At 44.4% G+C, this 115343-nt stretch carries 94 protein-coding genes and 1 pseudogene (1 of these 95 running past the window's edge); 56 read left to right on the top strand and 39 right to left on the bottom strand.

The features are described 5' to 3' along the window. The 5 genes and pseudogenes from GTH32_RS19470 to GTH32_RS19705 form a co-directional block, all read left to right on the top strand. Positions 1-2635, top strand: a pseudogene (locus tag GTH32_RS19470) (beta strand repeat-containing protein); the annotation flags it as partial. A 217-nt stretch (positions 2636-2852) separates the two neighbouring features. Continuing rightward, complete coding sequence (locus GTH32_RS05095) at positions 2853-3548, top strand: hypothetical protein (RefSeq protein WP_163084165.1); 696 nt, start codon at positions 2853-2855, stop codon at positions 3546-3548. 43 nt (positions 3549-3591) lie between these two features. Continuing rightward, on the top strand, positions 3592-5274 hold the full coding sequence (locus GTH32_RS05100; RefSeq protein WP_246223150.1) for a type I secretion system permease/ATPase: 1683 nt from the start codon (positions 3592-3594) through the stop codon (positions 5272-5274). Then, a complete protein-coding gene (locus GTH32_RS05105) occupies positions 5271-6587 on the top strand; it encodes an HlyD family type I secretion periplasmic adaptor subunit (RefSeq protein WP_246223151.1) in 1317 nt (438 codons plus the stop codon). Before GTH32_RS05100 ends, GTH32_RS05105 begins: the two co-directional genes overlap by 4 nt. Before the next feature lie 352 nt (positions 6588-6939). Continuing rightward, on the top strand, positions 6940-7083 hold the full coding sequence (locus tag GTH32_RS19705; protein ID WP_343033389.1) for a hypothetical protein: 144 nt from the start codon (positions 6940-6942) through the stop codon (positions 7081-7083). A gap of 40 nt (positions 7084-7123) precedes the next feature. Here the strand turns inward: GTH32_RS19705 and GTH32_RS05115 are convergent, their stop codons facing one another. Both GTH32_RS05115 and GTH32_RS05120 read right to left on the bottom strand, forming a co-directional pair. Next, complete coding sequence (locus tag GTH32_RS05115; RefSeq protein ID WP_163084166.1) at positions 7124-9868, bottom strand: TonB-dependent receptor; 2745 nt, start codon at positions 9866-9868, stop codon at positions 7124-7126. A 12-nt stretch (positions 9869-9880) separates the two neighbouring features. Further along, positions 9881-10948 (bottom strand): Ca2+-dependent phosphoinositide-specific phospholipase C, encoded by a 1068-nt coding sequence (locus tag GTH32_RS05120; RefSeq protein WP_163084167.1) that lies wholly within the window; start codon positions 10946-10948, stop codon positions 9881-9883. 202 nt (positions 10949-11150) lie between these two features. On the opposite strand from GTH32_RS05120, the gene GTH32_RS05125 reads away from it, so the two are divergent. The 3 genes from GTH32_RS05125 to GTH32_RS05135 all read left to right on the top strand — a co-directional run bounded on the left by GTH32_RS05125 (position 11151) and on the right by GTH32_RS05135 (position 14984). Next, the gene (locus GTH32_RS05125; RefSeq protein ID WP_163084168.1) at positions 11151-12926 is read left to right on the top strand and encodes a metallophosphoesterase family protein; all 1776 of its coding nucleotides are present in this window, start codon (positions 11151-11153) and stop codon (positions 12924-12926) included. Positions 12927-13176: 250 nt separating this feature from the next. Beyond that, a complete protein-coding gene (locus GTH32_RS05130; RefSeq protein WP_163084169.1) occupies positions 13177-14166 on the top strand; it encodes an alpha/beta hydrolase in 990 nt (329 codons plus the stop codon). A 146-nt stretch (positions 14167-14312) separates the two neighbouring features. Continuing rightward, positions 14313-14984, top strand: a complete 672-nt coding sequence (locus GTH32_RS05135) for a nitroreductase (protein WP_163084326.1) — start codon at positions 14313-14315, stop codon at positions 14982-14984. Here GTH32_RS05135 and GTH32_RS05140 read toward each other — a convergent pair. Beyond that, a complete protein-coding gene (locus GTH32_RS05140; RefSeq protein ID WP_163084170.1) occupies positions 14981-16882 on the bottom strand; it encodes a putative bifunctional diguanylate cyclase/phosphodiesterase in 1902 nt (633 codons plus the stop codon). The genes GTH32_RS05135 and GTH32_RS05140 overlap by 4 nt on opposite strands. Positions 16883-17171: 289 nt before the next feature. Here GTH32_RS05140 and GTH32_RS05145 point away from each other — a divergent pair, with 289 nt between their 5' ends. Continuing rightward, a complete protein-coding gene (locus tag GTH32_RS05145; protein ID WP_163084171.1) occupies positions 17172-17423 on the top strand; it encodes a hypothetical protein in 252 nt (83 codons plus the stop codon). 24 nt (positions 17424-17447) lie between these two features. Here GTH32_RS05145 and GTH32_RS05150 read toward each other — a convergent pair whose 3' ends face one another. Next, positions 17448-18884, bottom strand: a complete 1437-nt coding sequence (locus GTH32_RS05150) for an ATP-binding cassette domain-containing protein (RefSeq protein WP_163084172.1) — start codon at positions 18882-18884, stop codon at positions 17448-17450. A gap of 140 nt (positions 18885-19024) precedes the next feature. Between GTH32_RS05150 and GTH32_RS05155 the strand changes: the two genes are divergently transcribed. The 4 genes from GTH32_RS05155 to GTH32_RS05170 all read left to right on the top strand — a co-directional run bounded on the left by GTH32_RS05155 (position 19025) and on the right by GTH32_RS05170 (position 27150). After that, positions 19025-20152, top strand: coding sequence for an efflux RND transporter periplasmic adaptor subunit (locus GTH32_RS05155; protein ID WP_163084173.1), 1128 nt, complete (start codon positions 19025-19027; stop codon positions 20150-20152). Positions 20153-20161: 9 nt separating this feature from the next. After that, positions 20162-23251 carry an efflux RND transporter permease subunit gene (locus GTH32_RS05160; protein ID WP_343033390.1) on the top strand — a complete coding sequence of 1030 codons (3090 nt, stop codon included), beginning with the start codon at positions 20162-20164 and terminating at the stop codon, positions 23249-23251. A gap of 296 nt (positions 23252-23547) precedes the next feature. Continuing rightward, complete coding sequence (locus GTH32_RS05165; protein ID WP_246223158.1) at positions 23548-26082, top strand: M1 family metallopeptidase; 2535 nt, start codon at positions 23548-23550, stop codon at positions 26080-26082. A gap of 183 nt (positions 26083-26265) precedes the next feature. After that, positions 26266-27150, top strand: a complete 885-nt coding sequence (locus tag GTH32_RS05170; protein WP_163084176.1) for a WYL domain-containing protein — start codon at positions 26266-26268, stop codon at positions 27148-27150. A gap of 53 nt (positions 27151-27203) precedes the next feature. Here GTH32_RS05170 and GTH32_RS05175 read toward each other — a convergent pair whose 3' ends face one another. Then, entirely contained in the window at positions 27204-28187 is a 984-nt protein-coding gene (locus GTH32_RS05175; protein WP_163084177.1) for a glycosyltransferase family 2 protein, read from the bottom strand. Between the two features lie 420 nt (positions 28188-28607). On the opposite strand from GTH32_RS05175, the gene GTH32_RS05180 reads away from it, so the two are divergent. Then, positions 28608-29201: a hypothetical protein gene (locus tag GTH32_RS05180; protein WP_163084178.1), complete on the top strand. Its 594-nt coding sequence runs from the start codon at positions 28608-28610 to the stop codon at positions 29199-29201. An 84-nt stretch (positions 29202-29285) separates the two neighbouring features. After that, entirely contained in the window at positions 29286-29870 is a 585-nt protein-coding gene (locus GTH32_RS05185) for a hypothetical protein (protein ID WP_163084179.1), read from the top strand. Positions 29871-29893: 23 nt separating this feature from the next. Here GTH32_RS05185 and GTH32_RS05190 read toward each other — a convergent pair whose 3' ends face one another. Beyond that, positions 29894-30865: an endonuclease/exonuclease/phosphatase family protein gene (locus GTH32_RS05190; protein ID WP_163084180.1), complete on the bottom strand. Its 972-nt coding sequence runs from the start codon at positions 30863-30865 to the stop codon at positions 29894-29896. Positions 30866-31189: 324 nt separating this feature from the next. Between GTH32_RS05190 and GTH32_RS05195 the strand changes: the two genes are divergently transcribed. Both GTH32_RS05195 and GTH32_RS05200 read left to right on the top strand, forming a co-directional pair. Continuing rightward, positions 31190-31798, top strand: a complete 609-nt coding sequence (locus GTH32_RS05195) for a BON domain-containing protein (protein ID WP_163084181.1) — start codon at positions 31190-31192, stop codon at positions 31796-31798. Between the two features lie 609 nt (positions 31799-32407). Then, positions 32408-32776 carry a hypothetical protein gene (locus GTH32_RS05200; RefSeq protein WP_163084182.1) on the top strand — a complete coding sequence of 123 codons (369 nt, stop codon included), beginning with the start codon at positions 32408-32410 and terminating at the stop codon, positions 32774-32776. A 156-nt stretch (positions 32777-32932) separates the two neighbouring features. On the opposite strand, the gene GTH32_RS05205 is transcribed toward GTH32_RS05200, so the two are convergent. The 4 genes from GTH32_RS05205 to GTH32_RS05220 form a co-directional block, all read right to left on the bottom strand. After that, a complete protein-coding gene (locus GTH32_RS05205) occupies positions 32933-33304 on the bottom strand; it encodes a hypothetical protein (RefSeq protein WP_163084183.1) in 372 nt (123 codons plus the stop codon). Then, positions 33301-34311, bottom strand: coding sequence for a YHYH protein (locus tag GTH32_RS05210; RefSeq protein WP_163084184.1), 1011 nt, complete (start codon positions 34309-34311; stop codon positions 33301-33303). Before GTH32_RS05210 ends, GTH32_RS05205 begins: the two co-directional genes overlap by 4 nt. Positions 34312-34484: 173 nt before the next feature. Further along, positions 34485-35180 carry a response regulator gene (locus GTH32_RS05215; RefSeq protein WP_163084185.1) on the bottom strand — a complete coding sequence of 232 codons (696 nt, stop codon included), beginning with the start codon at positions 35178-35180 and terminating at the stop codon, positions 34485-34487. Then, a complete protein-coding gene (locus tag GTH32_RS05220; protein WP_163084186.1) occupies positions 35180-36601 on the bottom strand; it encodes an ATP-binding protein in 1422 nt (473 codons plus the stop codon). Before GTH32_RS05220 ends, GTH32_RS05215 begins: the two co-directional genes overlap by 1 nt. Before the next feature lie 263 nt (positions 36602-36864). On the opposite strand from GTH32_RS05220, the gene GTH32_RS05225 reads away from it, so the two are divergent. Then, complete coding sequence (locus GTH32_RS05225; protein ID WP_163084187.1) at positions 36865-37122, top strand: hypothetical protein; 258 nt, start codon at positions 36865-36867, stop codon at positions 37120-37122. A gap of 22 nt (positions 37123-37144) precedes the next feature. Here the strand turns inward: GTH32_RS05225 and GTH32_RS05230 are convergent, their stop codons facing one another. The 3 genes from GTH32_RS05230 to GTH32_RS05240 form a co-directional block, all read right to left on the bottom strand. After that, positions 37145-38032, bottom strand: a complete 888-nt coding sequence (locus GTH32_RS05230; protein WP_163084188.1) for a 5'-methylthioadenosine/S-adenosylhomocysteine nucleosidase — start codon at positions 38030-38032, stop codon at positions 37145-37147. A 238-nt stretch (positions 38033-38270) separates the two neighbouring features. Then, on the bottom strand, positions 38271-39707 hold the full coding sequence (gene pyk / locus GTH32_RS05235; protein WP_163084189.1) for a pyruvate kinase: 1437 nt from the start codon (positions 39705-39707) through the stop codon (positions 38271-38273). A 316-nt stretch (positions 39708-40023) separates the two neighbouring features. Continuing rightward, the gene (locus GTH32_RS05240; RefSeq protein ID WP_163084190.1) at positions 40024-40875 is read right to left on the bottom strand and encodes a MurR/RpiR family transcriptional regulator; all 852 of its coding nucleotides are present in this window, start codon (positions 40873-40875) and stop codon (positions 40024-40026) included. A 288-nt stretch (positions 40876-41163) separates the two neighbouring features. Here GTH32_RS05240 and zwf point away from each other — a divergent pair, with 288 nt between their 5' ends. From zwf to GTH32_RS05265, 5 genes are read left to right on the top strand one after another with little or no spacing between them, the layout of a single operon-like run. Continuing rightward, the gene (gene zwf, locus GTH32_RS05245; protein WP_163084191.1) at positions 41164-42657 is read left to right on the top strand and encodes a glucose-6-phosphate dehydrogenase; all 1494 of its coding nucleotides are present in this window, start codon (positions 41164-41166) and stop codon (positions 42655-42657) included. Between the two features lies 1 nt (position 42658). Next, positions 42659-43351: a 6-phosphogluconolactonase gene (gene pgl / locus GTH32_RS05250; protein ID WP_163084192.1), complete on the top strand. Its 693-nt coding sequence runs from the start codon at positions 42659-42661 to the stop codon at positions 43349-43351. 9 nt (positions 43352-43360) lie between these two features. Then, positions 43361-45190, top strand: a complete 1830-nt coding sequence (edd, locus tag GTH32_RS05255) for a phosphogluconate dehydratase (protein ID WP_163084193.1) — start codon at positions 43361-43363, stop codon at positions 45188-45190. After that, positions 45187-46140 carry a glucokinase gene (glk, locus tag GTH32_RS05260; protein ID WP_163084194.1) on the top strand — a complete coding sequence of 318 codons (954 nt, stop codon included), beginning with the start codon at positions 45187-45189 and terminating at the stop codon, positions 46138-46140. The genes edd and glk overlap by 4 nt, the downstream gene beginning before the upstream one ends. 3 nt (positions 46141-46143) lie before the next feature. Further along, positions 46144-46791: a bifunctional 4-hydroxy-2-oxoglutarate aldolase/2-dehydro-3-deoxy-phosphogluconate aldolase gene (locus GTH32_RS05265; RefSeq protein ID WP_163084195.1), complete on the top strand. Its 648-nt coding sequence runs from the start codon at positions 46144-46146 to the stop codon at positions 46789-46791. A gap of 123 nt (positions 46792-46914) precedes the next feature. Here the strand turns inward: GTH32_RS05265 and GTH32_RS05270 are convergent, their stop codons facing one another. Both GTH32_RS05270 and gap read right to left on the bottom strand, forming a co-directional pair. Continuing rightward, complete coding sequence (locus GTH32_RS05270) at positions 46915-47760, bottom strand: D-hexose-6-phosphate mutarotase (protein WP_163084196.1); 846 nt, start codon at positions 47758-47760, stop codon at positions 46915-46917. Positions 47761-47928: 168 nt separating this feature from the next. Beyond that, positions 47929-48924 carry a type I glyceraldehyde-3-phosphate dehydrogenase gene (gap, locus tag GTH32_RS05275; protein ID WP_163084197.1) on the bottom strand — a complete coding sequence of 332 codons (996 nt, stop codon included), beginning with the start codon at positions 48922-48924 and terminating at the stop codon, positions 47929-47931. 246 nt (positions 48925-49170) lie between these two features. Here gap and malQ point away from each other — a divergent pair, with 246 nt between their 5' ends. From malQ to msrB, 5 genes are all read left to right on the top strand, one after another. Then, a complete protein-coding gene (gene malQ / locus GTH32_RS05280) occupies positions 49171-51366 on the top strand; it encodes a 4-alpha-glucanotransferase (protein WP_163084198.1) in 2196 nt (731 codons plus the stop codon). 103 nt (positions 51367-51469) lie between these two features. Next, positions 51470-53644 (top strand): 1,4-alpha-glucan branching protein GlgB, encoded by a 2175-nt coding sequence (gene glgB, locus GTH32_RS05285; protein ID WP_163084199.1) that lies wholly within the window; start codon positions 51470-51472, stop codon positions 53642-53644. A gap of 8 nt (positions 53645-53652) precedes the next feature. Next, positions 53653-55740, top strand: a complete 2088-nt coding sequence (gene glgX, locus GTH32_RS05290; protein ID WP_163084200.1) for a glycogen debranching protein GlgX — start codon at positions 53653-53655, stop codon at positions 55738-55740. Positions 55741-55854: 114 nt separating this feature from the next. Continuing rightward, positions 55855-57408, top strand: coding sequence for an NADP-dependent phosphogluconate dehydrogenase (gndA, locus tag GTH32_RS05295; protein WP_163084201.1), 1554 nt, complete (start codon positions 55855-55857; stop codon positions 57406-57408). A gap of 67 nt (positions 57409-57475) precedes the next feature. Continuing rightward, positions 57476-57874: a peptide-methionine (R)-S-oxide reductase MsrB gene (msrB, locus tag GTH32_RS05300; protein WP_163084202.1), complete on the top strand. Its 399-nt coding sequence runs from the start codon at positions 57476-57478 to the stop codon at positions 57872-57874. A 214-nt stretch (positions 57875-58088) separates the two neighbouring features. Here the strand turns inward: msrB and GTH32_RS05305 are convergent, their stop codons facing one another. Then, entirely contained in the window at positions 58089-58982 is an 894-nt protein-coding gene (locus GTH32_RS05305; protein WP_163084327.1) for a DUF2989 domain-containing protein, read from the bottom strand. A 125-nt stretch (positions 58983-59107) separates the two neighbouring features. Between GTH32_RS05305 and GTH32_RS05310 the strand changes: the two genes are divergently transcribed. The 10 genes from GTH32_RS05310 (at position 59108) to GTH32_RS05355 (ending at position 69375) form a co-directional block, all read left to right on the top strand. Further along, positions 59108-60553 (top strand): glyceraldehyde-3-phosphate dehydrogenase, encoded by a 1446-nt coding sequence (locus GTH32_RS05310; RefSeq protein ID WP_163084203.1) that lies wholly within the window; start codon positions 59108-59110, stop codon positions 60551-60553. A 157-nt stretch (positions 60554-60710) separates the two neighbouring features. After that, positions 60711-61838 (top strand): M14 family metallopeptidase, encoded by a 1128-nt coding sequence (locus GTH32_RS05315; RefSeq protein WP_163084204.1) that lies wholly within the window; start codon positions 60711-60713, stop codon positions 61836-61838. A 92-nt stretch (positions 61839-61930) separates the two neighbouring features. Then, on the top strand, positions 61931-63589 hold the full coding sequence (locus tag GTH32_RS05320; protein ID WP_163084205.1) for an alanine/glycine:cation symporter family protein: 1659 nt from the start codon (positions 61931-61933) through the stop codon (positions 63587-63589). Between the two features lie 181 nt (positions 63590-63770). Beyond that, entirely contained in the window at positions 63771-64100 is a 330-nt protein-coding gene (locus tag GTH32_RS05325; protein WP_163084206.1) for a hypothetical protein, read from the top strand. Then, positions 64097-64390: a YeaC family protein gene (locus GTH32_RS05330; protein ID WP_163084207.1), complete on the top strand. Its 294-nt coding sequence runs from the start codon at positions 64097-64099 to the stop codon at positions 64388-64390. The genes GTH32_RS05325 and GTH32_RS05330 overlap by 4 nt, the downstream gene beginning before the upstream one ends. Next, on the top strand, positions 64380-67187 hold the full coding sequence (locus GTH32_RS05335) for a DUF349 domain-containing protein (RefSeq protein WP_163084208.1): 2808 nt from the start codon (positions 64380-64382) through the stop codon (positions 67185-67187). The genes GTH32_RS05330 and GTH32_RS05335 overlap by 11 nt, the downstream gene beginning before the upstream one ends. 1 nt (position 67188) lies before the next feature. Then, positions 67189-67404, top strand: coding sequence for a hypothetical protein (locus GTH32_RS05340; RefSeq protein ID WP_163084209.1), 216 nt, complete (start codon positions 67189-67191; stop codon positions 67402-67404). Positions 67405-67527: 123 nt separating this feature from the next. Then, complete coding sequence (locus tag GTH32_RS05345) at positions 67528-67893, top strand: DUF4870 domain-containing protein (RefSeq protein ID WP_163084210.1); 366 nt, start codon at positions 67528-67530, stop codon at positions 67891-67893. Between the two features lie 60 nt (positions 67894-67953). Continuing rightward, positions 67954-68325: a hypothetical protein gene (locus GTH32_RS05350; protein WP_203565380.1), complete on the top strand. Its 372-nt coding sequence runs from the start codon at positions 67954-67956 to the stop codon at positions 68323-68325. 258 nt (positions 68326-68583) lie between these two features. Beyond that, a complete protein-coding gene (locus tag GTH32_RS05355) occupies positions 68584-69375 on the top strand; it encodes a trypsin-like serine protease (RefSeq protein WP_163084211.1) in 792 nt (263 codons plus the stop codon). Between the two features lie 102 nt (positions 69376-69477). Here GTH32_RS05355 and GTH32_RS05360 read toward each other — a convergent pair whose 3' ends face one another. After that, on the bottom strand, positions 69478-70203 hold the full coding sequence (locus GTH32_RS05360) for a transthyretin-like family protein (protein ID WP_163084212.1): 726 nt from the start codon (positions 70201-70203) through the stop codon (positions 69478-69480). Positions 70204-70400: 197 nt separating this feature from the next. On the opposite strand from GTH32_RS05360, the gene GTH32_RS05365 reads away from it, so the two are divergent. Then, the gene (locus GTH32_RS05365; protein WP_163084213.1) at positions 70401-71027 is read left to right on the top strand and encodes a hypothetical protein; all 627 of its coding nucleotides are present in this window, start codon (positions 70401-70403) and stop codon (positions 71025-71027) included. A gap of 78 nt (positions 71028-71105) precedes the next feature. On the opposite strand, the gene GTH32_RS05370 is transcribed toward GTH32_RS05365, so the two are convergent. Together GTH32_RS05370 and GTH32_RS05375 are read right to left on the bottom strand one after the other, a co-directional pair. Next, a complete protein-coding gene (locus GTH32_RS05370) occupies positions 71106-71300 on the bottom strand; it encodes a hypothetical protein (protein ID WP_163084214.1) in 195 nt (64 codons plus the stop codon). 30 nt (positions 71301-71330) lie between these two features. Further along, positions 71331-71507, bottom strand: a complete 177-nt coding sequence (locus GTH32_RS05375; protein WP_163084329.1) for a DUF1328 family protein — start codon at positions 71505-71507, stop codon at positions 71331-71333. A 216-nt stretch (positions 71508-71723) separates the two neighbouring features. Here GTH32_RS05375 and yfbR point away from each other — a divergent pair, with 216 nt between their 5' ends. Next, positions 71724-72431, top strand: a complete 708-nt coding sequence (gene yfbR, locus GTH32_RS05380) for a 5'-deoxynucleotidase (RefSeq protein ID WP_246223152.1) — start codon at positions 71724-71726, stop codon at positions 72429-72431. A 98-nt stretch (positions 72432-72529) separates the two neighbouring features. Here the strand turns inward: yfbR and GTH32_RS05385 are convergent, their stop codons facing one another. The 9 genes from GTH32_RS05385 to GTH32_RS05425 form a co-directional block, all read right to left on the bottom strand. Continuing rightward, positions 72530-73087 (bottom strand): CC0125/CC1285 family lipoprotein, encoded by a 558-nt coding sequence (locus GTH32_RS05385; RefSeq protein ID WP_246223153.1) that lies wholly within the window; start codon positions 73085-73087, stop codon positions 72530-72532. Between the two features lie 13 nt (positions 73088-73100). Further along, positions 73101-73358, bottom strand: coding sequence for a hypothetical protein (locus GTH32_RS05390; RefSeq protein ID WP_163084215.1), 258 nt, complete (start codon positions 73356-73358; stop codon positions 73101-73103). A gap of 35 nt (positions 73359-73393) precedes the next feature. Beyond that, positions 73394-73903: a hypothetical protein gene (locus tag GTH32_RS05395; RefSeq protein ID WP_163084216.1), complete on the bottom strand. Its 510-nt coding sequence runs from the start codon at positions 73901-73903 to the stop codon at positions 73394-73396. A gap of 6 nt (positions 73904-73909) precedes the next feature. Beyond that, complete coding sequence (locus tag GTH32_RS05400) at positions 73910-74254, bottom strand: DUF883 domain-containing protein (protein WP_163084217.1); 345 nt, start codon at positions 74252-74254, stop codon at positions 73910-73912. A 224-nt stretch (positions 74255-74478) separates the two neighbouring features. Further along, positions 74479-76464 (bottom strand): response regulator, encoded by a 1986-nt coding sequence (locus GTH32_RS05405; protein WP_163084218.1) that lies wholly within the window; start codon positions 76462-76464, stop codon positions 74479-74481. A gap of 11 nt (positions 76465-76475) precedes the next feature. Continuing rightward, on the bottom strand, positions 76476-76928 hold the full coding sequence (locus GTH32_RS05410; RefSeq protein WP_163084219.1) for a response regulator: 453 nt from the start codon (positions 76926-76928) through the stop codon (positions 76476-76478). Between the two features lies 1 nt (position 76929). Then, positions 76930-78432 carry a sensor histidine kinase gene (locus tag GTH32_RS05415; protein ID WP_163084220.1) on the bottom strand — a complete coding sequence of 501 codons (1503 nt, stop codon included), beginning with the start codon at positions 78430-78432 and terminating at the stop codon, positions 76930-76932. A 4-nt stretch (positions 78433-78436) separates the two neighbouring features. Further along, positions 78437-78661, bottom strand: a complete 225-nt coding sequence (locus GTH32_RS05420; RefSeq protein ID WP_163084221.1) for a hypothetical protein — start codon at positions 78659-78661, stop codon at positions 78437-78439. 15 nt (positions 78662-78676) lie between these two features. Further along, positions 78677-80008, bottom strand: coding sequence for a sigma 54-interacting transcriptional regulator (locus GTH32_RS05425; RefSeq protein ID WP_163084222.1), 1332 nt, complete (start codon positions 80006-80008; stop codon positions 78677-78679). Between the two features lie 457 nt (positions 80009-80465). Between GTH32_RS05425 and GTH32_RS05430 the strand changes: the two genes are divergently transcribed. Further along, positions 80466-80633, top strand: coding sequence for a hypothetical protein (locus GTH32_RS05430; protein WP_163084223.1), 168 nt, complete (start codon positions 80466-80468; stop codon positions 80631-80633). A 9-nt stretch (positions 80634-80642) separates the two neighbouring features. On the opposite strand, the gene GTH32_RS05435 is transcribed toward GTH32_RS05430, so the two are convergent. The 4 genes from GTH32_RS05435 to GTH32_RS05450 form a co-directional block, all read right to left on the bottom strand. Then, on the bottom strand, positions 80643-81581 hold the full coding sequence (locus GTH32_RS05435; protein ID WP_163084224.1) for a LysR family transcriptional regulator: 939 nt from the start codon (positions 81579-81581) through the stop codon (positions 80643-80645). A gap of 65 nt (positions 81582-81646) precedes the next feature. Continuing rightward, positions 81647-81997, bottom strand: coding sequence for a rhodanese-like domain-containing protein (locus GTH32_RS05440; RefSeq protein ID WP_163084225.1), 351 nt, complete (start codon positions 81995-81997; stop codon positions 81647-81649). A 119-nt stretch (positions 81998-82116) separates the two neighbouring features. Further along, the gene (locus GTH32_RS05445) at positions 82117-82863 is read right to left on the bottom strand and encodes a PRC-barrel domain-containing protein (protein WP_163084226.1); all 747 of its coding nucleotides are present in this window, start codon (positions 82861-82863) and stop codon (positions 82117-82119) included. A 287-nt stretch (positions 82864-83150) separates the two neighbouring features. After that, positions 83151-83507, bottom strand: a complete 357-nt coding sequence (locus GTH32_RS05450; RefSeq protein ID WP_163084227.1) for a MaoP family protein — start codon at positions 83505-83507, stop codon at positions 83151-83153. Positions 83508-83893: 386 nt separating this feature from the next. On the opposite strand from GTH32_RS05450, the gene GTH32_RS19350 reads away from it, so the two are divergent. The 4 genes from GTH32_RS19350 (at position 83894) to GTH32_RS05465 (ending at position 85672) form a co-directional block, all read left to right on the top strand. Then, the gene (locus GTH32_RS19350) at positions 83894-84055 is read left to right on the top strand and encodes a hypothetical protein (protein WP_203565382.1); all 162 of its coding nucleotides are present in this window, start codon (positions 83894-83896) and stop codon (positions 84053-84055) included. A gap of 124 nt (positions 84056-84179) precedes the next feature. After that, a complete protein-coding gene (locus GTH32_RS05455) occupies positions 84180-85013 on the top strand; it encodes a LysR family transcriptional regulator (protein WP_163084228.1) in 834 nt (277 codons plus the stop codon). Positions 85014-85028: 15 nt separating this feature from the next. After that, positions 85029-85379 carry a DUF2750 domain-containing protein gene (locus GTH32_RS05460; protein ID WP_163084229.1) on the top strand — a complete coding sequence of 117 codons (351 nt, stop codon included), beginning with the start codon at positions 85029-85031 and terminating at the stop codon, positions 85377-85379. A 62-nt stretch (positions 85380-85441) separates the two neighbouring features. Then, positions 85442-85672 (top strand): DUF2789 family protein, encoded by a 231-nt coding sequence (locus tag GTH32_RS05465; protein ID WP_163084230.1) that lies wholly within the window; start codon positions 85442-85444, stop codon positions 85670-85672. Position 85673: 1 nt separating this feature from the next. Here the strand turns inward: GTH32_RS05465 and GTH32_RS05470 are convergent, their stop codons facing one another. After that, on the bottom strand, positions 85674-86342 hold the full coding sequence (locus GTH32_RS05470) for a YceH family protein (protein WP_163084231.1): 669 nt from the start codon (positions 86340-86342) through the stop codon (positions 85674-85676). Positions 86343-86537: 195 nt separating this feature from the next. On the opposite strand from GTH32_RS05470, the gene GTH32_RS05475 reads away from it, so the two are divergent. The 3 genes from GTH32_RS05475 (at position 86538) to GTH32_RS05485 (ending at position 94130) form a co-directional block, all read left to right on the top strand. Next, on the top strand, positions 86538-87911 hold the full coding sequence (locus GTH32_RS05475) for a ribonuclease J (RefSeq protein ID WP_163084232.1): 1374 nt from the start codon (positions 86538-86540) through the stop codon (positions 87909-87911). Positions 87912-88022: 111 nt separating this feature from the next. Further along, positions 88023-92201, top strand: a complete 4179-nt coding sequence (locus tag GTH32_RS05480) for an EAL domain-containing protein (RefSeq protein WP_163084233.1) — start codon at positions 88023-88025, stop codon at positions 92199-92201. A 249-nt stretch (positions 92202-92450) separates the two neighbouring features. Then, complete coding sequence (locus GTH32_RS05485; protein WP_163084234.1) at positions 92451-94130, top strand: AMP-binding protein; 1680 nt, start codon at positions 92451-92453, stop codon at positions 94128-94130. A 131-nt stretch (positions 94131-94261) separates the two neighbouring features. Here the strand turns inward: GTH32_RS05485 and GTH32_RS05490 are convergent, their stop codons facing one another. Beyond that, complete coding sequence (locus tag GTH32_RS05490; RefSeq protein WP_163084235.1) at positions 94262-94918, bottom strand: dUTP diphosphatase; 657 nt, start codon at positions 94916-94918, stop codon at positions 94262-94264. A 628-nt stretch (positions 94919-95546) separates the two neighbouring features. Between GTH32_RS05490 and recC the strand changes: the two genes are divergently transcribed. Genes recC through recD form a run of 3 tightly spaced genes read left to right on the top strand, consistent with a single transcriptional unit; the run spans position 95547 to position 104844 of the window. After that, entirely contained in the window at positions 95547-99119 is a 3573-nt protein-coding gene (recC, locus tag GTH32_RS05495; protein WP_163084236.1) for an exodeoxyribonuclease V subunit gamma, read from the top strand. After that, positions 99116-102811 (top strand): exodeoxyribonuclease V subunit beta, encoded by a 3696-nt coding sequence (recB, locus tag GTH32_RS05500; RefSeq protein WP_163084237.1) that lies wholly within the window; start codon positions 99116-99118, stop codon positions 102809-102811. The genes recC and recB overlap by 4 nt, the downstream gene beginning before the upstream one ends. Beyond that, a complete protein-coding gene (gene recD / locus GTH32_RS05505) occupies positions 102808-104844 on the top strand; it encodes an exodeoxyribonuclease V subunit alpha (protein ID WP_163084238.1) in 2037 nt (678 codons plus the stop codon). Before recB ends, recD begins: the two co-directional genes overlap by 4 nt. Here the strand turns inward: recD and GTH32_RS05510 are convergent. Next, complete coding sequence (locus GTH32_RS05510; RefSeq protein ID WP_163084239.1) at positions 104841-105245, bottom strand: hypothetical protein; 405 nt, start codon at positions 105243-105245, stop codon at positions 104841-104843. The two genes, recD and GTH32_RS05510, sit on opposite strands and share 4 nt — an antisense overlap. A gap of 225 nt (positions 105246-105470) precedes the next feature. On the opposite strand from GTH32_RS05510, the gene GTH32_RS05515 reads away from it, so the two are divergent. The 3 genes from GTH32_RS05515 to GTH32_RS05525 all read left to right on the top strand — a co-directional run bounded on the left by GTH32_RS05515 (position 105471) and on the right by GTH32_RS05525 (position 106850). Continuing rightward, positions 105471-105791, top strand: a complete 321-nt coding sequence (locus tag GTH32_RS05515; protein ID WP_163084240.1) for a hypothetical protein — start codon at positions 105471-105473, stop codon at positions 105789-105791. An 80-nt stretch (positions 105792-105871) separates the two neighbouring features. Continuing rightward, on the top strand, positions 105872-106414 hold the full coding sequence (locus GTH32_RS05520) for a DUF4287 domain-containing protein (RefSeq protein ID WP_163084241.1): 543 nt from the start codon (positions 105872-105874) through the stop codon (positions 106412-106414). A gap of 79 nt (positions 106415-106493) precedes the next feature. After that, positions 106494-106850 carry a hypothetical protein gene (locus tag GTH32_RS05525; RefSeq protein WP_163084242.1) on the top strand — a complete coding sequence of 119 codons (357 nt, stop codon included), beginning with the start codon at positions 106494-106496 and terminating at the stop codon, positions 106848-106850. A gap of 213 nt (positions 106851-107063) precedes the next feature. Here the strand turns inward: GTH32_RS05525 and GTH32_RS05530 are convergent, their stop codons facing one another. Then, positions 107064-107327 (bottom strand): DUF7218 family protein, encoded by a 264-nt coding sequence (locus GTH32_RS05530; protein ID WP_163084243.1) that lies wholly within the window; start codon positions 107325-107327, stop codon positions 107064-107066. 710 nt (positions 107328-108037) lie between these two features. On the opposite strand from GTH32_RS05530, the gene GTH32_RS05535 reads away from it, so the two are divergent. Next, complete coding sequence (locus GTH32_RS05535; protein ID WP_163084244.1) at positions 108038-109222, top strand: pyridoxal phosphate-dependent aminotransferase; 1185 nt, start codon at positions 108038-108040, stop codon at positions 109220-109222. A 129-nt stretch (positions 109223-109351) separates the two neighbouring features. Here GTH32_RS05535 and GTH32_RS05540 read toward each other — a convergent pair whose 3' ends face one another. Then, complete coding sequence (locus GTH32_RS05540; protein ID WP_163084245.1) at positions 109352-110527, bottom strand: saccharopine dehydrogenase family protein; 1176 nt, start codon at positions 110525-110527, stop codon at positions 109352-109354. Between the two features lie 178 nt (positions 110528-110705). Next, positions 110706-111911 (bottom strand): aminotransferase class I/II-fold pyridoxal phosphate-dependent enzyme, encoded by a 1206-nt coding sequence (locus GTH32_RS05545; protein ID WP_163084246.1) that lies wholly within the window; start codon positions 111909-111911, stop codon positions 110706-110708. Between the two features lie 264 nt (positions 111912-112175). Here GTH32_RS05545 and GTH32_RS05550 point away from each other — a divergent pair, with 264 nt between their 5' ends. Next, positions 112176-114620, top strand: coding sequence for a zinc-dependent metalloprotease (locus GTH32_RS05550; protein ID WP_163084247.1), 2445 nt, complete (start codon positions 112176-112178; stop codon positions 114618-114620). A gap of 292 nt (positions 114621-114912) precedes the next feature. On the opposite strand, the gene GTH32_RS05555 is transcribed toward GTH32_RS05550, so the two are convergent. Further along, on the bottom strand, positions 114913-115343 hold the 3' end of the coding sequence (locus GTH32_RS05555) for a transposase (RefSeq protein ID WP_163084248.1). 499 nt of this gene lie beyond the right edge of the window; the window shows 431 of its 930 coding nt (coding positions 500-930); its start codon lies off the right edge, out of view — the gene reads right to left on this strand; it ends in the stop codon at positions 114913-114915.

The raw sequence follows: 115343 nt of genomic DNA on the forward strand, positions 1-115343 counted from the left end.
AGCCCCTGTAAGCAGTATTACTGGGCCTATCGAAGTCAATGAAGGGGCTGAAGCGATTTACACCTTTGGTGACATACTTGACCCGGGTGACGATATTATCACGAGTGCGGTGATTGAATGGGGTGATGGCACGACCACAGCGTATACAGGGGCGGGAGATTACGGCCATACCTTTGCTGATGGTGATAGCTCGCCAGTTATTAGCTTGATAGTGACAGATGAAGATGGCACGTATACGGCGGCAAGCCTTGGCGTTGCAGTGAACGACGTAGCCCCATCTATAACTGTAAGTGGCGCTAGCGAGACAGACGAGGGCAGCGTCTATACACTAACGCTGGCTGACTTGGTAGACTCCGGTGATGATCCTGTCACCGAATATCTCATTGACTGGGGTGATGGTTCAGCGGTGCAGTCGGTAGCTGATTTAGGTGATGTTACTCACACCTTTGTTGATGGTAACAGCAGCACAACGATCAGTGTGCAAATCGTGAATGATGAAGGCACGTTTAACGCAGGCACCATTGATGTCACCATCAACAACGTGGCACCGATTACGTCAGTTGCGTCAGATGTTAGTGTTGATGCTAATGCACTATTTACTATCAACTTTGGAGAGATTGTGGATCCAGGTGACGATACCATCTCAGACGCCGTTATCAACTGGGGGGATGGAACAACTTCTATCTACACCGGAGCAGGAGATTACGTTCATAGTTATGACGGTACAATCACCAATCCAACTATAGAGTTACTTATTACCGACGAAGATGGCCAATTTATTGCTGCCAGTACATCGGTGACGGTAAACGAAGAACTCAGCGAGCCCACAGCAACGGGATCTATTCAAGAATTTACCCTTCGCGACCAAGAAGTACAACTCGATTTACAAATATCCAGTGACGAGCCTGTCTTGGAAGTGATTGTAGATTGGGGCGACGGTACGTCTGAAAGCTTTAACGATCCAAGTGCTTTGTTACACGAGTACAGTGACATTGGGCTATACGAAGTAAATGTTCAGCTTGTTACTGAGTCTGGCACTTTTGATGTGGGTGTTGTTGATGATATTGATGTCGGCTCGCGCATTGGAGATGTTCCTGCTTTCTTTGATTTCTTTAACCCTAATGCCTGGCAGGATGGCTGGACTGATGAAGGAATTACACTGACGCACAAAGCAAATACCAGCGACGAAAATGAAGCGTGGTCGTCAATGTCTTTCGTCGGTTGGGATTCTTGGCGTCTCGAGGGCCAGGATATTGCCTTTGGGCATTTAGGTGTATCTGGTCGCACATCGCAAACGGGCTCTTTCTTCCAGCAGTTAGACGGCACTGAGGGGATTCGATTCGATATTGATACATCAGCAAAGAGCGGCGAGATTATGTTTACTGATTTGTATGCTAACGAATCAGGTAACCTCGACGAACAAGCCAGAGTTCAGTTTTTTGATGAAAGCGATAATCTTGTTGATGAATATCTGGTTACCGGTAACGCTAGTGGGGAGGTATCAATGAGCTTTACGACTCATAATGCATTCGACTATTTTGTTGTTACTGCAGGTGCGTATGATGATAATGAGCAATTTGTTTACGGAAGTTATGCAGACGACAACGGCGTTGCAACGAGTGGGGAGACTAATACAGGCAGTGAATTACTCATTGACTCTATTCAAGTTGGTTTCCGTGGTGGCGACAATGCTGAAAACGTTGCCATTGAATCTTTAGGAGTAGCACAAGAAGCTATGTTATCGATTTTACCGGTACCTGAGTTAATCAGTCCTGCTGAGGAGATGGAGAATAGTTCGAGGGTTACGCCTTTGCCAAATGTGGTAACAATTCCAGCGCAAACTGAAAGTGACGTTAAGTCGATATTGCCAGCCTATGACAAAGACGTGATGACAACACTACCTGTAGTGCCAGCGCCCATTGAATCAGATGAAGAGTACGGTGAAAGAATTTCAACTAGCATCAGTGAGCAGGTAGTAAACATACGAAACGTTGAGCTTGAGCCAGCTGAGGTGCTCACTAAAGTTATGGAAGATATCGTTTCCACACTGCCAGTAATGGAAGATCCCATCGAGTCGGATGAGGAACAAGATGAAAGCGTGTCTGTAGACGTTGATGAATTAGCTTCGGTTGATGGATTTTCAATACTTGAATCTACTGGGAAAGTCATTCAAATCGAGGACGATATTATGTTTACACTACCGGTGATACCTGAGCCAATTGAATCTGATGACGACCAAGCCGACATCCGGTCAGAGGTATTGGACGAGCTATTAACGGTAGGTGAAGATACCCAGGTTCAACCTGAAGTGAAATTTATCAGTGTCAAAGAAGATATCGTGTCAACAATGCCTGTAGTCCCTGATTTAATCGAAGCGAAAGAGAAGCCTATAGAGAGCAATTTATCTATGCCCGATGAAGAACTGGATAATGTTGAATTTGATTTCGGTCAATTGAAAACGCATATAACAAGTCTTAGTAACGCGATGGCGCTGAATTATTCTCTACAGAAAGGTGAGCAGTCAATAGCGCTTTCGGCAGCAGATGAAAAGAGTTCAATAATTTCAGAGCTGTCGTTAGAGTTTGATGAAAGTGATATTCAATTTACGCAATATGACGATTATTTGATTCGATAAATGTGTCCGTTTTTTATACAGTTGTTGGGTGGCGACACCCAACTCAACTTGCAGTTATCTGAATTTTAAATAAAAATTTTTTGGCTTAATAATTGCCTGTCTAATCATCGCAAAGTATTAGGGTCACGCGGTTGCAAAGATGCGGTAACAGTTTGTATGTAGACTTATATCAGCTGGTTAGTTAGATAACAAATAACACCAAGATTAAGGAAGATATATGAAACATTCGTTTTCGAAGCATGGATTAGCGTTGTCTTTACTGCTATGCATGCTAAGTGTTGGTTCTGTAAGTGTGAAAGCTGCGTTGATTACTAACGCCCCCGTTAATTTCCCCGCAGCTGTTGGCTCTGTTGCAGATACGAGTTTTGGCGCTCCGTCGCTACTAGGTGAATTCTCTTTGTCACAAACTACCTCAATTACCAAAATTACGTTTTGGTCTTTTGAGAATCCAAATGCAGGACTTGCTAGTGACTTTATTTTACTTCGACTATTTAAAAATGAGCCGGGCTTTGACCACAATACACCATTGTTTAGTGTTACAGGTGAAGCCGGGATCAGCAAAACCTTTACCAAAGTGGTTGTCAACGGAGTTAGTGGACTTTTACGGCATGAAATCGATTTAGTTAATTTCGATTTAGGACCAGGAGACTACTTCCTAAATATTGGTGCCGACTTGATAAACAATAATGGTCTTGCTTTTGGTTGGGCAAACGCCGCGACATCACCTGTCCCTGGTGTACCTGGGTTGGCACTGAATCCATCCTCTTCACTAGGAGCAGTAAACTTAACGGGGTTAGAAGTTGATTTGGCGTTTCAAATAGAAGGTGAACCAGTTGTCCAAGCTAATGCACCTTCAGCGCTATCATTACTGTCACTAGGGCTAATACTTATGCTTGTTCGAAGAAAAGTATAAACCGCCAAATTTAAGCAAGTCTTATATATTATGGATGGTGAGAATGAATAGTGGCAAAGGATTGATGCCTGTAAATAACGCGTTGGCTAATATTAGGTCAGCGCTTCTATATGTTTTTTTATTTAGCTTTGCGATTAATCTTTTGATGCTAGTCTCGCCACTGTACATGTTGCAGGTCTATGATAGGGTTTTGGTCTCTGGCAGCCATGCCACATTACTTTTTCTTACCATTTTTGCTTTGGTTGCACTGGTTGTGTTAGCAACTTTAGACATCGTACGCGGAATATTGCTCGCTCGTTTAGGTAATTCCTTTGACAAAACACTGAGTGGTTATTTGTTTAAAAACATTATTGAGCAGGGTGGTCATAGCCAACCTCTGCGCGATGCAGACACCTTACGTGCCTTCCTTTCATCTCCGGCGCTAACTGCAATAATGGACGCGCCTTTCACGCCACTTTATCTAGGGCTTATTTATATTTTGCATCCAATGTTAGGGCATATCGCGCTTGCTGGCGCTATTGCGCTTTTTAGCCTTGCGCTTTTAGGCGAGAAGATGACGCGAATTGCGCAAAAAGACAGTCAAAATGCATCTAGTCAAGCTCATCGCTATACGGATGTTTGTGGTAAAAATAGAAATGCAGTTTATGCAATGGGTATGAGCGGTAATATTCTTGAGAAATGGAATATTCCACATTTAAAAAGCATAAGTTTTGGGGGCCTCGCTAATTCTCGAAGTAGCAGCATTTCGGCGATATCGAAAGGCTTAAGGTTTGCGCTTCAAGTGGGTATTTTAGGGATGGGAGCGTTTCTTGTTATTGAGCAGGAATCGTCGCCAGGCGTTATGATTGCTGCGTCTATTGTTATGGGTAGAGGGTTAGCGCCTATAGAAGCCTCGATAAGTGGCTGGCGTTTAGTAATTGCAGCCCGTGACGCGAGAGAGCGGCTATTGGAGTATCAAGCCAGCTTGCCTATTTCCACTGAGCCGCTGCCGTTGCCAGAACCTAAAGGCAAGTTAACGGTTCAAAATGCTATCTTTCAGTTTCCAAATAGCGAAAAGCCACTGATTAAAGACGTGAGTTTCACTGTAAATTCGGGGGAGGTCATAGGTATAACAGGCCCAAATGCGGCTGGTAAGAGCACGCTCGGAAAGTTGTTACTTGGACTTTACGCCCCCACGCATGGTGACATTCGTCTTGATGGCGCGACCTATTCACAATGGGACAGAACGTTGCTAGGGCCTCACGTAGGTTATCTACCACAAAGTGTAGAATTGTTTCCCGGGACTATCGCAGAAAATATTAGCCGCTTCACCGATGCAGATCCAAAAGAAATCATGCAAGCGGCTCAGCTTGCAGGTGTACACGAAATGATCCTTGGCTTGGAAAGTGGCTATAACTTTGCCGCTGATAATTTTGATGATGCATTGTCCGGTGGTCAAAGACAAAGAATAGCTTTAGCGCGTGCAGTTTTTGGATTGCCCAAACTAATCTTACTAGATGAACCGACGTCTTCACTAGACGCAGAGGCTGAGCGTACCGTCGCTGCTGCAGTAAAAGCGCTTAAAGGCCATGATGCAACGGTTTTAGTGATTGGCCACCGCCCAGTTTTAATGAACTTAACTGATAAATTACTAGTAATGCAAAACGGTGCGTTAGCCGCGTTCGGTCCTACCAGCGAAGTCATGGCTAAACTCGTGAGGCCAACTGTCCAAAAAACAGGGACATGATGATGAATCTTGCTAATGACAATTTACCTGACATTAAGACTTCGTTAAAAGGTCCTATCATAACCGGCCTAATGATCTTACTCGTGTTTGTTGTAGGGGCGACTGCTTGGGCATCATCAGCGAGACTGGCTAGTGCAATCATTGCAGTAGGACAGGTAAAAGTAGACTCGAATCGAAAACAAATCCAGCACCTTGACGGTGGAATCGTGAATGAAATTTTGGTTTCTGACGGGCAGAGAGTGAAAAAAGACGATACTCTAGTTATTTTGGATCCAATTCAAGCGGAATCTTCTTTGGGGATCGTTGTAGGGGCGCTTTTTACAGCAGAATTGAAACGTACTCGTTTGCAAGCGGAGCGAGACAATAGTCAGCAACCAGATTTTACGCGATTCCTGCATAGTCAGCATGAAGACAAGAACAGCCTGATTGACGCACAGCAATCTTTATTTGCTATTCGCCGATCTGTCCAGCTATCTCAACAAGAAATATTACAACAGCAAATTGAGAACTTTAAATCACAAATATCAGGATTTAAAAGTCAACAAGCCTCAACACAAACCCAAATAGAGATAAGTATAGACGAATTAGTTAATCTTAGAGATCTTAAAGCTAGAGGGTTGGTGGGAAATGAACGCCTTCTTGAGCTGGAAAGAAATCTAGCGCAGCTAGAAGGAAGAGCTGGCGAGTTAGTATCGTCTATAGCTAGTGCGCGAGCTAGCATTGACGAGAAACGATTAGAGCTCATTCGGGTGAAGCGTAGCTTTCATGAACAGGTGCTGGCCGAGTTGCAAGATGTTGAATCTGAAATTATCGATTTGCAAGAGCGTGCCAATGCTGCCTCGCATCATCTTCAGCAAATGGTAGTTAAAGCTCCGGTGGATGGGTTAATTGTAGGGCTAAATGTACACACCACAGGGGGCGTGGTTGTACCTGGGCAATTGCTTATGGAGATTGTGCCAGATAACGATGCGCTTATCGTAGAAGGCCAAGTACTGCCTACGGATGTTGACGACTTACAATTTGGTCAGAACGCACGGGTGAAACTCTCTGGATTACAACAACGGATAACCCCCGAACTAATAGGTAAACTGATGTATGTGTCAGCCGACAGTATGTTAGACGAACGCTCTGGTATGAGCTTTTTTATCATTCGAGTAAGCATCGCCGCTGAAGAGTTAGCCAAACTGCCTACTGAACAACTTATCCCGGGAATGCCTGCAGAGGTTTTTATCCAAACAGGAGAGCGAACGGCATTAGAGTACTTGCTTCAACCTTTGTCTGACACTGTTGATCGAGCTTGGCGTGAAAGATAGTTATGACTTCGAATACACGATAAACAATGAAGAAAGCAGAGCAGAATTTCTTTTGGTTGTTAAATGCGGGCTTATTTTCAAAAGTTATCGAAAGCATGAGCTAATGAAAGAGAGCTCAACGAAGTAGCTAGTAATTCCTATTGCCATAACCCTTCCATATTTATCCCCCGTTCTAGCGAACGTTACCGCTTACCTTGAGGGCTATTCTTTTAGCTTTAGGTTATCGGCAACCTATAGAGATAGTTATATCGCACGGGTAGATGAAGGCACGTTAGTTGATGAAGACGAAACAGGTTTTTTACCCAGTCTTTATCTTGATGGGGTTATAGCGTATCAGATTATAGCGTATCAGATGACGGATAATGTAGAGATACGCATGGAAGCAACAAACCTAACGAACGAACGAGAAATTCAATATTCTGATTCCACGCAGCGCCCGTATAATACCACTGTCAGTGGTCGCAATTATTCATTGTCTTTAGCTTATCGCTTCTAACCAAACAACAAAGGGCCCAAATGGGCCCTTTGTTAGTGTATTACATTGAATAGGTTAACCCTATGTAGAATGTACGTCCGCTTAAGGTAGTGTTGTATAAACGATCGTCTGAATCGCTATATTGTTCCTCACGCTCATCGGTTAAGTTGATGCCTTCTAAAGAAAGTTTAAGTTTGTCACTTACATCATAAAATGCTGAGAAATCCCAGTATGTTGTACCATGAAAGCCCGCTTCATCTTGATCACTACTTGAAGTTTCAACCTGGGTTAAGTAGTCATCTCTGTAGGCTACCGACACACGCATGCCCCAGTTATCCTTTTCGTAGTACATAGTTGCGTTGTAGGTGTTTTCAGATAGCCCATAGAAAGGGCGATATACCTCTACGCTTTCGCCATCAACAAGAATGTTGTGTAAAGATTCGCCTTCGGAGTAGGTGTAATTTACTATTGCGCCAAGGTTATTAAACGGTGCGGGTAAAAAGTCAAAGTCGCGCTGGAATGCCGCTTCCCACCCAGAAAAATCACTTTGTGCTAAGTTTTGTGGCTGAGAAAGCGTGTATATAGTGTCAGGTGTTTGCACATCACCGTTCTCATCAACCATTCCGTCGATAAGTGATAACGGGTAACCTGTGTCGCCATAGGCCACAGGCGCTACGTTCGTAGCAATAAAGTTGTCGATTTCTTTTTGGAAGTACGTGACAGACGCATAGCCAACTTCATCAAAGTAGTATTCAACACCGGCTTCCATATTGATAGTTTCAAAAGGCTCAAGACCAGGGTTTCCTGAATTGATGCTCAAACCGCTTGAACCAAATAATGGGTCGGCGTTCACAGTACCAGACACGGAAAGGCTACCTAATGTGGGGCGCGTAACATTCTTTCCTGCACTGGCTCTTACCACTAAGTTTTCTGTAGCATACCAAGCTAAGTTGAACGTTGGGAGCACGCCATCGTATTGACGCTCTACGGTTACATACTCAGAGCCATTTACGATACCACTTGATTCGATATCTGTATCGAAATAGCGAAGCCCTACGCTGGCGCGTACCTCAGAATCGGGGAGAAGAAAATCATGTTCATAGGTTGCATACACTGCGGTGGTTTCTTCTACTACTTCATCTGGTGCATCACTGTATGAAAGATCTCTATTTACACTAAAGGCATCTAAAACACCGTTTACGTCTGCGCTTAACCATGCTTGCTTTTCGTGAATATCGTTTACGTAAACTAGGCTAGGGTCGATAACATCACTAACTTCACCGCTTTGCCATTCACTTCTAAGGGCATTCCCTACTTGCTCTTTATTATTGCTGTGTTCGAATCGCTTGAATGAACCGCCCACCTTAAGTGTAGAGTGATCGGTAAGTAAGTAATCTGCGTCCAATTTGGCGATGTTAAAGCTATTATCGACTTTATCTTCTTGCAGATCGATTTCATGATAGCGGTATTCGTCAATATTAGTAGGATCGAAGCCGTTAATATAGCTATTGGTTCCATAAAAACGGTCATCGCGGTAGTCTATCGTCATGTCCGCAAAAGACTCCAAATACACTTTTGCACTGTTGCTCTCGTACTCACTTTTCATGTGGCCTAACAAGCCAGATAGCACAAGCGCGTTATTAACACTCCACTCACCATTTAATACGACTTGGGTAATATCAGTGGTGGCGCCTTGATCACGACTTTCAGAGTGCAGTGCTGTGTCTTCCCACGCAGAATAGATGACTTCGTTATTTGCGTTGTATTGAATGTCGGTTAAGCGTGAACAAAAGTTACGTGCTCCTTCATAGTCTGCACCGGTACATCCTAATGCGGTTGAACTCGACCCTCTGCTTTGAAGGTGAAACTCGCCGCGTTCGCTATCAAGCTTGCCATAAAGTGCATCTACGCCAACTAACACATTATTATTAGGCTGGTATTGAAGGGCTAATGTAGCGCCTATACGTGTTTGCTCGCTATTAAATTGTGAATACCGACTCCCTCTTGAGAAGCGCAGGTCACCACTGTTTACGGCTTCTTGGTCCGTTTGTGATAATGCTGAAATGTCGGAACCTTGGGCATCACGCGGACGCCAGCGGTAGGTGTTGTATCCTTGTTCCGCAGTATCGCGTTTACTGTAGGCAAGTGAAAAAAGCGCCCCAAAGTCGTCCCACCTATTCGATACCAACGCAGCCACGCGTGGGCTTGTGTCTTCTGTTAGCGAGTTATCGCCTGCCTGAGCACTTACTACCGCTTTAAAACCATCGTAATCAAACGGTTTTGCCGTATATAGTTTAACAGTACCGCCAATACCCCCTTCGTCCATTTCTGCAGAGTAGCTTTTTTTTACGTCAATTTGGTTGAATAATTCCGACGCAAAAATGTTGAAATCGAAAGATCGCGAAAGGTTAGTGGTACCTCTACTGTCCATTGCTGAAGAGGATGTACCTAGCGCTTCCATGCCGTTGAGCTGAACTTGGGTAAAGTCGGCGTTTAAACCGCGAAGCGATATTTGGCGGCCTTCACCGGCTTCTCTTGTAATGGTAACGCCAGGAATTCGTTGAATAGACTCTGCTAAGTTTAAGCTTGGAAAGTCGGCAATATCTTCAGCAAGTATAGAGTCTTGCGAACCTAGCGACTCTTTTTTCAAATCTTTAGCTTTGATTAAAGAACCTCTAAAGCCACTTACTACGATTTGTTCAATAACCTCGTCTTCAGAATCCTGAGCGTAAATAGAAAATGAGGTTGAGCAGGTGGCGGTCAAAACTGCTGTGGCAAGTAATGATTTTTTGAAACAGATATTCATTGTGTTTTCCCTTTAATAAGCAAAGTTGTTGTGTTGAATTGGATTAGGTCTAACGAACGATTGTTTTTTGAATGAAACGGCATAGCCCCTTTGTTTGGCGAGAGGTGCGCCGAGATAGAAGTCGCTGGAAATAAAGTGGGCGCCGCTTGTGTATGCGGCTTCTCGGCGAAGCGCCATTTGCTCACTACTTTCCTTTAAATTTGCGTCTGCGCGGGTTCTTACTAAAAACCCTGCGTGTACAAGTGAACGAATTTCTTGATAGCTTTCTACTGGGTTATTGCGGATAAAAATCGCGGCTTCATCCCATTGCTGGGGCACAGAAACAAACATGCTTCTGCCTTCAAGAGAGGGGTGACCATGAATGTATTTTTCCCGTTGTTGCGGGTTTGCATCGAAAATGAAAAGAAACTTTCCCCGCAGGGTCTTAAGCGCTGGCCACCCGCTTTCTACTATTGCGTTTCTAAGCGTGGCGTAATCGCCTTTTACTGAATCAGGGGTGATCAGTTTGTTACCAAAAATCGCCTTAATCTCACTATCTAAACGGGCGTAGTCGGCGTCTTCAAACATAAGAGGTGGTGTATGGGTGAGAAAGTTGGGCTGAGATTCTTTAGCGTTAACTAAAACAGTAATAGGTAAGTGCTTGGGGTTTTGATGCGACCATGCAATCAGTTGCTCGGCGCAGCCCGTGAAGGTTAAACAGTGGCTCATCGCATCCACATGCGGAATATGCATAACCTTAAAGCCAGGCCTAGAAAGGCTTGCTCTTTGCTCTTTGGAAAACCAATTACCGTGTAACAGGGTTTCCAATTCTGGCCTGTCATATTGCTGACCCTGTGGGTCGTTTACTACGTCAATTTCAAGTTGACGAAGCCCAGCATCAAGTTGCTCAATCAAAGAGGGGTGGCTATACGATAGCTTGGCTAGCAGGGAAGGCGATGTCTTTTTAAGATAAGCCTTCACCTCTGCGGGAAGCGGTTTTTTATAGCTGTTGTGCGATCCAATCATTTGATAGTTATTCAACGAGTCTGCCGCCGCCGGAATAATCACTAGCAAAAAAAACATGAGGTGTATAAGTCGCATAAAAGTTCGTTTGTTGCGTATTTTGAAAGGTAGAGTGGGGGGAATGAAAAATGGGGACGGAAATTTATAAGGTTGGGTAATATTTAATAAAAGTGTCACAAAGATATTGTTTTAAAATGAATTTTTTAATTTTTTTGTCCCCGTTTTATCTGCTTATTCGTCTTATATAAATGGATTGGTGCGAGTTTAAGGAACTAAATTGGTGGAAAACCTGAAAATGCTAAGTCTATTAAGGTGTAATGCGAGCACACGGATAAAGGTGCTTTTGGTTTATTTATTGTTTCCGCTTTTCGCTCAAGCTGAAGGTGAACCAGAGCACGTTAAGGTAGCTTTTTTAGCTGATATCCACCTTCACTCGCCTATCGATGCCGCTGCTAATATTCCTGAAGGTTCGTTGCCAAAAGACGCTATAACGCAGCAACCCCTATTACTTAGAAGCATGCGGGCGCAGCTTAAATCCACACGCTTATTTAATGAAAATATACTGGTTTTAAAGCAAGCGCTTGATGATATTGTCAGGCGTAATATTAAACTTGTAGCCTTACCTGGCGACTTTACCGACGACGGGCAACCGGTAAATATTCTAGCCTTGCGCGACATACTTGATAGCTATAGGGAGACCCATGGCGTGCGCTTTTTTGCTATCAATGGAAACCACGATCCGGTAAGACCCTTTACGCGGGAGGGGGGAAAGCGTGATTTTTTAAATAGCGAGGGAGGGGAAATAAGCGTTGTAAGTAATCAGCATCCAGACTGTATTAATAGAAATAGCGATTATTGCTCTGATTTACTAAAAGAGTGGGGCTATCATGAAATAGCCACCACGCTGTCAAACCACGGCTTTTTAGCTGATAAATTAGACCTTTTGTACGAAACACCGTTTGGAACTGTGGATATAAACAGCCGCCATTGGCGGTGGTGCGACGAGAACAACCACTGCATGGATATGCCTGATATGAGCTACCTTGTAGAGCCAGTAGAGGGCATTTGGTTGCTGGCTATCGATGCGAACGTGTACGCGCCTATAGGAGACTATGAAGACAAGCGTTTTAAAGGCTCTAGTAATGCCGGTTATAATGCGCTGGTTAAATATAAACCTCAGTTACTTAAATGGATTGAGGAGATTGTAAAACGCGCCAATCAGCAGAATAAAAAACTCGTGAGCTTTAGTCACTTCCCCATGGCTGAATTTTCCGATTTACAGACCAAAAGCATCACTGATTTGCTTGGTGATAAAGCGATGCAAATGTCCCGGCAACCTTCTTCCACTACCACAAGCGTGCTTGCCTCTACAGGGTTAAAACTCCACTTTGGGGGGCATATGCATTTATTCGATATTAGCCAATCCTCAAAACAAGGTTTACTTAATGTACAAGTGCCTTCACTTGCGGCTTATCAACCTGGCTACACAGTCGCTACAGTGGGGCTTAACGGTGTAACCTCCATAGAAACCATTGTCATTAAAGAGGTTAAAAATTTCTCCCGCTGGTTTAATGTGTATGAAAGCGAATGGCAGCATCGCAGAAGCAGCGGTTTAGACAACTGGGATAGAGACAGTCTTAGTGCTAAAAACTATTTAGAATTAACAGACACACATCTTAAAACCATTGTTCAACATCGCTATATATCCGACTGGCCAGAAACCATTGTTGCTGCATTAACAACCCATAATATTCAGGAGATATTGGCGTTAAACCAGTGCGAATTTAACTATCCGAATAAGTCGACGGTTGGGCAATTGAATGCTGATACCTTTATCTACGATTTCTACAGAGCGAGAAATGCTGGGAGCTTCGCCGATTTCGGCAACAGGTACGGGTTATACCAAACCATTGTTCAGCAGGCCGATTTAGGAGGCTGTTTGTCACCCACCTCCTCAATAGCTAAAAATAAAACGCTTAAACAGGCGCTGGTGCTCATTGCAAATATGGCTATATCATCCAAAAAGGATAAAGCGGTAATAAACCTGATGCTCTAAGGCTTGTGTTTTTGCTTTATTCAAAGCCCCTTAAAATAAGGCACCAAAAAGAATACTCCGTTATTGTGGTTATACCTGATAAGGCCTTTGCATAGGCCTTGTTAAGGCGTACCGCCAAGCTAAATCATTTACCAGTAGGCCTTGATAAACCGCTATTTGTCACCTATAAAATGGGTAGCCAATAATAGGATGTGGGTAATACTACAGCAGTCCACGACGTTCCATTAACCCTAAACAAAAGGACGTGGACATGCTATTCGCTACTAATAGAACACCGCAAAATAAATCACATCGATTATCACCTGTTACCAAAGTAAACCGTAAAATTTTATTTGATAACCAAAATACGCGACCTGCCTCAGAAATGTATTTTTGCCGAAGAATTGGCCCTAGCGATTATACCGAAGTGGGTGGCCGCCAGTTTTTTAAAGCGCTGAAAGAGCTGCCTTCACATACCCAGGTGTTGTTGTATATTCACGGCTTTAATTGTAACCCTGAGCCCGATGTATTTAATCGCGCAGAGCAACTACAAACATTAATCAACCAAGCCCGAGGGGAAAATTTTGCCCTCGTGGTGCCGTTAATGTGGCCCTGCGATGATGATGGCCCCTCTCGCTTTTTAGACGATTATTGGGACGATCAAAAAGCTGCCGATTTTAGTGGAAGCGCATTTGCGCGCTTATTGGCCAAGTTTGATGCTTGGCGGCGCGAAGAAAGCCAGCGTGAGAACCCTTGTACCAGACGCATCAATGTATTGGCCCATTCCATGGGAAATCGTGTGCTAAGAACGGCCATAACTTACTGGGGAAAATACGACCATTACGGCATGGTGCCCATGTTATTTAGAAATGTATTTATGGTGGCCGCCGACGTAGTAAACCATTGCTTTGAACCTGGTAAAAGCGGGTGTCTGTTACCTGCTACCACGCGTAATTTAGTGGTGTACTACGCTAACGACGACTTGGCGATGCCGGCCAGTAAGGTAGCAAACCTAAAAAACCGTGTTACCTCACGACGTTTAGGAATGACAGGAGTAGAAGATTTAACTAAGGTGCCAAAAAATGTCTATGAAGTAGACTGCGATAGCTTTAATAATCGTTTCGACTTTCCTAAAGGGCATGCCTATTTCTTAAACCAGTCGAATATTATTAGCCCCGCGTTACTTCACATGTTATCGGCAATGGACAGAGGTAGGGTAATACCAAGCAACCAGCATCATGTTATCGACTACAATAGCTAAGCCTACTATGGCGTGACAACAGTTACGCCATACATATCTATAAAAACAAATAATTGAAAAAGCGATGCTCGCGCATTGCATCCCTATCTGCCTGTGTTTACTCTATTTTAACAATATGTTGCACCTTAAAGGATGAGTAAATGAGTATGAAGTTCGCGGAATTTGCCGCTTCACGTAAAAGTGTACGGGGCTTTACTAAACAACCCGTGAGTAAAGACACGGTTGACGCGATTATTAATGCGGCGAAATGGGCTCCCTCTTCCTACAATACACAAACGTGGAAGATACATGCAGTGGCAGGCGAGGTACTTGATAAAATTCGTCAGGGCAATACAGAGAATACCTTGGCAGGTAAGCCCCACGTAAGAGACTTTCCCTATAAAGAGGATTACCAAGGTGTTCACCGCCAGCGACAAATTGACGTTGCTGTCCAGCTATTTGACGTAATGGGCATTGCCCGGGAAGATAAAGAAAAACGCATGGATTGGATGATGCGCGGGTTTAGACAATTTGATGCGCCTGTCTCGCTCGTGCTTACCTACGATAAGGCGTTAGAGCCTGCTGGTATTACCCAATTTGGCTTAGGTTCGTTAGCGTACGGTATTGTATTGGCTGCATGGGATCTCGGGCTTGGGTGCGTTATTAATGGGCAGGGTATTATGCAATCTGAGGTGGTGCACAAATATGCCAATATTCCTGACGATGAAGCTATCATGATTTGTATTGCATTAGGGTATCCTGACCCACATTTTCCTGCTAATGAGGTACGCTCAACCCGGGCAGATAACGAAGATTTTGTTACCTACCACGGTTTCTAAGCGCTATCTTTATTCAACACGTTTAAATAGTCGGAAGATAATAGCGCAGTAAGCTTTTCTGCTGATACTGGTTTAGACCACAAATAGCCTTGCCCACCGTCACAGCCAAGCTCAATAAGTTTGCGTAATGTGGCGGTGTCTTCAATTCCCTCAGCAATAGTTTTAAGCCCTAAGCTATTGGCCATTTTAATCATTGCGGTTACTAGGGTGTCGTCTAATGTGTTGTAGCCAAGGTGAGTAATAAAAGACCTGTCTATTTTTAGATGGTTGGCATTGAAGTTTCTTAAATACCCTAAATTAGAATAGCCGGTACCAAAGTCGTCAATAGCAATGGTAACGCCTAGGGCGCTAATGGCATCGAGCTGTTGCTGTATATTGTCGGTATCTTCAATAAGTAACGACTCTGTTAACTCAATTTCAAGCGCAGATGGGGGTAATCCACTGTGCGCCAACGCCTGTTTAATGGTAGAGAGTATTTTATTATCTTTAAATTGAGTACTTGATAAATTAACCGCGATACGCAGGTCGGCAAACCCCTGCGCTCGCATGCGAGCACAAAAAACACAGGCTTGGTTAATTACCCATATGCCTATGTCGTTAATTAAGCCGCCGGTTTCCGCCAACGGTATAAATTCCTCGGGGCTAATCATAGTGCCATCAGGTTGCGGCCATCGCAGCAGTGCCTCAACGCAATCTAATTTGTGTTGCTTAATATTAATAATAGGCTGGTAAAAAAGCGTGAACTCTTGATTTTCGATAGCGCTTCGCAGCCGTTGTAACATGGTAAATCGAGCTTCGCTTATCTCATCTAATCGCTGATCATAATAACGAAACGTATTTCTGCCTGCCCGTTTAGCCGCATACATGGCAATATCAGCTTTACGGCAGAGCTGCTTAAAATTGGTGCCATGTTCAGGTGCTTTCACAATACCAATAGAGGCCGAAACGCTGATTTTGTTTTTCTTAATTTCAAATGCAATAGAGCAATCATGAATAAGCTTGCGGGCTAAATTATCAAGTTCATCATCGTATTGGCATGGGGCAATAACCAAGAATTCATCGCCGCCAAAGCGGATAATTTTTTGTTCATGCCCAAGCCCACTAGAAAGCCGGTAGGTAAGTTGTTGTAACAGCAGGTCGCCTGTTGCATGGCCTAACGCGTCATTCACTGGTTTAAAATTGTCTAGGTCAATAAATAATATGGCAAGGTGATGGTTGCTTTGTATTGTTTGTGCGAGCAGCTCATTAAACAACTTTTCTCCTAACCGGCGGTTAGGAAGGTTGGTTAACGGGTCGTGATAGGCCAAATGCTGAATTTGGCTACGGCTTTGCTGCACCTTATTATTTTCAACCTGTAGCGACGCCATCAAGGCTTTTATATCTTGTACTAATACGTAAACGCTGAACCCTATAACCACAAATATAACGATGACAAAGATAAGATGAGACCACGACAAAGTAGGGGCGTTGGGAGAAATATAGCCATGCATAGTAAGCCACACAATCAGCGTACATTGGGCTATAACAAAGCCCAGTACAGACAAAAATAGCCCAACGCCCCCTAATATTGCAGCAAAGATAAAAATGCCGGGGTACCCTAATATGGCTAAATCGAACATGCCCGCGCCTGTGATGGCAAGCGTTAAAAGCATGGCAGACATAGAGCATAAAAGCGTAAAGGACGATGCAGCCGTTTTGTTCTTAAAAGCGAATAGGAGTGCACTTAGTAAGCAGACGATGCCAGCAGCGAAAATGAAAAAGGTGATCCCGCGGGCAACCATCAGCGAGACGAGCAGACCTACCGCAGTACTGCCACATATTTGCATCAACCTATGGCGTCTTACTTCGTTTAGTGAAACGCGGCGCTGAGTAAGCGACTGATGCGTGAGTTGGAGCATGGGTCTGAAGATCATGTCTGCTAGTGTAAATTAAATCCCCTTCGACTCAAGCAGTAACTTAATTAAATTAAAACTTGGTTACAAATAAACAGTATTGGCCTTTTTTTGTATTTCTTTGCAAGAAATAGAAAAGATGAAGTGGGAAGTAGATGAACAACGCAAGTTTGTGGGGGATGGTTTTACCTCCATGTCTTACAGCCATTGAATTACAGCGCAATTATGTTTTAGCATTGCGCGCATTAAGCTATGCGCTATAACAGGCGGGCGAATAATCACAAAGGAGGCACAAATGGCTAAGCCCAACAAAAAGGGGCCGGTACGCACTGTCGATATCTCGTGCGCCAAATGTAAAGCGCCACTGTTTAAATATCGAAAGGGAGGAAAAGGGGCTTTAGTGAAGTGTTTTGTTGAACGCATAGTACAAGATTTTACTACCACGCCTTGTGAATGCCCGGGCTGCCAGCAAGTCTTTGCCCGGGAAACGATGATCCGTGGCACGCCCGCGCTTAAAATGGTAGGCGGCAAGGTGCATATGAAGTAGCCAGGCTTAAAAGCGGCAGGCGGTTTACCCTTGATACTTCGTTAGTGACAAGGTGTTTTCTATGCCAGGAATTTTCTCATCATGGCTATGTGTAACATACAAAACCGTACTTTTACCCTCATGCACTATTTTTTCAATTAGCTTGCGGGTTTTAACTCGGTTAAATTCATCTAAACCGTTACAAGGTTCATCAAGAATAAGAATAGCAGGGTGTTTTACCATGGAGCGTGCGATAAGAATTAACCGTTGATCGCCAAATGATAGCGATTGAAAAGGGGCGTTCTTTTTCTCTGCAAGGCCTAATACCGCTAACCATTTTTCAGCAACACCTCGTTCTTGCGCTGTAGGTGTACTATACAAACCAATACTGTCATAAAAACCCGATAAAATGACATGCTCTAGGCTCGCATTCACTTTATATTGCATATGAAGCGCATTGGACATAATGCCTATATGTTTCTTGATGTCCCAAATACTCTCTCCGGTACCACGTTTTATCCCAAACATCGTTAAATCATTGGTGTAGCAATGGGGGTTGTCACCGGTAAACATTTGCAGCAAACATGTTTTCCCTGATCCATTTGGGCCTTCTATCTGCCAGTGCTGATATGCTTTTAAGGTGAAGTCGAGGTTTTCAAACACAGTGTGATCATCAAAGCGCACGGATCCATTTTTCAAAACAATAAGTTCTTCACCACAAAACGGGCTTTGATTACCCTCGGCTATGGGGGCGGGAAGGGCAATGACTTCACTATGAAGTGCGAACCACGTGCCGAGTTCTTGTGCTATTTCATCACCGCTAAGCGCGCTGTTAGAGCGCGACTTAATAGCAAGTTGGTCCATTATTAATAAAGTAGCATTAATTTTTTGGGGAATGTCGGCCAGTTTGTTTGCGGTGATGAGTAACGAGGCTTGCGACTGGTGGGTTAAAAATTGACTAAACTCATCCACCGCGTGGGCATCTAAACCTTCGAATGGCTCATCTAATAAAATAAGAGAGGCGTTGCTTAACCACGCCATCATAATGATAACTTTGCGGGTTTCACCGGTAGAAAGACTTAAAAAACCGTTATCCAGCAAGCTCTCTAAACGCAATATGCGAAGTAACTCACAGTAGAGTGGGTGTGTGTCGAAAGCATTATTTGTGTCGGCAAAAAGCTCTCGTACTGTGGTGGGCTGTGCAATAACATCAAGGATATCGGCACTGTCTTTCTGTTTTTCTTGGGTAATTAAAGCCTGTTGCTGAAACACGCTCACCTCGGCAATATTCCCATTACAAACCCGTTGTCCTTGCACAACCTTGCCCTGGCCTGCAATTGCAGATAACAGCAATGATTTGCCTGAACCATTTCGCCCTGCAAGCACGTATATGCCAGGCGCATCGAGTGTTAACGTAAAAGGCGGGGTAACAAAATGGTTATCTAACTTTACTTGGTATTCGTACAGCGATACTAAAGACAAAAGGGCACTCGTTATTTAGCTTAGGACAATTCGGCTATTTTTACGTGTACCTTAGGTAAGTGTCAATTTCTTCGTAATAGAACCAAATCAGGTAAACCTTTGTATTAACTTAACGAACAGGTTAGCAAGGAGCAAAGATAATGCGGCAGTGGTTGGTCCTTTGGGTAATGGTATTAATGGTAGCTGGGTGTTCAGAACCGCCTCCGTCTCCTGAGCTATATCGCACCGTTATGGTGAGTAAAGTAAACGCGTACAGTGGTGAGCAAACCCACGTGTTATCGGGTGTGGTACAAGCAGCACAAACCAGTCAGCTAAGTTTTGAACTTTCTGGCGTGGTAGAGACAGTAGAAGTTAACCTGGGCGACACTTTTGAGAAAGGCGATACGCTGGCCACTATTGATAGCAAAGTTTTCCAATTGGCAGTGAAACAGCGCGAAGGTCAACTATCTGAAGTGTTAGCGCGTATTAGAGAAGCACAAAAAGACGTAGCGCGAAAACAGCAATTAGTGGTAAGTGGCGCGGTATCTCAAGCGGAATTAGATGTGGCGGAGACACAGTTAAACTCCCTGCGGGATCAAGCTGAAGTGGCAAGAGCACAACTAAACATTGCCAAAGAGGATGTAAACGATACCCGTTTGGTGGCGCCTTATTCAGGCACTATTGCCGCAAGACATATAGAGCCATCGCAACGTATTACACCGGCACAACCTGCTTTTACCATTGAAGGGCAAGAAGATCTTGAAGTGTCGCTAAGCGTGCCCGAGAACATGGTAAATTTTTTAGATGTAAACGACCCAGTTACCGTAACAGTGTACGCCCTAGGCGATACGCCTATTGAAGGGCGCATTTTTGAAATTAGTGGTCGTGCCAGCAGGGCCAACGCATTTCCGGTAACGGTAAAACTGTCACAAACGCCGCAAGGCTTACAACCTGGCATGAGTGCAGAAGTAAAGTTTAGCTATGCGGATGGGCGCAACACCAATAATAAACCGAGTTTTATTGTTCCTTTATCAGCATTGGGCTCTGGTTCAGAGAATAGTCACTTCGTGTATACCTTATCTGAAACGGCTGATCAAAAGGAAGGGGGGGCGCCTTTGTATGAAGTAGCGAAACGCACTATTTCGGTTTTATCGCTTAACAAAGATACAGCCTATGTTATTGGCGAACTTTCGCCTGATAAGCCGGTAGTGAGGGCGGGGGTATCGCATCTAAAGCAAGGGCAGCGTGTGCATATCGCGAACGGTTCAACACACTTTTTTAACGAATAGGAGTTGAGCGTGAAGTCGATATCAGAACTTAGCCTTGTATATAACCGTCTTATGTTGGCGGTTGTTGTGATATTAATGCTGTATGGCGGGTACAGTTATTTCACGTTGCCTGCACAAGAAGACCCAGATATAACTATTCGAGAAGCTGTTGTCACCGCGTCTTACCCGGGGTTACCCGCTGATAAAGTTGAGCTTTTAATTACTAAAACGCTGGAAGAAGCGGCGAGAAAGTTACCTGAAGTAGATGAAATTCGCTCGGTTTCAATGACAGGCCAAGCCACGCTACACGTAAAAATCAAAGACAGATATTTTGAACTAGAGCAAATATGGGATGATTTACGTGACGAACTAGAGCAAGTTACTCCCAGCTTACCCTCGGGCACCTCCGACCCCATCGTAAATGATAGTTTTGGTGACGTTGCTGTATTAACGGTGGCGTTATCTGCTGCCCAAAGCTATACCCTTGATGAAAGACGCGATATAGCGCAGCACGTAAGAGACACCTTGTTTCGGGTAGATGGGGTTAAAAGTATTGATATTTTAGGCGCCCGCACCGAACAAATTACCATTGCAATAAATAATGGCAAACTGGCCTATTTTGGGATGTCGCCTGAACAGGTTATTGGGCTATTACAAGCACAGAACATTATTCAACCCGGTGGCACAATAGATGCGGGAGGTATTAACTATACGTTGCAACCTTCAGGCTACTTTCAAACGGTCGAAGACGTTAAACAGGCGCTTATTGCCATTCCAGGGCAGCAAGAAACCGTGTTGCTAGAAGATATCGCCGATGTAACGCGCGAGGCTATCGACCCACCCACACGTACCGCGTATTTAAACGGAAAACCGGTGATCGTTTTTGCGATAGCCAAGAATGACCATGTAGATGTTTTAACCTTTAGCCCGCAAATAGAAGCTGAGCTTGCACAACTAAACAAAGTGTTACCGGTGGGCATGGAACTTACCACCATAACGCGCCAAGCCGATGTAGTGCAAAATGCCATTAATGGCGTAAGTATTAATGTGCTTGAAACCTTAGCTATCGTTTGTGCGGTGGTATTGTTATTTTTAGGCGTAAAAGCTGGGCTAATTGTAGGGGCAATTGTACCTAGCGTTATTCTTATCACTATTTCTATTATGGCGTTTTCGGGGATGGTACTAGAGCGTATGTCTCTTGCTACCTTGATCATCTCACTTGGTGTGTTAGTCGATAACGGTATTGTGGTTGCAGAAGATTACAAACGTAGGCTAGAAGATGGAGAAGACCGAAAGACCGCGTTAGCCGATTCAAGTCGTTCGTTAGCGCTGCCGTTATTAACCTCTTCCCTTACTACCATTTTAGTGTTTTTACCATTGATGTTGGCCGATAGCGTAGCCGGAGAATATACTCGTTCTATTTCTTTGGTGATCATGATTGCGCTGTTGGTATCTTGGGTACTGTCGCAAACTATTACACCATATTTGTGTTATCACTTTGTTCCTAGCCCTAAAGACAAAGATGAGGGCAAAGCTAATATTAGTGAATACTTCAATAAATTGAACCCTTATTATGCGTCTTTGCTGCGTAAAGTGCTTAACATGCGCGCAGTGTTTTTACTCATTATGGTGGGTTTATTTGCCCTTGGAGGCTATGGCTTATCAACCGTACCTGCGAAGTTCTTTCCCGATTCAGACCGGGCCCAAGTTCTGGTATATCTTGACATGCCTGCAGGCAGTTCTATTCGAAAAACCAATGCTACTATCGAGCGTATTTTTGCCGATTTAGAGGATAAAAATAGCTACCCCTATGTGAAAAAAGCAGTAGCTTATGGTGGCTTCGGTGGGCCACGGTTTGTGCTATCGCTCACCCCGATAGATCCCGACAGTTCAAAGGGGTTTTTAATGCTTGATGTGGGTTCAAGAGAAAATGTGCAACCCACTATTGATGCGTTACGTAAATTGTTTTCAAAGGAATACCCCGATGTATTCGCCCGCGTTACTAAAATGTTTTTGGGCCCGTCAGACTCAAGTAAAATTGAGCTTCAAGTGAAAGGGCCAGATAAAGATGTACTCTTTAGGCTTTCAAAAGAATTAGAAGAAGCGATAGATGCACTGCCGCACACCTATGACATTCGCAACGACTGGGAAAGTCGAGTGTCACGGTTGGCTATTGACGTCAATCAGCAAAAAGCACGCCGCGCGGGGGTAAGTTCTGCCGATATAGCACGAACGCTAAACACCTATTATAGTGGGCGGGTTATTTCTGAATTTATCGAAGGTGATGACATATTACCTATCATAGTACAAAGCAGAGACAACGAACGCTTCGACCTATCTCGCGTTGAAAGCATTAACGTTTACTCCACCAGTAGAGAGGAAAGTGTGCCACTTTTGCAGGTGGCCGATATTCGTTATGAAACAGGATTTTCCCGTATTGCCCGAGAGAACCTTTTCCGCACTATAAGCATTGAAGCTAAAAACTACCGTCTTAACGCGGAAGAAATGGTGCCGTTACTTGAACCTGAGCTTAACAAGATAAAATCGCAACTACCGGTGGGATATAGCATTGAGTATGACGGCGTAATTGAAGAGTCAGCAAAAGCTAAGAATTCATTAAATACCTATCTACCCTTATGTATCGGAATCATTATGCTGCTGCTAATCGCCCAGTTTCGCTCATACAGGAGAACCTTGGTCATCGTCTTTACTATACCTCTTATTATCATAGGCGCGGCGCTAGGTTTGCTGCTTATGCAGGGCGATTTTGGTTTTATGGTTATCTTAGGTTTATATGCGTTGGCCGGCATTATTGTTAATAATGGTATCGTGCTGATAGAGCGTATTGACGCAGAGCGCGACGAAATTGAAGAGGATGATGAACAGGCCCACAGCGAGGCTGTGGTGACAGCAAGTGTGCGTCGCTTGCGGCCCATTCTCATGTCGTCAATTACGACAATTTTAGGCCTAGTTCCGCTTATCCTTAGTGGGGATGTTTTATTTTATGCTATGGCCAGTGCTATCGCCTTTGGATTGGCGGTAGGCACGGTATTAAGCTTAGGTGTCGTGCCCGTTATGTATTCATTATTTTTCGGTTTATCGCCAAATAAGCACAAGTGAGCCTTTATGCCAACGCGTAAATTATGCCCTACACGCGTACTGGCCAAATTCTGATTGGTTAAGGGGGCACACTAAAATGCGAACTGCGATAAGACGGCATAGATTTGCGCTAGACATTTCTAGTAACAATTTCAACTGCCTGGGACTAAGAATAGGGCTTGCAGCATGCCTGCTACAAACCTAGTATTTATTGGTTAAAAAAAATAAGGGAGCATTGCGTGAAATGTGCTCCCTTTCACACATTAATGGAATAAATAATTATGCGACGCGTAATAGCTTTACTTAGTTGTGCATTGATGTTGATAACATCACATGTTTCAGCAAAAGATGTCGAATATAGACTGCCATCTTCAATTACTCCTACCTTTCAACAAATTCACCTAAATATTGACCCGGATACCCCAGCTTACTCTGGCACTACGGTCATTGATATTACGGTAAAAGAAGATACGAAAAAGGTTGGGTTTTATCAGCAAGATCTCACCGTTACTGGGGCATCACTAACCTCAGGCGACAACACTATCGCCTTATCGGTTAGTGAAGGCGACTACAATATGAACTGGGGTAGCGCAGAAGACACTATCGCCAAAGGAAAGTACAAGTTACATATTACCTTTGAAGGGGAGATAAATAAGTCTTCTGACGGTATGTATTTGTCCAGTTTTGAAGGGCGCAACTATATTTTCACGCAGTTCGAAGATATGCATGCCCGTAAAGCATTCCCAAGTTTCGATGAGCCTGCGTTTAAAATCCCTTATCAAATGACTATCACCTCGCCTGAAAAACAGGTTGTAGTGTCAAATACGCCTGTAGAATCCCGTAGCGTCGAAGACGGTATGCAAACGGTGAAGTTTGAAAAAACTAAACCTATGCCAACCTACTTGATTGCTTACACGGTGGGGCCATTTGATAGCGCAGAACTAACTGGGTTATCAGTACCAGGTAAGGTTTACGTTCCAAAAGGCTACGCAGACAAAACTAAATTTATTGTTAAGCATACTCCCGAAATCCTTACTGCTTTAGAGAACTTTTTTGATATTAAATACCCGTACAAAAAACTCGATTTTGTAGCGGTTCCTAACTTTACCCATGGAGCAATGGAGAACGTAGGTTTAATTACTTATCGTGATAGTTTGTTGCTACTAGAAGATAACCCTCCGCTTACAGAACGTTCTGGCCCGCTCAATGTAATTGCACACGAATTGGCGCACCAATGGTTTGGTAACCTTGTTACCATGCAATGGTGGGACGACTTATGGTTGAACGAAGCCTTCGCGTCATGGGCTGCTAGTTATACCATGAAAGAACTTTACCCTGAGCTTAATTTTGCTGAGCGTATAGTACAAGAAGGTGCCTTTGGCGCAGACGCTAGTCCAACAGTTAAGCCTGTGAAAAAAGTGGTACGCATCCAACCGGACGTTATGGACGGCTTAGGATTAAACTACTCAAAAGGTGAATCGATCTTACAAATGATTGAATCATTAATAGGTACTGAAAAATTCCGCGAAGGTGTGCGTAATTATATGAACACTCACGCCTGGAGGAATACGGTAGCGGATGATTTATGGGCCGCACTTGATGGTGTTTCTGATTTCAACCTAAGCGCTATGATGAAAGCTTACCTTGAACAACCTGGGTATCCGCTTATCTCTATTGATAGCGATGGCAAAGTAACACAATCGCGTTTCCACTACGCTGGCGCCGACGTTAAAGCTCAAACCTGGGCTGTGCCGCTTAAATTAACCTATAAAGTAAATGGTAAAATTAAGCAAGAGGTTGTCTTTATCGATAAGAAAACGACGCGTTTGCCTCAGTTAGCAGAAGCAGAATGGGTATTCCCTAATGACGATGCTACTGGCTATTTCCGTTGGGCAATTCCAGCAAGCCAACTAAACGCTTTACTAAACGACCTAGATGCACTTAATAATCGCGAAAAGAAAAACGTACTTTACAATACACAAGCATTACTTAATGCCGGTGAGGTAGGTATTGATAGCGTTATGCCAGTGCTAAATACCTTAGCGCAAGACGATGAAGCGGTAGTTAAACGTGCTGCTGTGGGCGTTTTAGGACAGTTTACTTACTTGGTAGATGACAGTAACCGTAGCGATTATGCATTATTGCTTACCCAAGAGTATATGCCGGTACTTAACCAGCTGACGCTTTCACCTTCAGAGGGTGAAACTGAAAGCGAAATAAAACTTCGCAACAGTTTGTATGGTTTGCTAGGCACCTATGCAAATAACGACGCGCTCATAAAGAAAAGTGAAAAGCTTGCTAAGCAATACATTAGCGACCCAACGAGCGTGCCATCGGCCATTGCGGGAATTGCTATAGCGGTAAGTACAAAGCACGGTAACCCTGAAATGTTCGACAATATTATTGCCGCGTATAAACAAGCCGAGTTACCTAATGTGAAACAAACCCTACTGTATTCTATGCGCTATAGCGATACTGAAACGGTTAACAAGATGCTTGATATCGCACTAACCGATTTAGTAACGCCAGCAAATACTTTATACATGGTAGTGAGTGTGGCACGTAATCTAGACGACCAAACCGCACTTTATGCGTGGATGGACAAAAACTTAGATGCGCTTATTAGTAAAATGCCGGAATACCACGTATCGAGAATGCCAGAGTTTGTTTCTAGAACCTGCGATACTGCTAACTTCAAGCGCGCTGAAGACTTTTACGCGCCTATTAAAGATAAGTATGAAGGTATGGCAAGAAGTTACACCATTATGGTTGATAGCACGCAACAGTGTTTACGCTTAAAAGATACCTTTCAAGACGACTTTAACCGTTATTTAAGCGAGTATGCTAACTAGAAAACACGGTAAATGGTAAGACAACTATAAAATAGGCGCGACACAATTCGTGCCAGTAGAGCCCCTTGTAGCGCCAGTAACTATTACTAGCGCAGTGCAAGGGGCTTTTTTGTAAAGGGAAAAAAAGGTTTACATACGATTTTAATTGAACCACACTGTATAAAAATACACGGAAAAGTGATCATGCTTGAAACTATAAGTTTTGCTCAGCGCCAACGTTTGGCATATATCGATTTTTGCTTGTTATTTAAAGGTGCTATTTATCGACAAGATCTTATTTCAAAGTTTGAAGTAGGGTTGTCGGCCGGTTCTAGAGACTTCTCACTTTATAAAGAGTTAGCACCGAGTAACCTTCAGTATGACGCAAAAGAAAAGCGTTACTTTCAAACGGAGGGTTTTGTTCCTTTGTTTGAGCATGATGCAAGGAAAACCTTAGTAAAGCTGGCTAACGACATATCCGATGGTTTTGATGCCATAGGCGATATTCAGTTTCCCGTTGAAAGTGCGTCATCGCTAAATGTACCCGATATTTTTGTGGTAGCGAAACTGGTACAGGCTATTGTTAATAACAAAGCCGTAAGTGTAATTTATACCTCGTTAAGCAGTGGCTCTAACGCGCGGGAGCTTGTTCCTCATAGTATTGTTGATAACGGGCAACGTTGGCATGTACGCGCTTATGATAGGAAAACATCGAGTTTTCGAGACTTTGTTCTTACCCGTATTAGTAAGGTTACGCTAAAGGCCACACCTGATATGTCAGAAACCGTGAGTAACGATATTCAGTGGCAGCGTAAGATTAGTTTAGAATTGGTTCCCCATCCTAAAAATATTCAGCACCCCACCGCTATTGAACTTGATTATGGAATGCAAAATGGCGTACTAAAGGTACCTGTACGCGCAGCGATGGCGGGGTATTTATTACGCCGTTGGAACGTAGATTGTACAAAACATGCAAGTTTACGTACGGGAGAATATCAACTGTGGTTACGCAATCAAATGTTGTTAACCGACATTGATAATCTGGCAATAGCGCCCGGCTATATAGGAGAGCAAACGCAATACGGGTAAAACAATCGTTACACGTATTGCGTGAATATAAAGATGGTTTTCAGCCTTTAAAGCTAACGGGAAAGCCCTAGCAATGTAGCACGCTGACGCCCGCTGTTTAGGTTACCCGTATTCGGCAATTGTGTGGCTGATAACGCGGCTACAGGTTTACTTTCCTTTGCGGCGGTACGGGGTTCCTCATCATCAGGTACGCACAGTACATGAAGGCCTTCTTCGCGATAGTTTTTATTTACGTATCCAGCGCTTGCGTACGCATCGAGAATATCAGGCCGTGGATAGTGACCCCACTTAGCGTGAAAGCGTTGGGTATTTTTAACAAAATCGATAAGGTGATTAAGCGGGCATTTGTCATTGGGCCGAGAGGGCACATAGGTATTAATGGGCAGCGAGTGAATACTGAACCCTAAGGTTCTGCAGTTGGTGAAGAAATCTTCATCATTTAATCCGAAGCCGCTGTACCCTTCATCGAAACCGCCGGTTTTTTCGAAATTTGTCTTACTAATAAAAAACACTGTAGAACAAATAGTATCGTTACTATACTTTCCATGATCATTATCCTGAGAGTTCGGGGTTTCTAAGTTGCTATGTATTGTACTGTTAGATGCTGCTGAAGAATCGGTAGCGGGCTGATGCTTTTCAAGTGCTGCCACGGCGTCATGGGATAAATCCCAGTGTTCATTGGCAATGGTTTTTACCTGAGTATGAACAACCTCTGCGTTGGTTAACGCATTAAACCCAGCGGCAATAAAATTAGGTGCGCATATCGCATCTACGTTCATATATACCAAGGCGTCATATTTTGCCTCGGTTAACCCCTTATTCCTTGCTCGCGCGATAGGCAAATCGTCAATGTTGACGAACTTGTGCACGATGTCGAATTTATCACTTTTGACTAACGACAGATCTGAAGGGGGAGACATCCAAACAATAACGAGTTCAGCGGGTAGAGGAGCACATTGTTCAAGCTGCTGAATAAGGTGGCAAAGCTTTTCGGTGCGATTTTTCACTATGGTGACTACGCTAACGGGTAACTGCATGCAAACCTCCGATGTTTTGTTTTATAGAATACGTATAACGCTAGGTGATATTTGTTAAGCAAGTAGGGGGCCAACTTTTAATGTATTGATTTTTATGCGTTTTGTTTATTAGGTGAGCCGGGGTTACTAAACAGCGTGCAAAGATTTCATCCCCTAATGAAAAAATGTAAAATGCATATAAATTGCACAAACTACTGCCTTATACCACTCCCAGATATAGAGACGATAATTGTCTTGTAGTACGGCTTAATTGAGTCGCGCTTAATTTTTGTATCGGGGTATGAGATGCCCAGTTATATTTGCCGGGGGAAGGTGAGAGTTTTCGCTTTTTCGCAAAGGTTAAACATGTCGTCTAAAAATTTTGTGTTATACTAAAGTATAAATACCTGCCCAGGTTGAACCCGTTAATAAGGACGAATAATGATGCCATATTCAAGCAATCGTTTTAATGCGTTAATCAACGTTCGTAATCCTGGAATTCCTGACGTATTTGCATTGGATTATAACGGTCATCAGCTGTTTGTTCACATTAGTCCCTACGTGTGGATCCGCCCATGGGAAGGCAGCGATCATACGGCATTTTCTATAGGGTTAGCCCCTGGTTGTCCTAATGCATGTAGAATGTTCGGTAGAATAAACGTGGCCTATCTAGAAGTGACGCTAGAGGATGTAAAGCAGGCTGTTTATGAGCGTATAACGCATTCTGGAATAGGTTTTCTAACATCTCGAAGCGCTGGTGTTAAAAGCTTCGCCATTCACCCTCGAGGTGGGTTTACCTCTATTAGCGAAAGTCAGGCCTACCAAAGCGCTTATGAAAACGGTTATCGCTATGTAGTGCATGTCTATCAGTTACGCAGTGGAGGGTTAGGGCGTCAGTTTGCTGAGTGGTTTTACTTTGGCGAGCCGGATGAAAGCAATATTCTAGCAAAAATTCGCCGACAGCAGTCAAAACACCCAGAATCGATGCATTTCGAAATATGCCAATTGTCGGCTGAGGTATCTGCTACAGCCTAATTGACAAAACAATACGAATCTAACCTGCACCCGTGGGCATATTTAGTGGTAATATATTGACTCAAATAGTATTTGGAGAGAGTCGTGAGTTCGCCGTCGTCTGTTGTTCTTCGTCATTATGACAAACAAGATCTTAAACTAGTGAATGTTATATCAGGCATTTCCCCTAACGCCATGCGTCGTGTTTTCGGTGGTTGGATCCTTTTTGCAGCCATGGTCGCCGTAATTGTGTCAGTAGCCCCCGATCTTACTATGCAGTTTATCGGCTTAACAATTGCCATTTTAGTAGCGTTTACGCTTGTGATGTTTGGTCAAAGCCGAATCTCTGAAGGATGGCCGGCTATTATCTGTGATGGCGATTATATTGGTGTAGTGCGCGACCCAGTAAAACGGGAGTTTATCTGTGTACATAAAACGCTGGTCACTGGCGCAAAACCTACGCTTATTAAACCCAATAAAAAAGCAGTAGAAATAAACCTCGATACTGCACTTCTCACTGAAGACGATATTGCTGTTTTAAATCAAGCAGTATGGCCACGAAACGACCATCTGCTTGGCTTATCACACTTCAAACGCCGTGAAGATGCGTGCGAAAGTGTTATGTGGTGCGTCTCCCACGGGGTTAAAAAAAACGTTTGCCATGCGCCTAAACAGGTTGTGCCTCAATAAATACTGAACGTTGCCTCCCCACTTTATTTTAACTGCAGCCGGGTTAAAAGAGGGTAGTGATCAGACCCAATATCGGCTAACTTTTTAATTTCAACGAGTTCAAAATCGCTGGAGTGAAAAATATGGTCTAGTGGCCATTTTACTAGCGGATAGTGGGCGTGAAATGTGTTGTAGAAACCCCGGCCTATTCTTGGGTCAAGTAGACCACTGGTCTTTCTGAATTTGCGCGTAGTGGGCGACCAGGCTACATCGTTTAGATCGCCTGTTACTATGACTGGCGTTGTGTAATCTGAAACCGTATGCCCTACCACATCCAATTCTATATCTCGCGGTTTTGCACTCTCGTTTTCTGTGGGGCTAGGGGGTTTAGGGTGAATGAAATAAACAGTTACCAGCTGACCTAGCTTAGTAAATGTTACCTTAAACGAAGGAACATCGTCTTCTACAAGATATTGCAACTCAGCAGACTCAAGAGGGTATTTACTAAATAGGTTCATTCCATATAGGTTTTCCAGCGGGCAGTGCTTTTGATATGGATGTGAGCTATTTAAAGGTGCCAGCGCCTCCTGCCACTTTTTATTCGATTCAAGTGTTACCACAATATCGGGATCGGTATCGTCTATATGCTGCAGAAGCTTTTGAAACTCATTGTTAGGCATGTAAACATTGCTTGATAATATACTTATCTGTTTATTCTTATCTGGCGTCTTGCATTTTTTCACCTCTCTTGGCACAAGGGGCGTGTAAGGAATTATCCAAAACACTTGGTATATCGCGCAGCCTAATAACGCAATATAAAGAAAAGCCAGAAGCGGTGAGGTAAATAATGCAAAGCCTTCCATGTACGCCCGTGCTACGAATACACCTAACATAAGAGAAAATATCTGTAGACGCGGAAATTCCCATACCCTTACTAACCAGTGCGCAGAGGGTAACGAAGGGGCAAACGTCACGGCAATCAGTAAGATCGCGAGGGTATCTAGTAAAATATTCATTGTCGTTCCTTGGCGGTATAAAGTTAAAAGCAGCTTTCGCCGAGTAATAGCCGTTGTTTTAGTGCCATTGGCACTCAATAATTCCACCAGTTTGTATTATTCGCACAGTTTACTGGCTAATTCTTTGATGGTAGTGAAGTTGCATTCAAATTTTGTACCTGTTTGTTTTTTGCTAAGTAAAAACTTCGTAATAATGGGCAAACTTTGCAACTATTGAACGGGCATATTTACGTCAATAAATAATTAATCTATATTTATCAATGCATTAGTAAAGTGGCCCAGAGCTTGCGTTAGTGTTTATGAATTTCGAAAAGGAGATACGTTATGAAACGCACTTTACTATCATTAATTGTAGCAGCATCGATGACAACTGCCGTTACAGCAGGTGAAATGAACTCAGATAACACCTGGAGTGAAAGCGCGAAAGACGCATGGATTGATGGCAAAGCTGAAGCCACATTACTGTTTAACGGTAACCTAGATGCTTTTGATATTAATACCGATGTAACTGACGGAACGGTTGTTCTAACGGGTAAGGTAGGGAATTCAGTTCACAAGAAGCTTGCAGAAGAACTAATTGCCGATATTGATGGCGTGGTGTCGGTAGACAACGAACTTACAGTAGTAGAAGAAAGCGAGCGCGTTGCTAAATCGGATGAGTGGTCAGAAGATTCAGATTTAGATAATGACGGTGAAACAGGCGAGTTGACCGATGCTAAAATTGCCACCGTAGTGAAAACCCGTCTTCTATTAGACTCTGATATTTCAGGTTTCGATATTGATGTTGACGTTGAAGAGGGCAATGTAACCTTAACCGGTGAAGTTGACTCAGAAGCCGAGCGCGAGCTAGCGGTAGAAATTGCGCAAAACGCGTCTGATGTTAAAAATGTAGAAGATAACCTAGAAGTGATCACTAACACTGCGATGAACTAATTTATTGCACTGATTAGCAAATAATAAAAGGAGCTTCACGCTCCTTTTTTCATGCCTAGCAAAAATAGCACACCCACCCCAACCTAAGACACCCACACAACCTAAGACACCCACACAAGTTAAGACACTCACACAAGTTAAGACACCCACACAAGTTCACCCACAAGTTAGGACAGCAGTCATACAAGTTAAGACAGTCACACAAGTTAAGACAGTTACCACACAAGTTGAGACAGTCACACAAGTTGAGACAGTCACACAAGTTAAGACAGTCACACAAGTTAAGACAGTCACACAAGTTGAGACAGCCACACAAGTTAAGACAGTCACACAAGTTGAGACAGTCACACACAAGTTAAGACAGTCACACAAGTTAAGACAGTCACGCACGTTGCGAGTTACGACTCTCATGCTACGTCCATTAAAAACATGCATCAAAAATTTCCGGCGACTGTGTATATTTTTCTATTCAGAATTAGAGATTTTGTCTGAATATCTCCTATGTATCTGAATTATATATATTTATTGGTTGGCATGAAGAGTGCTTAATGATTAGGGAGAGTTTAATAAAAACATTGATTTTATAGCTATTGCAAAAGGAAGAGAGCAATGAATTTTTTACGTTGGATATTCACAGGTTGTTTGGTTTCTTTAGCTATTTTGCTCGCAGGGATCTTGCCCCACGGTAGTACGCTGATTGGGCAAGCAAATGCAGGTGATGTTAATAAGCCACATCATCCGCAGATTCTAAAGATTGAATCAATTTACGAACAAGCGCAATTCGACCTATCGAAAAAAAGTCACTTGCTTAGAAATGAGCGGATTAACTTTTACTTAGCACAGGCGAAACAGGCGGACTTACGTAATTGGACGTTTAAGCGTGATGCGTTAGTAGCCCGAGCCAAAAATATTTTGATACACCACCAGCAAAATACGATCGTGGAAAATACGGGATTACCTGAATATGCAGCGTTATAGGCAAGTGATTTTAATCACGCCTTACAAAGCTGAACCTATTTAATAAACCGCTTAAACGCGCTATCCTTTTAAGTTATAGCTTAGCAAAATGGTCAGCCTACGTGATGCGCTGACCATACTTATTGTTAGCGCTTTTGGTTAAGTTTACAACGCCCCTTAAAAGGATAACTTGTTCGCTCTTGCTACGGAAAACTCATTTAACGTTAACCCTTGGTTGGCAAAAATCTCGTTTAGCGTTTGGAACTTAGGATCGTCAGATAGATCGTTTCCAGTGTTGTTTTTTGGAACGGTCGCGCTATCAGCATCGATAGTCTTTACAGGTTGATTTCGCACACACATTTTTACCTCATTAAGCACTTGGCAGGTACCGGTGTAGTACTTTTCGCCGCCAACAATATAACTGCACTTTTGGCTTATTTGTTTGTTTTCGCAGGCTTCGATAGCGTGGCTAAATATATGTCCGCTGTGAGCAAAGCTGTTTGTACTTACTAAGCAAAGATATAAAACAAAAATGGTATGTGTTCTCATTGTACTATCTCCACACTTCCTTGGGCGCCTTGGTAGCAGCCTATAAACATGTTTTCAGCCGCACTTGCTGCGTGGTAATGATAGCCTCGGCTGTCGTCGCTATGTCCCCTACATTCATCTAAATCGTAGTCTTCTTCACCCTCACTATTGAGCATGGCATAAATTCCGTACCCATCTAGTGCGTAGCCTAATAAATTTGCATGCCCATCTAGTGTAGTAATTATATTGCTGCACCCTAGGGCGGCATGGTAATGATACCCTTCCGCGGGGTTGATATGACCACCACAATCGTCAAACGCGGCAATGGTATTGGCCGCCAATATTGCACTTACCGGGGCAGGGCCTGCTATTACCACGCCATTAAGCGCTACGCCTAAGTCTGCGCCTACTTGTTCAGGGGTAGACAAGGGGATAGGTGACGCAGGGATAAGGAATTTTTGCGCTACGCCGCCACCGTAATACTCTATGGCGCATTCAACACAGTGATTTTGATATTCTGGGTCTACGTTAGGCCGCGCAGCTGCTTCACAGGCAATTTGTGTATCGGTAACGAAGACTTCACCGGTGGTTTCATCGTATAGTTGCCAGTCGTCGCCATACAGTGTTTTGGTGTACACAATAAACGCACCATCCAACTGATAGAGTTCGCCGCTTCCATCAAACCACACGCCCCCCTGGGTTGCGTCATCGTCAATGTGGGTAGGGCAAAACGGGCCTATTTCATTATTTGACGGTACACCACTTATAACGATTTCATAGCACAGCGTTTCAGTGCCATCTGTTAGCGTACAGGCTGTGGTCTCGATAGGTTCGGATAGTGCGCTGTCAAAGAAGTAATCTGGATTTAAGCCAATTTGCGTTGTAGTTGCATTGTTATTTTCATCGGTAGTGTCCTCTGAGGATGTCGAAGTGATATCGCTTCCTGTTGATAGCGTATCCTCCGTGCCGTTACATGCTACAAGAGCAAGCGCTCCGAACAGAATAACCAACATGTATATATGATTCATCAAAGTGCCCTGTAGTGAGTATCTATTACATTTGTGGTTGCGCTAATGGTGATAGGTGTTATTACCGCACCATTAGCGAGGGGAGGTGCCAGCTAGGCACCGTTTAAATAAATGAATAGTAAGCTTAAAAAGTGCAGTTGCTGTGCAGATTCAAAGGGACTTTGATGAAGGTTTTATTGTTGCGCTAATTTGTAGCCTACGCCGTATACCGCTTGAATAGGGCATTGGTAGTTATTTACGGTTAATTTATGACGGAGGTTTTTCATATGGCTGTCTATAGTTCGACTGCTCACTACGCGGCCATCTTGGTAGCCAGAAGCCATAAGCTGTTCTCGTGTATACACTACGCCAGGTTTGCTCATGATAGTAGCCAGTAGGCGGAATTCAACCGGCGTAAGATCTATTTCACTGTCATGGCAGGTGCAGCGAAACTTAGCGATATCAAGTTGAATATGTTCAAACGTAAGAATGCTTTTGTTGTCTTGCTCGTGGGGTTTAGGCGCCACCCGTCGTAAAATGGTTTGTACTCGTGCAACGACTTCACGGGCAGAAAATGGTTTACATATATAATCGTCTGCACCAGCTTCCAGACCAATTAAGCGATCAATTTCATCTACCCTCGCGGTGAGTAATAAGATAGGTACTTGGGAAAAACGTCGAATTTGCTTACACAGGGTTAGCCCATCTATACCGGGCAACATACGATCTAAGATAATTGCTAACGGAGGATGTTGTTGAACGTCCTCTATAACAGCATCGCCTGTGTGTATGACTTTAGTTTTAAACCCTTCTAAGGCAAAAAAGTCGACGAGAATTTGAGCAATTTTTTCTTCGTCTTCAACAATCAGTACGTGATCTAACGCCGTCATTATTGGTCCTTTTGTTCTGTAATTGCGGGGAAGGCTACGTTAATTTTAACCCCGCCAAGCATTGAAGGCATAGCGCTAATCTCACCCTTGTGTGCCTGCGCAATTTGCTTACAAATAGATAAGCCAAGACCGCCACCGCTGCTTCTGCGGGCGCGTGATGCATCTTCTCTGAAAAGTGGTTCAAATAACATACTTTCGTTGCCTTTAATCACACCGGGGGCACTGTCTTCAACACAAAGGGTTACTGTAGTTTGTGAGGTGGAAACGCTAATGTGCACCTCCCCCGGCGCATCTGTATATTCGCAGGCGTTTATTAACAGGTTACTCAGCAATTGCTTAATACGCGATGCATCGGCGTTTATTACTGCGTTTTGTGTGACGCAAACGTGTAACGAAAGCAATTTTTGTTGAAACCTTGCACGCAGTTTATCGCATTGCTCATCAACAATATCGGATAAATTTAACGGTGAAAATTGATAGCGAAGGCCGCCTATGTCTGATAATGATAATTGGTATAAATCGTCAACAAGGAGGGATAGGCGAGAAACTTCTTGGTCGAATGAGATAAGCTGTTTGTTATCAAACGCTCTGATCCCCGCTTTAACGAGTTCAATTTCTCCCGCCAAAATGGTAAGTGGCGTTCGTAGTTCATGAGAGATATCAGCAAGCCATTGATTTTTGCTTTTCTCTTGGGTCTTTAATGTCTCTGCAAGTGTATTGATATGCTGCATAAGTTCACCGAATTCGTCGCTACGATCATTGGGTAATTTGCTTTCGTAGCGTCGCGCAGTCAGATCTTTCACTGCGTGGTGAATAGCTTTAAATGGGCGAATGATCCGCGGCGTTATGCCAAGAGCCAGAATAATAGCGACCCCAAACGATACCAACCCGATAATAATAATGGCATGGCTTTGCTGACGGGAAAATGCCTTAGCGGTTTCTGAACTTGGCGTGGCAGGCGGGAAGCTTACAAGCCAGCCAATTTGTTGGGTGTTAAGCGTAACCGGAACGCGTACTTCACGTCCTGAATCTGTTGCCAATAGATTACCCGAAACGAGCACTTGATTCTCATCTAATAGGGCGGTGGGGGGCCCACCTTCGCTACGGTTAATGAACGATGGCGCTGAATAAGAAGCGGAGGGTGGCGGTGGTGCTCTATGGTGAGGCGGCCTTAATCGTCGCTCTGGCGGGCTTGAAAAAAACCGCGCATTGGCAAGGTCCACATTCTCCCATGAGTTTCCATTTGCTTTGTATTCTTCAACAACAAGAGAGCTCAACATAGCAAGCCGTTCACGCTCTTGGTTAATAATAAACTCGTTAAAGCCCTGCTCAAAGCTCCACCGCGCTAACGCGAGGGAAAGCAAAAGTGAAAAGCAGGTAAAGCCTAATAATAAACAAAGGAATTTATAAGATAGTTTCATAAAACGCAGTATAGAGTACAGACCATCGAGAACAAATGCGGTTAGGTGGTTATTCACTAATTATACGGGAAAGCTGCACAGTTGCTGCACATTCTTTCGTTACACTAGGCTGGCAAATTACGTAGCGTGTTTATGCGTTAGCAGTGGCTTTTGCTAAGTTACCGTTTAAGTGAACCCTTTGACTTCATTGTTCACAACAAAGCAAATGCGTACTGCGTAATACAATTGGTTAATTACATACCCATTGGGTCACGAGGTTTTTCATGAAACTAAAGAATTCAACATTATTAGTCGGTATATTCGCGGCGGCGGGTTTAACGTTGGCTACTTCAAATGCATTCGCGCAACAACGCGAGCGCCCACAAGGTCCACCGCCAGAAGCGATAGAAGCGTGTGAAGGTCTCGCAGAAGGTGATAGTGTCAGCTTTGAGTCACCCCATGGCGATACGTTAGAAGGCGAATGTCAATACATGGGTGATGAACTGGTTGCAGTCCCCAAAAATGGTAGACCGCATCACTAGTTTACGGCAAAAAACCAACGCTCTATTGAGCGTTGGTCTGTAGCTGTTTGATATAGGCTTCTACTACGTGTTTTACAAATAACTGGCAGGCTTTTGCCGTACTTGGGTCGTATTCACCATGATTAGTGGCGTTATTGGATAAAATTCGTATGCCTAACAGCGGCGTGTGATATGCATGGGCAATTTGAGCGGCCGCCGAGGTCTCCATCTCTTCAACGCTTGTGCCTATTTCGCGATGTAACCACTCAATTCTATCCAGCTCGTTGTTCCAAAAGTTACCACTACCGATAGTGCCTTTTACTACCCGCCCACTTTTGTGCATGTTTTTTACCGATAATGCCACTGCCATTAAGGTGCTGTCCCCTTGGTAATAACGAATTTTCTCCGCATCGGCAGCGCTATCGCCTTCGCCCGCACTTCCTTCTGACGCCATTAAGTCCATTGGTGTCCACGAAAATGGCGCAGAGCCTTTTCCTTTAGCTCGTTTAGGCGTTTTAAAACTGGTTGCGTTAACGCTTCGCGCGCCAAGTACTATATCTCCTACGTGTAATGCAGGGTCATGGCCGCCTGAGGTCCCTTGGTTGATAATCGCTATGGGCCTGTATTTAATTATTCCCACGGCGGTGGCTGCTGCGGTATTTTCCACGCCTTTACCGGTTTTTACCACCACCACGGGGTAACCGTTTAAGCTGCCTTTGTAGAAACTGGCATTCCCAGATTGTTCAACTTGAACATTATCTAGTAAGGATGCAAAGTATTCTGCCTCTATAGGCATAGGGCCTTGGATCATAATAGGAGATTGAGGAGAAGGAGCGCCTTTAACCGCTACACTGTTGAACGAGCTTTGGGCTCTAGCGGTAAAAGTAAAAAGCGTTAAGATAACGCCAATAAACAAAACAAGAGTTTTCATAAAGAGTGATCCTACTAAATATTGGTGTAGACCAGCAAAGAGTCGCACGCGCATTAAAAACCTATCGCTTAAACTTTAATATCAGGTAAAAAGCATTGCGCTAAAAAATGAAGGGGAAAGATAAACCTAAGCGAAGAAACGCAGTAAAAAGAGTGGGTAACGATCTCTCTGATGGCGTCAAAAGAAAAATACGGGCAGATGCTTTAGTGTTATTTACACCTGCCCATAAGGCGGAAAGTTACTCTACATCAACAATTTTAAGTGTATTCGTTGAGCCTACTTTTTCCATTTCATCGCCATAGGTTAAAATAATGCTGTCACCACTTTTCACCAAACCTTTTTCTTTAAGTACGGCAATAACATCGTACTTAAGCTTACCTGCTTCGCTCTTTGATGAGTCGAAATATACCGGCTTAACGCCACGGTAAAGTGCCATTCCATTTAGCGTATCTTCATGACGAGACATGGCAATAATAGGTAAAGAGGTAGTAATACGCGACATAAGTTTAGGCGTGGTACCGCTTTCGGTAAGCCCAACAATAGCTTTAACACTTGGTAAGTGATTAGCTGCATATACCGCAGACAGAGCGATAGATTCGCTGGTTGATGAAAACAGCTGGTCCATGCGGTGTTTAGAAATTTTAACACTTGGGTGTGTCTCTGCACCTTCGCACACACGGGCCATGGCGGTAACGGTTTCTACCGGGAAGTTACCTGCCGCTGTTTCGGCTGAAAGCATAACCGCATCGGTGCCGTCTAATACCGCATTAGCAACGTCCATTACTTCTGCACGGGTTGGCATAGGGCTATCGATCATCGACTCCATCATTTGCGTCGCCGTGATAACCACTTTATTAAGTTGACGCGAGCGAGCGATAAGCTTTTTCTGAACACCTACAAGCTCTGCATCACCAATCTCTACACCTAAGTCACCACGCGCAACCATCACAGCGTTAGACGCACTAATGATGTCGGTAATTGCTTCATCGGTTGCTACCGCTTCTGCACGTTCTACTTTGGCACAAATTTTCGCGTAACAACCCGCTGCTTCAGCAAGTTCACGGGCATAGTCAAGATCTGCACCGCTACGAGGAAAAGACACCGCTAGATAATCTACGCCAATTTTTGCGGCTGTTTTAATATCTTCTTTGTCTTTTTCGGTCAATGCTTCAGCAGACAAGCCGCCGCCTTGGCGGTTAATTCCTTTGTTGTTTGATAGCTTACCGCCTACTGTAACTTCGGTAAGTACCTTGCGGCCTTCTACCGCAGTAACACGTAATTGAATACGCCCGTCATCCAACAGTAAAATATCGCCAGCTGATACATCGTCAGGTAGGGCTTTGTAATCAATACCTACTTGCTTGTTGGTGCCAGCGTCACGGTCAAGTTCAGCGTCTAAGGTAAATTCGGCGCCTACTTCTAAGTGCACTGCGCCTTCAGCAAAACGTGCAACGCGAATTTTCGGGCCTTGCAAATCGCCCAAAATGGCTACGTATTTGCCTAGGTTTCTTGCGGCTTCTCTTACGCGCTTAGCACGTTCAATGTGGTCTTCGGCTTGGCCGTGAGAAAAATTCATGCGAACCGTGTTTGCCCCGGCGGCAATAACAGCTTGGATTTTTTCAATGGAATCGGTTGCAGGGCCGAGTGTAGCAAGAATTTTCGTTCTTCTGGTCATAAGTGTCCGTCGCTATTTCTGAATGAAGTAATGGGCGAAATAACAGAAGGTGAAGCCTGGTAACTGCACCTGTAATCGCTTTACGTAATTTTATTACAGAATAGTAGTTGAATTTTACAGAAATGTGAAATAAAGAAGGAAAAACAGTGAACTGGCACGACCAGTTGATGAAGAATACTCACTGGCTAAACCCGTTAGTAAGGGCATAGGGGATGCCTGTTTCAGCTAAAAGAGAGGAGGATAAAAGCAGCGCTACCCACGGGGTGTAAAGCGGCGCGGGTATTTTGCTTTTATCCTTAGATTTTAAACGCTGAGTTTAATCGTTACGCTTTTCGTAGCGAGAGCCACGAAGGGTATCTTTAACACGCTTTAAATTTTCTCTAAATTTATTGCCTCGGCGTAAAGTAAAGCCCGTGGCTAACACATCAATTAAGGTAAGCTGGGCGATACGCGAAGCCATTGGCATATACATATCGGTATCTTCGGGCACCTCAAGAGAGAGAACATAGGTACATTCTTGCGCTAATGGGCTGTCTTCTGAGGTAATTCCTACCACGGTAGCATCGTTCATACGGGCTATTTGCGCCACTTCAACTAAACTTTTCGTGCGACCGGTATGCGAGATTAACACCACCACATCGCCTGTAGTGCTATTCATGCAGCTCATACGCTGCATGAGCACGTCTTCGAAGTACACTACTGGCACATTAAAGCGGAAGAATTTATTCAACGCATCATGGGCGACAGACGCTGAGGCGCCCAATCCAAAAAACGAAATTTTCTGGGCTTGGGTAAGCAGGTCTACGACGCGATTGACGATATTAACGTCTAAAGACTGCCGTGCCACTTCAAGGGAAGCCATCGTAGATTCGAAAATTTTGTTGGTGTATTCGTCTGGGCCGTCATTTTCATCGACGTGACGGTTCACGTAGGGCGTTCCGTTGGCTAAGCTCTGCGCCAAATGCAGTTTAAAGTCGGGGAAACCTTTAGTGTCTAATCGTCGACAAAAACGATTAACCGTAGGCTCGCTAACATCTGACATTTTAGCTAGGGTTGCTATACTCGAATGAATGGCCGTTTGCGGATTAGCAAGGATCACCTCTGCGACCTTGCGTTCGGACTTGCTGAATGCTGTTTTATTTTGGGTAATTTTTTCTAATATGTTCATATTGGTATAGCAAGAGTGATAAATAATGAGTGAACGTTTCTTTCGTAATAGTACCCAATGTGACAGCAGTGACAAGAAAAATGTAATTTTTTGACATTTTTTGCTCTAATAGGGGAGTAAGCCGAAAGGTTTTACCCAAATAATAAGAAATTTTAATCCACAGTACACCAAAGTTGTAATTTTACTACATTTGGTGTTAACTATATGCTAATAACACGTTTGTTATAGCTGTAGGGTACCTTGTACATACAGCGTAACCGCATACACACATTTTTAAGGTCGACGAATATGGTATTGGAAAATTCCTACGAACCCTGTGATTTCGTGCTTTTCGGCACTCTAGGGGATCTTTCACGACGCAAGTTATTGCCTTCACTATACCAATTAGAAAAAGCAAATTTAATGCATCCCGATACCACTATCGTGGGTGTAGCGCGCCAAGATATGTCGTTAGAGGACTATATCGAAGAAGTTCACACCAACTTAATTAAATTTGGTGAAAAAGAACTGTGCGAAGCAACATGGGAAAAAATGAAAGCTCGCTTGCATTACGCCTGTGTGGATATGAAAGATGTAGATAGCTATTGTGTTCTTGATGATCATGTTGACGCATCACGCACCATGGTTTGCTACCTTGCTACGCCTCCTGCTATTTATGGCGATATATGCCGCGGCCTTCATAGCTGCAAGATTATAGATTCTAGCGTACGCGTTGTACTGGAAAAGCCAATTGGTCACGACCTTGAGTCTTCAAAAGTTATCAATGAGCAGGTAGCCGAATACTTTGATGAGAAACAAATTTACCGTATAGACCACTATTTAGGTAAAGAAACGGTACTAAACCTCGTTTCACTACGCTTTGCAAACTCAATTTTTGCCACCAACTGGGATCACAATTGTATTGATCACGTGCAAATTTCTGTGGCTGAGTCTGTAGGTATTGAAGGCCGTTGGGGCTACTTCGACGATGCGGGTCAGATGCGAGATATGGTTCAAAACCACTTGCTTCAAATTTTAAGTTTGGTGGCTATGGAGCCGCCGACAACCCTAGATGCAGACAGTATTCGTGACGAAAAACTTAAAGTGCTAAAAGCACTGCGTCCCATTAATGCATCAAATGTCAATCAAACTACGGTTCGTGGTCAGTACACGGCAGGCTTTGTCAAAGGCCAAGAAGTGCCGGGCTACCTTGAAGAAGAAGGTGCTAATACGCAGAGCAAAACAGAATCATTTGTTGCCATTAAAGCAGAAATCGATAACTGGCGCTGGGCGGGAGTTCCTTTTTATCTAAGAACCGGTAAGCGTATGCCTAACAAGGTAAGTGAAGTTGTAATTTACTTTAAACGTCAACCGCACAACTTATTCGGCGATAGCTTTAAAGATTTACCGCCTAACAAGCTGGTCATTCGTTTGCAGCCTGACGAAGGTGTTGAAATTACCGTAATGAATAAGGTTCCTGGTTTGACCAATTCAGGCTCTATGGACCTGCAAAAGTCGAAACTGAACCTAAGTTTCTCTGAAGCCTTTGCTGATGAGCGTATTCCCGATGCCTACGAAAAGCTTCTGCTTGAAGTAATGTTAGGTAACCAAGCGCTATTCGTACGTCGTGACGAGATTGAACAAGCTTGGACATGGGTAGATTCCATTCTTGCTGCATGGCGTTCAACCAGTGAGCCACCTGAGCCGTATCAAGCAGGTACATGGGGCCCGGTCGACTCTATTGGTCTTTTAGCCCGTGAAAATCGTAGCTGGTATGAAAGTAAAACGGTAAAGAAGAAATAGTATGGCTTTAACAACTCTCTCATTTGATAACGCAGATGCACTGACATCTGCATTCGCTGACGACTTGGTAAGTATTCTTAAAACAGGGATACGCACCCGAGGTCGCGCTTCACTTGTAGTGAGTGGCGGAAGAACGCCACTTGCATTGTTTAAACAGCTTAGTGAAACCGATCTTGAGTGGGACAAAGTGGACATTACCTTAGCGGATGAACGCTGGGTAGATGAAGACCATTCCGATAGTAATACCAGTCTTGTAAAGAATAACCTTATAAAAAATAAAGCCAGTGCAGCACGCTTTGTCGAACTGAAAAGTGAACCTAGCGACGCCAATGAAGGCGTTAATGCTGCTGAGGCCGCCCTCGCGAGCATGTCTCAACCTTTCGATGCGTTAATTCTAGGTATGGGTGAAGATGGTCATACCGCTTCACTGTTTCCATGCTCAGAACAAATTAATGATGGCCTTGATATGAGCAGCGGCAGAACCTGTATAGCGGTTCAGCCTACCACGGCCCCACATCAACGCATCTCTCTCACACTGCCAGCCTTGCTGAACAGTCGTAACATTTTTCTGCATTTAACCGGTGAAAAGAAGAAGCACGTATTGCTTGACGCACTGGACAATGCCAGCGAAGCGCAAAAACCCATCACAGCCGTGGTAAATAGAGCCCCGGTTACGCTGATGTGGGCGCCATAGGAGATAGAAATGAATTCACGTATTGCCGAGGTTACTGAGCGCATTATTGAGCGCAGTAAAGAAACACGTAAAGCTTATTTAGAAAAAATCGATAACGCCCGTCGCCAGGGGCCACACAGAGGCGTATTGTCTTGTGGTAACCTTGCCCACGGTTTTGCTGCTTGTGGTACATCTGAAAAGTCAGATCTTCGTTCTATGACGAAAGCAAACGTAGCCATAGTGTCAGCCTACAACGACATGCTTTCTGCGCATCAACCCTATGAAACTTATCCTAACATCATTCGCGATGCGGTAAGAAACGTGGGTAGCGTAGCGCAGTTTGCAGGCGGTGTGCCAGCTATGTGTGACGGCGTTACTCAAGGCCAAACCGGTATGGATTTGAGCCTAATGAGCCGCGATAATATTGCGCAAGGCGCAGCGATCGCATTATCACATAACATGTTCGATTCTGCGCTTATGCTGGGTATCTGTGACAAAATTGTACCTGGGCTACTTATGGGTGCGTTAAGTTTTGGTCACTTACCTACTGTATTTGTTCCTGCCGGACCTATGCCGTCAGGCTTACCGAATAAAGAAAAGGCGCGGATTCGCCAAGAGTATGCAGAAGGCAAAGTAGGCCGTGACGCGCTACTAGAAGCTGAGTCTCAATCTTATCATTCTGCAGGCACCTGTACTTTCTACGGAACAGCGAATTCGAACCAGTTAGTGGTAGAGATGATGGGGCTACATTTACCCGGCTCTTCATTTGTAAATCCAGGTACAGAGCTGCGTGATGCACTAACCCGTGCAGCTGCAGTACGCGCTACCCGTATTACTGACTTAGGCGATGAGTATACGCCTATCGGCCACATTGTGGATGCTAAAGCGATTGTTAACGGCTTAGTAGGCCTGTTGGCGACAGGGGGTTCTACCAACCATACTATGCACCTAATCGCAGTAGCACGTGCAGCGGGTTATATTATCAACTGGAATGACTTCTCTGAAATTTCTAACGCAGTACCGTTGCTAACCCGTATTTACCCGAATGGTTCTGCGGATATTAACCACTTTGTAGCTGCAGGCGGCATGTCGCTTCTTATTAAGCAATTGCTTGATGCAGGCTTGCTTCACAACGACGTGAAGACTATTTGTGGTGAAGGCCTCGACTTCTATACCAAAGAGCCAATGCTTAAAGAGGGTGAAGTTGAATGGCGCGATGGTCCAACAGAGTCGCTTGATAAAGAGGTACTTGCTACCGTTGATACACCGTTTAAACCCGATGGTGGCTTAAGCGTACTTGAAGGTAACCTGGGTCGCGGTGTTATTAAAACGTCGGCCTTGCCAGAGCCTCAGTGCACAATTAAAGCGCCGGCAGTTGTATTTGAAGACCAATTCGACCTTGATGCTGCTTTTAAAGACGGTAAGTTAAACCAAGACTGCATTGTCGTTGTTCGTTTCCAAGGTCCATCGGCCATTGGTATGCCTGAACTTCACCGCTTAACGCCACCACTTGGCGTGTTACAAGATAAAGGCTACAAGGTTGCCCTGGTAACTGACGGTCGTATGTCTGGCGCCTCTGGTAAGGTTCCTGCTGCGATCCATGTAACCCCAGAAGCCTATAAAGGCGGGTTATTAGCCAAGGTAAAAGAAGGCGACATCATCGAGCTAAATACAGTGACAGGCGCGTTAACCTTGCATGTTGATGAGGAGACTTTAGCAGCCCGTGAAGCGACACCAGCTGATATCACTCACCACCATGTAGGTATGGGCCGAGAGTTGTTTGGCGGAATGCGCGCCATGCTCACTGGGGCTGAAGAAGGTGCTTGTTCATTGTTTTATAGCCAGGAGCCAGAGCAATGACAGAGAAGTTTGTTGCCGATGTAGGCGGAACAAACATACGTGTGGCTCGGGTTACCGAGTCAGGCGTAGCCGACATTAAAAAATACATGTGTACAGACTTCGCAAGTATCGACTTAGCTATTGCTAAATACTTCGAAGATATGCCGCAGTACCAATTCAGCCAAGGCTGTATTGCCATTGCTTGCCCAGTATTAGGCGACTTAGTAGAAATGACCAACCACAGTTGGGCGTTTTCGCAAGCCGCATTAAAAGTGCAGCTCAAGTTAGAAAACTTGTATGTTATCAATGATTTCACTGCTGTAGCTCATTCACTGCCTGTGCTTGATGCTTCGCAAGTAGTACAAATTGGCGAAGGTACGCCTATCGATGGTGGCAACATTGCTGTTTTTGGTCCAGGTACAGGGCTAGGCGTTGAACATATCACAATGACCTCCTCGGGCTGGCAAACGCTAGACGGCGAGGGCGGCCACATAGATTTCGCCCCGGTAGATGAAACGGATGTAATTATTTGGCGCCATCTGCAAAAGCAGTTCGGCCGCGCATCGGCAGAAGAAGTTATGTCGGGTAGAGGGTTATATAACATTTATACAGCGCTTGCGGGTGACGCGGGCGTTGACGCTGTATTTAATGAGCCTGCGCAAATTACCCAAGCCGCATTAGACGGTTCATGCGACATTGCTTCGGCTACATTGACCCAATTTTGCCGCATCATGGGCAGTTTTGCGGGCAATCTTGCCCTTAATATGGCCACCACTGGCGGTATATTCATTGGCGGCGGAATCGCAAATCGCTTCCCTGAATTTATCCAACGGAGTGACTTTAGAGCGCGCTTTGAAGCCAAGGGCCAGATGAAGCACTACGTGAAAGACATTCCCACCTATTTGATAGCAGAGCCCGATCACGGTTTATTAGGCGCCGCTGCTTATCTTCAACAACACACTGCGAGCTGATTTATGACAACAAAATGGAAATACACCCCAGAGGAAATATTCGCGGCTGGTCCTGTGGTACCTGTATTGGTTATCAAAGATGTAGAAAAAGCTGTACCTTTGGCCAAAGCCCTTATGGAAGGTGGTATTAAAGTACTAGAAGTGACATTGCGTACGCCTTCGGCTATCGAAGTGATTAAGCGTATTGCTGAAGAAGTGCCGGAGTCGCTAATTGGCGCGGGTACGGTTACCAATGCGCAACAACTTAAAGCGGTAACGGAAGCTGGCGCTAAGTTTGCTATCAGCCCAGGAATGACCTCTGACCTACTTAAAGCGGGTATGGAAGCGGAGATCCCGCTTATCCCAGGTATTTCGTCTACATCTGAACTAATGATGGGCAAAGACTTTGGCTATACCCACTTAAAATTCTTCCCCGCAGAAGCATCGGGTGGCGTGAAAGCAATTAAAGCAATTAGCGGCCCGTTTGCCGATTTCACGTTCTGTCCTACCGGTGGCATCGGGCCAGGTAACTATAATGATTACCTAGCGCTGGGCAATGTTAAGTGTGTTGGTGGCTCGTGGTTAGCCCCCGACGATGCTATTGAAGCGGGCGATTGGGCACGTATTACCCAATTAGCAAAAGACGCGGTTGCTGGTGCTAAAAACGCGTAATTCACGTTTTCTTTAGCGAATAAACGCAAGTAGCAAATAAAAGCCTTGGCATGCCAAGGCTTTTTTGTATCTCTCGTTCCAGTATCTTGCTTTGTTGGGCGTATCTGCGCCTAGTATGGCGTGCTAAACGGGGATCACTTGTTGAATTAACTCATGAACTTGCCCTGGTGCCAAGTCGTGCCCGCCGGTCATGGATGTTTCTACACATATCATATGTTTGTAGCCAAACGGGTCCATATCTGAAATAGACGCAGCTTCTTGCCATGGGTTCCACACCACCAAAGAGTCGTTACCGTTACTGATTACTTTGGTAAAAGTTTTGCCATTAACAACCACATCCGTTTGTTTCACCGCTGACAAGTGTATGCGATCGGTTTGTTGGCTAAATGTATAAGGGCTAGGAGTGTCTTCCAGCGCCCAATTTTGGGTTTTATCTTTGTATTGCCCAGAAATACCTTTAAGCTCAGTGTTGTGGATATCGTCTACGTGAAAATAGGTATGTAGCGCACAATTAAAGGTAAAGGGCACCACGCCCTTATTCTCCGTACTAAGGTTTACGGTAAGGTGTTCACCTACACTCACCTTTAATGTCACTTCACAGTCGTACTCAAAGCCTTCTGCGCGACTAAAACTCGGGGTGAGTATAAGATGCGTACCGTTTTCATCTTCAATACTTGAAGTTAACTGCCATACTTGCGTACGTAGAAATCCGTGGGAAGGAAGCTCGCCTTTTTGCTTGCCGTGATCGTCACTGAACCATGGCCAGCAAACAGGTATTCCGCCTCGAATAGGGCGCTCGCCATTTAAAAACGCATGAGGGCTTAACCACAGCCGTTCTTGGCCATCGCTTTTAGGAATATAGGAAAGTATGTGCCCACCAAATAAACTGATTTTTGCTGAGGCAAGCGGATTTTCCACGTGTAAGAATGTAAGTCCGTTTGATTCGCTCACACGTACTGAATCTGCCATTGATATGCCCTCTTTAAGGTGAATAGGTGGTATGCGTGATTAACCAATTTTTAGCATACTATTATTATGGGACGAAACGAAAAAAGGTGCGACTGTTAATCGCACCTTTTTTTGATTTTTAGTGAATTACTAAAGGGTTACTTTAGCGTCACTTAGCATTCACGATGCTTACTCAGCGATATGAGCAACCAAGTCAAGTACTTTGTTCGAGTAGCCCCATTCGTTATCGTACCAAGACACAACTTTTACAAAAGTGTCTGTTAGCGCGATACCCGCAGTAGCATCAAAGATTGACGTATTTGCGTTACCAATGAAGTCATTTGATACAACCGCATCTTCAGTGTAGCTCATGATACCTTTAAGCTCGCCTTCGGCAGCTTCTTTCATCGCTTCACAAATGCCTTCGTAGCTAGTAGGGTTAGCGAGGTTTACCGTAAGGTCTACTACAGATACGTTAGGCGTAGGAACACGGAATGCCATACCTGTAAGCTTACCGTTAAGCTCAGGAATAACTTTACCTACAGCTTTCGCTGCACCTGTTGAAGATGGAATGATGTTTTGACCTGCGCCGCGGCCACCACGCCAGTCTTTCATAGAAGGGCCATCAACGGTTTTCTGAGTTGCCGTCGTTGCGTGTACAGTGGTCATCAGGCCATCTACAATACCAAACTTATCGTTAAGTACTTTAGCAAGTGGCGCTAGGCAGTTTGTGGTACATGATGCATTTGAAACAATGCTTTCACCGGCATAGCTGTCATGGTTAACACCCATAACAAACATAGGCGTATCGTCTTTAGACGGCGCAGACATAACCACTTTCTTAGCACCCGCTTCAATGTGCTTAGCAGCCGTGTCTTTAGTTAGGAATAAACCAGTAGATTCTACCACTACATCTACGTCAACTTCATCCCACTTAAGTGAAGCAGGATCTTTCTCAGAGGTAATGCGTATGGTTTTACCATTAACAACCAAGTTATTGTTGTCAACACTGATCTCACCGTCGAATAAACCGTGAGTCGAGTCGTACTTCAATAAGTAAGCAATGTAATCTGTATCTAATAAGTCGTTAATAGCAACTACTTCAATGTCTTCACGAGCAGTTGCAGCGCGCATAACTAAACGACCTATGCGACCGAAACCATTGATACCGATGCGAATTGTCATAACGTCCCTCGATTATTTGAAAATGTGAAAATAAATTACGTAAAGTATGGATCAAAATGGCATAATTGGCAAAAGAAATTACAAAACTGTTGCAAAATTACGGTTTTCACTCTTTGCAATCGTATTCAGTTTCTTACATCTTTCTTTTCAACAATAATGTTAAAAAATTGTATGTGAGCATGGTTTGTCTTCACATGAAACACAGATATCAAAGTGGCTTTCACTGAAAAACAGGAATTACCAACAATGACACAACAGCTTCTGCAACAACTGGTTGAAATGCGGGGAATTGAAACCCAATACGTAGACGCATGGGGAAAACCAGCAACCATCGCAGAGTCAAGTAAAGCCAAATTACTTAATGCTTTAGGTTATGACACCACAAGTGATGAAAAAATTCAGTCGCAAATTACGAATGATGCTAAATCGGTATGGTTGTCACCGTTAAACCCTGTTCAGGTGATGCGTAGCAACGAAAGTATCTACGTGCCAGTACGGTTACCAATAGAGTTGGTTAACGATGAGCATGTGCTTACAGTGACGTGTGAAAATGGGGATGTGCATAAGCACGTTTTTACGCCTATTGATGAAGAAATGTCGACCATGGCGCACCTTGATGACGTTGAATTTCACGAGTATGTGGTGGCGTTACCGATGGCGCTACCGCTTGGTTACCATACGCTTACGCTTAGCGCAGATGAGGATGAATTTGCCTCTTCGCGTCTTATTATGGCGCCTACCTCTTGCTTCACGCCTACCGAAATTAAACAAGGCAAAAAGGTGTGGGGCCTTAGCGTCCAACTCTATTGCGTAAGAAGCCAGCACAACTGGGGGATAGGGGATTTTACTGACTTAGCCAATCTCATTGAAAAGGCAGCCAGTGTGGGGGCCGATTTTATCGGTCTTAACCCGATACACGCATTATTTCCTGCTAATCCTAACGCCTGCTCTCCTTATGGGCCAAGTTCCCGTCGTTGGCTAAACTATTTGTATATAGATCCAACCCAAGTAGAAGGTTTTGAACACCAAAGCGTACAAACAATAGTTAATGATGCCTCGTTTCAAGCCACACTGGAGCAAGCGCGTCAGGCCGATTATGTGGATTACGAAGCGGTAGCGCAGTTAAAACTTGCCGCCTTAAAAGCGATATTTGACGTTTATGACGCCAAATATCTGCGTAAAAGTACAAAGCAGAATAAAGCTTTTAAAGCCTTTGTTGATGAAGGCGGTGAAAGTTTGGATATGTTGGCCGTATACGATGCGTTGCAGTCTCACTTAAAAGCACAGGGCAAAGAAAGTTGGGGCTGGCCGGTGTTCCCGGAAAGTTTTAAAGATTATCACAACCCGGCCGTGGCGAAGTTTAAAAAGGCGAATGCGGGCGAGGTGAAGTTTTATTTATTCTTGCAGTGGATTGCAGCTCAACAGTTAGAAGCTGCTAGTAAAAAAGCCGAAGAATGCGGCATGAGCATTGGTCTATATCGAGACTTAGCGGTAGGGGTGAGTGAAGGAAGCGCGGAAATTTGGGGTAATAAAGACCTCTATTGTACCGATGCGAGTGTAGGTGCCCCACCTGACATCCTTGGTCCATTGGGACAAAATTGGGGGCTTCCGCCAATGGACCCTCGCAAACTTTACGAACAAGCCTACCAGCCTATCATCGACCTGTTTGCTGCGAATATGGCCTCGTCTGGCTCACTGCGTATTGATCATGTTATGGCATTGCTGCGTTTATGGTGGGTACCGAAAGGCGATGACGCCAAAGAGGGTGGGTATGTTTATTATCCGGTAGACGATTTGCTTGGCATTTTAGCGTTAGAAAGTCATCGTAATCAGAGTTTGGTTATTGGTGAAGATTTAGGCACAGTGCCAGAAGAAATTCGTAGCAAGTTGGCGAACAACGGGGTTTATTCTTACCGCGTATTTTTCTTTGAGCAAGCCGAAGATGGCGGCTTCTTCTCACCTAGCCATTATCCAGAGCAATCGATGTCTACCCTAACGACTCACGATATGCCCACTCTTATCGGCTACTGGCATTGTTTAGATTTAGCGTTAGGGAAAGACATCGGTCTTTATCCTACCGACGAAATCCTTCAGGTTCTGTACACCGACCGGCACGAAAACAAGCAGGCAATATTAGATTCTCTGCACGGGCATGGCTCGATAGGTGATGATATTGGGCGCGATGTAAACGTAACAGGAATGTCTACCGCGCTGAACCAAGGCATGCAAGTGCATATGGCTGGAGGGTCAAGTGCACTGCTTAGTTTGCAATTAGAAGACTGGTTAGAAATGGATAAGCCCGTAAACATTCCAGGCACCTTCAATGAATACCCCAATTGGCGTAGAAAACTATCAAGTAATATTGAAGAGATCTTTGAAAACAATGATATTAAAGGGCTAGCCACTAAACTCTCTGATGCGCGTAACAGAGCAAGTAGCTAAAAGTCATACAAAAAAGTACAAACAAAGGTGTGCAATTTTGCATACCTTTGGCTAGGATTAGGCTCGATCCCGCGATAATGCGGGGTGGTTCAAGGAGTATTTAATGCAGATAGCGCAACATCTGGCTCACGCAACATGTTCACACCCTTTTTCCCTGCTAGGGCCGATGTCTACTAAGACAACCCAAAAGATTCAGGCTTGGCGGCCAGACGCTGAATCAATCATGGTCAGTTGGCCGAACACCACCCACGCTGACATTGCGTTATCGCTAAACAAAACCTCTGGTCTTTTCGAAGGTGAGGCCCCTAATAGTGCACTGGGCCTTGTGTACAAATTAACGGTAAAGACAAAAGACACGACTTACTCCTATATAGATCCCTACCAATTTCGTGAGCAAGCCTTTCACGCGGTTCACTATATCGATACAGCGCCCGAAAACTTATACCATCAAGCTGGCGCACAATTGATCACTGTGGCTGAAGACGATATCCCCGCAACGCGTTTTTGTGTATACGCGCCAAATGCCTCTGCAGTGTCGGTTATCGGTGATTTTAATTACTGGGACGGTCGCTTACATCCAATGGAAAAAACCTCGTTGGGCTACTGGGTGCTGGTTATCCCTGAGCTTGTAGAGGGCGAAAGGTATAAATATCAAATTAAAGATGCGCAGGGCCACGAATTGCCCCACAAAGCGGATCCGCTTGGCTTTAGCGCCGAACAATACCCTTCCCATGCGTCTAAAATATACAACCATGAACGTTATCAATGGGCTGATAGCACGTGGATGAAAAAGCGAAGTGGCAATAAGTACGCGCAACCTATGAGCATCTATGAGGTGCATTTAGGGTCGTGGAAGCGCCCCAAAGATAATGCCGAGGAGCGCTATCTAAGCTATCAACAGCTGGCAGACGATCTTATTCCTTATGTTAAAGAAATGGGCTATACCCACTTAGAGCTTTTACCGGTTTCTGAATTTCCTTTTGATGGGTCGTGGGGGTATCAACCGGTGGGTATGTTTGCTCCTACCAGTCGCTTTGGCGGGCCTGACGAGTTTAAAGGGTTTGTAGATGCGTGCCACCAAGCCGGTATTGGCGTAATTATCGATTGGGTACCAGCGCATTTCCCCGAAGATGGTCATGGGCTAGCGCGCTTTGATGGCTCTCATGTTTATGAGTATGAAGATCCACGCAAAGGGTGGCACCCCGATTGGAATTCTTGCATTTACGATTTTGGTAAACAAACCGTTCGTCAGTTTTTAGTAGCCAATGCATTGTTTTGGTTAGATAAGTTTCATATTGATGGGTTGCGAGTTGATGCGGTGGCGTCCATGTTGTACCTAGACTATTCGCGTAACCACGGCGAGTGGATCCCCAACGTAGATGGGGGCAATGAAAACTATGAAGCAATCAGTTTATTGCGTTGGATGAACGAGGAAGTGTACAAACATTACCCTGATGCGATGACTATCGCAGAAGAGTCAACCTCGTTTCCAAAAGTTTCTCGCCCGGTATTTGAGGGCGGCCTTGGTTTTGGCTTTAAGTGGAATATGGGGTGGATGCACGACTCCCTGCACTATATTGCAAAAGATTCAGCTTACCGCTCGTATCATCATGGCGATATTACCTTTAGCATGGTATACGCCTTTGACGAAAATTTTGTATTGCCAATATCCCATGACGAAGTGGTTCACGGCAAAGGCAGTATGCTAGGCAAAATGCCGGGCGATGAGTGGCAACAGGCCGCTAATTTACGCTGTTATGCGGGCTTTATGTTTGCACACCCCGGTAAAAAATTGAATTTTATGGGTATTGAATTCGGGCAGTCTAGAGAATGGAACCACGATAGTGGTTTAGATTGGGACTTGCTTGAATACGATAAACATAAAGGTATTCAGGAAACTTACAAAGCCCTTAATCATTTGTACAGAAGTACGCCGGCTCTGCACGAATTAGATCATAGTCACGAAGGATTTGGGTGGTTAGATCATCACAACGCAGAGCAAAGTATAATTTCTTTTGTTCGTAAGGCCAAAAATGGTACGCAAAAGGTGTATGTGGTGTGTAATTTCACGCCAATACCGCATCCGCATTTTCGTTTAGGCGTAGAAGAAGAGGGTAGCTTAACCCTTGCGCTAAATACGGATAGCGATGCCTTTGGAGGGAGCGACTACCCTACAACGAGCGAAGCCACTAGCCAGCCGACACCATGGAACGACAGACCGTATTCGGTAGAAATTTCATTGCCGCCGTTGGCCACCGTTTTTTATGTTACTAAGTAGGATTAAGGTTGAACGTTACTAATTCAGCACCTCATTTGTTTGAAGTATTCGTCGGTGAAGCGCAGCCTCAGGGCCCGACCTTGTTTGATGATGGTTGCAATTTCGCCGTATATGCCCCAGACGCCAAAGCGGTCATTCTGTGTCTTTTTCATGCAGATACAGAAGAACCCCTTGCTGAAATTCATTTGCCTGAAAAAAGCGGTGATATATGGCACGGTTATATTTCTAATGTCGATGAAGGCCAATTGTATGGCTATCGTGTAGAGAGGGGGGAGGGGCAGCTACACGACGTTTCTACTAACAAGCTACTTATCGACCCATATGCCAAAAAGCTCAGTCGCGCTATTAATTGGGATGAGCGCCAATACAAAGGCGACTCGCAGTTTATGGTGCCAAAGGGCGTGGTACTAGACCCGTCTTTATATTCGCCGATGCTAGCATCATCGGTACGTTATCCTGCGAATAAGCGTATCGTGTATGAAGCCCATGTTAAAGGGCTTACCAAACGCCACCCGGACGTACCCAAAGAACACCGCGGGAAATTTCTTGGTGCCTGTCATCCGTCAGTGGTTGAACATATTAAACGTTTAGGCGTTACCACCGTTCAATTTATGCCAATGTGCGCCTTTATGCCCGAGCCTTTTATTACCGACAAAGGGCTAACCAACTATTGGGGCTACAATCCTATTAACTTTTTTGCTCCTGAACCTAGGTATGCGAACAAGGATGCTTTGGCTGAGATAAAGCAAATGGTTAGTGCGTATCATAATGCGGGCATTGAAGTTATCGTTGACGTAGTGTTCAACCATACCGCAGAAAGTGGTAAAGGCGGGCCCATTCTTTCCTTTAAAGGGTTTTGTCCTTATCAGGCCTATTTGTTAGAACAAAACAAAAAAGGTGACCTTGAATATTCTAACCATTCAGGGTGTGGAAATACTATTCATACATCGCACCCCTACATGATGACGCTTATTCTTGATGCAATGCGTTATTGGGTATCGGTTATTGGCGTGGACGGTTTCAGGTTTGATTTGGCAGTATGTTTAGGTCGCGAGCCGCAACAATATAACCGTTACGCCGGGTTAATAAGGGCAATAGGGCAAGATCCTCAGTTAAAAGATAAAGTGTTACTTGCAGAGCCTTGGGACATAGGGCCTGGCGGTTATCAAGTCGGTAATTTCCCAACCCCTTGGTTGGAAGTTAACGATAAGTACCGAGATACGGTTCGCGCCTTTTGGCGAGGTGATGAAGGCTTAGCGCCGGATTTCGCCACCCGTCTAATGGGCTCGCGAGATATCTTTCATAAAGGCTATCGTCATATTTCATCGTCGGTGAACCATATCACTTATCACGATGGGTTCACCCTGCATGATTTAGTCAGTTATGCCGAGCGACACAATGAAGCCAATTTAGAAGATAATCGTGATGGCCATGGGCATAATTTGTCAGCGAATTATGGCGCAGAAGGTGAGACCCAAGATAAAAAAGTATTGTCATTAAGAGAGCGTCAGAAACGTAATTTGTTCGCTACCTTGATATTTTCCCAAGGTACACCGCATGTGTTAGGTGGCGACGAATTAAGTCGTACGCAAAATGGTAATAACAATGCGTATTGCCAAGATAACCCGATTAGCTGGTTCGATTGGGATCTTAATAAGCGCAAACAAGACTTTCTTAGCTTTTGTCAGTACGTAATAAAGTTAAGACGGACGTCATCACTACTGAGTGAGATTAAGTTAGACGATGATCCTTATTCGCTTTCTCGTAATGTCAGTCAGATAAACTGGTTTAAACCAGATGGCAGTGATAAAGAATCGGAAGATTGGAACGCCGCCCATAATAAAGCGTTTGGGGTGGAAATTAGAGGGAAGGCCACAAGCGCCCAGTCGCCTGAACATTGGTTCTTATGCTTTAATGCGAGCGACAATGACGTGCGCTTTCATTTGCCTTCTTTGTCGCCCAAAGGCGGTTGGACGTTGCGCTTAGACACCCGATACGCCTCTTTAGATAACCAACCAGACATTTGCATTCAGCGCGTTTTTCTACAAGCTGGGCGCTCGCTAACGTTATTCAGCTACAGTGAAGTAAATGGATAAGCTTTACCAATGGCGATAAAAACAGCGTAGAGAATTTATTTATGTTCTCGGCGCTGTTCTTTGCCTACATTGGTTGCTATTATGCGCTCCCATCTGAAAAGTGAGGGTAATCCTATGCAAAATGAAGGTGGAATTCAGCACGACGCTCAAGCGTGCGACATTGGCTTTATCGGTTTAGGGGTAATGGGTAGTAACCTTACCATGAACCTTGTAGACCACGGTTATCGCGTGGCCTGTTTCGATTTAGATCAGCTAAAAGTAGAGTCAATTCTCGACAAAGACGCCAGTGAGCGAGCTGCTGACAGCGCCCCCCGCGTGGTAGGATGCAGCTCTTACACCGAGTTGTTAAGCAAGCTTAAAGCCCCTCATCTTATTATTATTTCTGTCCCTGCCGGCAATCCTGTAGACCACGTTTGTCATCATCTCATTGATGCAGGTATTCATGCCGATGATATCGTGGTTGATACAGGTAACAGCCTTTGGACAGACTCGGTGGCCCGCGAAGCAGAATACAAAGGCAAGTTTATTTTCTTTTCTACCGCAGTTTCTGGCGGTGAAGTTGGCGCACGTTTTGGGCCGTCATTAATGCCATCGGGTAATCCCTATGCATGGACTCGCATCGAGCCCGTACTTAAAGCGATTGCCGCTAAAGCGCACCCAGAAACAGGAAAGCCGCTGGAAAGTTTCATTCCAGGGCAACCAATCACCGAGGGGGAGCCGTGTGCTACTTACATAGGTCCCATTGGTGCGGGACACTATGTGAAGATGGTTCACAATGGTATTGAATACGCAGACATGCAACTAATCTGTGAAACCTATCATATTATGCGCGATGCGCTTGCGATGACCCCTGCAGACATTGCCGCGGTTTTTCGTACGTGGAATAAGGGCAAGCTCAATAGTTATCTTATTGAAATAAGTGCCGAAGTGTTAGAGCAATTAGACCCTGAAACCAACCAGCCGTTGGTTGATGTTATTCTCGATAGAGCAGGGCAAAAAGGCACCGGGCTTTGGACTGCGGTAAGTGCACTAGAAGTAGGGAGTCCTGCGCAAACAATTACCTCGGCCGTTTTTGCCCGAAGTATTTCAAGCTTGAAAGAAGAGCGTGTGGCTGCCAGTGAAGTTCTTTCAGGCCCTGACGCGGTTGACTACACCGAGGACGAAAAGCAGGCGATTATCGTTAAGCTAGAGCATGCACTTTATTGCTCAAAAATTTGTGCTTATGCCCAAGGGTTCCAGCTAATGGCCATGGCGGCAAAAGAGCATGGTTGGAACCTGGAGTTTGGTGAAATTGCAAAAATCTGGCGCGCCGGTTGTATTATTCGCGCTGTCTTCCTGCAATCAATTTCAAAAGCCTATGAAAACAACGAAGAGTTGCCTAACTTATTAATGGACCCCTTCTTTGCAGAGCAAATCACCCAATACCAGTCACATTGGCGTCAATCCATTGCACAGGCTACATTAGCGGGTGTGCCATGTCCGTCTATGATGTCAGCGTTGAGTTATTACGACTCGTATCGTACTGCGGTACTTCCTGCAAACCTATTACAAGGCCAGCGCGATTATTTTGGTGCGCATACTTATCAACGTGTAGATAAGCCTGCAGCGAAAAAATATCACCTAGAATGGAGTGATCCCGGCCGTCCGCAGACCTCTATAAAACGATAGAATAACGCAACTGATAAGAGTAAGGTGTACCCAATTAAGGTACACCTTTTTTATTTTGGGAGGGTAAATGGCAGAGCAAGATTGGAAAGATAAATTGACTGACGAAGAATACCGCGTTTGTCGCCAAGCGGCCACTGAGCGCCCCTTTACCGGCGTTTTGCTTAATGAAGAACGAAGCGGCACGTATGAATGTAAGTGCTGTGGTGCAGCACTGTTTTCTTCCGACACAAAATTTGATGCAGGCTGCGGATGGCCTTCGTTTTATCAGCAGCTTGATGACGCAAATGTAGATTACAAAGAAGACCATAGCCATGGTATGCACCGCGTAGAGATATTGTGCAAACAATGTGGCTCGCACTTAGGCCACGTGTTTCCAGACGGGCCTGAACCCACAGGGCAACGCTACTGCGTTAATTCTTTATCGCTTACCTTTAAAGGCGATGACAATACCGAGATTAAAGGGTAAATAACCGCCTACGCCCGCCGTAGCGTTCGTCGCTACTTGGCATCATAGAGGAAGGTGGGGGAAAATGAAGAAGCGAGCGGGGAACTAAGGTAAACTACTGGTTAAAAATCACACAGCGTGTGTTCTATATGCGAATATCTTGACAAAAAATCCGCCTTTCTATGGCGGATTTTTGGTATTTTTCTTAGTTTTATCTGTAATTCATTTTCATAAACTAAAGTTTATTTAATTTAAGCTCGCGGGCGCTAAATTCACCCTCATCAAGGGCATCGGCTATTTGTTCGGCTACATCGTTTAATATTGCCACAGGAAGTTTATGCTTGTTCGCCAATTGTGAAGCTAATTGTGTGTCTACGTTATCATCAAAATACGTCGCCACGGTAAGCCACACGTACGCGAACCTAAAGTTTTCTTTCGTTAAGCCCAATTGATACAGCGAATGGAAGATAGCATTGTCTATGTTGTCGCTATTTTTATAAAGACTTAGCGCGCGATAAAGCGTTTGGATGGTTTTGTTTTCATCGCTTTTTATCTGAAATGAAGCCAGAGATACCAATAAATCGGGGGCACTTACCTTGTGGCTTGCGGCGTAGCGTTCGAACCGGTGGAAGGCGTCTTGGTCGTTAAATCGGGTCCAATGATAATAGGTAAGGTAGGGGTCAAGTGAGTCTTTCGTCTCCCTTGCCAGGCGCTGCAATTCTCTACGTGCTGTAATAACGCCTTTCAATCGCGACGCTTCCTTACCTTTGCGCTTAACATGTTCTATATGTTGCGCTTCTTCAACACATACAGCGTACTTCTCAAGGGCTAACATTAAAGGGTATTTGTATGCATCCCCTTCATCCTCTCTATGGGTATATCTAAGATGGATAATATCCGCCCGATCGCGACGACAGCGACCGTCTAAATTCAAGTCAACGCACATAGCTGGATGAGACTCACAGATTTCTCCAGCGGTGGGGGCAAACCAATCGCTGCACCCAGAAAGCCATAAAACACACACAAACGAAAACGTGGCTTTATAGCCATTTGTGGAAAAATTACTAAATAACATAGCGTTTGCAGTGCGATATCGGTGTTTTCTGAAATTTATCAACAATTTGGTCATCCTTGGTTGTTTTATTAAGATACTGCTCGTCACCGTCAGACGAATAATACTCACCTAGTGTACCCTAAAATTTAAAAATACTGACGTGTCAAATTTGGTTAATTTTGGTCGATGAAGGCATAAGCATGAATCAAGAGTTTGAGCAGGAATTACAAAGTAGCTGGCAGGAACGTCAGGAATACGCGGAAATGATGTTGCCTTTGGTAGGTAAGCTGTATCGCAATCGTTCAGTAGAGATTTCCGTGTATGGGCGCTCTTTATTGAACGCAAGTGCAATTGATTGCATTAAAGCACATCGTAAGGTTCGGCTTCACGAAGGCGTTAAACTGCGCCTACGGGAAAGTTACCCAATTTTACTCGCGTTAAGTGAAATGCAACTTGCGCCCGCCCAAATAGACATAGGTAAGCTGGCATTTGATTTTCATTATGGCGCGGCGGTGGACAATGACGATCTTAACGCCTATTTAAGTGAGAAGTTAGCAGAGGTTGTTGATAAGCAAGATAACCAAGCTCCACAAGATGTGGTGCTTTATGGTTTTGGGCGTATAGGTCGCTTAATGGCTCGTTTGTTAATTGAACGTCAAGGTCAAAATAATAAATTACGCTTACGTGCTATTGTGGTACGTGGTGGCCGCGAAGGTGATTTGGAAAAGCGCGCCAGCCTATTGCGCCGCGACTCAGTGCATGGCCCGTTTAACGGTAGCATTACCGTTGATGAAGAAAAGAAAGCGCTTAAGGCCAACGGTGCCTACATTCAGGTTATATACGCAAATAGCCCAGATGAAGTGGACTATACCCAATACGGTATTAACAACGCCATAGTTATCGACAACACGGGAATTTGGCGAGACCGCGACGGGTTAGGCTTACACCTAAAAGCAAAAGGTGCAGCAAAAGCAATATTAACCGCGCCCGGTAAAGGCGATATTAAGAATATTGTACATGGCGTTAACCACGATGAAGTAACCAGCGACGATACCATCGTTTCTGCGGCAAGCTGTACAACCAATGCAATTACCCCCGTACTAAAAGCACTCGATGAAGAATACGGCATTGATAACGGGCATGTGGAAACCGTCCACTCTTATACAAACGATCAAAACCTTATTGATAATTACCATAAAGGTGATCGCCGCGGGCGAAGTGCGCCTCTTAATATGGTAATTACCGAAACGGGCGCAGCAAAAGCCGTGTCTAAAGCGTACCCCAAATTAGCCGGAAAGCTTACCGGTAATGCTATACGCGTTCCTACACCGAATGTATCTTTGGCTATTTTGAACCTTAATCTTAAAACAGCAACCGACAAACTGGCAGTGAATGAGTTTCTCCGTGACACTGCACTATTTTCTTCGCTACAGCATCAGATTGACTACACTGCCAGCAAAGAAATTGTATCTACCGACCTCGTTGGTTCGCGGGCCGCTTCAGTGGTAGATTCTCAGGCTACCATTGTGCAGGATAACCGCTTAACGTTATATGTCTGGTATGACAACGAATTTGGATATAGCTGCCAGGTTATGCGCGTCGTGCGCGACATGGCTGGTCTTAGCTTTCCAACATTACCCGCGTAGCGAAAAAAAAGTAATGAAAAAACCGACCGTCGTGGTCGGTTTTTTGTTTGGATGAATAATTTGTGTACACCCTTCCTATAATTCGTTGTTTAGCGCGTGGCATTCCACTTCCTGTCTATGCTAAATTAGCGCTCAAATAATGAGGAAAACGACAGTTATGCATATTTCCAGTCAGTTCGATAGCGGCAACATCAACGTGGTGCGTGCCAACAGCCCTGAAGATATACTTTTAACCATTCCCAAAGATAATCAATCTGATTTCGCGCAATGGTTTCATTTTCGCCTAATGGGTGAAACCTTCGTCACCCATACCATGACAATTACCGATTTAGCTAAATCAGCCTACCCCGAAGGCTGGAAAGACTACAATGTCTTAGCGTCTTACGATCGGGAAACATGGTTTCGTGTACCTAGTACTTTTGATGGCGACAATCTCACTTTCTCGCTCACGTTAGAGCAGCCTAGTGTGTTCTTTGCTTATTTCATTCCCTATAGCTATGAACGTCATCTAGACCTTATTCACCACGCTCAAACATCACTATTTTGCGAGCATCGCTTTTTAGGTCTTACATTAGATGGCCGTGATATGTCTATGCTCGTTATCGGTGAACAAACACCTGAAAAGAAAAAGGTGTGGATTACCGCCCGTCAACATCCAGGCGAGACAATGGCCGAGTGGTGTGCACAAGGTATAATTTACCGTTTACTGGATGAACAAGATGGGTTGGCGCGACAATTGCTGGATAATGCCGTGTTCTACATAGTGCCAAATATGAACCCAGACGGGAGTGCACGAGGACATCTAAGAACCAATGCTGTAGGAACCAATTTGAACCGCGAATGGGCATCACCCACGGCGCAAAAGAGTCCTGAAGTATTGTATGTACTCGATGCAATGGCAGACACCGGCGTAGATATGTACTTAGATTTGCACGGTGATGAAGCATTACCGTACAACTTTGTGGCAGGCACGGAAGGAAACCCGGGATACACCGCCGACATTGAGGCATTAGAAAACACCTTTAAACAAACCTTGCTAACGGCGACACCAGAATTCCAGGATGAATTTGGTTATGAGAAAGACGCCCCTGGCAAGGCGAACTTAACCGTGGCATCTAACGCGGTAGGTGAGAAGTTTTCGTGTATGGCGTATACGGTAGAAATGCCGTTTAAAGATAATGCGAATATACCTGATAACGTCAATGGCTGGTCGGCGCAACGAAGTCAGCAGCTTGGCGAAGATTTACTTATTGCGGTAAACGCAGTAGTGAATAAATTAAAATAACCACTAACACCAGTAAGCCCCGTTCATACGGGGCTTACTATTAAAATACAATAATAGAATTCATAACAACAATATAAAGAAGGGGTATTACCTTGGAAGGGTTATATAGTTTTCTCGTCTCTCTCGACGGGCTTTTAGGAGGTGCAGGCTGGTTTCCGTTCGCACTTTTAGGTGTAGGTCTGTTTTTCACCATTTACCTTAAGTTCCCCCAAGTACGCTTTTTTAAGCATGCATGGCTGGTGGTAACAGGTAAGTATGATAAAGAGAGTGATCCTGGCGATACTACCCACTTTAGGGCACTCACCACGGCACTCTCTGGAACAGTAGGTACAGGTAATATTAGTGGGGTAGCGTTTGCTATTTTCCTCGGTGGCCCTGCGGCACTATTTTGGATGTGGGTAACGGCGTTTTTAGGTATGACGACCAAGTTTGTCGAAGTTACTTTATCGCACAAATACCGAGTAAAAACAGAAGACGGTACTATGGCCGGTGGCCCTATGTATTACATGGACAGACGCCTTAACATGAAATGGTTAGCGGTGGCGTTTGCCATAGCTACCGTAATTAGTTCATTTGGTACAGGAAACCTGCCACAAAGTAATGGTATTGCACAAAGTATTGAAGCTACCTTCGGGTTTGAGCCTTGGGCTGTTGGCAGCGTTTTAGGGATCCTGCTAGCGTTAGTTATTTTAGGCGGTATTCAGCGTATTGCGGCTTTTACTGCACGGGTTGTACCGGTAATGGCGGTTATTTATCTTATAGGCGCACTTGCTGTTATATTTGCAAACCTTGATAATATAGGTCCTTCGTTTGCTTCAGTGATTAGCGATGCGTTCACCGGGTCTGCGGCCGCAGGGGGCTTCCTTGGGGCGTCGCTTGCATATGCCTTTAACCGCGGGGTTAATCGAGGCTTATTCTCTAATGAAGCAGGGCAAGGTTCTGCACCCATCGCTCACGCTGCTGCGAAAACCAAAGAGCCTGCGTCTGAAGGCATGGTGTCATTGCTAGAGCCCTTCATCGATACTATTGTTATCTGTACTATCACAGGTTTAGTTATTCTTTCTTCCGGCGTATGGAACGAGAAGCACCAAAACGTGTTTGACCGTTCAGATATGTTGTTCGTAGAAGGCTATTATGATGATTCCAATCAAGCCGACATCGATAAGTTATACGGATACCTTAATGATGTTGATGGTAATGACGTTAAGCCGTTTAGCGGCAACATTACCGTTGTCAATGGAACCGCCTTAAGCGATGGTTACACCTTGCTAAACTCACGCTCTATTGCCGAAGATGTTAAGTATTCGGTAGGCAGTGAAGACCCTTATACAGGTACCTTAACCATTACTGATGGTAAGCCCGTAAAAGAAAATCTCGAAGTAAGCGGCAAATCACTGGTGCACTCTGCTGCGCTTACCACTATTGCGTTTACCCGCGGTTTCTTTGGCGACTTTGGGCAATACATAGTGTCTGTAGGGTTAATGCTATTTGCGTTTTCTACGGCCATTGCGTGGTCTTACTATGGCGATCGTGCCATGACCTACTTGCTCGGCCCGCGCTCAGTGATGCCTTATCGCGTAATATACGTTGCTGGCTTTGTATGGGCTGCAGTTTCTGATACAACACTTGTGTGGGCATTGTCAGCCGTGGCAATTGTGGTAATGACTTTACCTAACCTATTTGGTATTGTTCTGCTGCGCAAAGAAATGAAAGATACAGTGAACGATTATTGGTCAAGAACGAAAAAATAATCGTAACGAATAAGTGCGTGAGGAAGTAAACGCGGTAGCCTAGAGTTTACCTTCCCACGCCTTTTTTATAGAGAGCTTTGCTTTACTCGCCAGCAAAACATCAGGTTTTCGCGGCGGATATGAATACCACTGAAAACCATCGCTGCCTGGTTAATTTAAGTACCACGAACAGGAGCAACATATGGCACTTATCAATTGTCCCTCATGTAATAAAAAAACCTCAGATAAAGCAAAAGTTTGCCCCCATTGTGATTTTAAAATAGGCAATGCATCAGCGGAAGATATCGAGCGTAAGCAGCAATTACAGAAATTTAAAAAGCTTCAAAGTATCCAAAACCAATCGCTAATCGCAATGCTTATTTTTGTCGCCGGTTTTGGCTTTATGTATTGGGGCGGTACACGACCTGGCGATCTACAGCACAATATCGCAATTGTGTGCAGCATTGCGGGCTTTGTATGGTATCTTGTCAACCGAGTTAGAATTGTATTAATTAAACGATTTTCTTCATGAATATAGATGTATTAGTAAATAGTATGACGCCAGAAATATATGCGCGTCTACGTCAGGCTGTGGAAACAGGAAAATGGCCAGATGGTACTGCACTTAGTGATGAACAAAAGGCCAGTACTATGCAGGCAGTGATGCTGTATCAAGCCAAGATTGAAAAATCATCAGAGCATATGACCGTTAATGAAAGCGGTGAAATAGTGCATAAAAGTAAACAAGAATTCAAACGCGCCCTACGCGGCGATGACGATGAAACTAACACCATAGCGCGGTTTAAACAGGATGATATTTAGTCGGTTATTTGCTCCTTCTCACACCAGTCAGAATCCCGAAAAAAGACTGGAAGCTATTAAAAACCTGTCACCGGAAAAACCATCAGAAAAAACAATATTGCATGAGCTTGCGTTCAACGATGATAACGCAGAGGTAAGTTTAGCTGCCCTTTCTAAGTTAAATTCATTTGTGCTGTGGCTGAAAATGTCGCAAATTTCCAAAAATGAACGTATTCAGCGTACGGCCCAGCGTAAGGTGGAAGCCTGTTTGCAAGGCAAAGGCGAACTAACGATAAGCGAAGGGGATAAAGTAGCGTTTCTTAAAGAATCGGCGTCTGCTGAGCTAATACAACAGCTTGTAATTTCAGAGCCACAGTTACTTGATAATACCGAATTGGCCATGGTTTTAATTGAAAAAGTGGCCAAGCCCTCGTTCTTTCAAACGGTTTTCTTGCAGCATGCGTCCTTGCCATTACAACAGACGATGCTTGCTACTATCGACGATGTAGCGATGCTGCAAAAGTTAGAAAAGAAGACCAAAGGCCAAGAGATAAACCCGTCTATTTCGGCGCGTTTAAGCGCATTAAAAGAGGCAGCGGAAAAGCCCTTATTATTGATGCGTGACATTACCCTATGTTTATCTAAATTCAATGCGTTACTCGATAAAAGCGATATTGAAGATATTGAGCAACGTAAATTAGCGCTTGAAGCGGAATATAATGCTTTGATGGACAATGCGCAGTTACTTAAAAGTGACGATAAACAAGAGGTAGAGGCGAAATATACCCGTATAAAACAGAGTTTAGAACGTTATTTAGCGCGCATCCGTCCTCAATGGGAAGCTGAGCAAGCGGAAAAAGAAATTGCCAATATCGAAGCGTTGTTAAAAGAGCAAATCAACCACGCCACCAGTCAGGTAAATTGGCTTTATCATCAGCGTTTATGCGAAGCAACACTTGCCGATGTGGCCGTAGTAAATGAAGCAGTGCGTGGGCTTGAGGCTACTTACGCGCACCTTGAAGATCTCTCTTCTGATTCTAGCTCGCTAATTAAAGCAACCAACGTATTGCAGCAATTGAATAAGAAACTAGAAGGTTTTTCAATGCAGCAGCAGTACGCACAAAAGCTTGTTGTTGTGGTAACACAAGCCGAAAGCCTCGCCGATGAGATAGACGCAGCGAAAAAGAGTGAGTCGACAGAGGAAACGGTTGAGCATAACTTTTCTGATCTTAAAACGAAATATCAGGAGCTTGCCGGCGAATTAACGTCGCTTCCACGTGATTTGAGTGAGCGCTGGAAAAGCGCGAGCCAGAGAATAAACAAACAACGGCTTGCAGAAAAATCTGAACAAGAAAATCAACTTCGTCAGTGCCGTAAACAAATTAATACCGTGGAAAACCTAATTACTCAAGGCCGCTTCCGTGGTGCTATGGCGAAGTTCAGTAAGTTGGCAAAACTATACGAAGGGTTAGATAAGTCACAACAAGACAGCATCGGCAAACGTTTTGATAATCTTGCGCAGGAAATAGAGCGGTTAGAAGGTTGGCAAAGCTATATTGCAGCGCCGCGTCAGCCGGCCCTGATAGAAGAAGCGAAAGCATTAGCCGATGCACCACTTGATGACATTAAAACGCGTACTGAAGCTATACGTTACTTGCGTCAGCAATGGTTATCGTTAGGTAAACAAGCCAGCGAACCGACTTTACAGGCCCAATTTGATGACGCGTTAGAACAAGCCTTCACCCCATGTCGCGAGTATTACGCGAAGATGGATGCAAAACGTGAGGAAGCTAAGCAATTTAGACAATCTTTAGTGCTTGAAGCTCAGTCTATTGATGTAAATCAGCCTGAAGCTGCATTGGCGAAAACTGTTGACCGTTTAAGTAAAGCGTGGCATCAGGCAGGGCAGGTTGAAAAACAAGACTATGAAACACTAAGAACGTCATGGAAAGCGGCACTAACACCTGCTCAAGAAAAGATCCAGGCATGGAACTTTGCTAATAAACAAGAAAAGCAAAGCCTTGTAGATGAAGCGCAGGTGTTGGCAGAAGCAGAAGATTTGTCAGGTGCTGCCGACAAAGCTCAAGCGTTACAAAAACAGTGGAAGGATATTGGTCATGCTGGTAAGCGTGACGAAAGTCGATTATGGCGCGTATTTAAGCAGGCTAATGACACCTTGTTTGAGCGCTTAAAAGAACAAAGGAAAGCGAAGTCTCACGAATTCGATCAACGAGCTGAAACATTGAATGCGAAAATCGACGCACTTGATATTAATAGCGACGACCTAACCTTTATGCGCAGTGTCGATGAAATTGAGGGGCTGGCGAAAGACTTGCCTGCACCTCTAAAAGCCAAGGTTATCAAAAGAATTGCAGGGGTTCAGCGTCAGCGTGGTGCGGTAAAAGACAAACAATTACAGCAGCAGGTAGAAGCGCGGGCTACACACTTAGTGGATTACTTACAACATTACGCAAACAGCGAGAGCAATGTAGCAAGCGCGCCAGCGTATGATGCATCGGTGCTAGGTAAGCGTTGGGCGTCGGCGATTGAGCAGCGCCATCGTGTAGAGAAAAGTAGACAATGGTTAACGGTAGCGTTAGAAGCGGTAACCGACATGCCAAGCCCCGCGGCTGATAGCAGTATGCGAACCGACGTGCAGCTTTCCATGATGACGGCTAAGCTTGAACAAGGTGAGACCATTGATGCGTCTGATTTGCTTGAAGATTGGATAGCGATAGGTGCGGTGGAAAATCATGAGCAGCCTTTATTAACCCGTGTAATAAAAGTTATTGAAGCCCAACCCGAGTTATTAAATTAAGATGGAAAATAGTATCGAGTACGTATTCAAAAGTGAAATGTCTGCCTATCGCTTTTTAAATACGGTAAAGCATATGGATATTGAGGCGCTCAGAGTAAAGTTTGGGCGCAGTGATCATCATGTGTATGTGGCGTATCGTTATGCCCTGGGTGAATTCGATGGTACCTTATCTCAACTTGACGATCTCGCCCGCGACCTAGGCGGACTAGAGGCGTAAAATTATGGATAAAAACAGCCCAAAGCCCTAGCACAGGTAAACGTAATAGCTGGTGCATGAAAGCTTCAGTATTGCGTATGGGTAGTGTAAAAAGGCAGTAACGTTGACCAAAAGGAAGAAGGAATGACAACGGACGAAAAATTATATTGGGGCCTTACTGCCAAGACGTATTGTACGCTTATTCATATCAGTCAGCTTAGCAGTATCATCGTTCCCGGATTGGGGCTTATACTACCTATTGTAATGTGGATTGCCCATAAAGACGATAATGCAGCCATTAATCAACATGGGCGCGTAACAGCAAATTGGTTAATCAGTTTTCTTATATACACAGTAATATGCGGTGTGTTAATGCTGATAGTGGTGGGCGTGATTGGGTTGTTGGTACTTGGCATATTGAATATTGTATTTGCCATAATTGCGGCGGTAAAAGCTAACAATGGTGAACTATGGTACTACCCACTAAGCATTAAGTTCTTCCGTGTATGAGCTTTACGTTTTTAAAAGTAGAGAATCTATATGTCCTACCGGTGCGAGGCACATGTGTTTATGGTAAATCATAGTAAAGCTATAGGCGGTGCTAAGCATAGTGTGTGTGCATTGGCGATATTTATTCTCAGTGGGTTCTCCACCTTTGTGTTTGCGGCCCAAGATAGTGAACCCTTTAAAAGTGATATAACGCTGGAATATTTGCTTGAAGTTTTAGCTAGCGAATCTATTGAAAGAGACGCTTTAGCCGGTATAACAACTAAAACATTCACAGAGCAAGGAGCGTCGTTCACGTACTATTATTCACCGTCGCTGCAACGGTCATTTATCGTAGATAACGAAATAGGGCGGGTGTGTAAAACCTATAGCGGTAGCGAGATTTTAAGCTGTTTTCCCTGTGCTAAAAGCGAGGTATCAGCTACCTGCCCATAGTCACAGGTTTTTAACGGCTACTTGCGCCGAATAAGTATGATTACCAAGAAGTTATCCATCCCTAATTACTGAGCGTTTATGCGCTATAGCTGCTATATTCCCCACGTTGCCGTTGGCAATTGCTCGCACGCGGTAGCTCAGTACGTGATAGCGTCATTCATATTAAAATACACAATACGGCTTTTCAGTGGAAACGAGTGTTACTATGAACTCTCTGTCTGAAGGGGTTAGCTTCCCATTAATCTAGATGGACGTAATATGAGAGTTTTGGTTTTCTTTTCCTTTGTTTTCATGGCATTTAGTAGTAATGCTGTAGTGAAACGGCATGATATCCCTGCTAAAAATTATGTGTTAGACAAAGCGCCTAAATACTTAATTGATATGCCACATGAAGGCCATGGCGTGTTGATAAATCCCCAATGGATTGTAACTGTAGCGCATACCGTTTTTTATGATTACACAGGTAAAAAAATAAATGTGGGCAATGAAGCCTTTGAAATAGAGCACGTTCACATACATCCACAATATGTTGAAATAGATGACGCGCTATTTCATGGTGACGCAACGCCATTAATGAACTTTCTAAAATCTAGAAGTGATATTGCTTTAATAAAACTGTCTTACCCTGTTACAGATATAAAGCCAATTGATATTTACCCCAACATTAATGAAGCAGGCAAAGAAATCACCGTATTTGGCCGTGGAGCAACAGGTAACGGAAAAACGGGGGAAAATCTTGAAACAAAATCTTTGCGAGAACTAAATCATTTTAAAAACATCATTGAAGACTCAAATGGAAACTGGCTTTCATATAAATTTGATAAACCCCCTTACGCATTGCCCCTTGAAGGGATGCACGGCGCAGGCGATAGTGGCGGCGCTTCTGTCATAGTTGAAAACGGTAAGCCATATTTAGTTGGCTTATCAAGCTGGCAAGTTTGGCGTGGAAACCTGGCTTATTTTAAAGGTGGTCTATATGGCACTACTGCTTATCAAGTTAGGGTATCAAATTATCGTGAGTGGATAGTAAGTGTATTGGGCAGCGAATAAGCAGCTCAAAAGGTTGTAAAATATTTGGCTGATTAAACGTTCAGCTAAAATATGCGCTATTAGACGTAATCTTTTTTCTATTTGCTTCAAATTTCCTGTGTTTTATAGCGGCTCTAACTCCCGCAGTACCTGATATTTTAACCCTGCCATTTCATGCTCTTCTCCAGCATCACAGGTGTTGGCTAAGTATTGCCACACATCTATCGTTTGTTGGGTTAGCTTTTCAAATTGCATTTTTATACGAGAATGCAATGGGTTATTAGGCTGGGTTAATCGGTGGCCGAGTTTGCGGGTTATATTAAGTTTATTGATTGCCCCTTCAACAAGCGCGTCTTCGCAATGGCTAATAAATTGATAGGGTGGTGATGCCTGTTGAAGGCGTTGAATATCAATAGCGTTTTTTCTTAGAGGCGGCGCCATAATCTCAGGGCTGTCATCAACAATAATATTTCCCACCGCGTAATATTCGTATTCTGTGTTCATATGAACGCTAATGACTATGTCCACAGAGTTCGCGTAATCACTATGTTCTGTGTAAATTGTTGTTCGCCTATATGCGTGGGCAGGCATTCTAATCTCTACCTGTCTACGTGCCACAGGCGTCAGCGTGAATTGCCCATTTGCATCTGAGTACGTAGATGATATTGGCGCATGTGCCTTATTGCTGTAATAAGCGATAAGGGCCCCTTCAACAGGGGAGAAGTCAAAAAGGCGTACCACAGTACCTGTTACTTCAGGCCCGTTATACATCTTTGTTATTGAAGGTACACAAGCAACAACTGCTATACTGGCAGTGAAGACGAACATAATTGCGTGAAAATGCCTCATAAAGTTGTACCTGTTCTTATGCAAAGACTAACGTCTAGCGGTTATATTAAGGCGTACGCGATTTCTCGTTAACCCATTCGCATTTCAGATTAGCATGCTAATGAGGCGCGAGCAGAACAGTTATGCAAAAAGATACTGTTCGGCTGCACGGTAAGTTAAACTTTATGTTAAACGAAATGTAGGGGTCGGTACATAAAATGGTTATGTGTATAAAACAGTTAACTGCTATTTACGTTTTGTGGTTGTTGATGTTGTGCTCAGCCTTAGTAGAGCCTGCTACTGCGAGTTCCACTGAATCTTCAAAGTATCAAATGGCTGAGCGTCAACCTGTTAAACGGGTAAGCCTTCAACAACAAGAGAGTGAACAAACAGCGTCTGATAAAAGCTTTACACACCACAGGTTCGGTGAGATTCACTTTGGTAACGATGTAGCAAGTATATCGCTTAGCTACCAATTATTGGGCGATCAAAATAACGGTTGTCAGTATATAGCGTTTAAAAAATATCCTTCATTAGCCGTAATGGTAATGGACGGTACTATAGAGCATGCCGATCTTGAAATTCATTCGCACACTGATAAACATGGTCTTTTTAAACAGAGTATTTTTCAGGCGCTTGCCACTGGACAGCAATCGTTAGCGGAATTTAGACAACAGTCCCCCGAGGTAGAGATTTACGATCATGAGTATTTGCCGGGGGTCTATTTGCATTGGTATAACAATGATAAAACACGGGCCGTGGTTATAGAGTATGTTAACGGACAGGTAGATAGAGTTAAGGTAGGTCTAGTACCTTCCGTGCTTTGGGTGGAGGGCTGTGCTTAATTGCAGGTATGTAGAGCAAATAAAAAGGCCGATGGAAACCATCGGCCTTGCTAGGGGGAAGATAAAATACCCTGTTACTTAGCAGTCTTTATCTTCAGCGCCTGCGCCTTCTTTAACATCTTCACACGCGTCTTCTACTGCGTTACCTGCATCAGTAACTACTTCGTCTATTTCTTCGCCTGCGTCCTCTGCTTCACCATCGCCGCATGCGGCCAATGAAAATGCAAATGCTGATGCGACTAATATTTTTGATAATGCTTTCATAGAGATCATTTCCTTTCTCCTGGTTTAAAAAAATTGAAGCTAAACTTTCGGCGACTTTCCTCGAACCGCATTAGCGATAAGAGAAATCACAAGAAGCGCAACGAACACAAAGAATAGAAATTGTGCGATACCCGTTGCAGCACCGGCGATGCCACCAAAACCAAAAATAGCTGCAATTATGGCGATAATAAAAAATGTAATTGCCCAACCTAACATAGCTAAATCCTCTTTTTGCTCCGTAATGTTCATAGTAAATAAAGCGAGGTTTGTGCCAACACTGTAACTAATTGATAATAAAGTTTTTATACTGTTTTTGGCCGAAGAAAGTAGAGTGTGTTCAGAAATTTTTAACCAAAGCTTACAGGTGATTTGCATAATTTACATAGCGACCTAAGTACATTACTTTACGCCCTCAGAGGATAAGGAAAAATAATGGCGTCGTGGTACACTCATGCTAAATCCTTAACGCAAAGTGAAGCTCCTATGGCGAAAAAACAATCTGCTTTTATCGGGTTAATGCAGCGCGCACGAAATGTAAAGCGCTGGCCCTTAATGGCTCAATTTCAAGAAGAAATGTTATCTACTCACATCTATGAAGCGTCTATGGTTGCCCATATGTTAGGTGCGATTGCCGCAGATGTTTTTGGAGAACAAGTGAACCCAGACAAAGTGGCCAGCATGGCGATTTTTCACGAAGGTAGCGAGATTGCGGGAATGAGTGATATTCCTAGCCCTGTGAAATACCATGATCCTGAAACCACGGCCGCTATTAAGAAATTAGAGCGCCGCTTTGAAGCTATGTTGCTGCAAACCCTACCTGAGGCGTTACAACAGCGCTATCAGCCCCTAATTGAACAAAATAAAGAAGACATACATGTAAAGCTAGCGAAGGCCGCCGATGTATTGTGTGCTTATCTTAAGTGCGATTACGAATTGTCTAAATCAAACTCTGAGTTTGCTAATGCAATGCAGGAAATGGAAGTGCAATTGGCACAATACCGTCAGCGCCTAAAAGCGGTTGACTACTTTTGTAAGGTATTCCTAGAGGACGCAAAGGGCACATTAGATGAACAAACTAAAGATTTAGATTGGGTACAGCGGGCGAATACGCTTCATCTAGATGGTAATAGAGGGCAATAGAGGGCATCAAAGGGCGGAATACCAAATAAAGGGTAAAGCGGCATAGGTGTAAGCGAGGTTAATAATAACCACGCTATCTAAACACCGAGTGAGAACGCTCACTCCTCTTTTAACGGCTCAATATCGCTTACTTTAATGGCATTTTTACCCAAAGCTTGTGAGGTATTGGCCATGCGCACGAGTATTGAATAGTAAACGTCATTGATTAGCGTTTTCTCCACATTACTTTGTGTCTGCCCTGGCATAGGCTCTGCTACCTGCTGACATCCTGACATAGTACATTGCTGATCGTTGGTGAATGTAGGTTGCGGTGCGTTTTCCTGAGTAATTCGACGAGCTTCTACAGGGCGTTTTTCAATATCTGTTTTGATGATGGCAAGGTGCGAAAAGCCTTGCTTTTCGGCCAATTCACTGGCGCGCTGCAAAACGTATTGTTGCACCATGTCAGCGGGAGTCTTATCAGTCGCTTTAAACAGAACCCGAAATTCATTATTGCTTAATTGCACGCTAGAATAACCATAGCCATCTTTATTCTTTGCCGCTTTGTACGGTGTGGGCAGGGCCGAAGGCGTGTTACTACACGCAGTTAAGCTTATACAGATGCATAAAGATAGCAGGGTAATGAGGGGGCGAACTCTTAACGACATAAACCACATGAGCGTTCCTTAATTATTGTAATATTGAAGTCAGCGCAGTACGAACAAAGGTTATGATAGCTCTTTTGCGCTGATGTTTAGGGCTGCTTGACGTTGCACCTTTATAGGCGCCCGCAGCGAAAAAAGCACCCAAGGTTGACGGGTTACCCATGATTAACTTTGTGTTGTTCTTAGCGTGCGTTGCTGCAGCAGCGGCACACTGTTTTTGCGCTTGGTATGCCTCTTCTTTTTCACGAATTTCTTCAAAAGCACTATTTAATAGTAGGGTCATAATATAGCTACCTTAACTATGGCATGGCTAAATATTTAGTCCATTAATTGTTTAAATAAGTGAATCATCCGTTTTGCATTTAAATATTGAAATGCACTTTGCCCTTGTTTTAACACAATAAGAACGGCAATAATGTTGAACACGAGTAAGCCAATTAATACTGCAAGTACCGGCGCGCCTACCATAAAGGTAATATAACCAATAATAGCATTGATAAGTATCCAACAAAATATACCAAGTGCAAATGCGATAAGCGCAGAAGCCGCAGTAACAACAAAGGCTTTTTTCACCAACATAAGTTCAGCATTAATCAAATCTAGCAGCGCAAAACCTTGGTTTTGTTTTTGCTTCGCAGCGTTCTTTAATGCAGCTATCAATTCATGAAATGAAATAGACTCGGGGGGGGATTCTTCTTCGTTAGCGTGCGTTTGCGTAGGCTCTTGCTCGTGAACGAAAATCGCCTGATGCCGAGGCGGCGTCAGGCGAAACGGATTTTCGACGCGAGGTATAAAGCTAGCTTGACGAAAATCAGGTACGGTCAGCATAGTGACCTACTTCTTACGAAATAGTGATGAAACTAGCATACCTGCTGCAAACGCCATACCCGCTGTTGCTACTGGGTTTTCGATGGCATATTTACGAATCTTTGATGCTTCCCACTTTTGTTCCGCGAGCTTTCTACGCTCAGACATATTGTCGGCTGACTTAGTCGCCGTACTGCGAATATTCTCTTCTGCTACACCTGCGCTATTCGCCAACTTGTCTACCGATGAATGAAGGGTTTCTTTCAACTGATCCGTGACTGGGTGACTAGGCTCTTTAACACTGTTTGACTTATCCGTCGCTTGAGATGCGCTTTGCGTAGCGCCCTGCGTTGTGCGTTGGGTTGTTGCCATAGTACTCTCCTTAATTTTGCTATGAATGCATTATTAGGGTTGCAATGGCTATACCACAATATAAAGTTAAATTAACTAACTGAAATATATGGTAAAATTTTCATTCCTCCATAAGCGGGCTAGGGGGGGAGTAATAAAAGCGTAAGAGTTTCATGCACCAACGTGTAATTCTTTCTTAACGCTTTGTTTAACGAAGTAGCGCCGTCGTAGGACTGTCCCTAGATTTAATGCACCACAGTGAGTAAGTCTTCCTTACTGACCGGTTTTAGCAACGACTGACGTATGCCGAGGTGCTCCATCGTACTGCGGTCAGGCTCACTGCCGCTTACAATGACTAAGTCGGTGCTAGGTTGTAGCTCTTTAAGTTCTTTTGCTAAATCATAGCCGTGATAGTCAGGCAAACTTAAATCCATCAATACATGATCGAAAATAATGTCATTCATGCAATCTATCGCCTCGGCTCCGCTGTGTACGGCAATAACATCGTGGCCTTGATGGACAAGAAATAGTTGTAATAACTCAGCTGCATCTTCGTCATCTTCAATAACTAGCACCTTTTTACCGTCAGGCTCTTCCTCGGTTTCTTGTTCAACCTGTAGCGCTTTCGCTTCAATTGAGGGGGCAGGGCCTTCAGTGGTCATCAAAAATCGTTCAAGAATGTCGGTTAGTGAAGCGCGGTCGATAGGTTTTCCAATGACATCGTGAAAACCTTCATCCATAAGAGATTGTTTTAACCCTTTTCTACTGGCAGCGGTTACCGCAACAACAGGCACTTGGCTTTTATGCCGCCTAAGGGCATGCAGCGCATCTATGCCGTTCATTACGGGCATGTGAATGTCCATGAAAACAAGATGGAAAGGGTCGTTCTCTTCTTCTGCTTGTAGTACCGCTTCCAATGCTTTCACGCCATTTTCCGCATAGGCAACAGTAGCATGGCATTGGCTAACAAGATGACCCGTTAGACGGCGTATTTCCCGAAGGTCGTCGACAATAAGCACCTTACCGGTAACCTGCAGACTGAGGGGGTTCGCTTCCATTTGCGTTTGCGGTGACAAACTAAGGATGGAACGTGGCTGTTCACTAATATCACCTGGGTCAATGGTAAAAGAAAAGCAACTGCCTTTACCGAACACAGACTCTACACTAATTTTGCCGCCCAGCTTTTCTGACAATTCTTTTGAAATGGCCAGCCCTAACCCGGCACCGCCATGATTAGCACGCATCACATCTTCAATTTGTTCAAAAGGCTGAAATACACTTTCTAACTTATCAGGGGGCATGCCAATACCGGTATCTTCTACTCTAAACAGCAGCCTTTCATTGGTTTTTCCTGGCGCGGGGGGGCGAACTTCAACAGACACGCTGACCGAACCGGTATCGGTAAACTTAATCGCATTATTGATGAGATTAATCAGTACCTGTCGGAGTCGGGTAGGGTCGGTTTGAATGACTTCGGGAAGCTTTGACTCTGATACCACGGTAAGGCTTAACCCTTTGTCTTTTGCCGCCAACCTCATAAGTGACTGAATGTCAGTTAAAAATACCCCTAAGTTTACTGGCTTTATATTTAGCTCTAACTTATTGGCCATAATGCGCGACATATCGAGCAAATCGTTTAACAAACTAAGTAAATGCTTACCATTTGAGTGAATAATCGAAAGCTCTTGTTCTAACGCTTGGTTCTTCTTGTCGTCTATCAGTAGCTCGGTATAACCTAATATTGAGGTTAATGGGGTGCGAAGTTCGTGGCCTAAGTGAGCTAAAAATTTGTCTTTTGCTTTATTTTTTTGCTCTACTTTATGGCGCTCAAGGCGTTCGTTCTCTATTTCTCTGCGCACCATGGCATAACGAATGGTTCGCATGAAACGGGGCGACTCTATTTCGCTTTTTTGTACATAATCTGCCGCGCCTGCGCGCATCACCAACTCGTCTACCTTAGCGTCAGATTGCCCGGTAAGAATAACCACGGGCAAGCTAAATTGATTCGATTTGAGCACGTCCAATACATCTACGGCATTTTCAGCGCCCAGTAAATAATCAAGTAAACAAAGGTCGAAGTTACGTTGCTGTAATGCATCAACAGCATCGGCACTATTAGTTACCCATGTGATCTGAAACTGCGGATTTTCACATTGTTCAAGATAATCAGACGTTAAATAGTAATCGTCTTCATCATCTTCTATTAATAGTACGCGAATTACGTCAGCCACTCTGTTCTCCGTCAATCGTGGGGTAGTTCCACGAATTCAATCCAATAACGGCCTAAAGCACGCATCAATTCAACCAAACCTTCAAAGTTAACAGGCTTGGTGATGTAGGAGGCGCACCCTAAGTCGTAGCCTCGAAGCATGTCTTCCTCTTCTTTAGACGTGGTTAAAATAACCACGGGGATCGCCCGAAGTTGCGGGTCTTTTTTAAGCTCTTGAAGCGCTTCTCTGCCATCTTTTCTTGGCATGTTTAAATCAAGTAAAATGAGGCTGGGGCGCGGGTACTTTTCAGTGTCCTCATATTTTCCTTCATGGCGCAAAAACTCAAGAAGCTCTACGCCATCTTCAACGCAAAACAAGTTATTAAGCACGCGGCTTTCTTTTAACGCATCGACGGTTAGTAAACGATCATCTTCATCGTCGTCCGCCATAAGGATATTTATCGGCTGTACTTGTTTACGGGTCATTTTAAGATTCTCCATCCGTAGTAACTGAGCCAAATGGCTCACTGTTCATAGGCAGTAATATAGTAAATGTTGCCCCTTCTCCCGGCGAGCTATCGGCAAATATTTTACCATTATGTCGCTCTACAATGCGTCGGCATACCGCTAAACCAATGCCTGTGCCTTTGTATTCGCTTCGCCCATGAAGTCGCTGAAAAGGTGCAAATATCTTTTCTGCGAAGGACTGCTCGAAGCCGATACCGTTGTCGCTAATAATAAGCTTTAACCAGTTATATTCACCAGCCATCAATAAATCTTTTAAATCATTGTCGTTAGGCTCAGTAGCCTCAATAGTGACAACGGGGGTAACACCTTCGGGCTGGAACTTTAACGCATTTGACAGCAAGTTTAAAAAGAGTTGGTCGATTTGGCTTTTATCACCGCGAATTTTAGGTAAAGAGGGCACATTAATCTGCGCATTCTTTTCTTCTACTACTATTTCTAAATCGCCAATAACAGCATCAAGCACGCTATTGAGGTTAACGTCTTCAAAATCTTTGCCGCGGGTGGATACGCGAGAAAACGAGAGTAAATCAGAAATTAGCATAGACATGCGTTCGGCCGCGTTGAGCATTCTCGCCAAGAAATCTCGACCTCGTTCGTCCATAACATCTTTGTAACCAGAGTCTATACGGTTACCAAACGCACGAATTTTACGTAATGGTTCTTGTAGGTCGTGGGAGGCGACAAATGCAAAGTCTTCTAATTCCCGATTACTACGGGTGAGTTCATCGGCAAAAACTCGTAACTCTTGGGTGCGCTCGGCTATTTTGTTTTCTAAATCAAGGTTAATATCTTCTAAATCCTGCTGATGCTTTTCTGCTTCCCGCGCATTCATTTTAAGTAAGGCAAAAACTGAAATAATAAGCAGTAGGGTAGTACCCGATGATATGAGCAGGGTATTCGCCGAGTCTTTTCTCAGTTTTAATAGGTTGGCAAGGTGGGTAGCTTGAACATCGCGCTCAGATGAATCGATATTCTGAAATAACGACTCTAACTCATTATACAAGTTCAGGCCGCGACCGCTTTTTACAATAGCGTGGGCCTCGTCAACCCGGCCTTCTCTAACGAGCTCTACAAGCTCAATCATGCCATTAATTTTATTCTTTGCCAGTACCAGCAGTTTATCTATGCGGGCATCTTGCTGTGGCAAATCTGAAGATTGAGCGCTTACTTCTACTTCATCCGCTATTGATGAGAAACTATTTAGCGTATCGATGTAATCGGTTAAATAAGCTTCATCTTGAGTTAGTAGAAACCCGCGTTGGCCTGATTCTGCCCTTAATACGGCTACGTGCAGTTTATTTACTGAATTGATAACCCGATTGGTGGTAAAAAGGTGCGACTCAAGAACGGTAAGTTCATCTAAGGTTTTTACTACATAAAACGAATTTGCGGTTATCACTACAATAACCACGATAACCATAATTATCCAGCTATACAGCGAGGAAAATACTCTATTAACCATGGGGTTAGTCCGTTGTCTTATCACCCATCTCTGAAGTTAATTCAGATAGAGTATCACTACAATCCTTGGCACTAGATATTATTTTATCCAGTGCGTTTAAGGCTTTTTCGGGGGGCACATCGCCGTTTAGCGCCATCTTAACCAGCTCAGCTTGCATCGAAATGCGATTTAACGGCTTACGTGCGTCGTGTACATATTGGCTTAGACGTGCAAAGTCATCTTCATTCATACTACTGTCCTTTCGTTACTCGTCTTTTGCTAAATCGCCATAGGCATGAAGGCGGTTGTACAAGGTTTTTGTACTTATCCCTAGCATTTCTGCAGCCATGGTTTTATTGCCGTTGACTTTCTCTAGCGTGGCGTAGATTAATTCTTTTTCAACATCTTCAATGGTGCGCCCAGCTTGTAGCGCCGGCGCGGTGCTTTGCTTTTGCGCAAACGGCGATTCTATGGTTTTTGGAAGCTCGATGTTACTTTGACCTGGGTCGCTCATAATGGCTGCACGATGCACAAAGTGGCGTAACTCACGCACATTGCCCGGCCAATCATAGGCGTGCAAGGTATCTAATTGACTTTCTTGCCACGTAAATTGGGTGTCATTATCTTGATTGAACTCTTCAATAAAATTCTGTGCAAGTAAGCTAATATCTTCCTTACGTTCACGAAGCGGTGGAATGGTGATAGGGAATACCGCTAAACGAAAATAAATGTCTTCACGAAGGATCTTACTTTGCGCTATTTCTTCCATGGTACGGTTTGTGGCTGAAACCACCCGACAACTCACGGGAATAGTTTTGGTTCCCCCAACTCGGATAACCACCTTATTTTCCAGTACTCGAAGTAAATTAGGCTGCATATCAATGGGCATTTCAGTAATTTCATCAAGAAACAACGTGCCGCCTTCCGCTTGTTCGAATACACCTTCTTTTCGGCCCACTGCGCCTGTAAAAGCCCCTTTTTCGTGGCCAAATAATTCACTGCCAATAAGCTCTTTTGAAAAAGCGCCACAGTTGGTTGCAATGTATGGTCCTTCGCTGTCAGAAGCGCGGTGTATAGCAGCTGCTACCACTTCTTTACCAACACCACTTTCGCCTAACAACATTACATTCGCGCTTGTTCTACTCACTCGCTCAATAAGCTTATATAGCTCCTTCATCGGCGCTGATTCACCAATAAGCAAATCAAAATGCTTCACTATTTTCGCTTGCGTTGGCTCTGCTTCGGCAGGTTTACCGGACAATACCGCCTCAATATCTTCCCGTTGAATAGGTTTTACTAAATAATCGATATTGGGGCCGCATAATCCTTTGATAATACTTTTAACGGAAGGGTGGCCGGTTATGAGAGTTACACGGGGGCGCTTAGGTAGTTTATCTAGCTCATCAAATAAGTGTGCGCCGCTGCCATCAGGCAACATGAAGTCGAGCAAAATATGATCGAACGTTTCTTTGGTTAGCCAGTCCCTTGCTTCTTCAAGGTTAGCTGCGGTCAGTACTTCATGTCCCAGAAACTCAATGATCGTACAAGCGACTTCGGTGAATTCAGCATCATCATCTACAAGCAAAACAGTCAGCACGTAAATTTCCTTTTTAAAGTAGTCTTTAGTCAATCTATCACGTTCGCCGTGATATTGGGGCAAGCCGTTAATTATCTTTTTATCTATATACTATTTGCCAAAGCAAATAGGGTCATTATTATTTTTTGCAATACAGCTAATCAGCAAAATGTGTACCTAAATGGCTGATACCTTAGCGCTTTGCTCGTTATTGGCACAAATATAGCAGAATATAGCAGTGTGAAATGTGGGCTAATTGCTTTATTTTAAGGTGTAGGTAGCGCTGAAATAAGTAAGGGGAGCAGTTAAAAAACCGTTGACACGGATAAGGGCGTAAGGCGAATAAGCCCTGTGTTTTGTGCTACACAGCCACCTCTAAAGCGTATTTAATCGTATGTACTATGCGCTTATTTGGATTGTATGAATAACGCGGATTAGCTTTTAATATCCTAGGCTGCTATAAGAGGGAAAAGAGCATGTGAATGGCGAAAAAGTAGCCATGCGTTACCTAGGTAGCGGCTCTTCACTGAAGCAAAATTATCCCGAGCGTGACGATTTTACCCACCCGAGTGAAAATTTTACCCGTTACCATTTTAACATTTACTTGCCCTATTTACCGACGCATAACGTTCAAGTGAGTGTGTAGTCACCTAAGTTACGTAGGAGGAAGGCTGGGGAGGAAATCAGAACCTAGGCTAGGTTCAGTTGTGCACTGCATTGTTTGATAGCGTAGTTCACCGATAAAAGCACGGGCGGCGGGCCCTAGACCATCGCCATCGTGAAATGTTAGATATAAGAGGGCTTTCCTAAGCCCCACATTGTTGTCAAAAGGGAGTGGCAATAACGTCCCCTCTTCAAGGTGCTTTTGAATCATCAGGGTGGGCAACCAAGCAAACCCTAAACCTTGAGAAATAATATCCACCGAAGTTCTAATATGGCTTACGGTCCAGCGCTGTTCTGCGCCTAACCATCCCGCATCTACTTTTCGTTCCACAGAAGAATCTCGAACCACAATTTGGCGGTGAGATTTTAAATCTTCTAAGGTTAAGGGTCGCCCTAACGCGTGAAGCGGATGGGTACAATGGGCGACTGCAATAAATTCTACTTCACACAAATCTTCGCTGAAACCGGCGGAATAGATGAAAGGCGAAATAGAGATATCCACGTCACCGCTATCTAACAAAGAATTGGCACCACTTAATACGGTTTCTTCTAACTCTATACGTAGTAGTGGAAAGTCACTGGATACTTTGTTTAACACCTTGTATAGAAGGGCGGCGGGAAAAATACTGTCTACCGCAATACGCAGGAGGGATTCTGTTCCTGACTGCAGGCTTGAGGCCACCGCTTCGAGTTTTTGTGCTTCGCTAAGTAAAAATGAGGCGCGACGGTACATAAGCTCTCCTTGAGAAGACAGCTTTACGTTTCGGCCATTATTGTCAAAAAGCTTAACGCCTAATGCATGTTCTAACTTGTGAACCGCGTGGTGAATACTAGATTGGCTTTTATGCACGAGAGAGGCGGCTTGGTTAAAACCGCCCGCATCTACAACGGCTTTGAACATGCGCCATTGCTCTAGTGTGGATTTCAGCATTCGTTGCTCTTACTACTTATTTTGTTCCCTCATTTTTACCATAAAGTAGCGCGACATGTTAGGTTTTAGTCTTTTGTCGCGTTTACGATATCATCTACAGGACAGGTGATAACGGAGACATTGTCATAGCCCATTAGCATAAGTTGCTCACCAGACAGTTTAGCCCGAACGCCAGAGGCACAATGAACGTAAATAGGCGTGCTTGAATCTTTTGTTTTTTCAAGCATTTTCATTTCTAGTACCCCTCTTGGGATATTAATCGAGGCCTCTACGGGCTTTTCGCTTACTTCAGAGGGCTCTCTGACGTCTAGTAGAATGCCTTTGTTAGAGGCCATTTCTTGCGCGGCCTCTTGTGCGCTTACACAGCGCAGAGGTAGGGTAATATTTTCAATACGAGTTTTGATATCTATAAGCACACGTCGCTCCTTTTAATTTTAAACGCAGGGTGTAACACTAACCGTGAAAGGGGAATTAAATGAAAGGAATATGGGGCCCGTTAATAACGAGCCTTTTGACAACAGGCTAACCACCAAGGCTAAACAACAGGTTGGATTTGACTAATAATTTCTGCCACATAAATGGGATCAGAGAGTTTGTCTAAGTCAACTTCAGGACGCTCCATTAAACCGTCGTGGCTTAAGTTTACGGTTACCTGATGCGAGGACCAATCAAGCGCGCTAATGTCTTTAGGTAACAGCGCTAATTTTTTTCCTCCTGGTAGCCAGTTATGTGTATCAACTATAAGCAGCGTCATTGCCCAGTTGCTATTATCAAACACAAAATCGGTAATATGGCCTACATTGTCGTCAGAGGTAGAAACTTCATAACCTGATACTTCGCCACACGCACGCAGATGATTGTCTGTATGTTGAGATAAGTCATTTTGCGCTTCATCCATCACCTTGGGTTGGGCCAGTTCGGTGGGATGTGAAAAATCGCCCCACGCACCGGGACCAATCCAATAATAGCCATACCCAAAGTACCTAAATAGGGTTTCTTCATATTCCCGGGAAACTGGCTTATGTTCATCAATGGAGGGGCTGTTTTTTAATGTGTCGGCGTCCATGTTCACATCAACTGTTTCTTCTTCTGCGTTGATATCCGATACCGAAATAGGCGAGATGACCACTTTTCTACTCATCGGCAGCCAAGTGTTGGTGTCTGCAACAAGATAGCGAACAACAAAGCTTTCATCGTCAAATAATACGTCTCGTATACCCCCAATATCCTTATCTGTTGCGTGTATCGAAAAATGTTTTAGCTGCTTATATGTCACCATCATCGTGCTTCTCCTTTGCGTAGCGCGTTGATTATTCGATGTTGATCTACCCATCGGGATACGCGGATTGTACGCCGCAATAATTGCCCTATATCAATAGTGTAGACCCATGTATTCAATATAAAAAGTCGTGCTACTTTGTTCGCGCTGAGAGCGAGGATAGATCAACTATGCAAAAGGGGAGTGAAAAGGCAGGCGTGAGAAATTGTAGACAAAACAATGTAGGCCCTAGCTATTTGCTACGCTAGGGCGAGATATGGGTTATTTAACTAAGCTACAGCGTGTGATAACTATGCCACGTCAAACTCATCATCAGAATAATCATCATCATAGTCAGACTGATTGCTCGCTGAGCTATGTAAGGTGTAAAAGTGCTTTTTGCCACGCGCTAGCTTTACATATTTAGCCCATGCGCGCTCTACCGGTGAAGCAGCTTCCACACGCCCAGAAATAAAGGCGACAAAGTGTTGTTCTTCTTCACTTTCAGGCGATAGTTCTCCCTTTTCAAGTGCCAGTAAGGTACGTCCGTAAGCACTTAGTAATTCAGCTTCAGAAATACTGAAATCTCCCGATTTTTTAAAGCCATAGGGAAACTTTTGACGGTCAATAAACGGTTTTGATGACGCTCGAATAGCAATATTCTTCATAACAGTTCCAGCAACAGGTTGTCTTCAAGCGAACTTTTAGAACAAAAGCTGGGGAAGTTGAAACAAAAGATTTTTTTCTTATCAATAAAAAATTTTGGTTAATTATTTCTTTGGTTATTGGTAACAAAAATGTCACTTTTAAATATGTTTTAAACCTGTCGTTATTTTACGCTTTCTTGTTGTAATTGAACGTATTTTTTGTATACGGGTAGGAGTGAAACTAACTCGGGTTATTTTGCTTTTCTATACTAAATAGCCTCGTCTTTTGGATATGTGTAAGTAAATGGTAATAATGAAAAATTATTTGTCGAAACGATGATTAATATTCGTTTTTAATTTGGCGTATAGCGCCAATAATAAAAGTGTGTCAACAACGAGAGATGATCATGAGTAAGGACTATCGTTACCACCCTGAACCTTGGGACTCGGTAGAAGAAAACCAATCGAAGCGTGCTGGTGGCAAACGCCAGGCAAATGTTAAAGCAAAGCAAAAACGCGATGAGTTGCGCCGTGAAAAGCAACGGAGACTACAATCGGAATACATTTAATCTCACTTTGATTGAAAATTGACAAAACACACTGTTAATCGCAGTGTGTTTCTGTGCTTTTGGTTTTACATAACGTATCATCGGGACAATTCACTTCCAACAGCATTACGGTTATGTAAGAAGCATGGATATACGCTTTCTCACCACATTTATAGAGGTTGCTAATACTCGCCATTTCGGCAAGGCTGCCGAAAATCTATACCTTACTCAATCCGCGGTTAGCGCGCGTATTAAGTTGCTAGAAGAGTATTTTCATACCACCTTATTTATTCGCCAGCGAAACAGCATTCAGCTTACCCAATCGGGAGAAAAATTGCTGCCGTTCGCCAAACAGTTATGTTCTACCCTCAACGAGGCGAAGCAAGAGTTACAGATACAATCGTCGGAATACGTGGTGTGCGGGGCAACTCAGTTGGCGAGTGAGTTAGCGTTGCCCTCTACATTGAAAGTGCTGCATGGTGAATTTCCCGATTGGTCGGTAAAAGCTGAAGTACTTACCTTAGACAGTGTATCTCGCCAACTTCACGAACGCGTGATCGATTTAGCGTTTTCTACCGAATTACTTAAGTCAGAAGAAGTTACCAGTACAGTGCTTATTGAGAAACCATTGGCGCTGTACAGAATTGGTACACTAAAAGATGAGGTAAGCGCTGATGACTTTGTTGCAATTGATTGGGGAAGTAAGGCGCGGGATGTTCTGCTAACTTTGTATCCGCAGTTAAGAGACGCAAAGCTGCGCACCAATTCACTTAACCTAGCGCTGAATAATTTAGTCGCTGAAGGAGGCATCGCAGTGCTGCCGGAAGACGTAGTTGAGCAATTGCCCGCCGCCAAGGTAACCAAACTGAAGGCGTTGGGAAATATGTCAGCGAAGGTTTACCTTCATACAATGAAACAGGTCCGTCGTGTTGGGTTACAGCAACTCATCACCGGTGTTTCGTCCTTTTATACCGCTTAAATAACGAGTTACCCAATGAGTACACAACACCCTCTATTAGAAAAAAATGCCTTTGATCGCTTTGAAGCTAGCTTGCAACTTATTAAGTCAGCTGGCGAATTATACATTCTTAAAGATGAACATGGCTGTGTCATGCTTACTACTGATGAAGAAGATGGTGTCCCTGTGTGGCCCGAAGCCAGCCTTGCCACTCTTTGGGCCACAGAGGATTGGTCTGATTGTGAGCCTATGGCAATTTCTACCCAAGAATTTTTATCAAAGTGGGTACCCGGCATGACCCAAGACGACTTGATGGTGATGGTATGCCCAGTGCCTGGGGAAGAGGGTGAAGTTATTGCGCCAGCAGACTTTGCCGAAAAAATATAATGATCTAGCTCACTTTCGTCGGCGTTCTTATAGGTAGTATTTAAGTGAACCAAGGAGCGAGTATGTTTGCTGAACAACCGACTATGAAGATGTTATTTGCGCAACTAGGTCTGGACGATAGTGAAGAGGGTATTCAAGCCTTTATAGATAAGCATAAGGGCTTGAACGAAAGTGAGCATATTGAAGAGGCGCCTTTTTGGAGCGAAAGGCAGTCTGCGTTTTTAAAAGATGCGCTTATTAACGACGCAGACTGGGCTGTAGTAATAGATGAACTAAATGTTGCCTTGCACTAAATTATTTATGCTCTTGCTCTTCTTCTAGTGCACTGATGCGTGATTCTAGTTGCGCTACGGTAGCTTTAACCCCTTCTAGCGCTTGACGCAGATGTGTCAGGGTATCAGGGTGAGCAGGTTCTTCAGAAGGAGAGGCTGGCTGGGGTTCGGTAGCACTAACAGGAATAGTAAAGCGATGCCGGTATCGCACCTCGCGCTTACCTGCCTCGCGGGGGAGCGCTTCAACTAACGGGGTAGGTTGGTAAGCGATTAAGCTATTAATTGCCGCTTCGACATCGCTCATATCGTTAAATGAGGTCAGGCGCTGGCATCGCCCTCTTAATTCGCCAGCAGTTTGCGCTCCACGTAAAAGTAGCTCGGTGATTATTGCTTGCTGGTGATCGCTAAGGGTAATGTCGCCGAACTCGGTATTGCAGAATCGATGGGTATATTTATCAACCCTGCTACCAAACCCGGTTTCTAGTTGGATAAGGTGTTTAGCTTTTAACCCTTCAATAATGTTGTTGACGTCCTCTTCTGTATACTTGGTTACCGGTAGCCGGTTACTTTTTTGATTGCAGCCGTTTACCAGTGCGTTAAGTGATAAGGGATATTGCTCGGGGGTAGTGACAGATTTTTCTAACAATACACCGATAACACGAGCTTCGTCTTCCGTTAGGGTAATAGTCATAATGAAGTGTTGCTCCTTTTTATTTACTATTTAGGGTAGCAAATTCTTGCTCAAATGTTAGCGTAATCCTGCCATTAAGGGAGAGTGGTTTAAAGGTTAAGTTCATCGGGTTATAGGCTCGTGAATATAGCGAGACGACTGATTGCTTAAGTAGCGTCCGCCGCATTTTTAGCAAATATAGGGAGTAGGTGAGGTTTGTTGGAACCTAAAAAAGACGATTTTTGGTTTTTACCTTTAGGGGGTACAGGAGAGATAGGGATGAACCTAAACCTGTATGGCCATAATGGAAAGTGGATAATGGTAGATTGTGGAGTGTCGTTTGATGAGCCGCTTCACCCTCCATATCGTAACCATGCCGACTCTTCGGAAGCTCAAACCCACCGTGTAGTGGCACCTGACCCTTCTTTTATTGCTAACCAGAAAGAGCAACTTGCCGGCATTGTCATTACCCATGCCCATGAGGATCACGTAGGCGCCATCCCCTATTTGTGGTCTCGGTTTCAATGCCCGATATATACCACTAGTTTTACCGCCGAAGTACTCCGTCGTAAGCTTGTACAAACCAAGTTGGATCATAAAGTTCCTATTGTTGAAGTATCGCCTGGCGCAACCCAACAACTTGGCCCTTTCACGCTTGAGTGGTTAGCTGTAACTCATTCATTGCCTGAGCCTTATGCACTAAAAATTAGCACCGACGTAGGAAGTGTTTTGCATACCGCAGATTGGAAAATTGATGCGCAACCTGTTACCGGCGCACCCTTCGATAGTGCCTTATACCGACGCCTAGGCAGCGAAAATATTTTGGCGTTAGTGGGCGATTCAACCAATGCTGTAAAAGCGGGCTTTTCTATTTCAGAGCGAAATTGCTATGACGGCTTGCTTAGCACGATAAGGTCTCAATCGGGGCGTGTAGTAGTAACCTGTTTTGGTAGCAATATAGCCCGTCTAATTACCTTAGCGAAGATTGCTAAAAAAACCGGGCGGTATATGGCTTTATTTGGGCGTTCGCTACTAAATATGTACAGTATTGCCCGTCATCAGGGTATTTGGCCCGACGATCTTCCCCTTGCCGATCCGTTTCATCTAGGCTACCTACCTGCTAACGAAGTGCTTGCGGTTGCAACCGGAAGCCAGGGCGAAAAAAATACCGCATTAGCCCGTATGGCCAACGACGTTCACCCTCAGCTTCAGTTGGATAAGGGCGATACCGTTGTTTACTCCTCCATTGTTATCCCTGGCAATGAAGAGGCGGTAGAGCGCATTAATCGAACTTTAAAATCTCGCGGCATTACAACGGTATTGAGCGAAGATAGCGTATTGCCCATCCATGCCAGTGGCCATCCTTGCCAAGAGGAGCTCAAACTAATGTATCATTGGGTGAAGCCCCAAATAGCCATTCCTGTTCATGGCGAGGCGCTGCACTTGCATGCCCACGCAGAACTGGCTCGAGAATGTGGCATTAAGAAGTGCTATGTAGGCGAAAATGGAGACTTATACCGGTTGGCGCCGCAGGCGAGTATACGTAGGCAAGTTGTAAAAACGGGGCGTATTCCTTTACAGCAAGAGTAACTAATTCACGCCGTTGAGGGAAAGCTTGCGCATCGTTTTTAGCGACTGCTATTTATAGAAACATTCTGATACACTTGGGGCATAATAATAACGCTTAAAAAATGAATTAATATGCGCTGGTATTGCGGAATTTTCTTTCTCCTTTTATTCACAATGAGCTTTTCCTCGTTGTCCTCTCCCCGACTCTTAAATCCGGTGTTTCAATCTCTCTCTACAAAAAATGGCCTTCCTCAAGATGTTGTTAACGACATAGTGGTAGATAAACAAGGGTTTGTTTGGATAGCTACCGACGGGGGGCTGGTGCGATGGGATGGGGTTAGAAGTGTTGAAATAAAGGGGCCTAACGATATTCTCTTAAACGCCACCGTGAATAAGATAGCATTAGAGGGAAATAAAGCACTATGGGTGAGTACCTATTCATCCGGCGTTTTTCGCATCGATTTAGCCACCCAAGCCATCACTACTGCGTTAGAAAAACCGTATAGAAATATCCCTGATTGGATCCAAAATGTCGAAAGCTTTACATGGAACGGCAACAGTAAGCTCGTTATGGCGCTACAAGAAGAGGTAGTGCAATTTGATACCCGCACGCAAACATTCTCCACGCTATACGCCTTCTCAGATGAAAAAATCAAAGCAAAACAAATTATCCGCTACGCAATGGTGATTGATGAGGTTCTTGTTGTTGCGACAACCAATGGAATAGAAGGAATTGACCTTTCTACTCCTGATAGTGGCGCGGTTGCAATAGATTATCTTGATGTTGAAAAAAGTGATGAAGATAGTCTGAATGCAAAATGGTTAATGCTTGATGAAAAAGACAGATTTTGGGTGGGTACAGTGAAAGGTTTATTCCACACCACTAAATCTGAACTCATAAATTTTGTAAAACATGGCGCGTTAGTTAGTTTTTTACAGGTAGTGGAAGCGCGCAATATATGGACGATGAAATCGGCAGGTGAAGATCGTTTTTGGCTAGGCACCAATAAGGGGCTTTACGAGTTAGCGTTAACCGAAGAAGGGTGGGAGAACCAACATATTTTGGAGCCCCATAATGGCCGTACCGAATTGTCGGATAAAAAAATTCGCAGTATTGCGGCGGATGATATGGGGAATTTGTGGTTAAGCTCAGTGTATGCTGGTGCGCTTTATTTCGGCGTTAAAAGTATTGATATCTACGCCATACAGAGCCGCTATAACAGCGCGGAAAAAGTACTAAGCGACAATACGGTGTGGGCCCTAGCCCAACGTGACAAAAATAGCCTATGGATAGGTACAGAAAATGGGCTCAACCATTATAATTTTTCTGCCAGGCAGTCTCAGCAATTTTTGGTTTCCGATGATGACGAGGTGATAGCTGGGGAGTCGATGATAAAGCATATTGTGCCTATGGCCACGGGGCAGTTGTTTATTCAAACCGATGAAGGTATTCGGTTATTTGACCCCGACACCAGTACAGTAACGCTTCCGCCGGTTAGGCCGCCTTTTGATAATACGCTATTTAATGAATGGCTGCCCAGTGTAGTGTCGGCCGGCCCTAATGCTATTTATTTTGTTAGCGGTGATGGGTTTTATCGCTACCATCTACAGCGCCATGAAATCACGCCCATTGAGCTCGATAAAAACGTGTTTGATGTGCATTTCTTCGTAGGCTTTTTAGGTCGTTCGGCTTACCACGATAATCGTATGCTGGTGGCTATGGAAGGGGGCGTGTGGCTGGTAGATATGGACACATTTGAACACGAACTGGTCTTTAGATTTAGCGAAAAACAGCGCTCCATAGGCCGTTCAGTATCTTCGTGGGCGATTGATGATAATAACGTACTTTGGTTAGGGTTTAGCGGCTATGGTTTGTATGGCATTGATGCAAATACATTTGAGCCACTTTACGAACTCAATCAAACGAATTTGCTGATGTCTGATATAGTTTACGGGCTTCAAAAGGATGCAGAAGGTGCATTGTGGTTTAGTTCGCACAGTGGTATTCACAAATATTCACCCGCTACCGCGCAAATTCATAACTTTATTTATGGTCGCGAACTCTCAGTGTCGGAATTTAACGAAGGCGCAGCGCTCACGTTGCGAGATGGCCGTCTCGCTTATGGTTCTACATCTGGCGTCGTCGTGTTTTCTCCCTTGCAAATTAGCCGAGCAAGCACCGAATTAGGGTTACTCTCAAGGCAAACCGCCATCACTGAACTCGCATTAGAAAGTCGCGTGTTATCACTACCGTTAACCAACTTAAACGGCCAACGAATAGAGCTTGACCATGAAGACCATGGGCTAACCGTCTATTTCTCAGCAATGACGATGAATCAGGCCGGTGGCGTTAAATTTCACTATAAGCTATTGAAAGACAATAAAGTGGTAAGCGAAGGGGTAACTGATGATAACAAGGTTGCGTTAGCTAACCTTGAACCAGGCGATTATCGTTTTACCGTAGGTCCCACCCCAGGTAGCTTTGAATATACCGTTTTGCCGGCAGAAATATTTATATCTATGCCTTATGCTCCCTTATCATCCCCCTTGGCGTTTACTGTTTACATAGTAATAGCCGTACTTTTGTTGGTGGGATATCTATTGTCGAGACAGCGTCAATTGTTCCGGCTGCAAAGTGCGCAAAAGCAGGTAATTCTGTTTAGCGATGCGTTTCGTCAAACCCGAGACTGGGTGATTATCTTAGATAAAAATAAAGTCCCCGTGGCAGCTAACCCCGCATTTGAAACAGTGTTTGGCTTTAACGAACGTGAGCCACTACCTAAGCAGTTATCCCGCTTATTCACGCGCTATCCTATGCTTCATAAGCATTTATTGGGGAACTTAACCCATTTAAAGGGGGGCGAGTTCTGGAAAGGTGAAGGCTCTGTAGAAGGCGCGGATGGTAAGCAATACGATGTGCTAATTGAAATTACGGCAATCAGCGATGATAACCAAGAACTCGATCATTTTTTGCTTATTCTTTCTGACATTACAGAGCAGAAAAACGCAGAACGTAAGCTACTTAAAATTGCTAACTACGATAGCTTAACGGGCTTGGTAAACCGCAGCCTTCTCCTTGATAGGTTAGAACATGCCTTAGGTCATGCCCGTCAGCACCACCATCGCGTCGCGGTTATGTTTGTTGACCTAGACAGATTTAAAGGAATTAATGATTCGCTTGGCCACGACTACGGCGATAAATTACTCCGTGTTGTCGCCAATAGAATGAGGAATTTGGTTTCTGACAGCGGTACAGTGGCACGGCTTGGTGGCGATGAGTTTGTGATTGTTATTGAAGAAGTGGACGAAACAGATGATTTGATTTCTTTCGTGGGGCAGCTAATTGAGTCGGTTGAAACCCCAATATCGTTGGCCAATGAAATGTTACGCATTTCGTGCAGTTTAGGCGTGGCTTTCTATCCAGATGATGCGAGCGAGGCCGCCGAGCTTATTAAACAAGCCGATGTAGCAATGTATATTGCTAAAAAAGATACATTAAATGGGTTCGCCTATTTCACGAAAGATATGAACGAGAAAGCAAAACAACGGCTTAATACCGAGAACCTCGTGAAACGGGCATACTCAGAAGCGTGTTTTTACAATGCCTATCAACCCATTGTTGATGCAGAAAATAAGCGGACGGTAGGGGTAGAGTTGTTGCTTAGAGGTACCCTTGATGATGCACCTTTGTATCCAGACGTATTTATTCCCATATTAGAGCAGCTTAGGTATATTATTGATGTTACCCGCCAGGCCTTACGCCGCGCCACCAGTGACTTGGCTCAGTGGTATGAACAAGGCTTTGATGGCTTTATATCGGTGAATCTATCAGCGCTGCACTTTAAAACTGAGCTTGATATTGACAGTGTAATAAAGTTGTTAAACGAATATAACTTGCCTAAAAAGGCCCTTCGCTTTGAAATTACCGAAGGCGTATTGATGGATGATAGTGATATAGCTTATCGCCAAATTAAACGCTTGGTCGACAATGGCTTTATTCTAGCATTGGACGATTTCGGAACGGGGTATTCTTCGTTAAGTTACCTTAAACGATACCCATTGTCAGTGCTTAAAATAGATAAGAGTTTTGTGAACGAAGTGGCCCCAGGTAATGCTAATGATGCCCTCGTAAGCACCACTATTACATTGGCGAGTAGTTTGCATATGCATAGTGTAGCAGAGGGAGTAGAAACCCAAGCTCAGGCCGACTATTTATTAGCCAAAGGTTGCCGCTATCACCAGGGTTATCTGTACGCAAAAGCCATGTCAAAAGACGCGGTTACCCCCCTACTGTTTAAACGCTGGAAGTAGTATTAAGTTAACCTACAACTTGCCTTTTTCTGCTATAGATCAAGCCCTTTGAGTGATGGGCTTGATCATCAACATTTGAAAGCTTCATCTATAACAAAATTAAATTCTGGCCGCTAAACCCCGCCATTCATCGCATTGAATGTAAACGTACGTTTAAAAAGCTTGTCATTCAATTAAAAATAAGGCTTATTATAGTTCTGTGAAATGATTGTAAATATAAGCTACATTATAACAACATATGAGTGAATTATGCCGCTAGATATGACAGCAAACGCAAACACGACGGAAGTGATAAAATCACCATTGAGTATGCTTTACCAGTGGGAGCAAACCCGCGGGGATGAGATTTTTCTCTCTCAACCTGTAGATGGGGTGTACCACGACTATACGTGGAAGCAAGTGGCGAACCTTGCACGTCGCGTAGCGCGACGATTGGAAGAAATGGCGCTGCCTGAGGGCAGTCGCATTGGTATATTTTCAAAAAACTGTGCGGAATGGTTTATTACCGACTTGGCCATTATGATGGCGGGTCATATTTCAGTGCCTATTTTCTCTACCGCGGGGCCTGACACAATTGAGTATGTACTAAAGCATGCCGATGTGAAGCTATTATTTGTAGGCAAGTTAGATAACACAGCGGAGCAAGTGGCTTCAATTCCTTCGCAGTACCACACTGTTGCTTTCCCTTACCCAGGGATAAAAACCACGCAGCAGTGGGACGGGTTTGTAGCCTGCGACCCTATCGACGCATCTCCTGTGCAAGACATGAATAGTACCATGACGATTATCTATACCTCGGGCAGTACAGGGCAGCCAAAAGGTGTAGTACACAGCTACTATTCTATTTGCTGGGCGGCACAAAAATCGTTAGATCAACTTAAAGTAGACGAAAATGATCGTTTGCTTAGCTATTTGCCTTTAGCGCATATAACGGAGCGCGTGCTAGTTGAATTAGCCAGTTACTACAGCGGTGGAAAAATTTACTTTGTAGAGTCACTTAATACTTTTCAGCGCGATGTGGTGCATTGTCAGCCCACATTATTCCTTTCTGTCCCCCGCCTTTGGACGAAGTTCCAAATGGGTGTACTCGCCAAGATGCCGCAGAATAAACTCGATCTTCTGCTCAAAATTCCTATCGTTAACAGCCTTGTTGCGAAAAAGATTCGCAAAGGGTTGGGTATCGATGAAGCTCGACTTTGGGCCAGCGGTTCCGCGCCTCTTGCGCCGGCGGTAATAGAATGGTTCGCGAAAATAGGCGTGAACATTTCTGAAGGTTGGGGAATGACCGAAAATAGTGCTTACGGTACCAGTAGTGTACCTTTTAGACACGACAAAATAGGGTGTATAGGTAAGCCCTACGAGGGGGTTGATATCCGTATCTCAGAGGAAGGCGAAATACAGGTTAAAGCCCCGTGTAATATGCATGAATATTACCTTGAGCCAGAGAAGACCAAAGAGGTATTTACCGAAGATGGGTATTTACGTACCGGCGATAAAGGCGTTATTGATAATGATGGTTACGTTAAAATTACCGGTCGTTTGAAGGATATTTTTAAAACTGCAAAAGGTAAATACGTAGCGCCTGCGCCCATCGAAGGCAAGTTCATGGAAAACCCTATTGTAGAACAGGTGTGTGTAACAGGAAATAATTTGCCTCAACCGGTAGCGTTGCTTGTTCTCAGTGAAGAAGCGCAGAAAAAAGACAAAGCAGCCATAGAAGCAAGTTTGAAGAAAACCTTTGAAGCTATAAATGCGAAGCTTGAAAGTCACCAAGTTATGGACAGAGTAGTCATCATGAAAAACGAATGGAGCATTGAAAACGACTTACTGACCCCAACGCTAAAAGTTAAACGTCATATTCTTGAGTCTCGTTTTGACGATGTTATCCAAGGCGATTATAGCGAAAAGCTTGTATGGGTAGATGCCTAGCTACGCGCAATACGTTACGTTAAATACTTAAAAAAACGGCGTTGTTTAACAACGCCGTTTTTTTATTCAATAACTCTTTCGTTAAACCCGCGTCTTGCCAATAAACGTGGGAAGCGTGTTATCAGCGCATGCTATAGGGTAGGGTAGCGCTTCGCTAGGCCTTGGTATACAAGGTCGCTAAACTCAGGTTTGGTTAAATCTAGTGCGTCCATTACTTCCACAAGATGTTCATTATCTTCACGACCTTGCCAAACTTTGACATAACTGCCTTCTTTATAGCCGTTGTCTTGACGGAAAAAATTAAGCACATTTTTGCCCACATATTGACGGTATAGCTCATCGGCAGACATTTCACATTGACGAACAATAGTCATAAACAAAGGTACGCTAAAGCGTTTTGCGGCACATAAGCCTGTCATTAATTCTAAATTGTCTAAAAGTGACTGTTGCTCTGCATCATAGTCTTTACCATCGAAGGAAACCTGGGTGATACCGCTGGCTAATTGTGCAGCAATACTTTGGGCAGAGGCTGAGACATCACCTTTAAAGTCAATGATGCAGGCACTCAGCGCAAAATGCCAAATATCCACTAACTCCATTTGCAATTGCGGTAAGTCTTTGTGCTGGGCTTTCCACCATTTCCAACCGTGATGTTCAATAGCTTCAACAGATTCCACCATGGCTGCGCGCAAATAGCCATAGCCCGCGTTCAACCAATCTGGGTTCACTTTGGTGTTCATTTTATCTTGAAGAGATAGCATAGTTGCTAGCTGTTGTTGCGTTAACATTGGCGCTCCTGACTGCGGGGGCAAAGAGAAAATTTAGCCCGAAATTGTACTGGAATGACAGGGCAACGAAAACTGTTATTTATGCAAATTGGCGTGCGCGTACTAGGTATTACTCAACCCCTATAGCCGTCTTTACAAAGCGCTTAGTGATGGTGCACTTGCACCACACTAATACGAAAAGCCGGATTATACGTTTTCCCTTAATAGTTAACCTATTGAAATTATTGAAAATAAGTTTTGGCATTCTATCTGCAAAATAGCTTGTGTTAACTGTGCTAGGTAGTAGCGTTAACATGGAGCGGCGCCAGGCAACGTCGATTCATGTTGTTACTGCGGGGCCCGTAAACCTTACCCGTACAGATTTTTCGTGTCCTGAGGTCTGTATGGGTTTTTTTTGAATTTTTCTCGTCCCTTCACATTTCTATCCTGTTTCTCGTTTTATTTTCCTTAGCTTCTGTCACTTTAAACAGCTTAGTTGCGTCGCTTATCGTTTGTGCAATATGTTCATATAGCAAATAAAATACTTAACACCACGGCTGATTAAGATACACTAAATTAAGTGAATTTAGCGGCGGTTGTCTGTATTCCACTCAACTGCTAAACGCTCGCCACATAAAGGATTTCTCGATTGCTAGCGCTATACCCATCTAATAAATTAGAACATCTAAGCTTCCTACTTACCACACTGTTAACACAACAGCCCACAGCCGTATTTACACCAGAAACCATACTGGTAGAAAGCCCAGGTATGCAGCATTGGGTAAGTATGCAACTTGCCCACGAGCAAGGGGTAGCAATGAACATCGATTTTCCGCTGCCAGTTCGTTTTATGTGGAATACCGCTCGAACCGTATTAGGAAGTGACAGTGTTCCTAGACAATCACCCTATCGACGCGAAGTACTAATGTGGCGTATCGATGCTATTTTACAAGATGAATCTGTGATGTCTGCACCGACCTTTGAACAGGTTAATCGTTACTGGGTAGGGGCAGGGAGTGAGCAAGAGCAAGGCGTACAACGTCTACAGTTGGCAACGGCCTTAGCCGACGTGTATGAACAATATCTACTGTATCGACCAGACTGGCTATTCGCCTGGGAAAACAATGCTCACGTCGTGGGTGATGCCATGGAAGTTTGGCAAAGTGAAATTTGGCGGCTACTGGTAAAAGAGCAGCCGTTACATCCCGCTCGTCTTCATCAATTGACCTTAGAGGCACTTGAGGCGGGGCACATTCCTAACAACTTGCCGTCCAGAGTAGTGGTGTTTGCTATCAATACTATGGCACCGCAGTTAATTGCATTTTTTGATGCGCTTGCCCAACATATAGACATCCATATATTCCACTTAAACCCCAGTGTAAATTACTGGGGAGATGCAAAAAGTGACAGTGAGTTAGCCAAACAACTACGTTTGGAAGGCATCGAAAAGTGGATGGCGCAGGAACAAAGTAACCCCTTATTAGGTAACCTAGGAAAACAGGGGCGAGAGTTATTTAATCTTCTCACTGAATTAGAGAGCTTTGAAGTAAGCGCATTTGACGCCCCAGAGCATGAGAGCGAGGATAGGGATGGGCCGCATACACGCTCGTTACTTAGCTATATTCATCGCGATATTTTACACGCTGAGCCGGCGCAGGCGCTTTTACCCCATCAAATAGTACAAGAGGATGACAGCATCGCTGTGATGTGCACACACTCGGCATTACGCGAGGTGCAGGTGCTGCATGATCACTTATTGCACTGGCTGTCACAAGACAGTAGCCGTACACCTTCAGATATTTTGGTTATGTGCCCCGCTATAGAAAACTACGCGCCATTTGTTGATGCTGTGTTTCACCGCGTAGGCACCAAAGCCCTTCATAACGCGGGCACAACCCGATTACCGTGTTCTATAGCCGACAGAAGCCCCATGGACGCGGAGCCTTTGATTGCCGCCTATATGGCGTTACTGCAACTACCCGATAGCCGCTTCGGGGTGTCGGATATTATGGATTATTTGCAGCTAGATGCGGTGCAAAAACGGTTTAAGGTCTCCCAAGACGATATTGACCAAATGATAGTATGGCTAAAACAAGCCCATATTCACTGGGGGCTTAATAGCCAGCACAAAGCGGCGATTTCCGAAGGGGTTACGGCAGATGATACTTACAGTTGGTGGTGGGGCATTCGGCGTTTACTAACCGGTATGCTAGCGCCTGATAGTGAAATGATTGTTAACGACCTGCTTACTATCCCGGATGTGGAAGGGCAAAGCACGCTCACCCTTGGAAAAATGGTAGAGGTTATTGATCTCTTAGGACAGTTTGCGCATGGGTTAACCACCCCTCGCACCCCTGCTAAGTGGGCAGACGATTTACTGGAATTACGAGACGCCTGCTTTATGCCAACCCAGGAACAGGAACGAAGCTGGGAGCTCATCGCTAAGGTAGCCGCAGATTTAGCCGCTCGCTGTCATGAAGCTGGGTATGAGAACGAGCTTAGCCTTCGCCAGGTAAGAGAGTTATTGCTTAACCGTTTTTCATCGCCGGACGCGGGGAACCACTTTATGACAGGGCAGGTCACGGTATGCTCAATGCTTCCCATGCGTAGTATTCCGTTTAAAAAGGTATGCATACTAGGTTTAAATGATAGTGAGTTTCCTCGCAAATCTACCCCTTTGGGCCTCGACCTCATGGCTGGTCCGGCGCGACGGGTAGGTGATCGGTCCCGTCGCTTAGAAGACAGGTATCTGTTTTTAGAAGCCATTATTTCTACCCGAGAGAGCCTATACCTAAGTTATCAAGGTAACGATGTAAAAAATAACAGCGAGCGACAGCCCTCCTTAGTATTGGCTGAATTTCTAGATATGCTAAGCACCGGCTATCAGGTGGATATACAGCGTTATTTAACCCATGCCCCTTTGCATCCGTTCAGTGAAAATGCGTTCTCTGGCGCACTACCTAGCTATGAAAACGGTTGGCTGAGGCTCGCACAGGTGCTAAGAGAGGCCAAGCAAAGTAGCAACGCAGAAAGTAACGATAAACAAGCAGCATCGCATGCGCCAACGCACCACAATATTTCTGACGGCGCTGAGATACTTGGTACTTCAGTGGAGCTGAATGACGCACACAATGCCAAGGATACACGCTTATCGGCCATGCAGGTGGCAAGGGCTTTTAGTGACCCCTTAGAATACTTTTCTATTCAGCGCCTAGGTGTGAACTTGTCACAATCTTTTACCCTGTTGGAAAATAGTGAGCCGTTTGAAACCAACGCGTTGGTGCGTTATCAGGTACTTGATGCACTCTTTGCTGCCCCTAATACACGTGCCAGTGCTACTACTTCATCCAGCTTCGGCGAACAAGTGATTGAATTTGCGGCTATGCGCGGTGATATTCCTAACAACCCAGTAGCAAAAGAAGAGCTGGAAATGTGGAAAGAGGGGGCGTTAGCATTGACGCAAGCCATGGGGCCTTATGATGCGACACCGAAAACGGCAAGCTTTACAGGAAAATACATTACCTTTACCGCCAGCGCATTTGAATGTTCTGAAAGTTTGGCTGCGCTTTGTGCCGGAAAGATTAACGATATACGTGCGCTAGGCTACTTTATAACCCAATTGGTATTTTGTAGTAGTGATGAGGCCAGCAGTATCGCCGGCTACCCCTTAGATATTTATTATTGTGATTGGGATAAAGGGGAGACCCTATTGATTAAGCGACGCTTTGCATGGATGGACAGTCATACCGCGCAGCATATTCTGTTATTTATTGAACAGCTATATATTACCCTATATACCACCCCCACACCTCTATACCGTAGCTTGTTCAGTGATTTGGTTCCTGGCAAGCGTAAATCAGACAGTGCGGCTATAGTGGCCAGCATTAAACCCGCAATGTTCGCTGACTTAATCACCGCGTGTGAAATGCACAATTCGCTCATTGGGAATGGTGAGAGCCAAGGTGCTACAGACACGTATGAACACACGCAAGAGGTTATCTCGGTAATTGACAATGTGGCGGCTTTATTCAACAGCTTCGATGCCCAGCGTGCCCTCAGTAATTGGCTACAGTCATCTGGTCGCTTTAGTGCTGATATTGCCAATAACCCTTACGTTAAATGGTTATTTCCCCAAGGTATTGAATGGCAAGTACTGCCCCATATTGAGGGCTTTTTGTTGTTTGCGATGGTGGCAAACGCTGGTGTGGAGGAAAAACTATGACGGGTGCAGCTCATTCACAGCTACTTAATGTACCAGAAATGCCGTTATCTGGTAGGCATCTAATAGAGGCCAGTGCTGGAACCGGGAAGACTTTCAACATTACCCGTTTGTATTTGCGGCTACTATTAGAAAAACAGCTGTCGGTGACGCAAATTCTGGTTATGACCTTTACCAAGGCTGCTACAGAAGAAATTAAGGGCAGAATTGCAACCACATTGCGCGAGGCATGTACACTGTGGCAACAGGTGAAAGATAAAGGCGAGGCTATGCTTGAGGGCGTCGACCCGGTTTATGCTCACTTGTTTAATACCTGCGATCTCGATGACGCTTTAGCTCGGCTTAAAGCAGCGCAATTAGAGCTCGACGAGGCCTCGGTATTTACTATACACGGATTTTGTCAGCACGTTATTGGGCAGCTGGCTTTTAGCAGCGGTTTTGCAATGTCGCTTAATTTAAGTAAAGACACCAGCGAGTTATACTTACAGGCGGCCGAAGACTGGATACGTAAAGTTACCAGCAAAACCGACGGTTATAGGGAGGAAGACTTCTTATTACTCGCCGCCGCTAATTGGCATGTGCCAGAACGCCTGTTGGCCGACTTTAATAGCAGTATTCGTAGTGCATTAACGCCAATGTTGTTAAGTGAAGAGGATATTGAGCGCGCCTTTATCGCCGACTTGGAGGCCAACCCAGACACCAAGCATAGTCAGTATCAGGCCTTTCTTCACTGTATTGAAGAAAACGAGAGCCTGTTCTGGGAACAACTGATCAAGACACCAGCACATAAAAAAGAGCGCCCTGATGAGCTAGCTGCTCTGAAAAGCTGGTTGCGTCAATGCAGTGAACATGGGAAATACGAAGCCGCGCCCCCCCTTGCAAATAAGTTTTTAGACGGGCGACGCTATGCCCGCAATAAATCTGGGGTAAAGGAAATACTTGCGCCAATAAAAGCGTTTGCAAAAGCGATAGAAACGGCCATTGAAGAAAGAGACAACGGGTTAGCCCAAGTACCGGTATTTACGCTTGTTAATGAGGGGATTACTTTTATAAAGCAGTGCGTGTCCAAGCATAAAAAGCAGTTGGGGGTTATCGATTTTGATGATCTTATCACCATGCTGGCCAATGAAGTGGTGAAACCCGACAATACGCTTGCGGCAGAATTGCGTAAGAAATTTCCCGTGGCGTTGATTGATGAATTTCAGGATACAGATGCTAAACAATATGCCATCTTAGATGCAGTATATGCCAATGCTAACGATGCTGAAGGCGATAACGCATTGATGATGATTGGCGACCCTAAGCAAGCCATTTATCGTTTTCGGGGCGGAGATATTTTCACCTATTTAAAAGCGGGTGAGCAAGCGGATTACCGCTGGGTGATGAACACCAATTGGCGGTCGGTAGCGGAAATGATAAAGGCGTACAACCGTCTTTTTTACGGCGCGCCAGTGGCAGCGGGCCAACCTAATGAAGTGTTTGGTTTCAACATTCACTACAATCCAGTTGAATATACGTTAAAAGCGGCTGCGGCAAAGCACCCGCTTATCGATCCGCATCCCTCGCGTAGCGCAATGAACTACGTAAGTATGCATTTAGATGATAAGCAAGACGCTGCAACCATGCGACGAAATATGGCAGGGTGGATAGCGCAGGAAATTTACCGTTTACTGAACGAGGCGAGTTTTGCCAAAGCGGAGCAAGGGTCAAACGCGACTACCCCTGTTAGACCTGCCGATATTGCTATTTTGGTCAAAGATCGCACCGAAGCGAGCGTGATTAAACAGGTGCTACAGCAAAATGGCTTAGCGTGCGTATATTTAAGCGATAGGAGCAATTTGTTTGCCACTGCACAAGCTAAAGATGTATTACGGCTATTAAATGGTATTTGGCATGCTAGCGATACCAGTAAAGTAGCTTCTAGTCTTGCATCGCCATTGTGGGGATATAGCCCTAGGGCGTTAGTGGAACTACTTTACCATCAAGACGATGCTTTATGGGATGACGCATACGAACGGGTATTAAGTTTACGTGATATGTGGTTGCAAAAAGGTTGCATGAGCGTGTTGCTCTACTTAATGCAAACGCATTATCAACCCCTTGGTAATGATGTGGAACGCGCATTGACGAACTATCAACATTTAGCTGAAGTGTTAGAAAAGGCCAGTACCACTCACCCGCGCCCAGAGCAATTATTAGATTGGTTGCATAAGCAGATATACCAAGGCGGATCAGATGAAGAAATGACCCTTCGGCTAGAGAGCGACAGCCAGCTTATTCGCCTTATTACGCAACATGGCTCAAAAGGGTTGGAGTATCCTATAGTATTTGTGCCTTATGCCACTGGGTATAAAGACCCAGCGAAAAACGGCAAATCAATGGCGCAAATCTTCACCTATTACGATGAAGAAAAACAAGATTTACAGTTGCAATTAGGCCAAACAAAAAAAGCAATTGCCCGGGTTCGTGCCGAAGGAGAGGCGGAAGATATGCGCTTAGCCTATGTTGCCGTTACACGGGCCGCCCACCGTTGTTACATGGGCGTCATTCCGCTTGAGGGGAATGAAAAAAGCGCGCTGGCACGGGCGTTAAGTGTGCAGCAAGGGGAAGACGAAAGCCGAGATTGGCAGACCGTATTAACGCAGGTGGCCCATGAAGATGAAGCTTGTGCGGCGCATATAAGCGCTGATGGCTTTAGCGTCGATTACAATGCATTTAGCTACGACGACCAACTCCCTGAACTTCAGGTTCAAACTTTCACTGGCACTGATCACGAAAATTGGCGGCTATACTCGTTCTCCGCTATCAGCCGTATGGCCGTGCAGGGTAAGGCTGCAATAGTACAGCAAGACGTACAATCAATACCCGTTATACAGACTATGCGTGATGAAGAAATGTTTACGCCTGAGGAAATAACCACCCATGTGGAAGCCGTTGACCAACTTCGTTTTACCTTGGCCAAAGGCGCAGCGGCGGGTAATTTACTGCACGATATATTAGAGATAAACGATTTTAGCGCGCCAAACTGGGACGAGAGCGGCCCAGAGTTAATAAAGCGGTTTGGCCTAGAAAATGAAAAGGCACCGCTATTGTACGACTGGCTTGAGGAAGTTTTACACACGCCATTATCTCCACACATGGGGCTTGCGTTAAGCGATTTAAAAATAGAGCACACGCTCAGAGAGGCCGAGTTTTACTTTCCAATGCAAAATAGCAAGTGGGCTGAGCTGCGCACTATTTTAGGCAAGCACCGGGTTGATGTTGCCGCTCAATTAGGCGTTGTGGCGCAATCCGTTCCTAACCTCATGACGGCGAACTTAGCAGGAATGATGCACGGGTTTATCGACTTGTTATTTGAATATGAGGGTAAATACTATGTGGCCGACTACAAATCTACATGGCTAGGGAATGAGATAGCAAGCTATTCCCCTGCGGCGCTATTTGACAATAACCAGCATCACCTATACGACCTACAGTATTTAATTTACTGCCTTGCACTACATAGGTATTTAAAAAGGAGCTTGCCGGGTTATGAAGCAGAAACCCATTTGGGGGGCGTTTACTATCTTTATTTGCGCGGCATGCATCCAGAAAATCAGCAAGGAGAAGGGGTGTTTTATACCCCTGTGCCGAGCGCCTTATTAGCTGCGCTTGATGGGGTATTTGATGATAAGCACGAAGGCGGTGTGCAATGAGTAAGGGTAAAATGAAAGTCAGTGAATGTTTGGATAAGCTGGCCGGCATTGAAGCTATTGATAAGTTTATTGCCAGCGAATTTGCACCTATTGAAACGCTTAGTGATGATGACAATACGCTTTGGCTACATCTATTAGTAACCCTATCGTTTATGCAGCGTAGCGGACATAGCTGCCTAAGCTTACAAGAAATAGCTGATAACACGTTTTTTCGGCTAGAACGAGTTGACGATGATAACACTGGCACTGGTATAATAAACCCTGGTACCCACGCAGAGGCGAACGCTACCGAGGCAGCGTTAGTATCAAAACCTGGCTTCACCTTTGGGAGCCTTACTTTACTTATAGGTACTGTAAAAAAAGCGCTACAAAATGAAAGGGTAGAAGGGCTTTTTATTTACCAAAACGGAATGCTTTATAGCCGTCGCTACTTTGAATTTGAACAGGAAATAGCGCAAAGCCTTGTGTCTCGTACGCATATAACACCATTGAGTGAAGCTGCGAGCGACAATATAAGAGCATTGTGGCCAGCGATGTTTCCCACACAAACACCTCAACAACAAGACTGGCAGCAGGTTGCCGTGGCGAAAAGCCTACTCCAAGGCTTTAGTGTGATTAACGGCGGCCCGGGAACGGGCAAAACTTACACAGTATTACGCTTGCTATTGGCGCTACAAGCGTTAGACGAAAATATTCATATTGTACTGGCCGCGCCTACAGGTAAAGCGCAGCAGCGGATGACTGAGTCTATACTTAACAGTGTGGAAGGGCTGCGGGGCAACGTTGATGATAGCGTATTAAATCGCATTCCCACCCATGCGGTAACCATTCATCGCTTGTTAGGCTTACGTGAGCATACAATTTCCACTAAATACAACCAGTATAATACATTGAATTTGGATGTGCTTATCGTGGATGAAGCCAGTATGGTAGATTTGGCACTTATGGCGCGGATAATGAGAGCGTTACCCGCGCACGCACGGCTTTACTTTATTGGCGATGCAGATCAACTTCCCGCAGTGGAACTTGGCAACGTTTTAGAGCAATTAGTGGCTAATGACAAGCCGATAGACAGCACCAACCACACAAAAGCAAGTTCCCAGGAAGTACAGCTTGGGGCTGTGCCCACCTATTTACGCCAGCATATTGCTACTCTTTGTCCGCATCTGCCACTACTGCCGGTAAACGAAGAAGCAAGGACGTGGGTACATACATTACAGGCGCCGCAACGCTTTAAAGGACAAGTGGCTGAAGTGGCTAGCGCCATTCAGCGAGGGGACGCTGAGGGGACAATGCGTGCTGTAACTGTGCAGGCAGAAGCACCTAGTAGCGTAAATAAAACCCCTTACGCATTACAAGAAGGCGTAAACTTGTGGCCCGCTAAACACGTGGGTGCGTCAACCCTACAGCGTATGGCAAAAGAATGCTTTTTGCCAATTTTTGAAGCCACTGAACCGCAACAGGCGTTAGCGTTACTTAATAAAGTACGATGGCTAACGCCGGTTAGGAAAGGCCCCATGGGCGTTGAAGAGCTCAATAAGTTGGTGTTTGACAGTATTAAGCACAAAATTAAACGTCGAGAGGGCAGCTTTTATCAAGGCCAACCCATTATGATTATTAAGAACAATCATCCTCAGCGATTATCCAATGGTGAAGTGGGCGTAATATGGCCTGACGAAACGGGTAAGCTTTTCGCGTGGTTTGAGGCCCAGGAGGGTGGTTTACGGCATATTTCGCTTTCCAGAGTACCGCAATTTGAAACGGTTTATGCCATGACTATCCATAAGTCCCAAGGCTCAGAATTTACCTTTGTGGTGCTATTACTGCCTAAGCCAGAAAGTGAAAAAGCAGCAGGGTTATTTCATCGCGGTTTGGTGTATACGGGGTTAACCCGCGCTAAAACTGGCTGCTTGTTGGTGGCCAACGAACAAACGCTTCGCACTATGGTGCAAAGGGTGGATAAGCGTTTCTCTGGGCTGTCTCATGCTATTGAAGAAGCCGTGCGTGAGCGGACAAACGATCAGAACGTTTAAACAGGTGTAAAAAAGCAAAAGCCTTTACTGAGTATGTCGTCTACCTCGGTAGCAATGAGGTAAATGCGCGTGGACGAAATGACCCGCAATATTCCTCCATCAGCGCTGAAAAATTGCGATGGTGAAATGAAGGGGGCGTTGTTTTGTTCAGACAGGGTTGGGCCTTGACTAATTGTAAAATGACCTAGCCCGGCGTGGTCTAGCCACCCGATAATATTGTTAGGCTGCGCAACAAAGTTCGCGTGTTTCAAAATGTCTTGGTGCAAAGTAATATTAGCCCCAAACACAGGTTTGGTTTCTATTACCAATTGCCTGTCAGCGTGTAAGGATAGCTTGTATAAACCATGCGCTTCGGGGGTAATAGAATCGTTTGAGTTGGTTGAATCTACTAAGGTAAGCATACTAATATTCGCCAATGATCTTAGATGTTTGTATTGTGAACCATCAAAGGGCTACCTGCGTTGATGTGGATCAACGAGGTGTTTGCTTCACGTTGGCCTAAAGACGCCGTACGAGTTGCTGAACGCAAAGATAAAAACCAACCACTCGAGTATAAGTCGATTAATGTTCTATAGTTATAGTACAGTCGGGTACTCAAAGCTCTAGCAACCAGTAGCGTAAAAGTTGTGGCGAAGCGAAATAGATTGGCAGTGCATCCTTTTGCAAAATTTCAGGCGTTTTTATTTGGACTGGTAGGTGCACTACTAGGGTTTATTTACGCTATAGGAGGGTTAGCGCTAGATATATTGATTTCTGTCGGCATACTAGGTTCCCTACCTGGCGTTTCATCAGGCCTTGGACTGGGTTCCTCTATGGCCTTCGGCGCCATACTTGGAATACCCCTGATATTAATGTTAGCAGGGTACGTTATTGGAACCATTGAAGCCCACGCTTATAACGTCTTTGTTAAGTTTTCGACGTCATTAAATACTGACTTTTGGGATTAGCAATACTGCTAAAAGTGTCTGTGAGTATATTGATTCTCTGTATAAGTGATACCGTCAAATCTGGTTAAAAGGAAGAGGTAATGGATCAAGCGCTTCAAACGATGATCGAAAATATGCCTATAAAGACAGGCAAAAGCTTACAGGAATGGCAGCGCGTGTTGGCATCAATGCCGTTTGAAAAACATGCTGAAGCCGTTAACTATTTAAAGTCAGCGCATGGTGTAACCCATGGTTATGCCAATACCATTGTTACCCTTTCCAAAATAGATGAGACGACGCCATACGCGCTTATTGAAAATCAATACCAAGGCAAAGCGTTACTTAGGCCAATTTATAATGCCTTAATAGAGGTCGTAACTGCATTCGGTGATGATGTGACTATTACGCCTAAAAAAGGAAGCGTTAGTCTTATTAGAAAGAAACAATTCGCGCTGATTAAGCCAGCCACGAAAACACGCGTAGATCTGGGGTTGAAATTAAAAGGTATTGAAACCCAGGGTTGTTTAGAAGATTCAGGCCCGTTTGGAACAATGTGCACCCATAGAATTCAGTTAAACAGTGTGGATGATGTAAATAACGACGTGAAAAACTGGCTTTTGACCGCCTATAACGGCTCGGTTTGAATGTTTTTAGCTCCTTTTAAAGTTACCTTAACCTTGTATACTGGCCGGATTAATCATCAAGAAGTAGGTTGTATTCACGTTGAGTAGTGCTAGCGTAAACGTAAGCTTTCGATTTTTAAACTTAGATAGAATGCAAGCTTACACCCTGAAAAAAGAAATTAATGGTGCGTCTTTTTATCCCCATGAGCAAACCGGCGTATTTGTAGGCATAGTTCCGCTTCAAAAAGCCTATTTTGACGAACTAAACGATTATTTTATTCGCCAACAAATTCAGTATGAAGACTGCGACATCTTTGTGTCTGCTGGCGGACTAAATAGCGCGGTTACAATAGAGGTGCCTAGCGTGGTCAATAAGATGCTTAAGTATATTGACTGTAAATTAACGTACCACATAAGCGCACCCACACACGACACTATTGAGCATAATAGCAAGTAAAGTGCGAATGTGAGATAAGGTTAAAGGAATCTCGGCAACATAGTGATGTAACGCCTTTCATCACTATGGCTAGTGACACAAAAATAACCCTTTTTTGTCGCTGATAATTCCTTTTATTTATCTCGCCTATGGCTACCCACATTCCATGTATATAGCCATAGGGTAAATATTTACATCAACATAGCGCTTTTCGCTAGAATAGCCGAAAGGGGTCTAATGGTGGCGAAGGGCGTCGATTAGTTCATCTTTACTCATGTTTGAACGGCCTTCTATTCCCACTTCTTTAGCGCGTTCGTATAGCTCTTTTTTAGTGCGGTTTTCATATTTTTTACTGCCGCCGCCTTTCTTTGAGGGGGACTGATTATCGTTAGCCTGCGCGTTTGCAATACGGGCTGATTTCTCCTTACTGTAGCCTTCATCTCTTAGCGCTTCGTAAGTATCTTCATCCTTTATCCTATTTGAATTGTCATCTGCCATATACGCCTCTCAAATTTTTGAAGTTAAGTGCTATCCGCTCCCACCGTCATAATTTTATTTAGACTATCCGTGTAATGGCCCCTGTTTGTCTCTGCTTAGGGTACGAGGCCGTTGTGAGGACAGCGTCGTCATAACGGCCTAGTTCAGTGACTCTAGAAAAAGCGGAGCTAAGAAAAAACGTTGTTCAAGGTAGGATACTTATAACCCAGCGATTTAGATTAATTTTAAATTTAAACATACCTGCAGCGTACTAATCAGACGTATTTTTAGGCAAGTTATCTAGCCAAACCCGTTGTTCATCGCAAAGGGCAAAATAGTAATTTCGTTCCTTGCACTTTTTTGTAGCACAAAGCGCCTATCCGAACAGGAGATATCTCACGGTAGATAGACCATCGTTGTTTGTTTTTCTTGTGGGCATAACTTTTAGGGTGTCATGCCACAATGAGGTAACGAACGATAGAATTCTTAAAGAAATATAAGCAACTTAGCGCCGCTACTATGCATAGTGGCTACTGTGTGTGGTGGCTATTGAAATTTTATTTATGCCTTAAGTCGCTACCAAGAGAAAACTTCACTTGCATAAAAACGTGCAAGCTCGCACCAATAAAGTGCATAATCATCAATGGCTTAGCGTTGTTTTGCCTCTTGCGCCCCCTGCATTTACCGATTAGTCTAAAAATTCAAGAATGAACCCCCAGACAGAGTATTTTATGAAACAAGCGTCCGTTATACCTCCTTCCGTAAATACATCACGCCGTAAATGGTTAAAAACTCTTGGTCTTGGCGCAGGTGCCGTGGCTTTAAGCGCATGCGTTGACTCAAGTGTAAAAGAGTTTAGTGCAGCTGGCATGAAAACAGAGCATTTTCCTTCGGCGACCCCTAACGTAAATGATGGATTGGTAAGATTATCGTCGAACGAAAATGCCTTTGGGCCTTCGAAAGAGGCGGTTAAGGCAATGCAAGGCGAGCTATTTAATTTGGCACGTTATGCTGATGCAACGGTAGATGTATTGGTTAAAAAAATTGCAGCACAGGAAGGTGTATCGGAAGATCAAATAGTAGTGACCAATGGTTCATCGCCAATTTTGTTCGGCTATGCAGACTGGATAACCAAAAACGGCAACAAGCTTGTTACCTCAATGGCAACGTATGAAGGGATCCCTCGCGGTGCGGAGTTCATGGGTGCAGATGTAACCTATGTGCCATTAGCTGCAGACATGACTTTCGATTTAGACGCGATTGAAGCCGCAGTTACCGAAGATACTACGGCGGTGTATGTATGCAACCCGAATAATCCTACAGGAAGTATGGTTGACGCTGCGAAACTTACTGCGTTTGCAAAGCGGGTATCTAAAAAAGCGCAGGTGTTTATTGATGAAGCTTACATTGAAATGTCTGATGCATACCCAGCCAATGTACAGTCGAAGCTTGTGGCGGAAGGGCACAACGTGGTTATCTGTCGTACATTTTCTAAAATTCACGCCATGGCAGGTCAACGTTTAGGCTATGCAATTATGCCAGCAGAGCAAGCTAAACCTATGGGAAGAATGTTAAGAATGGGGGGCGTGAATTACTTAGCCTTGGTGGCGGGCATAGCCAGCATGGACGATCATGCGAATTTAAATACCATGCGAGCGCGTATAAAAGCTGAGCGTGAAAAGCTTACTAACGCTGCTGAGACATTAGGCAGAGAGTATGCCAAAAACCCACAGGGTAACTTTATATATATGGATACGGGTATGCCGCACGATGAGTTTGCCGCAAAGATGAAGGCACAAGGCATTAAGGTAGTGGGAAGAACATGGCCGGGCTATGATACGTGGTCGCGTATCAGCGTGGGTACGCCTAAAGAAACCGACGCTTGCGTAAGCGCGTTAAAAGCGGTTTTAGCATAAAGGGTTGGGTGGAATATTGAGGTAAAAAGCGCCGCTAAAAACAACACCTAATAGCGGCCCCCTCTTAAGTAAATAGAAAGGCTCAATGCAAACCATTGAGCCTTTCGTGTATCAGTGTTACTTACTTGACTATTTTTCGATGGTAAAGGTTAGCCCTGCCTTCGCGGTTAAGCGTTCAATGAGTTTTTCGCCTAACGCTGCCGCTGGGGTATAAAAGCCGCCGCTTAATGCTACGTCTTTGCATAAACATAGCGCTGACTCTGAAATCATTTTACTCGTTGACCCGTACCCTGGATCTTTGTCGCCTTTAACCGCTACTGCGAGCATTTCCCCTGTGGTAGCGATACCGGTAAATACGAGGTCGTAAAAGCCATTTTCACGTTCTTCTTTACCTGGACCCTCACCCGGTTTTGGACCATCACTGCTTGCGAGCGATTTATCCTGAGCAACATGTTTCGCCATAGCTTCGCCTTTTTCACCGGGCCCTGTCATCATCATTTCATCATATTGAAATGCCTGTCCGTACGCGTAATGACTTAAATAGTTAGTACGATGTACATTTTTAGTATTAATTGCTGCCATGATAAAAGGAGCAACCCAGGTGCCTAAGCTTTCGTCGTAGTACGGCTTATTGCCGTCAGGTTGGGGCTGCGTGTGGTTGTTATCTGCCAATGAAAAAGGGTTGATCAATGCCGCCATTATCGACTTGTCTTTGTGAGCAGCGGCCATGGTTGCTTTCAAACTCGCCGCGGTACCACCTGAAAAGGTTCCCTGCATTTTACGAACACGGCCTTTTACATACTCGATAGCATTGCCCGTTTGCTGTTTTGCATGCTGCTGAAGATAGTAGACACCAAGATCGAATGGAACTGAGTCAAAGCCACATGAGAACACAATGTTAGCACCCGTTTTTTTAGCTTTTTCTTCATATCTGCCAATCATTTGGTGCATCCACGCAGGCTCACCACATAAGTCAACGTATCCGGTGCCGTTATCAACGCAGGCAGACAAAAGTTTCTCACCGTAGATTTGATAAGGCCCTACGGTGGTAAGTACAACCCGCGCACGTTTGGTTAGTGCCGATAGTGCTTCTTCATCATCGCCATCAGCGATTATAGAGGCGACTTCATTGGTAATACCTAGCTCATCTTTCACGTCATCCAGTTTGCGCTCATTTCGCCCGGCAACTGCCCATTTAACACTGCTGTCGCTGCCGTATTGAGCTTGAAAATATTCGGCAACTAATTTGCCTGTAAAGCCCGTGGCGCCGAAGATCACAACATCAAATTCTCGCTCTGTACTCATTATTATGTCCTATTTATTCGCTGTGTACCGTTAGCTTCAATATACGTGCTAGTGCCCCCATGTATTATTTTTTTGGATAATATTTGTGTATTCATGAAACCGTTTTCGCCCACGTTTAGCAGCGCTAGGGGCTGCTTTTAGCGATTGCGCAAAAAAAAAGCCTGTTAAAATGAGTGTTTCAGTTAGTGACATCATCAAGCGAAGAAACGAACAAGGCTATGCGGCGTAGCCCCTCTTTTAATTTACCTTCTTCGGTAGCAAATGACAGTCGCACATAGTGCTCTGCGTTATGTTCGCCAAAGTCATTGCCGGGGGTTAGTGCAACGTGATGATGCGCGAGTAATTTATCGCAAAACTCGATTGCGTTAAGGCCGGTATTTCGTATATTGATATAAGCATAAAAAGCCCCGTCTGGGTGCGCGTCTATTTTAAGCCCCATTTTATCGATGGCGAAAAATACCAATTCTGCGCGTTTTACCAAAGTGGCTTTATTCGCCTCACATTGGGCTAATGAGGCAGGTGTGAAGCATGCTAATGCTGCATGCTGGGCCAAGGTAGAAGGACAAATAAACAGATTCTGCGCTAAACGTTCAATCACCGGCGTCATGTTTTCTGGCACCACGCACCAGCCAAGACGCCAGCCAGTCATACCAAAGTATTTTGAGAAGCTATTAATGACGATCGTACACTCACTAAGATGGTGCTTGGTGAGGACGGTTTGTAATGGCGATGTGTCACTGTCCCTTTCTGAGTGTAACGATAAATCTAGGTAAATTTCATCAACAATTAGAAAGCCGCCACGGCTTTTACAAATTTGACCAATAGCCGTAAGTTCATCAACAGAGATTGCGGTGCCAGTGGGGTTCGCTGGTGTGGCGATGAGTACACCCTTTGTGTTGGGTTGCCAGTACTTTTCTACTTCTTTCGCGGTAAGCTGGAAGTTATTTTTGCTATTGGTAGGTACTAAGGTGACATCTGCGCCAAAGGCGTTAAGAAACCGTCGATTACATGGGTAGGAGGGATCGCCAAGAATGACATTGTCACCAGGCTCCACGAGCGCGGCACTGGCTAACAAAAGTGCCGCCGAGGCACCGGCAGTAACCACAATGCGTGATGGGGTTACGTTTACATTGTGTTTTTGTTGATAGAAGCGAGCAATTGCTTGACGCAGCTCAGGTGTGCCTAACGCCGAAGTATAGGCATAACTAGGTTCATCCAATGAACTCTTCATTGCCTCTACAACCGCTAAGGGCGCACCAAAGTCTGGCTCACCTATATTTAGGCGTATAACATCGAAACCTTGTTCAGAAAGTGTAGTGGCTTTTTCTCCATAAGCCATAGCGAGAAAAGGAGAAATGGCGGTAGCACGTGCAGCAAACTTCAAAATAAAAACCTGTTCTTTAGTAATTGTTGTTCAAGCGGCGAATATTAGGGAATACTCAGCTCAACTATTCAAGTGTTTTTTATAAATTAGGCTTTAATAGTAAAAGGCCATAGGCAAAGTGTCAGCATTGGGGTAGGCTAGGTTACTGAACCTTTTATAAGAACTTAAGCTATTGTTTATTAGTGCTTAGTTGGGGCAGTGCAGGGTCGTAAATTAACCGACATAGTGGGCACTACCACACATTTTCACACAAGGATTAATTCAATGCCGCACTTAATACGTTTGTTAAAGCAGGCACGCCAGATAGGCACGCAGAGATTTACAATTGTCTCGCTATTTGTGTTACTTACCCTATGCACACCTTCTGTTTGGGCCGCATTACCAAGTATTGATGAATTTACACAGAATATGACTGAGAAAGACGGTCTAATTCCCATTTATTATGATGGTACAAACGACAAAGTCTACTTGTCTGTGCCTAGTTCACCCACTCAGTATTTATTTCAAAGCAGTTTACCTCACGGTGTTGGCTCAAATGATATTGGCCTAGATCGCGGACAATTAGGGAAAACCCGCCTTATTGGCTTTGAACGTTTCGGAAATAAACTACTGCTTAAACAAATAAATACAAAGTATCGCGCTTCGCACGGAAGTGAGGCGGAAAAGCAAAGTATTGATGAAGCTTTCGCCGACTCTGTATTGGCAGGCTTTGTGATCGTGGCGCAAGATGATACAGCGAACCTTATTGATTACACTCCCTTTTTATTAAGTGACATTCATGGCATTAAAAACCGTCTTTCAGGGAGAAAACAGGGCAGTTTTAGTATTGATCCGCTGCGTAGCGGTGTTTACTTAGCGCGTACTAAAGGGTTTGAAAGAAATACTGAGCTAGAAGCGCTGGTAACGTACAAAGGGAGCCATCCGGGGGAATATGTGAGTCAAGTTACTCCTGATCCAGAAAGTTTAAGTGTACACCTTCATCACTCCTTTGTAGCGCTACCCGAAGAGGGCTATCAACCAAGAGAATATCATCCTTACTCTGGGTATTGGAAATTCCGTTATTTCGATTACTCGACACCGATTAGTGAACCTACAGAGCAACGCTTCATTACTCGTCATCGTTTAGCTAAAAAAGAGCCTTACGCCCCTATAAGCGAAGCGGTGGAGCCTATTATTTACTATCTTGACCCGGGTATCCCCGAGCCTGTGATGTCATCGCTCAAAGAGGGCGCGAGTTGGTGGAGTCAAGCATTTGAAGCCGCGGGCTATAAAAATGCTTTTCAAGTTAAGGTGTTACCCGAGGGCGCTGATCCTATGGACGTGCGTTATAACGTGATAAATTGGGTACATAGGGCGACCCGAGGGTGGTCGTATGGTTCATCGGTAGTAGATCCAAGAACTGGAGAAATTATTAAAGGCCACGTTACGTTAGGCTCGTTACGCGTGCGCCAAGATTATCTCATTGCATTAGGATTAACGAGCCCGTTTAGTGGTGAAAAATCTACCACCACAGCCCAGCAAAACATGGCCCTAGATCGTATAAAGCAGCTATCAGCCCACGAAGTGGGACACACACTCGGCATTGCGCATAATTTCGCAGCCAGCGAAAACAGCCGCGCCTCGGTAATGGACTATCCGCACCCGAAAATTAGTCTAATAAACGGTAAGATAAGCTTAAACGATGCCTATGATAGAGGCATAGGGGTATGGGATAAACATGCTATCGCTTATGGCTATCAAGACTTCGGCGGTAATGCCGATGAACAAGAATCACTGGGCAAAATTATAATGAAAGCCCGGTCTGCGGGCTTAAGCTTTAAATCAGACGCCGATACACGGAGCGCAAGGCACGCGTCGTCAAACGGCCATATGTGGGAAAATGGCAGCGATCCCCTTGCTGAATTTGAGCATATATCCGACGTTCGCCGCATTGCACTAAATAACCTTGGCTTAGAAACCTTGCCTGACAACTCCGCGTTATCTTCTCTTGAAGATAAATTAGTGCCTATTTATCTGTTGCATAGGTATCAATTGGAAGCGGTGGCGAAGCAAGTTGGAGGCTTGGTATACGAATATGAGCGAAAGGGTGACTATTCTACGCCATTAGGGCAGAAAGTTGTGCCGCCTCAGATACAACAACGTGCAATGCAGCAATTAATCACTGCAACCACACCGGAATATTTGACGATACCTCAGCCCCTTCTATCGTTAATTCCGCCTACTGCGTATGGTAGCGACGTTACTCGAGAGCATTTTGGTAGCAAAATGGGCTTAATGTTAGACCCTCTATCAGCGGCAGCTTCTGCAAGTAATTTTGCATTTGGCTTGTTGTTGCATCCTGAACGGCTGAACCGTTTAGAGTGGCAGATGATGAGCAGTCAAGATCGCCGCAAGAAAGTGGGGGTAGAAATGCTAGTTCGACAAATTCTATCGGTACATTGGTATAAAGGCGAAACAAGCCCACTGGCTAAGCGGCTAAGGTTGGTAGCGCTTAATGCTATTATCCAGGCGGTTGAAAATAAAGCACTGGCACCAGAAGTGAAGCTTGCCGCTCAGAAAGCGTTGATCGAGTTCCATGAATGGTTAGAAGATGAAGCAGACAATGATGAGTATGAAGTTTTGCATGGTTACTTCGATACCTATTGGAAAACAGGGCAATGGCCAGCAAGCTTTGAAGTGAAGCCGTTACCGCCCGGCTCACCGATTTAACGCCAAGACACCCACTTTCATTTAAGACACCCACCCCTAAAGGTGGGTGTCTTGTTAAGCGTGCCATGTAAAGCACCTTCCCTGAAGTTTACATATTTAAGACACCCACCCTTTAAAGTGGATGTCTTATTTCAAATGGCATTAACGTATACCTAGCGTAACGCCAATTAGCACAAAATATAGTCGCTTTCTTAGAGAAGACCTAGGATTACTAGTACGTAGTATAATGTGTGGGGAAATGTTGAACGCTAGAACGCTCTTTTGGCGTGAAATTGTAGGAGTTACAACTTACCTATGCTGTTAGTTTCTTTTTCGCTATAGCTAGGCTAATGTTACTTGAAAAATGGTTTTCAATATTGTCGACCAAGTCAGTCCAGTTTACATGGTCTAATCCTGTTCTCCGTAGTATCGGTTCGCAGTTGGCAGGTATGGTTCCTGGTTTGTCTACTGTGTATTGCCTCCCAGTAACGTCAATTAAGCGCAAATAATCATCTAAACGGTATGGCAGCCCTTTGCCTGATGATTGCTGGGTGTAGCCGATAAAGGGGAGCAATTGGCGAGGCTGTTGGTTATTTTTTGCTGCTCGAATTCTTCGTTTAATGCTTGTATGGCCAGCGGACTCTGGTGTTTTTACCTTGCCTGTTCTGAGGGGGTTTAAGTCAACGTAAGCCATGCAGGCTATCACCGCAGCGTCATCAAGCAAAGCTTGGGACTTAAATCTAC

Source organism: Alteromonas profundi (assembly GCF_010500865.1).
Taxonomy (GTDB): domain Bacteria; phylum Pseudomonadota; class Gammaproteobacteria; order Enterobacterales; family Alteromonadaceae; genus Alteromonas; species Alteromonas profundi.

Coding starts and splice junctions, on each gene's coding strand:
- GTH32_RS05305 (WP_163084327.1), bottom strand. CDS start 58,982: ATGACCAAATTGTTGATAAATTTCAGAAAACACCGATATCGCACTGCA.
- GTH32_RS05470 (WP_163084231.1), bottom strand. CDS start 86,342: ATGACTATTACCCTAACGGAAGACGAAGCTCGTGTTATCGGTGTATTG.
- GTH32_RS05345 (WP_163084210.1), top strand. CDS start 67,528: ATGACAACGGACGAAAAATTATATTGGGGCCTTACTGCCAAGACGTAT.
- GTH32_RS05520 (WP_163084241.1), top strand. CDS start 105,872: ATGGATCAAGCGCTTCAAACGATGATCGAAAATATGCCTATAAAGACA.
- GTH32_RS05350 (WP_203565380.1), top strand. CDS start 67,954: ATGGTAAATCATAGTAAAGCTATAGGCGGTGCTAAGCATAGTGTGTGT.
- GTH32_RS05330 (WP_163084207.1), top strand. CDS start 64,097: ATGAATATAGATGTATTAGTAAATAGTATGACGCCAGAAATATATGCG.
- GTH32_RS05420 (WP_163084221.1), bottom strand. CDS start 78,661: ATGAATGAAGATGACTTTGCACGTCTAAGCCAATATGTACACGACGCA.
- GTH32_RS05325 (WP_163084206.1), top strand. CDS start 63,771: ATGGCACTTATCAATTGTCCCTCATGTAATAAAAAAACCTCAGATAAA.
- GTH32_RS05445 (WP_163084226.1), bottom strand. CDS start 82,863: ATGATGGTGACATATAAGCAGCTAAAACATTTTTCGATACACGCAACA.
- GTH32_RS05105 (WP_246223151.1), top strand. CDS start 5,271: ATGATGATGAATCTTGCTAATGACAATTTACCTGACATTAAGACTTCG.
- GTH32_RS05415 (WP_163084220.1), bottom strand. CDS start 78,432: ATGGTTAATAGAGTATTTTCCTCGCTGTATAGCTGGATAATTATGGTT.
- GTH32_RS05540 (WP_163084245.1), bottom strand. CDS start 110,527: ATGAGTACAGAGCGAGAATTTGATGTTGTGATCTTCGGCGCCACGGGC.
- GTH32_RS05120 (WP_163084167.1), bottom strand. CDS start 10,948: ATGCGACTTATACACCTCATGTTTTTTTTGCTAGTGATTATTCCGGCG.
- GTH32_RS05100 (WP_246223150.1), top strand. CDS start 3,592: ATGAATAGTGGCAAAGGATTGATGCCTGTAAATAACGCGTTGGCTAAT.
- GTH32_RS05200 (WP_163084182.1), top strand. CDS start 32,408: ATGAATTTTTTACGTTGGATATTCACAGGTTGTTTGGTTTCTTTAGCT.
- GTH32_RS05510 (WP_163084239.1), bottom strand. CDS start 105,245: ATGCTTACCTTAGTAGATTCAACCAACTCAAACGATTCTATTACCCCC.
- glk (WP_163084194.1), top strand. CDS start 45,187: ATGACAGAGAAGTTTGTTGCCGATGTAGGCGGAACAAACATACGTGTG.
- GTH32_RS05155 (WP_163084173.1), top strand. CDS start 19,025: ATGCGGCAGTGGTTGGTCCTTTGGGTAATGGTATTAATGGTAGCTGGG.
- GTH32_RS05190 (WP_163084180.1), bottom strand. CDS start 30,865: ATGAATATTTTACTAGATACCCTCGCGATCTTACTGATTGCCGTGACG.
- GTH32_RS05435 (WP_163084224.1), bottom strand. CDS start 81,581: ATGCTGAAATCCACACTAGAGCAATGGCGCATGTTCAAAGCCGTTGTA.
- GTH32_RS05485 (WP_163084234.1), top strand. CDS start 92,451: ATGCCGCTAGATATGACAGCAAACGCAAACACGACGGAAGTGATAAAA.
- GTH32_RS05460 (WP_163084229.1), top strand. CDS start 85,029: ATGAGTACACAACACCCTCTATTAGAAAAAAATGCCTTTGATCGCTTT.
- GTH32_RS05340 (WP_163084209.1), top strand. CDS start 67,189: ATGGAAAATAGTATCGAGTACGTATTCAAAAGTGAAATGTCTGCCTAT.
- zwf (WP_163084191.1), top strand. CDS start 41,164: ATGGTATTGGAAAATTCCTACGAACCCTGTGATTTCGTGCTTTTCGGC.
- GTH32_RS05095 (WP_163084165.1), top strand. CDS start 2,853: ATGAAACATTCGTTTTCGAAGCATGGATTAGCGTTGTCTTTACTGCTA.
- GTH32_RS05455 (WP_163084228.1), top strand. CDS start 84,180: ATGGATATACGCTTTCTCACCACATTTATAGAGGTTGCTAATACTCGC.
- GTH32_RS05230 (WP_163084188.1), bottom strand. CDS start 38,032: ATGAAAACTCTTGTTTTGTTTATTGGCGTTATCTTAACGCTTTTTACT.
- GTH32_RS05550 (WP_163084247.1), top strand. CDS start 112,176: ATGCCGCACTTAATACGTTTGTTAAAGCAGGCACGCCAGATAGGCACG.
- GTH32_RS05310 (WP_163084203.1), top strand. CDS start 59,108: ATGAATCAAGAGTTTGAGCAGGAATTACAAAGTAGCTGGCAGGAACGT.
- GTH32_RS05355 (WP_163084211.1), top strand. CDS start 68,584: ATGAGAGTTTTGGTTTTCTTTTCCTTTGTTTTCATGGCATTTAGTAGT.
- GTH32_RS05375 (WP_163084329.1), bottom strand. CDS start 71,507: ATGTTAGGTTGGGCAATTACATTTTTTATTATCGCCATAATTGCAGCT.
- pgl (WP_163084192.1), top strand. CDS start 42,659: ATGGCTTTAACAACTCTCTCATTTGATAACGCAGATGCACTGACATCT.
- GTH32_RS05315 (WP_163084204.1), top strand. CDS start 60,711: ATGCATATTTCCAGTCAGTTCGATAGCGGCAACATCAACGTGGTGCGT.
- GTH32_RS05170 (WP_163084176.1), top strand. CDS start 26,266: ATGCTTGAAACTATAAGTTTTGCTCAGCGCCAACGTTTGGCATATATC.
- GTH32_RS05115 (WP_163084166.1), bottom strand. CDS start 9,868: ATGAATATCTGTTTCAAAAAATCATTACTTGCCACAGCAGTTTTGACC.
- GTH32_RS05240 (WP_163084190.1), bottom strand. CDS start 40,875: ATGAACATATTAGAAAAAATTACCCAAAATAAAACAGCATTCAGCAAG.
- GTH32_RS05130 (WP_163084169.1), top strand. CDS start 13,177: ATGCTATTCGCTACTAATAGAACACCGCAAAATAAATCACATCGATTA.
- gndA (WP_163084201.1), top strand. CDS start 55,855: ATGCAAAATGAAGGTGGAATTCAGCACGACGCTCAAGCGTGCGACATT.
- GTH32_RS05135 (WP_163084326.1), top strand. CDS start 14,313: ATGAAGTTCGCGGAATTTGCCGCTTCACGTAAAAGTGTACGGGGCTTT.
- GTH32_RS05410 (WP_163084219.1), bottom strand. CDS start 76,928: ATGACCCGTAAACAAGTACAGCCGATAAATATCCTTATGGCGGACGAC.
- GTH32_RS05175 (WP_163084177.1), bottom strand. CDS start 28,187: ATGCAGTTACCCGTTAGCGTAGTCACCATAGTGAAAAATCGCACCGAA.
- GTH32_RS05205 (WP_163084183.1), bottom strand. CDS start 33,304: ATGAGAACACATACCATTTTTGTTTTATATCTTTGCTTAGTAAGTACA.
- GTH32_RS05390 (WP_163084215.1), bottom strand. CDS start 73,358: ATGACCCTACTATTAAATAGTGCTTTTGAAGAAATTCGTGAAAAAGAA.
- GTH32_RS05365 (WP_163084213.1), top strand. CDS start 70,401: ATGGTTATGTGTATAAAACAGTTAACTGCTATTTACGTTTTGTGGTTG.
- msrB (WP_163084202.1), top strand. CDS start 57,476: ATGGCAGAGCAAGATTGGAAAGATAAATTGACTGACGAAGAATACCGC.
- malQ (WP_163084198.1), top strand. CDS start 49,171: ATGACACAACAGCTTCTGCAACAACTGGTTGAAATGCGGGGAATTGAA.
- pyk (WP_163084189.1), bottom strand. CDS start 39,707: ATGACCAGAAGAACGAAAATTCTTGCTACACTCGGCCCTGCAACCGAT.
- edd (WP_163084193.1), top strand. CDS start 43,361: ATGAATTCACGTATTGCCGAGGTTACTGAGCGCATTATTGAGCGCAGT.
- GTH32_RS05385 (WP_246223153.1), bottom strand. CDS start 73,087: ATGTGGTTTATGTCGTTAAGAGTTCGCCCCCTCATTACCCTGCTATCT.
- GTH32_RS05335 (WP_163084208.1), top strand. CDS start 64,380: ATGATATTTAGTCGGTTATTTGCTCCTTCTCACACCAGTCAGAATCCC.
- glgB (WP_163084199.1), top strand. CDS start 51,470: ATGCAGATAGCGCAACATCTGGCTCACGCAACATGTTCACACCCTTTT.
- GTH32_RS05265 (WP_163084195.1), top strand. CDS start 46,144: ATGACAACAAAATGGAAATACACCCCAGAGGAAATATTCGCGGCTGGT.
- GTH32_RS19705 (WP_343033389.1), top strand. CDS start 6,940: ATGACGGATAATGTAGAGATACGCATGGAAGCAACAAACCTAACGAAC.
- GTH32_RS05220 (WP_163084186.1), bottom strand. CDS start 36,601: ATGAAACTATCTTATAAATTCCTTTGTTTATTATTAGGCTTTACCTGC.
- yfbR (WP_246223152.1), top strand. CDS start 71,724: ATGGCGTCGTGGTACACTCATGCTAAATCCTTAACGCAAAGTGAAGCT.
- recD (WP_163084238.1), top strand. CDS start 102,808: ATGAGTAAGGGTAAAATGAAAGTCAGTGAATGTTTGGATAAGCTGGCC.
- GTH32_RS05450 (WP_163084227.1), bottom strand. CDS start 83,507: ATGAAGAATATTGCTATTCGAGCGTCATCAAAACCGTTTATTGACCGT.
- GTH32_RS05535 (WP_163084244.1), top strand. CDS start 108,038: ATGAAACAAGCGTCCGTTATACCTCCTTCCGTAAATACATCACGCCGT.
- GTH32_RS05165 (WP_246223158.1), top strand. CDS start 23,548: ATGTTGATAACATCACATGTTTCAGCAAAAGATGTCGAATATAGACTG.
- GTH32_RS05225 (WP_163084187.1), top strand. CDS start 36,865: ATGAAACTAAAGAATTCAACATTATTAGTCGGTATATTCGCGGCGGCG.
- GTH32_RS05180 (WP_163084178.1), top strand. CDS start 28,608: ATGATGCCATATTCAAGCAATCGTTTTAATGCGTTAATCAACGTTCGT.
- GTH32_RS05490 (WP_163084235.1), bottom strand. CDS start 94,918: ATGTTAACGCAACAACAGCTAGCAACTATGCTATCTCTTCAAGATAAA.
- gap (WP_163084197.1), bottom strand. CDS start 48,924: ATGACAATTCGCATCGGTATCAATGGTTTCGGTCGCATAGGTCGTTTA.
- GTH32_RS19350 (WP_203565382.1), top strand. CDS start 83,894: ATGAGTAAGGACTATCGTTACCACCCTGAACCTTGGGACTCGGTAGAA.
- GTH32_RS05270 (WP_163084196.1), bottom strand. CDS start 47,760: ATGGCAGATTCAGTACGTGTGAGCGAATCAAACGGACTTACATTCTTA.
- GTH32_RS05145 (WP_163084171.1), top strand. CDS start 17,172: ATGGCTAAGCCCAACAAAAAGGGGCCGGTACGCACTGTCGATATCTCG.
- GTH32_RS05360 (WP_163084212.1), bottom strand. CDS start 70,203: ATGAGGCATTTTCACGCAATTATGTTCGTCTTCACTGCCAGTATAGCA.
- GTH32_RS05210 (WP_163084184.1), bottom strand. CDS start 34,311: ATGAATCATATATACATGTTGGTTATTCTGTTCGGAGCGCTTGCTCTT.
- GTH32_RS05465 (WP_163084230.1), top strand. CDS start 85,442: ATGTTTGCTGAACAACCGACTATGAAGATGTTATTTGCGCAACTAGGT.
- GTH32_RS05140 (WP_163084170.1), bottom strand. CDS start 16,882: ATGCTCCAACTCACGCATCAGTCGCTTACTCAGCGCCGCGTTTCACTA.
- GTH32_RS05195 (WP_163084181.1), top strand. CDS start 31,190: ATGAAACGCACTTTACTATCATTAATTGTAGCAGCATCGATGACAACT.
- GTH32_RS05530 (WP_163084243.1), bottom strand. CDS start 107,327: ATGGCAGATGACAATTCAAATAGGATAAAGGATGAAGATACTTACGAA.
- GTH32_RS05215 (WP_163084185.1), bottom strand. CDS start 35,180: ATGACGGCGTTAGATCACGTACTGATTGTTGAAGACGAAGAAAAAATT.
- recB (WP_163084237.1), top strand. CDS start 99,116: ATGACGGGTGCAGCTCATTCACAGCTACTTAATGTACCAGAAATGCCG.
- GTH32_RS05395 (WP_163084216.1), bottom strand. CDS start 73,903: ATGCTGACCGTACCTGATTTTCGTCAAGCTAGCTTTATACCTCGCGTC.
- GTH32_RS05400 (WP_163084217.1), bottom strand. CDS start 74,254: ATGGCAACAACCCAACGCACAACGCAGGGCGCTACGCAAAGCGCATCT.
- GTH32_RS05480 (WP_163084233.1), top strand. CDS start 88,023: ATGCGCTGGTATTGCGGAATTTTCTTTCTCCTTTTATTCACAATGAGC.
- GTH32_RS05370 (WP_163084214.1), bottom strand. CDS start 71,300: ATGATCTCTATGAAAGCATTATCAAAAATATTAGTCGCATCAGCATTT.